110 protein-coding genes, 2 tRNA genes and 2 pseudogenes (1 of these 114 cut by a window edge) are annotated in these 112,246 nt (G+C 68.3%); 48 read left to right on the top strand and 66 right to left on the bottom strand.

Annotation, left to right across the window (positions count from 1 at the left end; all coding sequences use genetic code 11):
• Positions 1–117 (top strand): annotated as a pseudogene (locus tag KIH27_RS07795) (type VII secretion protein EsxI); the annotation flags it as partial.
• A gap of 89 nt (positions 118–206) precedes the next feature.
• Here KIH27_RS07795 and KIH27_RS07800 read toward each other — a convergent pair.
• From KIH27_RS07800 to KIH27_RS07810, 3 genes are all read right to left on the bottom strand, one after another.
• The gene (locus KIH27_RS07800) at positions 207–755 is read right to left on the bottom strand and encodes an LbetaH domain-containing protein (RefSeq protein WP_214092375.1); all 549 of its coding nucleotides are present in this window, start codon (positions 753–755) and stop codon (positions 207–209) included.
• Positions 756–815: 60 nt separating this feature from the next.
• Entirely contained in the window at positions 816–1,181 is a 366-nt protein-coding gene (locus tag KIH27_RS07805; protein ID WP_214092481.1) for a PAS domain-containing protein, read from the bottom strand.
• An 80-nt stretch (positions 1,182–1,261) separates the two neighbouring features.
• Positions 1,262–2,107 carry an FkbM family methyltransferase gene (locus KIH27_RS07810; protein WP_214092376.1) on the bottom strand — a complete coding sequence of 282 codons (846 nt, stop codon included), beginning with the start codon at positions 2,105–2,107 and terminating at the stop codon, positions 1,262–1,264.
• Between the two features lie 106 nt (positions 2,108–2,213).
• On the opposite strand from KIH27_RS07810, the gene KIH27_RS07815 reads away from it, so the two are divergent.
• The 13 genes from KIH27_RS07815 to KIH27_RS07875 all read left to right on the top strand — a co-directional run bounded on the left by KIH27_RS07815 (position 2,214) and on the right by KIH27_RS07875 (position 16,190).
• The gene (locus KIH27_RS07815) at positions 2,214–3,011 is read left to right on the top strand and encodes a glycosyltransferase family protein (RefSeq protein WP_214092377.1); all 798 of its coding nucleotides are present in this window, start codon (positions 2,214–2,216) and stop codon (positions 3,009–3,011) included.
• Positions 3,008–3,664, top strand: coding sequence for a PIG-L deacetylase family protein (locus tag KIH27_RS07820; protein WP_214092378.1), 657 nt, complete (start codon positions 3,008–3,010; stop codon positions 3,662–3,664). Before KIH27_RS07815 ends, KIH27_RS07820 begins: the two co-directional genes overlap by 4 nt.
• Positions 3,664–4,707 carry an NAD-dependent epimerase/dehydratase family protein gene (locus KIH27_RS07825; RefSeq protein ID WP_214092379.1) on the top strand — a complete coding sequence of 348 codons (1,044 nt, stop codon included), beginning with the start codon at positions 3,664–3,666 and terminating at the stop codon, positions 4,705–4,707. Before KIH27_RS07820 ends, KIH27_RS07825 begins: the two co-directional genes overlap by 1 nt.
• A complete protein-coding gene (gene rfbC / locus KIH27_RS07830) occupies positions 4,708–5,262 on the top strand; it encodes a dTDP-4-dehydrorhamnose 3,5-epimerase (protein WP_214092380.1) in 555 nt (184 codons plus the stop codon). It abuts the gene before it with no gap.
• Positions 5,259–6,089, top strand: coding sequence for a WecB/TagA/CpsF family glycosyltransferase (locus KIH27_RS07835; protein ID WP_250149768.1), 831 nt, complete (start codon positions 5,259–5,261; stop codon positions 6,087–6,089). Before rfbC ends, KIH27_RS07835 begins: the two co-directional genes overlap by 4 nt.
• Before the next feature lie 12 nt (positions 6,090–6,101).
• A complete protein-coding gene (locus KIH27_RS07840) occupies positions 6,102–7,598 on the top strand; it encodes a sugar transferase (protein ID WP_214092381.1) in 1,497 nt (498 codons plus the stop codon).
• Positions 7,598–9,055, top strand: a complete 1,458-nt coding sequence (locus KIH27_RS07845; RefSeq protein WP_214092382.1) for an oligosaccharide flippase family protein — start codon at positions 7,598–7,600, stop codon at positions 9,053–9,055. The genes KIH27_RS07840 and KIH27_RS07845 overlap by 1 nt, the downstream gene beginning before the upstream one ends.
• Complete coding sequence (locus KIH27_RS07850) at positions 9,052–11,073, top strand: glycosyltransferase (RefSeq protein ID WP_214092383.1); 2,022 nt, start codon at positions 9,052–9,054, stop codon at positions 11,071–11,073. Before KIH27_RS07845 ends, KIH27_RS07850 begins: the two co-directional genes overlap by 4 nt.
• A 2-nt stretch (positions 11,074–11,075) precedes the next feature.
• Entirely contained in the window at positions 11,076–12,503 is a 1,428-nt protein-coding gene (locus KIH27_RS07855; RefSeq protein ID WP_214092384.1) for an FAD-dependent oxidoreductase, read from the top strand.
• 49 nt (positions 12,504–12,552) lie between these two features.
• Complete coding sequence (locus KIH27_RS07860; RefSeq protein WP_214092385.1) at positions 12,553–13,788, top strand: class I SAM-dependent methyltransferase; 1,236 nt, start codon at positions 12,553–12,555, stop codon at positions 13,786–13,788.
• Entirely contained in the window at positions 13,788–14,576 is a 789-nt protein-coding gene (locus tag KIH27_RS07865) for a class I SAM-dependent methyltransferase (RefSeq protein WP_214092386.1), read from the top strand. The genes KIH27_RS07860 and KIH27_RS07865 overlap by 1 nt, the downstream gene beginning before the upstream one ends.
• A 49-nt stretch (positions 14,577–14,625) precedes the next feature.
• Positions 14,626–15,348 (top strand): class I SAM-dependent methyltransferase, encoded by a 723-nt coding sequence (locus KIH27_RS07870; protein WP_214092387.1) that lies wholly within the window; start codon positions 14,626–14,628, stop codon positions 15,346–15,348.
• 65 nt (positions 15,349–15,413) lie between these two features.
• Positions 15,414–16,190: an SDR family oxidoreductase gene (locus KIH27_RS07875; RefSeq protein WP_214092388.1), complete on the top strand. Its 777-nt coding sequence runs from the start codon at positions 15,414–15,416 to the stop codon at positions 16,188–16,190.
• A gap of 11 nt (positions 16,191–16,201) precedes the next feature.
• Here KIH27_RS07875 and KIH27_RS07880 read toward each other — a convergent pair whose 3' ends face one another.
• From KIH27_RS07880 to KIH27_RS07890, 3 genes are read right to left on the bottom strand one after another with little or no spacing between them, the layout of a single operon-like run.
• Positions 16,202–17,281: a class I SAM-dependent methyltransferase gene (locus KIH27_RS07880; protein WP_214092389.1), complete on the bottom strand. Its 1,080-nt coding sequence runs from the start codon at positions 17,279–17,281 to the stop codon at positions 16,202–16,204.
• Positions 17,278–18,006, bottom strand: coding sequence for a hypothetical protein (locus KIH27_RS07885; RefSeq protein WP_214092390.1), 729 nt, complete (start codon positions 18,004–18,006; stop codon positions 17,278–17,280). Before KIH27_RS07885 ends, KIH27_RS07880 begins: the two co-directional genes overlap by 4 nt.
• A gap of 15 nt (positions 18,007–18,021) precedes the next feature.
• Positions 18,022–19,479, bottom strand: a complete 1,458-nt coding sequence (locus tag KIH27_RS07890) for a glutamate-1-semialdehyde 2,1-aminomutase (RefSeq protein ID WP_214092391.1) — start codon at positions 19,477–19,479, stop codon at positions 18,022–18,024.
• 155 nt (positions 19,480–19,634) lie between these two features.
• On the opposite strand from KIH27_RS07890, the gene KIH27_RS07895 reads away from it, so the two are divergent.
• The 3 genes and pseudogenes from KIH27_RS07895 to KIH27_RS07905 all read left to right on the top strand — a co-directional run.
• On the top strand, positions 19,635–20,672 hold the full coding sequence (locus KIH27_RS07895) for a glycosyltransferase family 4 protein (protein ID WP_214092483.1): 1,038 nt from the start codon (positions 19,635–19,637) through the stop codon (positions 20,670–20,672).
• 85 nt (positions 20,673–20,757) lie between these two features.
• Positions 20,758–21,896 (top strand): IS3 family transposase gene (locus KIH27_RS07900; RefSeq protein ID WP_214092392.1). Its coding sequence is split into 2 segments (ribosomal slippage): positions 20,758–21,028 and positions 21,028–21,896, totalling 1,140 coding nucleotides; the frame shifts between segments, so codons are not numbered across the junction.
• Positions 21,897–21,948: 52 nt separating this feature from the next.
• Positions 21,949–22,140, top strand: a pseudogene (locus KIH27_RS07905) (acyltransferase family protein); the annotation flags it as partial.
• A 219-nt stretch (positions 22,141–22,359) separates the two neighbouring features.
• On the opposite strand, the gene KIH27_RS07910 reads toward KIH27_RS07905, so the two are convergent.
• From KIH27_RS07910 to eccE, 12 genes are all read right to left on the bottom strand, one after another.
• Positions 22,360–23,166, bottom strand: a complete 807-nt coding sequence (locus tag KIH27_RS07910; protein WP_214092393.1) for a class I SAM-dependent methyltransferase — start codon at positions 23,164–23,166, stop codon at positions 22,360–22,362.
• 40 nt (positions 23,167–23,206) lie between these two features.
• The gene (locus KIH27_RS07915; protein WP_214092394.1) at positions 23,207–23,863 is read right to left on the bottom strand and encodes a D-sedoheptulose-7-phosphate isomerase; all 657 of its coding nucleotides are present in this window, start codon (positions 23,861–23,863) and stop codon (positions 23,207–23,209) included.
• Between the two features lie 32 nt (positions 23,864–23,895).
• Positions 23,896–24,948 (bottom strand): GHMP family kinase ATP-binding protein, encoded by a 1,053-nt coding sequence (locus tag KIH27_RS07920; protein WP_214092395.1) that lies wholly within the window; start codon positions 24,946–24,948, stop codon positions 23,896–23,898.
• Between the two features lie 5 nt (positions 24,949–24,953).
• On the bottom strand, positions 24,954–25,595 hold the full coding sequence (locus tag KIH27_RS07925; RefSeq protein ID WP_250149778.1) for a D-glycero-alpha-D-manno-heptose-1,7-bisphosphate 7-phosphatase: 642 nt from the start codon (positions 25,593–25,595) through the stop codon (positions 24,954–24,956).
• Between the two features lie 223 nt (positions 25,596–25,818).
• The gene (locus tag KIH27_RS23185) at positions 25,819–26,832 is read right to left on the bottom strand and encodes a methyltransferase domain-containing protein (protein ID WP_214092397.1); all 1,014 of its coding nucleotides are present in this window, start codon (positions 26,830–26,832) and stop codon (positions 25,819–25,821) included.
• The gene (locus tag KIH27_RS07935) at positions 26,829–27,698 is read right to left on the bottom strand and encodes an FkbM family methyltransferase (RefSeq protein WP_214092398.1); all 870 of its coding nucleotides are present in this window, start codon (positions 27,696–27,698) and stop codon (positions 26,829–26,831) included. The genes KIH27_RS23185 and KIH27_RS07935 overlap by 4 nt, the downstream gene beginning before the upstream one ends.
• A complete protein-coding gene (locus tag KIH27_RS07940) occupies positions 27,689–28,831 on the bottom strand; it encodes a glycosyltransferase family 4 protein (protein WP_214092399.1) in 1,143 nt (380 codons plus the stop codon). Before KIH27_RS07940 ends, KIH27_RS07935 begins: the two co-directional genes overlap by 10 nt.
• Positions 28,828–30,294, bottom strand: coding sequence for an O-antigen ligase family protein (locus KIH27_RS07945; protein ID WP_214092400.1), 1,467 nt, complete (start codon positions 30,292–30,294; stop codon positions 28,828–28,830). The genes KIH27_RS07940 and KIH27_RS07945 overlap by 4 nt, the downstream gene beginning before the upstream one ends.
• Positions 30,291–31,820 (bottom strand): tyrosine-protein kinase domain-containing protein, encoded by a 1,530-nt coding sequence (locus KIH27_RS07950; protein WP_214092401.1) that lies wholly within the window; start codon positions 31,818–31,820, stop codon positions 30,291–30,293. The genes KIH27_RS07945 and KIH27_RS07950 overlap by 4 nt, the downstream gene beginning before the upstream one ends.
• Positions 31,821–31,848: 28 nt before the next feature.
• On the bottom strand, positions 31,849–33,528 hold the full coding sequence (locus KIH27_RS07955) for a hypothetical protein (RefSeq protein ID WP_214092402.1): 1,680 nt from the start codon (positions 33,526–33,528) through the stop codon (positions 31,849–31,851).
• Between the two features lie 26 nt (positions 33,529–33,554).
• Entirely contained in the window at positions 33,555–34,646 is a 1,092-nt protein-coding gene (locus KIH27_RS07960; protein ID WP_214092403.1) for a hypothetical protein, read from the bottom strand.
• Between the two features lie 216 nt (positions 34,647–34,862).
• Positions 34,863–35,990 carry a type VII secretion protein EccE gene (eccE, locus tag KIH27_RS07965; RefSeq protein ID WP_214092404.1) on the bottom strand — a complete coding sequence of 376 codons (1,128 nt, stop codon included), beginning with the start codon at positions 35,988–35,990 and terminating at the stop codon, positions 34,863–34,865.
• A gap of 350 nt (positions 35,991–36,340) precedes the next feature.
• On the opposite strand from eccE, the gene KIH27_RS07970 reads away from it, so the two are divergent.
• Together KIH27_RS07970 and KIH27_RS07975 are read left to right on the top strand one after the other, a co-directional pair.
• Positions 36,341–37,036, top strand: a complete 696-nt coding sequence (locus tag KIH27_RS07970) for a TetR family transcriptional regulator (protein WP_214092405.1) — start codon at positions 36,341–36,343, stop codon at positions 37,034–37,036.
• Positions 37,036–37,680 carry a TetR family transcriptional regulator gene (locus KIH27_RS07975; protein ID WP_214092406.1) on the top strand — a complete coding sequence of 215 codons (645 nt, stop codon included), beginning with the start codon at positions 37,036–37,038 and terminating at the stop codon, positions 37,678–37,680. The genes KIH27_RS07970 and KIH27_RS07975 overlap by 1 nt, the downstream gene beginning before the upstream one ends.
• Before the next feature lie 30 nt (positions 37,681–37,710).
• Here the strand turns inward: KIH27_RS07975 and KIH27_RS07980 are convergent, their stop codons facing one another.
• From KIH27_RS07980 to KIH27_RS07990, 3 genes are all read right to left on the bottom strand, one after another.
• Positions 37,711–38,112: a PAS domain S-box protein gene (locus tag KIH27_RS07980; RefSeq protein ID WP_214092407.1), complete on the bottom strand. Its 402-nt coding sequence runs from the start codon at positions 38,110–38,112 to the stop codon at positions 37,711–37,713.
• 355 nt (positions 38,113–38,467) lie between these two features.
• The gene (locus KIH27_RS07985) at positions 38,468–40,276 is read right to left on the bottom strand and encodes a putative bifunctional diguanylate cyclase/phosphodiesterase (RefSeq protein WP_250149781.1); all 1,809 of its coding nucleotides are present in this window, start codon (positions 40,274–40,276) and stop codon (positions 38,468–38,470) included.
• Between the two features lie 115 nt (positions 40,277–40,391).
• Positions 40,392–40,844 (bottom strand): MarR family winged helix-turn-helix transcriptional regulator, encoded by a 453-nt coding sequence (locus KIH27_RS07990; RefSeq protein WP_214092409.1) that lies wholly within the window; start codon positions 40,842–40,844, stop codon positions 40,392–40,394.
• A gap of 91 nt (positions 40,845–40,935) precedes the next feature.
• Here KIH27_RS07990 and KIH27_RS07995 point away from each other — a divergent pair, with 91 nt between their 5' ends.
• Together KIH27_RS07995 and KIH27_RS08000 are read left to right on the top strand one after the other, a co-directional pair.
• Positions 40,936–43,050 carry an ABC transporter ATP-binding protein gene (locus tag KIH27_RS07995; RefSeq protein WP_372451323.1) on the top strand — a complete coding sequence of 705 codons (2,115 nt, stop codon included), beginning with the start codon at positions 40,936–40,938 and terminating at the stop codon, positions 43,048–43,050.
• The gene (locus KIH27_RS08000; protein ID WP_214092410.1) at positions 43,047–43,880 is read left to right on the top strand and encodes a CbiQ family ECF transporter T component; all 834 of its coding nucleotides are present in this window, start codon (positions 43,047–43,049) and stop codon (positions 43,878–43,880) included. The genes KIH27_RS07995 and KIH27_RS08000 overlap by 4 nt, the downstream gene beginning before the upstream one ends.
• A 10-nt stretch (positions 43,881–43,890) precedes the next feature.
• On the opposite strand, the gene KIH27_RS08005 is transcribed toward KIH27_RS08000, so the two are convergent.
• From KIH27_RS08005 to KIH27_RS08015, 3 genes are read right to left on the bottom strand one after another with little or no spacing between them, the layout of a single operon-like run.
• The gene (locus KIH27_RS08005) at positions 43,891–45,216 is read right to left on the bottom strand and encodes an ABC transporter substrate-binding protein (RefSeq protein ID WP_214092411.1); all 1,326 of its coding nucleotides are present in this window, start codon (positions 45,214–45,216) and stop codon (positions 43,891–43,893) included.
• Positions 45,213–46,025, bottom strand: coding sequence for a carbohydrate ABC transporter permease (locus KIH27_RS08010; RefSeq protein ID WP_214092412.1), 813 nt, complete (start codon positions 46,023–46,025; stop codon positions 45,213–45,215). The genes KIH27_RS08005 and KIH27_RS08010 overlap by 4 nt, the downstream gene beginning before the upstream one ends.
• Positions 46,012–46,884: a carbohydrate ABC transporter permease gene (locus tag KIH27_RS08015; RefSeq protein ID WP_214092413.1), complete on the bottom strand. Its 873-nt coding sequence runs from the start codon at positions 46,882–46,884 to the stop codon at positions 46,012–46,014. The genes KIH27_RS08010 and KIH27_RS08015 overlap by 14 nt, the downstream gene beginning before the upstream one ends.
• 19 nt (positions 46,885–46,903) lie before the next feature.
• On the opposite strand from KIH27_RS08015, the gene KIH27_RS08020 reads away from it, so the two are divergent.
• Genes KIH27_RS08020 through htpG form a run of 3 tightly spaced genes read left to right on the top strand, consistent with a single transcriptional unit; the run spans position 46,904 to position 51,694 of the window.
• Entirely contained in the window at positions 46,904–48,415 is a 1,512-nt protein-coding gene (locus KIH27_RS08020; protein WP_214092414.1) for a TldD/PmbA family protein, read from the top strand.
• A complete protein-coding gene (locus KIH27_RS08025) occupies positions 48,412–49,779 on the top strand; it encodes a metallopeptidase TldD-related protein (RefSeq protein ID WP_214092415.1) in 1,368 nt (455 codons plus the stop codon). The genes KIH27_RS08020 and KIH27_RS08025 overlap by 4 nt, the downstream gene beginning before the upstream one ends.
• A 19-nt stretch (positions 49,780–49,798) precedes the next feature.
• The gene (htpG, locus tag KIH27_RS08030; protein ID WP_214092416.1) at positions 49,799–51,694 is read left to right on the top strand and encodes a molecular chaperone HtpG; all 1,896 of its coding nucleotides are present in this window, start codon (positions 49,799–49,801) and stop codon (positions 51,692–51,694) included.
• A 2-nt stretch (positions 51,695–51,696) separates the two neighbouring features.
• On the opposite strand, the gene KIH27_RS08035 is transcribed toward htpG, so the two are convergent.
• Entirely contained in the window at positions 51,697–52,560 is an 864-nt protein-coding gene (locus tag KIH27_RS08035) for an alpha/beta fold hydrolase (RefSeq protein ID WP_214092417.1), read from the bottom strand.
• 67 nt (positions 52,561–52,627) lie between these two features.
• A complete protein-coding gene (locus KIH27_RS23275; RefSeq protein WP_214092418.1) occupies positions 52,628–52,789 on the bottom strand; it encodes a hypothetical protein in 162 nt (53 codons plus the stop codon).
• Positions 52,790–53,042: 253 nt separating this feature from the next.
• Here KIH27_RS23275 and KIH27_RS08045 point away from each other — a divergent pair, with 253 nt between their 5' ends.
• Positions 53,043–53,330, top strand: coding sequence for a hypothetical protein (locus KIH27_RS08045; RefSeq protein ID WP_214092419.1), 288 nt, complete (start codon positions 53,043–53,045; stop codon positions 53,328–53,330).
• Complete coding sequence (locus tag KIH27_RS08050) at positions 53,327–54,307, top strand: tyrosine-type recombinase/integrase (RefSeq protein WP_307856812.1); 981 nt, start codon at positions 53,327–53,329, stop codon at positions 54,305–54,307. The genes KIH27_RS08045 and KIH27_RS08050 overlap by 4 nt, the downstream gene beginning before the upstream one ends.
• 162 nt (positions 54,308–54,469) lie before the next feature.
• Here the strand turns inward: KIH27_RS08050 and KIH27_RS08055 are convergent, their stop codons facing one another.
• The 12 genes from KIH27_RS08055 to KIH27_RS08105 form a co-directional block, all read right to left on the bottom strand.
• Positions 54,470–54,730: a hypothetical protein gene (locus tag KIH27_RS08055; protein ID WP_214092420.1), complete on the bottom strand. Its 261-nt coding sequence runs from the start codon at positions 54,728–54,730 to the stop codon at positions 54,470–54,472.
• Positions 54,727–55,572, bottom strand: coding sequence for a phage major capsid protein (locus KIH27_RS08060; protein ID WP_214092421.1), 846 nt, complete (start codon positions 55,570–55,572; stop codon positions 54,727–54,729). Before KIH27_RS08060 ends, KIH27_RS08055 begins: the two co-directional genes overlap by 4 nt.
• Before the next feature lie 130 nt (positions 55,573–55,702).
• Positions 55,703–56,203, bottom strand: a complete 501-nt coding sequence (locus KIH27_RS08065) for a hypothetical protein (RefSeq protein ID WP_214092422.1) — start codon at positions 56,201–56,203, stop codon at positions 55,703–55,705.
• Positions 56,196–56,333: a zinc finger domain-containing protein gene (locus KIH27_RS23345; protein WP_443677224.1), complete on the bottom strand. Its 138-nt coding sequence runs from the start codon at positions 56,331–56,333 to the stop codon at positions 56,196–56,198. Before KIH27_RS23345 ends, KIH27_RS08065 begins: the two co-directional genes overlap by 8 nt.
• A complete protein-coding gene (locus tag KIH27_RS08070) occupies positions 56,330–56,698 on the bottom strand; it encodes a hypothetical protein (RefSeq protein ID WP_214092423.1) in 369 nt (122 codons plus the stop codon). The genes KIH27_RS23345 and KIH27_RS08070 overlap by 4 nt, the downstream gene beginning before the upstream one ends.
• A complete protein-coding gene (locus KIH27_RS08075; RefSeq protein WP_214092424.1) occupies positions 56,695–57,087 on the bottom strand; it encodes a WhiB family transcriptional regulator in 393 nt (130 codons plus the stop codon). The genes KIH27_RS08070 and KIH27_RS08075 overlap by 4 nt, the downstream gene beginning before the upstream one ends.
• A gap of 342 nt (positions 57,088–57,429) precedes the next feature.
• Positions 57,430–58,791 (bottom strand): AAA family ATPase, encoded by a 1,362-nt coding sequence (locus KIH27_RS08080; protein ID WP_214092425.1) that lies wholly within the window; start codon positions 58,789–58,791, stop codon positions 57,430–57,432.
• Entirely contained in the window at positions 58,788–59,024 is a 237-nt protein-coding gene (locus KIH27_RS08085) for a hypothetical protein (RefSeq protein WP_214092426.1), read from the bottom strand. Before KIH27_RS08085 ends, KIH27_RS08080 begins: the two co-directional genes overlap by 4 nt.
• 92 nt (positions 59,025–59,116) lie before the next feature.
• On the bottom strand, positions 59,117–59,344 hold the full coding sequence (locus tag KIH27_RS08090) for a hypothetical protein (RefSeq protein WP_214092427.1): 228 nt from the start codon (positions 59,342–59,344) through the stop codon (positions 59,117–59,119).
• A 148-nt stretch (positions 59,345–59,492) separates the two neighbouring features.
• Positions 59,493–59,891, bottom strand: a complete 399-nt coding sequence (locus KIH27_RS08095) for a hypothetical protein (RefSeq protein ID WP_214092428.1) — start codon at positions 59,889–59,891, stop codon at positions 59,493–59,495.
• The gene (locus tag KIH27_RS08100; RefSeq protein WP_214092429.1) at positions 59,888–61,348 is read right to left on the bottom strand and encodes a recombinase family protein; all 1,461 of its coding nucleotides are present in this window, start codon (positions 61,346–61,348) and stop codon (positions 59,888–59,890) included. The genes KIH27_RS08095 and KIH27_RS08100 overlap by 4 nt, the downstream gene beginning before the upstream one ends.
• Entirely contained in the window at positions 61,275–62,612 is a 1,338-nt protein-coding gene (locus KIH27_RS08105) for an HNH endonuclease signature motif containing protein (RefSeq protein WP_214092430.1), read from the bottom strand. The genes KIH27_RS08100 and KIH27_RS08105 overlap by 74 nt, the downstream gene beginning before the upstream one ends.
• A 129-nt stretch (positions 62,613–62,741) precedes the next feature.
• Between KIH27_RS08105 and KIH27_RS08110 the strand changes: the two genes are divergently transcribed.
• From KIH27_RS08110 to KIH27_RS08120, 3 genes are all read left to right on the top strand, one after another.
• A complete protein-coding gene (locus KIH27_RS08110) occupies positions 62,742–62,990 on the top strand; it encodes a FitA-like ribbon-helix-helix domain-containing protein (protein WP_250149784.1) in 249 nt (82 codons plus the stop codon).
• On the top strand, positions 62,899–63,228 hold the full coding sequence (locus tag KIH27_RS08115) for a PIN domain-containing protein (protein WP_214092492.1): 330 nt from the start codon (positions 62,899–62,901) through the stop codon (positions 63,226–63,228). Before KIH27_RS08110 ends, KIH27_RS08115 begins: the two co-directional genes overlap by 92 nt.
• 33 nt (positions 63,229–63,261) lie before the next feature.
• Positions 63,262–63,338, top strand: a tRNA-Ile gene (locus KIH27_RS08120).
• Here the strand turns inward: KIH27_RS08120 and KIH27_RS08125 are convergent.
• The 4 genes from KIH27_RS08125 to KIH27_RS08140 all read right to left on the bottom strand — a co-directional run bounded on the left by KIH27_RS08125 (position 63,333) and on the right by KIH27_RS08140 (position 67,903).
• A complete protein-coding gene (locus KIH27_RS08125; RefSeq protein ID WP_214092431.1) occupies positions 63,333–63,638 on the bottom strand; it encodes a hypothetical protein in 306 nt (101 codons plus the stop codon). The two genes, KIH27_RS08120 and KIH27_RS08125, sit on opposite strands and share 6 nt — an antisense overlap.
• A gap of 99 nt (positions 63,639–63,737) precedes the next feature.
• Entirely contained in the window at positions 63,738–64,793 is a 1,056-nt protein-coding gene (locus KIH27_RS08130) for an MPT63 family protein (protein WP_214092432.1), read from the bottom strand.
• 142 nt (positions 64,794–64,935) lie between these two features.
• The gene (locus tag KIH27_RS08135; protein ID WP_214092433.1) at positions 64,936–66,654 is read right to left on the bottom strand and encodes a serine/threonine-protein kinase; all 1,719 of its coding nucleotides are present in this window, start codon (positions 66,652–66,654) and stop codon (positions 64,936–64,938) included.
• A gap of 136 nt (positions 66,655–66,790) precedes the next feature.
• Entirely contained in the window at positions 66,791–67,903 is a 1,113-nt protein-coding gene (locus KIH27_RS08140) for a cellulase family glycosylhydrolase (protein WP_214092434.1), read from the bottom strand.
• Positions 67,904–67,987: 84 nt separating this feature from the next.
• On the opposite strand from KIH27_RS08140, the gene KIH27_RS08145 reads away from it, so the two are divergent.
• From KIH27_RS08145 to KIH27_RS08155, 3 genes are read left to right on the top strand one after another with little or no spacing between them, the layout of a single operon-like run.
• Positions 67,988–68,815 carry an SDR family oxidoreductase gene (locus tag KIH27_RS08145; protein ID WP_214092435.1) on the top strand — a complete coding sequence of 276 codons (828 nt, stop codon included), beginning with the start codon at positions 67,988–67,990 and terminating at the stop codon, positions 68,813–68,815.
• A gap of 16 nt (positions 68,816–68,831) precedes the next feature.
• A complete protein-coding gene (locus KIH27_RS08150) occupies positions 68,832–70,358 on the top strand; it encodes an acyl-CoA synthetase (protein ID WP_214092436.1) in 1,527 nt (508 codons plus the stop codon).
• Positions 70,351–71,898 (top strand): class I adenylate-forming enzyme family protein, encoded by a 1,548-nt coding sequence (locus tag KIH27_RS08155; RefSeq protein ID WP_214092437.1) that lies wholly within the window; start codon positions 70,351–70,353, stop codon positions 71,896–71,898. The genes KIH27_RS08150 and KIH27_RS08155 overlap by 8 nt, the downstream gene beginning before the upstream one ends.
• Here the strand turns inward: KIH27_RS08155 and KIH27_RS08160 are convergent.
• Both KIH27_RS08160 and KIH27_RS22965 read right to left on the bottom strand, forming a co-directional pair.
• The gene (locus tag KIH27_RS08160; protein WP_214092438.1) at positions 71,889–72,614 is read right to left on the bottom strand and encodes an ankyrin repeat domain-containing protein; all 726 of its coding nucleotides are present in this window, start codon (positions 72,612–72,614) and stop codon (positions 71,889–71,891) included. The two genes, KIH27_RS08155 and KIH27_RS08160, sit on opposite strands and share 10 nt — an antisense overlap.
• A gap of 23 nt (positions 72,615–72,637) precedes the next feature.
• A complete protein-coding gene (locus KIH27_RS22965; protein WP_214092439.1) occupies positions 72,638–73,936 on the bottom strand; it encodes a serine/threonine-protein kinase in 1,299 nt (432 codons plus the stop codon).
• Positions 73,937–74,008: 72 nt separating this feature from the next.
• On the opposite strand from KIH27_RS22965, the gene KIH27_RS08170 reads away from it, so the two are divergent.
• From KIH27_RS08170 to KIH27_RS08180, 3 genes are read left to right on the top strand one after another with little or no spacing between them, the layout of a single operon-like run.
• Positions 74,009–76,348: a Tex family protein gene (locus tag KIH27_RS08170; RefSeq protein WP_307856813.1), complete on the top strand. Its 2,340-nt coding sequence runs from the start codon at positions 74,009–74,011 to the stop codon at positions 76,346–76,348.
• A gap of 9 nt (positions 76,349–76,357) precedes the next feature.
• Entirely contained in the window at positions 76,358–77,749 is a 1,392-nt protein-coding gene (locus KIH27_RS08175) for an FAD-binding oxidoreductase (protein WP_214092441.1), read from the top strand.
• Positions 77,746–79,305, top strand: coding sequence for an acetolactate synthase large subunit (locus KIH27_RS08180; protein WP_214092442.1), 1,560 nt, complete (start codon positions 77,746–77,748; stop codon positions 79,303–79,305). Before KIH27_RS08175 ends, KIH27_RS08180 begins: the two co-directional genes overlap by 4 nt.
• Here KIH27_RS08180 and KIH27_RS08185 read toward each other — a convergent pair.
• Genes KIH27_RS08185 through KIH27_RS08195 form a run of 3 tightly spaced genes read right to left on the bottom strand, consistent with a single transcriptional unit; the run spans position 79,302 to position 81,898 of the window.
• Positions 79,302–79,946, bottom strand: a complete 645-nt coding sequence (locus KIH27_RS08185) for a cutinase family protein (protein WP_214092443.1) — start codon at positions 79,944–79,946, stop codon at positions 79,302–79,304. The genes KIH27_RS08180 and KIH27_RS08185 overlap by 4 nt on opposite strands.
• 47 nt (positions 79,947–79,993) lie before the next feature.
• Positions 79,994–80,668 carry a cutinase family protein gene (locus tag KIH27_RS08190; protein ID WP_372451325.1) on the bottom strand — a complete coding sequence of 225 codons (675 nt, stop codon included), beginning with the start codon at positions 80,666–80,668 and terminating at the stop codon, positions 79,994–79,996.
• Positions 80,669–80,722: 54 nt separating this feature from the next.
• Positions 80,723–81,898, bottom strand: a complete 1,176-nt coding sequence (locus KIH27_RS08195) for an MFS transporter (RefSeq protein ID WP_214092444.1) — start codon at positions 81,896–81,898, stop codon at positions 80,723–80,725.
• A gap of 172 nt (positions 81,899–82,070) precedes the next feature.
• On the opposite strand from KIH27_RS08195, the gene KIH27_RS08200 reads away from it, so the two are divergent.
• Positions 82,071–83,639, top strand: coding sequence for an Hsp70 family protein (locus tag KIH27_RS08200; RefSeq protein WP_214092445.1), 1,569 nt, complete (start codon positions 82,071–82,073; stop codon positions 83,637–83,639).
• A 9-nt stretch (positions 83,640–83,648) separates the two neighbouring features.
• On the opposite strand, the gene KIH27_RS08205 is transcribed toward KIH27_RS08200, so the two are convergent.
• The 3 genes from KIH27_RS08205 to KIH27_RS08215 are packed head-to-tail and all read right to left on the bottom strand — an operon-like array spanning position 83,649 to position 86,471.
• A complete protein-coding gene (locus KIH27_RS08205; protein WP_214092446.1) occupies positions 83,649–84,740 on the bottom strand; it encodes a class I SAM-dependent methyltransferase in 1,092 nt (363 codons plus the stop codon).
• A 22-nt stretch (positions 84,741–84,762) separates the two neighbouring features.
• Positions 84,763–85,389: an MBL fold metallo-hydrolase gene (locus tag KIH27_RS08210; RefSeq protein WP_214092447.1), complete on the bottom strand. Its 627-nt coding sequence runs from the start codon at positions 85,387–85,389 to the stop codon at positions 84,763–84,765.
• Positions 85,386–86,471 carry an S-(hydroxymethyl)mycothiol dehydrogenase gene (locus KIH27_RS08215; RefSeq protein WP_214092448.1) on the bottom strand — a complete coding sequence of 362 codons (1,086 nt, stop codon included), beginning with the start codon at positions 86,469–86,471 and terminating at the stop codon, positions 85,386–85,388. The genes KIH27_RS08210 and KIH27_RS08215 overlap by 4 nt, the downstream gene beginning before the upstream one ends.
• 69 nt (positions 86,472–86,540) lie before the next feature.
• Here KIH27_RS08215 and KIH27_RS08220 point away from each other — a divergent pair, with 69 nt between their 5' ends.
• From KIH27_RS08220 to KIH27_RS08230, 3 genes are all read left to right on the top strand, one after another.
• On the top strand, positions 86,541–87,560 hold the full coding sequence (locus tag KIH27_RS08220; RefSeq protein ID WP_214092487.1) for a class I SAM-dependent methyltransferase: 1,020 nt from the start codon (positions 86,541–86,543) through the stop codon (positions 87,558–87,560).
• On the top strand, positions 87,557–88,381 hold the full coding sequence (locus KIH27_RS08225; protein ID WP_214092449.1) for a serine hydrolase domain-containing protein: 825 nt from the start codon (positions 87,557–87,559) through the stop codon (positions 88,379–88,381). The genes KIH27_RS08220 and KIH27_RS08225 overlap by 4 nt, the downstream gene beginning before the upstream one ends.
• Positions 88,382–88,507: 126 nt before the next feature.
• Positions 88,508–89,029: a DUF3145 domain-containing protein gene (locus tag KIH27_RS08230; RefSeq protein ID WP_214092450.1), complete on the top strand. Its 522-nt coding sequence runs from the start codon at positions 88,508–88,510 to the stop codon at positions 89,027–89,029.
• Here the strand turns inward: KIH27_RS08230 and KIH27_RS08235 are convergent.
• Positions 89,010–89,933, bottom strand: coding sequence for a diacylglycerol kinase (locus tag KIH27_RS08235; RefSeq protein WP_214092451.1), 924 nt, complete (start codon positions 89,931–89,933; stop codon positions 89,010–89,012). The genes KIH27_RS08230 and KIH27_RS08235 overlap by 20 nt on opposite strands.
• Positions 89,930–91,510: an FAD-binding oxidoreductase gene (locus KIH27_RS08240; RefSeq protein WP_372451326.1), complete on the bottom strand. Its 1,581-nt coding sequence runs from the start codon at positions 91,508–91,510 to the stop codon at positions 89,930–89,932. Before KIH27_RS08240 ends, KIH27_RS08235 begins: the two co-directional genes overlap by 4 nt.
• Before the next feature lie 56 nt (positions 91,511–91,566).
• Between KIH27_RS08240 and KIH27_RS08245 the strand changes: the two genes are divergently transcribed.
• Positions 91,567–92,133, top strand: coding sequence for a TetR/AcrR family transcriptional regulator (locus KIH27_RS08245; protein ID WP_250149772.1), 567 nt, complete (start codon positions 91,567–91,569; stop codon positions 92,131–92,133).
• Positions 92,130–93,653: a glycerol-3-phosphate dehydrogenase/oxidase gene (locus KIH27_RS08250; protein WP_214092453.1), complete on the top strand. Its 1,524-nt coding sequence runs from the start codon at positions 92,130–92,132 to the stop codon at positions 93,651–93,653. Before KIH27_RS08245 ends, KIH27_RS08250 begins: the two co-directional genes overlap by 4 nt.
• Positions 93,654–93,732: 79 nt before the next feature.
• On the opposite strand, the gene KIH27_RS08255 is transcribed toward KIH27_RS08250, so the two are convergent.
• The 7 genes from KIH27_RS08255 to aceE all read right to left on the bottom strand — a co-directional run bounded on the left by KIH27_RS08255 (position 93,733) and on the right by aceE (position 103,290).
• A complete protein-coding gene (locus tag KIH27_RS08255; RefSeq protein WP_214092454.1) occupies positions 93,733–95,151 on the bottom strand; it encodes an acyl-CoA carboxylase subunit beta in 1,419 nt (472 codons plus the stop codon).
• Between the two features lie 16 nt (positions 95,152–95,167).
• On the bottom strand, positions 95,168–96,436 hold the full coding sequence (locus KIH27_RS08260) for a KasA/KasB family beta-ketoacyl-ACP synthase (protein WP_214092455.1): 1,269 nt from the start codon (positions 96,434–96,436) through the stop codon (positions 95,168–95,170).
• 38 nt (positions 96,437–96,474) lie between these two features.
• On the bottom strand, positions 96,475–97,725 hold the full coding sequence (gene kasA, locus KIH27_RS08265) for a 3-oxoacyl-ACP synthase KasA (RefSeq protein WP_214092456.1): 1,251 nt from the start codon (positions 97,723–97,725) through the stop codon (positions 96,475–96,477).
• The gene (acpM, locus tag KIH27_RS08270; protein WP_046287036.1) at positions 97,726–98,025 is read right to left on the bottom strand and encodes a meromycolate extension acyl carrier protein AcpM; all 300 of its coding nucleotides are present in this window, start codon (positions 98,023–98,025) and stop codon (positions 97,726–97,728) included. It abuts the gene before it with no gap.
• An 80-nt stretch (positions 98,026–98,105) separates the two neighbouring features.
• On the bottom strand, positions 98,106–99,014 hold the full coding sequence (locus KIH27_RS08275) for an ACP S-malonyltransferase (RefSeq protein ID WP_214092457.1): 909 nt from the start codon (positions 99,012–99,014) through the stop codon (positions 98,106–98,108).
• Positions 99,015–99,161: 147 nt separating this feature from the next.
• Positions 99,162–100,457, bottom strand: a complete 1,296-nt coding sequence (locus tag KIH27_RS08280; protein WP_214092458.1) for a PucR family transcriptional regulator — start codon at positions 100,455–100,457, stop codon at positions 99,162–99,164.
• A 43-nt stretch (positions 100,458–100,500) separates the two neighbouring features.
• Positions 100,501–103,290 carry a pyruvate dehydrogenase (acetyl-transferring), homodimeric type gene (gene aceE, locus KIH27_RS08285; protein ID WP_214092459.1) on the bottom strand — a complete coding sequence of 930 codons (2,790 nt, stop codon included), beginning with the start codon at positions 103,288–103,290 and terminating at the stop codon, positions 100,501–100,503.
• Positions 103,291–103,508: 218 nt separating this feature from the next.
• Here aceE and KIH27_RS08290 point away from each other — a divergent pair, with 218 nt between their 5' ends.
• The 4 genes from KIH27_RS08290 (at position 103,509) to KIH27_RS08305 (ending at position 105,268) form a co-directional block, all read left to right on the top strand.
• Entirely contained in the window at positions 103,509–104,084 is a 576-nt protein-coding gene (locus KIH27_RS08290) for an Rv2240c family protein (protein WP_307856814.1), read from the top strand.
• Positions 104,085–104,200: 116 nt separating this feature from the next.
• The gene (locus KIH27_RS08295) at positions 104,201–104,623 is read left to right on the top strand and encodes a DUF3052 domain-containing protein (RefSeq protein ID WP_214092460.1); all 423 of its coding nucleotides are present in this window, start codon (positions 104,201–104,203) and stop codon (positions 104,621–104,623) included.
• A complete protein-coding gene (locus tag KIH27_RS08300; RefSeq protein WP_214092461.1) occupies positions 104,623–105,078 on the top strand; it encodes a peroxiredoxin in 456 nt (151 codons plus the stop codon). The genes KIH27_RS08295 and KIH27_RS08300 overlap by 1 nt, the downstream gene beginning before the upstream one ends.
• 115 nt (positions 105,079–105,193) lie before the next feature.
• Positions 105,194–105,268 (top strand) — tRNA-Val (locus KIH27_RS08305).
• A 3-nt stretch (positions 105,269–105,271) separates the two neighbouring features.
• On the opposite strand, the gene KIH27_RS08310 is transcribed toward KIH27_RS08305, so the two are convergent.
• Genes KIH27_RS08310 through KIH27_RS08330 form a run of 5 tightly spaced genes read right to left on the bottom strand, consistent with a single transcriptional unit; the run spans position 105,272 to position 107,914 of the window.
• Positions 105,272–105,490, bottom strand: coding sequence for a zinc transporter Slc39a7 (locus KIH27_RS08310; protein ID WP_214092462.1), 219 nt, complete (start codon positions 105,488–105,490; stop codon positions 105,272–105,274).
• A 6-nt stretch (positions 105,491–105,496) separates the two neighbouring features.
• A complete protein-coding gene (locus KIH27_RS08315; protein WP_214092463.1) occupies positions 105,497–105,904 on the bottom strand; it encodes an ArsR/SmtB family transcription factor in 408 nt (135 codons plus the stop codon).
• A gap of 45 nt (positions 105,905–105,949) precedes the next feature.
• Entirely contained in the window at positions 105,950–106,786 is an 837-nt protein-coding gene (locus KIH27_RS08320) for an SURF1 family cytochrome oxidase biogenesis protein (protein WP_214092464.1), read from the bottom strand.
• Complete coding sequence (locus KIH27_RS08325) at positions 106,786–107,265, bottom strand: low molecular weight protein-tyrosine-phosphatase (RefSeq protein WP_307856815.1); 480 nt, start codon at positions 107,263–107,265, stop codon at positions 106,786–106,788. Before KIH27_RS08325 ends, KIH27_RS08320 begins: the two co-directional genes overlap by 1 nt.
• Positions 107,258–107,914 carry an HAD-IA family hydrolase gene (locus tag KIH27_RS08330; RefSeq protein WP_214092466.1) on the bottom strand — a complete coding sequence of 219 codons (657 nt, stop codon included), beginning with the start codon at positions 107,912–107,914 and terminating at the stop codon, positions 107,258–107,260. The genes KIH27_RS08325 and KIH27_RS08330 overlap by 8 nt, the downstream gene beginning before the upstream one ends.
• Positions 107,915–108,030: 116 nt before the next feature.
• Here KIH27_RS08330 and KIH27_RS08335 point away from each other — a divergent pair, with 116 nt between their 5' ends.
• From KIH27_RS08335 to KIH27_RS08345, 3 genes are read left to right on the top strand one after another with little or no spacing between them, the layout of a single operon-like run.
• Positions 108,031–109,176 (top strand): Nif3-like dinuclear metal center hexameric protein, encoded by a 1,146-nt coding sequence (locus KIH27_RS08335; protein WP_214092467.1) that lies wholly within the window; start codon positions 108,031–108,033, stop codon positions 109,174–109,176.
• Positions 109,166–109,900 carry a zinc ribbon domain-containing protein gene (locus KIH27_RS08340; protein WP_214092468.1) on the top strand — a complete coding sequence of 245 codons (735 nt, stop codon included), beginning with the start codon at positions 109,166–109,168 and terminating at the stop codon, positions 109,898–109,900. The genes KIH27_RS08335 and KIH27_RS08340 overlap by 11 nt, the downstream gene beginning before the upstream one ends.
• Complete coding sequence (locus KIH27_RS08345; protein WP_214092469.1) at positions 109,897–110,997, top strand: bifunctional RNase H/acid phosphatase; 1,101 nt, start codon at positions 109,897–109,899, stop codon at positions 110,995–110,997. Before KIH27_RS08340 ends, KIH27_RS08345 begins: the two co-directional genes overlap by 4 nt.
• A gap of 70 nt (positions 110,998–111,067) precedes the next feature.
• Here KIH27_RS08345 and KIH27_RS08350 read toward each other — a convergent pair whose 3' ends face one another.
• Entirely contained in the window at positions 111,068–111,781 is a 714-nt protein-coding gene (locus KIH27_RS08350) for a 2OG-Fe(II) oxygenase (protein ID WP_214092470.1), read from the bottom strand.
• A 43-nt stretch (positions 111,782–111,824) separates the two neighbouring features.
• Positions 111,825–112,246, bottom strand: the 3' portion of a protein-coding gene (locus tag KIH27_RS08355; protein WP_307856816.1) for a TM2 domain-containing protein. Its footprint extends 79 nt past the window's final position; 422 of the gene's 501 nt are visible here — the last part of the coding sequence; its start codon lies off the right edge, out of view — the gene reads right to left on this strand; the stop codon is at positions 111,825–111,827.

Consider the following 112,246-nt stretch of genomic DNA (forward strand, 5'->3'; position numbering starts at 1 on the left):
TTGGGCCGCAACTTCCAGGTGATCTACGAGCAGGCCAACGCCCACGGCCAGAAGGTGCAGTCGGCCGGCAACAACATGGCCAACACCGACTCGGCCGTCGGGTCCAGCTGGGCCTGACCGGGCCGCTCCCTGCGCCGAGTGTGAACCGGCGGTGTGGAAACTCTGCTGGAATCCTCGCCCTACCTTCACACTCGGCGCGCCAGAGGCTACGACATCGCGGTCGGCGGGGATTCCAATCGGATGATCCGCGCCGGAACACCGCCAACCTCGGTGTCGTCGGGCACGGCTTTTGTCACGACTGCACCGGCCCGGACTCCGACCCGGTTGCCGATGTCCACTCCCAGTACCACGGCATTGGGATAGAGGTAAACGTCATCACCGAGAATCGGTGCCCGGCCGCGGGCCTCGCCTAGTGTCACGCCCTGGTGGATTCGGCAGTTCGCACCGATCCGAGACTGTGGGTGAACCCACATCGGACCCCAGTGCGCGATCGATAGGCCCGGACCGAACACATTCAGCGGGATGTAGAAGCAAAATCGCTCCCCGATCAGACGGTGCCGCGCCTTGTAGGCCAGCGCGACGGCACGTCCTAGCGGTGTGCGCGCGGTGTTCGTCCAGTATTCGGCTTTGCGCAGGACACGCTGAAAGTAGGCGGGCCGGTGCAGGAAACGATCGCGGAATCGCCACCGGTCGAGTCCGTGTGCCCTGAGGTCGGCGGCCAGATAGTGAGCCAGGTCGGCCCGAGATTCAATCATAATTGAAACATACTAAAAGTATCATCTACGCTTCAAAACAGGGTGCATGGTAGGTGGACGTCAGTCGTCACCGCTGGTCCAGAGTTGCTCGGTCAAGTCGTGGAAGGCTGCGAGGACTACACGGTCTTCCGATCGATGCAGGGCCGATTTGCTCATCAGCGCACGTACGGTCGATCCGTCCCGGTGTGCAACCGAAACCACCCCGTTCGCGTACGCCTGCATCGCGTCCAGTGGCGAGTCCGTATCCGAGGAACCGACGAAGAGTTGATGAAACTGCAGTGTGGCGACGTCGTCACGGCTGTAACCGGTCATATCTGCGAACGCCGCGTTGGCGAAGACGATCGTGCCGTCCTCGGCGATCGCCAGAACTGGCACCGGTATGCGTCCGAGGATGACCATTGCCGGCAGTTCCTGCAGTGTAGTCACTGCGGACCGGCTTGTCCGGCAAGACCTGCGCCGGTCAATGCGAGCGATGCCACTGTACAGTTCCATTGCACTGCCTTTCATTACTGCTCGGGGAGAAACACGAAGGTGTTGACGTACACTCCGCGGATCATCCAATTGTCTTCCCAGCCGCCGACGTTGGCCGGACTCTGGTGCGTTTCCGGATCGAATTCGTCGATGGGCCGCAAGGTTCCCTTGATGTCGAAATGGCCGGTGTAGTTCAGGCCTCCCAGCCACCGAGTGATCTCGGCGACGGCATTGGGGTGATGACGCTCCTCGGCCTCGATGAGCAGCGCTGGGCGGTTGCGCCGCAGTGTCTCCGCGGCTCCGTGCAGTACTGCCAACTCGTGGCCCTCGACGTCGATCTTCACGAATCCGACATCGCGAAGATGCAGATCGTCTAGTTGCAACACCGGGACGTCGATGGTGGCGACTGGGCTGTGCTGAGCGTCGGCCAAGGTGTTGCTCGCTTCGATGGTGCTGCGCCCGGGATCGGATTCCACCACCCGCATCGCGGTGGTGCCGGGATGGTCCGAGAGTGCCATCGCTTTGACGTCGGCTCTGACGCCTACCGCGTCGAACATGGCCTTGAGTGCGCGAGCCTGGGCCGGCCGGGGTTCGAACGCGATCACGGACCGCGAAGATCTCAGCATCGCAACGCAGAACTCGCCGACCGCGGCACCGACGTCCACCGAGATCCGGGATGGATCGCATAGTGAGGTGACCAGCTGCAGTTCCGGTTTGGTCGCGGCGATCTCCTGCAGAATCCGGTACTTCCGTTGCCAATACCAGCGTGGCGCGATGGCGCGGGCCAGTGGCGCAGTCCGCCGTTTGATGTCAGTCGGCACGTGTGACGACCCCCCTCCGGGTCTTGGCGCAGGTAGTCTTCGCGCCTCATCAGAGAACATACCAAAAAATGTCAAAAATGCTGGACGTCATACGGAAGGTATGTAATCATGACGATGTGAAGATGCGGAGTTTGTTGTTGGATCACCACGCGATGGGTGGCCGGGCATGAAGGTTGTGCTGTTCTGTGGGGGCTACGGCATGCGGATGCGGGCGACTGGGGACGACCTGGTGCCCAAGCCGCTGCAGATGGTCGGTCCGCGGCCGCTGCTGTGGCATGTGATGCGCTATTACGCGCACTACGGGCACAAGGAGTTCATCCTCTGCCTGGGCTACGGTGCGGCCCAGATCAAGGACTTCTTCCTGAGCTACCGCGAGATGGAGTCCAACGACTTCGTCATGCAGGGCGGGCGGGTGGACCTGCTCGACGCCGACATCTCCGACTGGACGGTGACGTTTATCGACACTGGGCTGGCATCTCCGATCGGCGAGCGGCTCCGGCGGGTGCGGAAGTACCTCGGCGACGACGAATACTTCCTGGCGAACTACGCTGACGTGCTCTCCGACGCCCCGCTCGATCTGATGATCGACGGCGTCATAGGCAGTGATGCCGTGGCGTCGATGCTGGTGGTGCCTCCGCAGTCGTCGTTCCACTGCGTGGATGTCAGCTCCGACGGCGATGTCAAGGAGATCGCTCCCGTCACCAAGTTCCCGATCTGGATCAACGGCGGCTACTTCGTGTTGCATCGGGACGTGTTCGACCTGATCCCCGAGAACGGTGACCTGGTCGGCGACGCCTGTATGCAGCTGGCCGGCACCGGAAAGCTGATCGGCTACCGCCACAACGGCTTCTGGAAGCCCGCCGATACCTTCAAGGAGCGTGCCGAACTTGACGCCGACTACAACAACGGACACCGGCCGTGGATGGTGTGGGATGCCGCCCGGGCCGCCAGTAGGCCAGCATGATCGCCCTGACGACCGGCGGCATCGACTCCGTCGCCGTCATCGGTGCGCACTGCGACGACATTCTCATCGGTGCCGGCGCGACGCTGATCGAGATCGGCCGGCACAACCCGAGTGTCGTCATCAACGCGCTGGTGATGGCCGGAGCCGGTACCGAACGCGAAGTGGAGGAAAAAGAGGCGCTGGCCCAGTTGTGCCCGTTGGCCGAGGTGCGGCTGACGGTCGTCGACCGGCCGGACGGTCGCCTTCCCGGCGACTGGGCGACGGTCAAGGCGCAGCTCGCTGCGTTTCGGAGCAGCTGCCAGCCTGACCTTGTGATAGGTCCGCACCGCGGCGACTTCCACCAGGACCATCGACTGCTCGCCGAACTGATCCCCACCGAGTTCCGCGACCACCTGGTCCTGGGCTACGAGATTCTCAAATGGGAATCAGATCTACCGAATCCCGCTCTATACCTGCCCATCTCGGCTGAGACTGCGCACCTCAAAGTTGAGCTGCTCGCGCGGTGCTACCCGTCGCAGACCAACCACCACTGGTTCGACGACGAGGCGTTCCTGGGGTTGATGCGGGTGCGCGGGGTGCAGTGCAGTGCGCGCTATGCCGAGGCATTCACCGTCGACAAGGCAGTGTTCGAACTGGGGGGGAGGAGCGCGTAATGCGAGTGCTGGTCACCGGAACCGACGGGTACCTGGGTTGTCTGCTCGGCCCGTTGTTGCTCGAGGACGGCCACGACGTGGTGGGCCTCGACACCGGCTACTACAAGGCCGGCTGGCTGTGCCCCGGTCACCTGACCGGGAGTCCAGACCGTGCCGAACCGCAAACCCTGGTGCGGGACATCCGGGAGGTGACCGCGACGGACCTGGTCGGCTTTGACGCGATCGTGCACATGGCTGAGCTCAGCAATGATCCGATCGGTGATCTGATCGGTGACGTCACGTTCGACGTGAACCACCGCGGCAGTGTGCATCTGGCGGAGTGCGCCAAGCGCGCCGGGGTCGGCCGATTCATCTACATGTCCTCCTGCAGTGTCTACGGCATCGCGGATGGAACCGTCGATGAGACCAGCCCGATCAATCCGCTCACCCCGTACGCGCAGTGCAAGGCGCTCGTGGAACGGGATCTGAGTGCGATGGCCGACGACGACTTCTCGCCGACCTTCCTGCGCAACGCCACTGCGTTCGGCGCTTCGCCCCGGATGCGGTTCGACATCGTGCTCAACAATCTGGCCGGCCTGGCGTGGACGGAGGGCCGCATCGCGATGACCAGTGACGGCACACCGTGGCGTCCGCTGGTGCATGCCCTGGATATCGCCCAGGCGATCCGGTGTGCGCTCGACGCCGACCGCGACACGGTACATGCACTGGCGGTCAACGTAGGCAGCGACGACAACAACCGCACCGTTCGCGAGATCGCCGAAACCGTCAGCACCGAATTCCCCGGCTGCGAACTGACGTTCGGCGCACCCAACCCCGACAACCGCAGCTACCGGGTGTCGTTCGCCAGGATCCGCGAAGTTCTCCCCGACTTCCGCGCGCGGTGGGACGTGGCGGCCGGCGCAGCCCAACTACACCGGGTGTTCGATGCGATAGCGATGGATTCGCAGACGTTCCGCGGTCGGGGGCACGTCCGGCTGAAGCAGATCGAATACCTGCTCAAGACTGGTCAGGTCAATGGTCAGTTGTTCTGGACGGAGCGCTGAGTGCGGTACACCGAAACCGACATCGCCGGCGTGATGATCGTCGACATCGAACCGCATCATGATGAGCGCGGCTTCTTCTCCAGGTCGTTTTGCTCTGACGAATTCGCTGCATACGGACTGGATCCCAGTGTCGCGCAGACCAATATCTCGTTCAACCACACCGCGGGCACGGTGCGCGGCCTGCACCGGCAGGCGCCTCCGTATGCCGAGGCGAAACTGGTGCGCTGTACCCGCGGTGCGCTTGTCGACGTCGCGGTCGACGTGCGGCCGGAGTCGCCCAGCTACGGACGACACGTGATGGTGCAGTTGACCGCCGAGAACCGGCGGGCGCTCTTCATTCCGCCGTACGTCGCGCACGGCTTTCAGAGCCTGGTCGACTTCACCGAGATCCTCTACCTGGTCAGCGGTCGTTACCTGCCGGATGGCCAGGAGGGATTCCGGTGGGACGACCCGAACTTCGGCATCCAGTGGCCACTGCCGGTGACAGCGATCTCGGAGCGTGATGCCAACTGTCCGTTGCTGGACCCGACGGAGGTCGAGAGGGAGGGGTCATGACACCCGTGCGTGCGGTACCGGTCCGGATGGTGGTCAGCGGCAACATCGTGGAACGCCACGACACCGCTGAGGTCCTGTCGATTATCGCGTCTCGACTGGATTCCGAAATGCCGGCCGGGTTGGCTGTCGGATCCGTGAACCTCGACCACTTGCACCACTTCCGCAAAATCGCGTCGGTGTCCAACGGCCATCTGGAGTGGTTGCTGCTGGCTGACGGGATGCCTATCGCACTGCGCGGGCGCCTGCTGACCTCGCGGCCGTGGCCGAGAGTCACCGGAGCGGACCTGCTGCCGGCCGTGCTGAGGTTGGCAGCGGCATCCGGTCAGCGCGTCGGCTTCTTCGGCGGCAGCTCTGAAACCCACCGGATCCTGGCGGAACGTCTTGCCGTCGAGTTCCCGGCGCTGTCGATCTCGGGGATGTGGTCACCCCTTGCGTGCGAGATCGATTCAGGCTCAACGAAGTTGGCGGCGGAAATTGCCGCTGCGGCGACCGATGTCCTCGTGGTCAGCCTCGGCAAGCCGTTACAGGAACGCTGGATCGACCGCTACGGGTACACCACCGGTGCGCGGATCTTCCTGCCGTGCGGCGGTGCCATCGACTTCATGGCCGGAGCCACCCTGCGGGCGCCGCACTGGATGCAGCGAATCGGACTGGAGTGGTTTCACCGGTTGACCCATGAGCCCCGACGACTGGCCCGGCGGTACCTGCTGCAGGGCCCGGTTGCGCTGCTCCTCGCGACGCGTGCCCAGTTGATCTGCTACCCGGGTGTCGCCTACGCGGGCAACCAGATTCGCGATGGCGACTCCACCGAATCGGCAACGGCGTAGCTGGTGACACCGATGACGACGATTCGAAGCAGAACCGGAACACCGCCGGGCGCCGCACAGCGGGTACCACCGCGACCGGCAGCCAGGAACTGGCAGCGCCGGTACGTGGCTGGCCTGCGGATCACGGACACCCTGATCGTCTGTGCGGCCGTCATGCTGGCGCAGTATGTCCGATTCGGCGAGTCGCCGGACCGGTCCGGTTATCCAGGGTCCCTGATGACCCTGTTCTCGGTGTTGTTCATCGTGCTGTGGTTGGCGTCCATTGCGGTGTTTCACAGCAGGTCGCGGCCTATCATCGGAGTCGGGATCGACGAGTACCGGCGGATCGTGAGTGCGTCCTTCTGGACGTTCGGTGTGATCGCGGTGGTGACATTGCTTGCCAAAATCGACTTGGCCCGTGGCTATCTCGCGGTGGCGTTGCCGGTCGGCACGGTCGGATTGCTGGCCGGGCGGAACCTGTGGCGACGGCACATCGCGCGCAGCAGGGTGCGTGGTAGGCACCAGACGATGGTACTGGCGGTGGGTGACCGCCCGGGGGTCCTGCACCTGGCTCAGGAACTCATGCGCAATTCAGCGGACGGCCATGTGGTGGTCGGGGTGTGCATCCCCGGATACGGCCCGTCCCGGGGCAAGAAACTCACGGTGCATGGCAGGGAGATCCCGATTCTCGGCGACGAGAACCATGCGGTGGCCGCGCTGACCCAGTGCGGTGCCGACACCGTGGCGGTGACCGGTACAGACCGGTTCGGGGTGCGCGGCCTGCGAAGGTTGACGTGGCAATTGGAGGCGATGGACATCGATCTGGTGGTCTCGCCTGGGGTGATGGACGTCGCGGAATCCCGCCTCGTCATGCGGCCGATCGCCGGCTTTCCGCTGCTGTACGTCGACAAGCCGCAATACCAGGGCGCCAAGTCTTTTCAGAAGCGGGCATTCGACTTCTGCTTCTCGGCTGCGGCGGTTATCGGGATCGCGCCGGTCCTGGGGGTGGCGGCGATGGCGATCAAGCTCACCAGCAAGGGGCCGGTCTTCTACCGTGCGGAACGTATCGGTCTTGATGGCGAACCCTTCATGATGCTGAAATTCCGCACAATGGTCGACGGCGCCGACACCCAGGTCGATCAACTGCTGCAGCGCAACGAAGGCGCCGGCGGGGTGCTGTTCAAGATTCACGATGACCCCCGGGTGACCGCCGTCGGAAAGATCCTGAGACGTTTCAGCGTCGACGAACTTCCGCAGTTCATCAACGTGCTCAAGCGAGAGATGAGCGTTGTCGGGCCGCGGCCGCCACTGCGGCGTGAGGTGCAGACCTACGACGGCGAGGTCAAACGCCGACTGCTTGTCAAACCCGGTGTCACCGGACTGTGGCAGGTCAGTGGCCGCTCGGACCTGTCCTGGGACGAATCGGTGCGGCTGGATCTGTCCTACGTCGACAACTGGTCGATGACCGGTGATTTGTTGATCATCTTCCGCACGTTGCGCGCCGTTCTGGCCCGGGACGGGGCGTACTAGTGGCCGAATCGACGACGGCGGTCAAAACCGCTGTCCCACAGTCGCAGATCGCACACGCGTTCGCTGTCCAATTGGGTGCTCGCCTCATCGGAATGGTTGCGTCGGTGATCTCGGTGACCATGACCGCCCGCTACCTGGGGCCTGGCAGATACGGGCAACTCCTGATCGCGGTCGCGTTCATCGGGATGTGGGCGAGTCTCGCTGATTTGGGGATCGGCACCGTCATCGTGCGTCGTGTCACCTCAGGCCATGGTGAACTCGAACGCCTCGTTCGGGTGAACAGCGGGCTGTCCCTGGCCTATTGCCTGCCGTTGGCTGGGCTGGCCGTGGGAAGCGGGGTGCTGACCTACCGCGACCATGACGTGCGGGTGATGCTGGCCGTGCTGTCCGGGCAGTTGTTGATGCTGACCATGACATCCCGCCTGCAGCCGGTGTTTCTGACCATGGTCCGGTTCAGTGCGGTAGCGGTCTCCGATGTGGTGAGCCGGGTGGGGATGTTGGCGACGATCAGCGTGCTGGTCACCAGGCACGCAGACGTGATCTGGTTCGCGGTCGCCCAACTGGTCCCGTGGAGCCTGCAACTGCTGGTGCAAGGTGTCGCTGCGTCGCGCCACATTTCACTGCGACCGATCTTCTCGCTGCGGGAGTCGGCCGACCTGGTCCGGGAATCGCTGCCACTGACCGGGGCTGCGGTGGTCGGCATCCTGTATTGGCGCACCGACGGTGTGATCCTGTCGTTGCTGAGCACCCACGGCGAGGTCGGCGTCTACGGATTGGCGTATATGGTCGCGTTCAACGTTGAGATGCTGTCAGCGTTCTTCCTCAAGTCCACGCTGTCGACGGCCACCGAACTGTTCGCCCGCGACATCGCCGCATTCGCGGCGTTCCTGCGGCGCAGTGTCGAGTTGATGTGTTTCGCCGCGGTCCCGATAGCGGTGGTCGGCGCGCTGGTGGCCGGACCGCTGATCGGGCTCTTCGGCGACCAGGCGTTCGTCGACCGTGGCGGGCCGACACTGGCGCTGCTGTTCGGCGCCGCCGCACTGCGATTCGTCACGGGCACCCTCGGCCAGGGGTTGATCGCCAGCCATCAGCAGCAGTTCTTCTTCCGGATGTTCATCGTCAGTTTCGGACTCAACGTCGTGCTGAACGTCGTTCTGGACGGCCGGTTCGGCGCCGTCGGCGCAGCGGCTGCACTGGCGGGAACCGAACTGTTCGGGTTGGCCATCGCGAACTGGTGGATGCGCCGGCAGTGCGCCTACCGGACTCCGGTGGCATTCCTGGCGCGGACGCTGGTCCCCACAGCGTTCGCAGTGGCGATAACGCTGCTGCTGTCGGGGCAGCACGTGGTGCTGACGCTGATCGCCGCCGGAGTCGGCTATGCAGCGGTGAGCCTGGCGATGGGGCCGGTCAGTTGGGCGACGGTCAAGTCGATGTTTGGAAGGAAGGCGGTGGCATGATCACGGCACACGATCGGGTATATCTGAAGCGGCCCGCCAACCCACCTCCGCCGCTGCCGGATGCCCGGCCACTGGCGGTGCTGATCGTCACGTACAAGAGCCACGACCTGCTGGAGCAGTGCTTGGCAAGCGTTGCGAAGCACCTGCCAGGCCTAGCGGTGTACGTCTACGAGAACAGTGGCGCCGACTATCCCGGGCGCGAAGAACTCGCCGCCCGCCACCCCGACGTGCACTGGGTGCTGGGGCGAGTGAACCTGGGCTTCGCCGCGGCGTTCAACGCGCTTGTCGAACACGCGCCCCCAGAGGTCGACCTCCTGATGCTCAATCCCGATGCTCGGCTGCTGGGACCGCTGATCCGCACCCGCCGATTGCTTCGCGGGCCCGGGGTCGCGGTGGTGGCGCCGCTGGCACACGACGACGCGGGGCCGGGACCGGCGCCGTGGGACATCGCAACCCGCCGCTGGACGCTGCTGCGCGCACTGATCGCCGCGTCCGGTTACACCTCGGCAGCCAAATACGCGAATGCGCTACGCGGCACGCCGATCTCGCTGCTGTATGCCCGCCAGCCCGCCGAATCGCAAGCGATCGAAGGGTTCATCGGCAGTGGCTGCATGGCGATTAGCCGGGCCGCTTGGAATGCCATCGGCGGCTACGACGAGGAATACTTCCTCTACGGCGACGACGCCGACTGGCAGGCTCGGGCTCGCGCGGCCGGCTGGCGGATTCTGCTGGCCGACGAGATCGCCGTCGAGCACGGCAATCCGACCATCGACGCCGGTGCCGGAGGTCCGGCTGGCACCCACGGACCGAAGGTCTCCACCGCCGAACGCGGTCGAAACCATGATCTGCAGCGCGCCAACACCGCACTGGTGCTGGAGCACGAACACACTGTGCACCATGCTGACGCCTATCTGGCTGGTACCACGCTGCTGGACCGGGTGCAGCGGTCCAAGCGCGCCCAGCGCAGGGCCGCCACTCGTCGCGCGGCTCTGCCCACGATCGTGATCGTCACCAACCGCTTGGTCTACGGCGGTGCGGAACGCCAAAAGGTCCTGCTGGCAACCGAACTGGATCGCCGTGGCTATCCGGTCACGATCGCCTGCGTGCAGCGGTTCGGTCCGCTGATCAAAGAGGTTCCGCACAGTGTGCGGGTGGTGCGCCAGCCCTGGTGGGCTCCGGTCGTCGACATCCCCAAGGGGCCCGCCGTGCTGATCTCCAGCGACACCAACACCGAAACCGGCTTCGCCACACTGTGGCGGGCCGGTGGTTCCGGCCGGCGCTGGTTGGTGGCCCCCCACTCCGCTCGGGAGCAGCGGGTCTACTCGAGGCCGCTGGCGGCGGCGATGAGCCGCGCCGACGGCTTCGTCGTCCTCGCGCAACGCCAGTGGGAGATCCTGTCAGCACACCATCGACTATCCGGTCAACAGTTCGTGGCGCCCAACGGGATCAACGCGCCGGCGCAGTTCGTTCCGCCAACCCGGGCCGACGGTGAACCGCCACACCTGGTGATGCTCTCGCGGATCGTCGAGGACAAGAATCCGCACCTGCTGGTCGAGGCGCTGGGCGGCCTCACCGAGATGCCCTGGCGGTTGTCGATCTTCGGTGACGGACCAGACCGGGACAGGCTGCAGGCACTCACGCCTGCGCATCTGGCCGACCGCGTGCAGTGGCGTGGCTGGTCGGATGGGCCCGGACCTGCCCTTGCCGATGCCGACCTGCTCTGTCTACCGAGTCGCACCGAAGCGTTCCCCCTGGTGATCCTGGAGGCGATGGCACGCTCCATACCGGTTGCGGCATCGGCGGTGTGCGCTGTTCCGGAAATGCTGGGCCACGGCAAGGCCGGCCTGGTCGTGGAACCGAACTCCGTGGCGGGGTGGCGCTACCATCTGGCCGAAATCCTGGCCCAGCCCGAAGCGATGCGTGCGATGGGGCAGCGCGGCGCTGAGCGCATGCGCGCCCACTACACCGTCGAGGCGATGACCGACGCCTACGTCGAGGCGATCGAGGCGGTCCTGTGACGATGTATGACACGGTGATCGCCGGCGGCGGCCCGGCCGGGACTGGGGCGCTGATCTGGGCGGCACGGCACGGTCTGCTCGGCGACTGGTTGGACCGGGGCGTGGTGATCGTGGAGCGGTCCGACGCTCTCGGCGGAACGCTCTCCAACTACGCGTTGAACGCCGACTCCCGGGGCAGTTCGTTTCTGGAATGCCTCGACGGTCCGAACTGTGAACCATTCCTTACCGAGGTCCGAGCCGATCCGGTGACTCGGGAATTGGGGCGTTGGCGTGACCGGCGGCCACCGCTGGAACTGGTCGACCGCTTTCAGCGTCGGCTCGGCGCGGCGCTGCGGGCCGAGTTCGACCGGCACCCTCGCAGTCGTGTTCTGACCGGGGTGACCGTGCGGGCGGTACACCTGAAACATGATGGGGCATTGGTGGCCAAGGTCGTCGAACGGGATAGCCGGCCGGCGGCCATAAACAGTTCCAGCATCGTGTTGGCGCTAGGCGGGCGGGAAAACACCGCGGTGGAGAGCGTCGATCTGGCACCGGGGCTGAACCTTGCCCACTGGCAGAGCAAAATCATGTCCAGCCACCGGGTGATCTCCCGTGGTGGGCAGCAGGAAGTTGTCGGCCGACTGGCGGATACCGGTGGTGAGCCGAGGGTGGTGATCATCGGCGGCTCACACAGTGCGTTCTCGGCGGCCTGGGTGCTGTTGGAGGACATTCCGGGGTTGACGTTCGGTGCCGGAGGTGTACAGATCATCCACCGCAGCGCTCCGCGCGTCATGTACCGCACATGCGACGAAGCCCGCGACGACGGTTATGAGTTCGGTGAAGCCGACGTCTGCCAGGTGACCGGGCGGGTGCACCGGCACGGTGGTCTGCGCGGCGAGGGACGCCGGGCCTGGCGACGCATGGACGGCAAAGCCGGCGAGCAGCCCGATGGACGTGTGGCCTTCACCTTGACTGCCGGGCTGAGTCGAGCGGAACTGATCCATCGGCTCGACGCTGCCGACCTCATTGTGTCCGCACTCGGGTACCGCATGGTGACTGTCCCGGTGTTCGATGCCGACGGTCTCCCGGTGCCACTGCCGAACGCCGGGCCTTGCGTCGACCCTTGCTCGCGACTGTGCGCCGCCGATGGCCGACCGGTACCTGGTGTTTTGGCGGTCGGGCTCGGCAGCGGGTTCCTGCCTCCGAAGGAACTGGGTGGCGAAGCATCCTTCGCCGGCAGCCACGCGAGCGTCTGGGAGAACCAGCACGGCCTCGGGGAGATGATCTACCGGGCCGTCAAAGACCGTGCTGTGCAACCGATCCTCGACCCCGGCGCCCAATGGCCTTCGGGTGGGCGGCTTTCGGCGTCGCTCGCAGTTCTGACCGCCGTGTACGAGCAGAGATTCGGCAGGCCACCGCTTGAGTACGACACGACTACGCCGCCGCTGTAGGGGCGCGGGTATGACCAAGACATCAACGATACGTGGAATTGAGGGATAGATGCAGTGCAGGTTGTGTAACTCGACTCGACTGGTCAGTGTGCTGGACCTGGGTGCGACACCGCCGTGTGAGAAGTTCCTCACCGCCGGAGAACTGGACCTTCCGGAGCAGACGTTCCCGCTGCACCTGCGATTGTGTGAGGACTGCCTGCTGCTGCAGATCCCGGCGCTGATCACCCCGGAGGACACCTTCACCGAATACGCCTATTTCTCGTCGTTCTCCGATAGTTGGGTGCAGCACGCGAAGGTGTTCGTGGACACGGCGATTCAACGTCTGAGGTTGGGCGCCGATTCACTGGTGGTGGAGGTCGCCAGCAACGACGGCTACTTGCTGCAACACATGGTGGCTGCCGGGGTGCATTGTCTGGGGATCGAACCGTCGGTTAACGTCGGAGCTGCGGCGCAGCAGCGCGGGGTGCAGACGGTGACCGCGTTCCTGGATGAGCATGTGGCCCGAACCGTGCACGACATCAGCGGTCCGGCCAACCTGGTGGTGGCCAACAACGTCTATGCACACATTCCGGACCTGCTCGGCTTCACCCGGGCACTGCGGATGCTGGTGGCAGACGATGGCTGGCTGAGTATCGAGGTGCACCATGCGCTGAACCTGGTCAGCCTGGGGCAGTTCGACACCGTCTACCACGAACATTTCCAGTACTACACGTTGCTGTCGGCGACCCGAGCGCTAGCGACCGCAGGACTGGCGGTGGTCGACGTGGAACTGATTCCGACCCATGGCGGCTCGATGCGAATCTGGGCCCGGCCGAAGGAGTCTGCCGGAACGCCGAGCGAGCGGGTGACCAAAGTGCTGCGCACCGAAGAGGCCGCCGGGCTGCACGGCGTCGACGGATATCGGCAGTTGCAGGCACAAGCCGATGCCGTGCGCCAGGAATTGCTGCGATTCCTGCTGCAGTGCCGTGACGCCGACAAGCGGGTGGTCGGCTACGGGGCACCCGGTAAGGGCAACACCTTGCTCAATTACTGCGGCATCCGCACTGATCTGATGGAGTACACCGTGGATCGCAACCCCTACAAGCACGGCCGTTTCACGCCGGGAACCCGCGTCCCGATCCACGATCCGGCGCGGCTAGCCGCGGACCGCCCGGACGTGGTCCTGGTGCTGCCGTGGAACCTGGAAGCCGAACTGACCGGTCAACTCAGCTACGTCGCCGAGTGGGGTGGGGAACTGGTGTTCCCGCTACCGACGCCGCATCGCGCAGCGAGTGCGGTGGCCTGATGAACGTGGCGGTCAGTCTGCCGAGTCGGGTGTTGTGGCACGCGCTGCGCATCGGTGCCCGCTACCTGCCCGACACGGCGTCCGAAGCGTGGACACGTCGCGAGGCGGCCCGGTACTGGACCGCTGAATATGGGGTGGACTGGCGCGCGAACGCGCACTGGCGGTCGGGGCTCGGGGAGAAGACTTGGCACGAGGTCGGCGAGAGTCACCTCCGTATCTATCAGCTGTTCGCCAAGGCGTTCCGGCTTCCACCGTGGCCTCGGGTGATGCTCGAGTGGGGGTGTGGCGGTGGGGCCAATGCAGTGACGTTCGCTCCGATTGCGACCCGATACATCGCTGCAGACGTCTCGGCGCAGAGCACTGCTGAATGCGCGGCCCAGGTTCGCGCGGTGTGCCCGACGCCGGTTGAGGAACGTCGTATCGACCTGGATCAGCCACGGGCGGCGGCCGCCGGCCTGGAAAGTCAGTGCGACACGTTCTTGTGCGTCTACGTTATTGAGGCGACCCCAGGTCAGGCGGATGCACTGGAGATCGTCCGCATTGCCGAGTCGGTCCTCAAACCGGGTGGGCTCGCGGTCATTCAGGTCAAATACCACACCACCGATCCGCTGACCCGGGGCCGGCGTCGCCGGTCCTACCGGCGCCGCTCGGCGCTCACCACGACGTTCGGGATCGACGAGTTCTGGTTGCGGGTTCAAGAAATCGGCTTGGAGCCGCGGTTGATCCATCTCGTTCCGCGTAACGACCTCGACGGCCGGTATGCCTACTTCGCACTCACCAAACCCTGAACGCTGTCCATCAACAGGCTTGAAATCAGTTACTGCCCAGGAGGATTCGATGACAATCCAGTCAGCGTTGCAGCACGTCGAAACGTGGCAGGAGGAGATGTCCCTGCTCGCGTCGATCATCGAGGACCTCGACGGCCCGCTGGAGATACTCGAAGCCGGGTGTGGGCGTGAGTGGCTGCTCGACCTCAAAGGTGTCGACTACCGGGTGACCGGGATCGACCTCGATGCGCACGCGCTGCGAAGTCGCATCGAGATCCGGGGAGACCTCGATGAGGCGATCGTCGGGGATCTGACCGTCGCGGGCGCGATCCCCGTCGGGTGGTACGACGTCGTCTACTGCTCTTTTGTGCTCGAGCATATTCGTGACGCCGAGGGCGCGCTGGTGAACATGTTCGACGGACTCAAGCCGGGCGGCCTGCTGGTGCTGCGTATCCCGGACCGGGACGCGGTGTACGGCTGGACCGCAAGCCGTACACCGTTCCGCGCGCACGTCGCCTACTACAAATATTTCCTGGGCATTTCCGACGCCGGAAAACCCGGCCACGCACCGTATCCCACCTACCATGAACCGGTGGTGTCGCGTGACGGCGTCCGGGATTTCTGCAGCCGGCACGGGCACGAAATCCTGAACGAGTGGGGCCACACCTACTACGTGCGCGGCCCCGGTGCACGGATTCGGTTGACGCGGGCGTACGCGAAAGCACTATCGGCAGCGTCACTCGGCGCTCTCGCATGGCGGCACAACAACCTCACCTATGTGATCCGCAAATAGGTCCCGAGTCGGTGTCCGACGAGTGGTGTGCCCACGCTCGATAATCGTGAGAAAGGTTGACCGGTATGGAGATGCAGAGCATCGCGACCCGTCGCGCGGATGGGACGGCCGGCCGCCTGGTAGGTCGGACCGCGGTGGTGACCGGAGCCTCCAGCGGGATCGGACGCAGCATCGCACTGCGGCTTGCCGCCGAGGGCGCAGCCGTCACCGCCGTCGGCCGCAGCGGGAAACGGCTGGACACGGTGGTGGGCACTGCCGCGGGCCGCAACGGGGCCGGTGAGATCACCGCCGCGCAGGTCGACCTGACCGACGACGGTGCGCGCCGTGCGTTCGTGTCGTGGCTGGCCCGCGGCCCCCGGGTTGATCTACTGGTGCATTCGGTCGGGCTGTATCGCAGGGCACAACACGCCGACGCGGCGCTGGCCGACCTCGACGATATGTATGCCACGAATGTGCGCGGACCCTACGCACTGACCCAGGAGCTGCTGCCGATGCTACGAGCCGCCGAAGCCGCTGACATCGTCATGATGAACTCCACGGCTGGGCTGCGTGCAGCCGGTCATGTCGGCCAGTACGCGGCCACCCAGCACGCGCTCAAGGCGATCGCCGACAGCCTGCGCCAGGAGGTGAACGCTGACGGGATCCGAGTGTGCAGCATGCACCTGGGTAGGACCGCGACCCCGTTGCAGGAGGACGTTTTCCGGGCGGAGGGGCGACCCTACAACGGTCAGTTGCTGGTGCAACCCGATGATGTCGCCGAGGTCGTCGTCAACGTGGTGAGTCTGCCGGAGCGAGTGGAAGTCCCGGAGGTTCACCTGCGCCCGAGCCGGGCCAGCTACTGAAAACGCAGCCGTCACGGAGCTAGGGGCTCGATGGTCCAGCGCCCGTCTAGCTGCGGATAGCGCGCGCTGACTTCGGGGTACAGGTCCGGCAATGTGAGCAGCACCCGCCCCGGATTCGCTGCAATGAGTTCGTCTGGGGAGATGATCGCGACGTCGGTTCCGGGTATCCGCCGGCCCCGTTTCGCCGGTGAAGCGTCGGCGACGGCCCGTACCAGGTGCCGGTTGACCCCGGCCAGGCTGAACAGCGCAGGTACTCGTGAGGCAGCGCCGTAGCCGTAGACGGAGTGCCCGGCGGCGGCCGCACTCTCCAGCCAGTTCCGTAGTCGCGCTGCGCGCTCACGGGCCGTGTACTGCAGCCGTCCGACGACATTCGGATCGGTGACCCCGAAATCCCGTTCCCGTGCCAGGATGTCCCGTACTCGCCGACCCGGCTCGACGTTTCCGGGCACGGCAGCCACCAGCACGGTTCCGCCGTACAGGTCGAACTCCCATGCGGAGGCCACACCCATCCCAGCGGTGGCCAGCAGGGTAGTCAACGCGGTCAGCGAATAATAGGCGAAATGTCCGTGGCGCAACGCATTCCACTGCCCGTCGCGCACAATCGCCAGCAGGGAGTGGAATTGCAGCAGCAGCACCCCACCGGGTGCGGTCGCGCGCGCCCTCAATTCGAACGCCGAGCGCTGGTCCGGGTCGTGCATGATCCCGAAGCAATCCAGCACCAGGTCGGCACGCTCTGACTGTGTGTAGCCGCGCTCGGTGAGCAGCGGAATCCAGCTTCCGCCGTGCGGACTGCCGAACTCCCGCACCGTCGCGCCTCGCAGCCAGCCGTCGGTTGCGACACGCCGGACCGCGTCGGCCGCTTGGTCTCGCAACGCCTGCGGTTCGACCGCACGGGGTTCCGCGGTCACAGTGTCGTCGTCCGCGAGTTGCGCCAGGTTGCAGTCGGCGCACAGGCACATCGCCAGCGGATGCGACGTCTCGCGCGGGTCCACCGGTTGGTTCGCCAGCGGGAAGTCGTCAGCGGCCGGCACTGCGCCCAGGTCCAGGACCGGACTCAGCGCAGTGCCACCGCAGCTGCGGCAGCGGTTCACACCGGCCTCCGATCCGGTGCACGGCCCTGCAGGAAGCAGATCTTTCGGTACCAGGAATACGTGGCGACCGCGGCATAGGCGATGACCTCGATGCGCGTGAGACGCCAGATCGAGACGGCCATGCCGTCGATGCCCACCGACAGCAGCAGGCACGACAGGCGGCAGACCGAGACGGCCACCGCAGTGAGATACCAGGTGGCGACCGTGCGTGACCGCGGGTCGCGCTGCAGGATCAGCAGGGCCCGCACCGTGTTGGTGAGCAGATATCCGGCGCCGCCTACCAGGAGCAGCCAGTAGGACCCCAACGCGAACGTCACCGGCGAGAAGACCAGATCGGAGACGTAGCTGCCACCGCATCCCGAAGCGACGAAGCATCCGATGAGCAGTGGAAGGTAGACCGTCGCCGGCAACTCCAGTCGCTGCCTCAGGTAGCGGAGTCTGGCGTGCTCGGTCATCTTCAGTCGACTGAGCGCCATGTAGAACAGCGCACTCAGGCCTGTCAAGTAGGCGATGTGCCCGATCAGGTCTTCGACGTTCCACAGCCGGGTGGCGGTGTGCAGGAACGGGCTGACGTGGCGGGAGACGTGCGGGTGCAGCAGCAGGATGTGCAGGCCCAGACCGGCGACGGTCAGCGTTGCAGCGGATTCCCAGCGGCTGCCCCAGGTGTCGCGGCGCGCCCACAGCGTTCCGGCGGCCACGGCTACGGCGACGGAGGCTGCGATCATCGGGCGGGCCTCCTTCTACAGCGGCGGAGCATCGGGGTCATAGCGGGTGGGCTTGCTGTGGCGGGCCGGCTTGCGAGTTGGCGGCGCAGCACTGGGGGAGGCAACGCGGCGTGGCGCAGCGTAGGTCCGGATCGCCGGTGCGACCGGGCGCCCGGACAGGAACCGGGACGCGTCACCGGCGTCGATTGCTCGTCGATAGACGAGCAGCGCCTCGCGGGTGGCGTCGATGGTCTCATCGATGTCGGTCCGAGTGTGCGCCGCCGAGACGACGAACGACTGGCCCAGCACGCCGCGCTGCAGCATCTCCTGCAAGAACAGTGTCCGAAACCCCTGTGAGTGCTGTTGTTTCGCGTCTTTGGTTTCGAACACCAGACACGACGGTCGGCCGATCACCCGCATATGGGCAGCCAGTCCCAACTCGGTGCTGATCGCATTGATGGCCGATGCCAGGTGTCGCCCGGTCTGTTCCATGCGCGTGATCGGATCCTCGACGAGATAGGCGCGCCGCACCGCACGGAATGCGGCCAGCGCCGCGGTCTCCGCGCCGTGGGTGGTCGACAGCAGAAATACCCGTGCGGCGTCGGTGCGTAGCCCGCCCAATTCCATGAGTTCGCGGCGGCCCGCCAGCGCCGACAATGGAAACCCGTTGGCCATCGCCTTGCCCCAGCACGACAGATCCGGGTGCACACCGTAGTAATGCTGGGCGCCGCCTAGCGACCAGCGGAACCCGGTGATCATCTCATCGAAGATCAGCAGCGCCCCGTGCCGGTCGCACAAAGATCGGACACCGTGTAGGAAGCCCGGGGCCGGTTCATGCGTCGCGGTGGCCGCCTCGAGGAGCACACACGCGATCCGGTCGGGGTATGCGCTGAACAGGGTCGCCAGGGAATCCAGGTCGTTGTAGGCAAATCGCGCGGTGGCCCGGATCGTGTCGGCCGGTACGCCCCGTGCCATGGGCGTCGTGCCGATGAACCAGTCGTCGGTGGAGTAGAACGGTTGATCACACACCGCGACCATGTCACGGCCGGTGACCGCCCGAGCCAGGCGCACCGCCGCGGTGGTCACATCGGAGCCGTTCTTGGCGAACTTCACCATGTCGGCGGCTGGAACCAGTTCGAGGAACTCCTCCGCGGCGTGCACCACCATCGTGGTGGGCCGGCTGAAGTTGGTGCCGTCGGCGACCGCGGCGCAGACCGCGTCGACCACTGGGCGGTAGCCGTGGCCGAGAGTGACTGACCGTAAGCCCATGCCGTACTCGATGAACCGGTTGCCGTCGACGTCCCAGACCTGAGCCCCGGCCCCGCGGACCAGGACCGGCGCCATGCCCTCCGGGTACTGATCAGGACCGCGAGCGTACGTGTGTGCCCCGCCGGGTACCAAGTCATGCAGGCGAGTCTGCAACTGGTTCGATCGGGCGAAACTGCGGCGCTGTGTGTTGCCCCCGTCGAGGGCTGTGCCCGGTGCTGCTGTCACTTCGCCCCCGGTTCCTGCTAGTCGAGCTCACGATTGAAATACCATAATACATGATGATAATCATATAACAGTCGAAACGCATGTATTATCATCTATATGATGGTTGTCAGTTTTGCGAATGTGATGATCGGCGCGGCACGGTGAGCGGGCCGCGGGTGCTGTGGCTGTCCCCGTGGGTGCGCGGGGCGGCGCGGGTGATGGCAGAGGAGCTGATCCGCCGCGGTGCGGACGTGCTGCTGGTGACCACCGATGCGCATCCCGGCGCCGACGCGGCCCGCGACTACGAGCTGGTGCTCGACACCAGGTTGCGCACCGCGTCGAGCTGGCCGCCGCTGCCCGCGGCCTGGCGGCGCATCCGCCGGTTCAACCCCGACGTGGTGATCGCCGAGATGGTGCGCGACCCGCGCTGGATCGCACTGGCCGGGCGGACCCCACGCATCCAGCTCATCCACGACGACGCACCGCACGATCCCATCGAGCATCGGCCCGGCTACGAGCGGGCGGTGTTCGACCGCTGGGGGGCGCACTCGGCGGCCACCGTCACCTTCAGCGACTATGTCGCCCAGCGCATCACCGAGCGCCGTGACGTGGCCGGCACCCCCGTGCGAGTGGCGCCGCTGTGCAGCGACCTCGATGCGGAGCTGGTGCCGCCGTTCGTCGACGCCGACGGCCGCCGGGACTTCGTGATGATCGGCCGGCTCAACCCCTACAAGAACGTCGACGTGGTGCTGGCGGCCTGGGAACGCCATGTCGCCGGCGAGGCGTGGCGCGGCGACGAGTTGGTGTTCATCGGAGGCGGCTCCGCCGTCGAACGGAGCATGCCCAAGCACACCCGGGTGCGGCCCGGCGGCTACCGCTATGTCGACATCGTCGGCACGGTCGCCGCCGCCAAGGGTTCGATCGTGCACCACCGGCGCGCCTCACAGAGCGGGGTGCAGGTCGTCTCGATGCAGCTGGGCGTGATGCCGATCGCGTCGACGGCCGGGGGACTGTCCGAATACCAGCCTGTGGAGTGCCCGCCGGTCGGTGTCGACGACGTCGCCGGCCTGGCCGCGCTCTTCGACGAGCTGGGCGACCCCGAGACCGCCGCGGCGCGCGGTGCGGCGGCCGCACGGGACTACGCGCAGAAGTTCTGCGTCGACCGGTTCGCCGACCGGTTCCTGGATATCATCGCGGGTGTGGTCCTTGATTAGGCCAGCTGAGGTGAGCCCCTCGTAGTGGTCCAGTCGTTGTGCGACTCTGATGCCCGGTGTTCGGGCAGGAAGAATCGATGACGACATGGCAGGAAACAAGCGCCGGCGGCATACGCCGGATCAGATCATCCGCAAGCTCGCCGAGGGCAACAAGCTCCTGGGGACCGGCCAGGAACTGGCCGAGGTGTGCCGGCACCTGGAGGTCACCGAGTCGACCTGGCATCGCTGGGTCGCCCAGTACGGCGGGATGAAGGCCAGCGACGCCAAACGCCTCAAGGAGCTCGAGGCCGAAAACACCCGGCTGAAGAAGCTGGTCGCCAACCAGGCCCTCGACATCGACATGCTCAAGGAGATCTCGTCGGGAAACTTCTAACCCCGAACCGCAAGCGCAGCGCCGTGACGGTGCTGCGCGAGCGGTTCGGGGTCTCTGAGCGCCGGGCCTGCACGGTGGTCGGCATCCACCGCTCCACGATGCGACTGCAACCGAAACCGATCAGCGATGAGGAATCCGCGCTGCGGGACTGGCTTCGGAAGTTCTCCACTGACCGGCCCCGCTGGGGCTGGCGGCGGGCAGCGAACGCAGCACGGCGGGCCGGTTGGGCCGTCAACAACAAGCGCATCCACCGTCTGTGGCGCGACGAGGGCCTGCGAGTTCCGCAGCGCCGCAAGAAGAAACGCCTCACCGGCATCGGCGTGCAGGTCGGGGCGATGTGCCCGATCCGCCCGAACGTCATCTGGGCGATGGACTTTCAGTTCGACACCACCGCCGACGGCCGCACCATCAAGATGCTCAACGTGATCGACGAGTTCACCCGCGAGGCCCTGACGATCCACGTCGACCGGGCCATCAACGCCGACGGCGTCGTCGACGTCCTCGACCACCTGGCCCTGCAACACGGGGCACCGAACTACGTGCGCTTCGACAACGGCCCGGAGTTCGTCGCCCATGCGGTCAACGACTGGTGCCGATTCAACGGCACCGACTCGCTGTTCATCGACCCCGGATCACCCTGGCAGAACGCCTGGATCGAGTCGTTCAACGGGCGCCTGCGCGATGAGTTGCTCAACTCCTGGCGCTTTGACTCGCTACGGGAAGCCCGCGTGATCATCGAGGACTGGAGGGTCGACTACAACGCAAACCGACCGCATTCCGCCCACCGCGGACTCACCCCTACCGAGTTCGCCCTACAGTGGACCACGACCCACCAACCCCAAGCCGCATAGCGACTGGACCAGTAATCGGGTCCCCCTCACAGCCACGTTGCGGCAGAACGAGATTGCGCATGCCTCGCACCGACGTGAAGCACCTACTGCGCGAATCGGATTTCGCGCCGACATCGAGGGTTTGCGTGCGATCGCGGTGGTGGCCGTCGTGCTTTTTCACGCCGAAGTACCCGGTGTGAGGGGCGGGTACACCGGCGTGGACGAGTTCTTCGTGATCTCGGGCTTCCTCGTCACCGGGCTGCTCCGGATTCTGATTGGTCGTGGTCGGGCCACTGCTCGCAGCTGACCACAGTTCGCATGGCGGTCTCGAACCAAATCGATTTCTCGAGCGCGCTGCGACGGCAGAGTCACTTCGGCCAGGTCATCTCAGCGGCTTGCGGCCCCCCGGAGAGGTCTTCACCAAACTAGTGACCGACTCCGTTGCTTCCACCGCTTGACACCGCCATCTTTCGACGCGTGAAAACTACTTCCGGAGTGCGCCCGGCCGGGCCAGGGCACGATAGATCGTTCGGGCGGTCGCGTTTTTCCGCAACAGTTGGCGCGGGGTCCGCGGGGTCGGGAACACCAGTGCGACCGGGTGGCCGGCATAGGTCGAGGTCTGCGTGCTGATCCGGATGGCGTTGCGGCAACGGTCTTCGATAGCGTGCCGGTAAGTGTCGGCGTAGGCGGGCTGGGCGAAGAACACCTTGTTGAAGCCGATCGCGAACGGCGCCAGTTTGCCGCCGCTTTGCAGGTAGCGCAGGGTCCCCACGGCGACACCGGGCCAACGCTCATGGAACACATCGTCGGCGATGACGATCCCCCCGTCGGCCAGCGTCGCCTCGGCGAGGTTCATGTCGGAGAACACCACTTCTTCGGTGTGGCCGCCGTCGACGCTGAAGAAGCGGCATCGGGATTCCGCGAGTTCGATGGCGGTGGCGCTGTCGAGAAGGGTGGAATCGCCCTGGTGGATGACGACACCGTCGATGGAGGTCCACCGGTGCATGTTCGCCAGGAACGTGTCCAGGTCGCCCTGCCCGGAACCATCGCGGTTCAGGTGCTGGTCGGCGAAGACGTCGATCGCCAGCGCATGTTCCGACTCGCGGCGCAGCAGGTGCAGTGCGATCAGGAACTTGCCGTGGTGCACGCCGATTTCAGCGACCGAACCAGAAATACCGTTGGCGCGTTGGGCGCTGTCCAATGCTTGGACGATGTCCAGGATCTCCGGGGCCAGCCAACCCTGCACGAACCGGTGGCCGGCCAGCCGATATTTGGCGAATTCCTGTGGCATTGTTCTCCGTCCAGTCCTGTCGGTGTCTTGCGCGCCTGGCCTACGCCAGATGCATTTCTGCCTGGTCACTCTCGAACAACGTGGCTTCGACCAGTTCGATGAGGGTGTGGATGACGATGATGTGCAGTTCCTGCACCCGGTCGGCCCACTTGGTCTGGGTTCCGGTCACTATCGGGACGTCGACGGCCGCCGCGAGCGGCGAGTCGGCGCGGCCGACCAGTCCGATGGTGGAAATGCGCTTTTCTTTGGCGCGCTGCACCGCCGCCAGCACATTGGGACTGTTCCCGCTGGTCGACAATGTGACCAGCACGTCGCCGCAGCGACCGTGTGCCTCGACACCGCGGGCGAACACCTGGTCGTAGCTGAAATCGTTGCCGACGGCGGTCAGATGCGCGGCGTCGGCCAGCGCGATTGCGCTCAGCGCCGGTCGCGGCAGGCGGAAGTTGCCGCTGAGCTCTTCGGCGAAATGCATCGCGTCGCACAGGGATCCGCCGTTGCCGCAGACCAGCACCTTCTGCTCGGCGCGCAGCGCCTCGGCCAGCAGCGTGGCGGCATCCACCACCGAGTCGGCGAACGTCTCATCGGCGCGCAACGCGTCGATGTTGTTGCGTGTCGCGGTCATCGTGTCGATGACCACCCGCGCCATCGCCGAACGCGGCAGCGCGCCGTCTTGCAGGTGAAGTCCGTGCACGGTCATGGGTTTTCAGCCTTTCTGCATCGCGAGGTCGGTTATCCGAAGCCGTATTCGAAGGTGCGGGTGGGGCCGTGGTCGGCCGACCAGGCCCGCACGCCGGCGTTGTCCAACTTGACCGGTTCGGGTCGCAGCCCGGCGCGGCTCATCGCGGTGGCGATATCCGAGCGGCGTTCCATCGGGCAGTACAGCAGCAGGAATCCGCCGCCGCCTGCCCCGGTGAGCTTGCCGCCCAGCGCCCCGTGTTTGCGGGCGATCTCGTAGGCCTCGTCGACGGCGGGGGTGGAGATCATCGAGGTGAACTTCTTCTTGCACTCCCACGCTTCGTGCAGCAGCTCACCGGCCTCAGCGAGTTTGCCGGCCTCGAAGAGGCGCTTCATCTCGTCGGCGTAGCCGCGCTGCTGGGTCATCGCCTCGAAGACGGTGCGGTTGCCGACAGTCAGACTGTCTCGCTGCGCTTCGATGATCCGGCCGGAGTCCCTTGTCAAGTTGACAAAGCACAGCAGCAGCCGGTCTTCGAGTTCGTCGAGGAGCTGGCCGCTGACCGCCAGCGGCTGCACTTCCACTCCGGAGTCGGTGAACGTCAGGTAGTTCAGCCCGCCGTAGACCGCGGAGTAGTAGTCCTGCAACCCGCCGGCCAGTGCGAGGTCTTTGCGCTCGATCTGGTAGGCGAGCTGCGCGAGTTCCGGCGGTGTTAGGCCCCGGCGGCTGTACTCGTTGAGCAGTCCGACCAGGGCCACCATGACGGTCGAGGACCGGCCGAGCCCGGAGCCCACCGGAGCATCACAGCCGGAGAGCACATCGAAATCGGTGGAGAACTCATCGCGCGGGGCGAAGCGGTTCACCACCGCGTCCAGGAACGGGTCGGCGTTGGGTCGGCCGGTGCCATCGGCCCGATCGAACAGACCGACCTGTATGGAACGTGGCGCGGCGGAGGGTTGTTCGGTGGCGCGGCGGATCAAGCCGGCATAGGCGTAGCGGGCGATCGCGCAGGACACCACTGCACCGCCGGCTGCGCAGGGAAACGGTGGTACGTCGGTGCCGCCGCCGGCGAAGCTGATCCGCAGTGGGGCTTTTGAGCGCACGTACATCGGCGTCACCTTTCCTCGGTGGTCACGGCGGGGGAGGGCCGGTGAGTGTCGCCGACCACGGCCGCGTGCAGGTCCGGTGCGATTTCGTCAGCGGCAGTGGCTTCCACCTCGGCATGACCGGCGCTGACGAGGACCGCGTACAGGCCGCATTCAGTGGCGAGTTCGATGTCGGTCTCCGAGTCACCGACCAATGCGCACGACGCCAGGGCGAGTGCAGGATGGTCTTCGAGCACCTGATCGACGAGTCCACGCGCGGGTTTACGGCAATCGCACCGGTCGATCTCATGGGTGCAGGCGTAGATGCCGTCGACATGGGCGCCGGTTGAACCGAGTAGCCGGTGTAGCCGGTGGTGTACCCGGTGCAGTTGCGTGACCCCGTTGGCGTGGTGGGTGACCCAGCGCTGATTGGTGACGACGTACACCGGAACGTCCAGCTGGTTGACGTGTCGTATTGCGGCGGCCGCCCCGGGCATTAGGACCAGGTCGTCGGGTGAGGTCACGTAGCGGCCTTCGGGCGCTTTGACGTTGATCACCCCGTCGCGGTCGAGGAACAGCCCACTGATCTGCGTGGCGCGTAGCAACTGTGCGAGGGGGATGCGGGTTGTGGGCGTGGCGGTGTCGCCACACGACGACAAACTGAAACGCATCACGACAGTCAGAATACATACAAAACGACTTGAAAACTAGAGTTAAGCGGATGGACAGTATTGTCGGTTGTCGGCCCGTGCTGTGTGGCCTTGCGGCCAGGGGTGGATCGGCAGGTCGCCGAATGCCTCGCGCGTCGGCGCGCAGAAGCCGTGAACGTAGCTGGCGGTCATCGCCAGGGGGCGGCCGGGACGTGCCGGAGTGCACGATCCTGAGTGACGAATGTCACATTCCGCCCTGGTAGTAGTCGATTATCTCGGCCGCCGTGATCGGCTTTGCTGCCTTGCGGCCGAGGAAGAACACGCTGCTCGCACCGTCAAGCGAGTGCTTCGGATCGAGGATGCGGTCGGCGTAGCTGAGCCAGAAGAAGCACAGCGCCATGATCTGGCCGAACCGGGCCGAGCGGGTGAGGGCGCGTGCGAAGTAGGCGATCGACCAGCGCAGCGCGGTACCGGCACCGGCGACCGCACCGGAGTCGATCCGCTCGAAGTGCCGAAACAGATAGCGGTGGCCGCTATCGGTGAAACGCGTGAAGTCGTAAGGGCCCTCGTGTACCTGCTGGAGGAATGGCGTGTCGGCGTAGACGATGCCCGCGTTACGCAGGACGCGCTGTATCTCGTGCGCAATCCTGGTGGGCTCCAGGACGTGCTCGAGTACGGCCTGTATGACGACGCCGTCGACGGATTCGTCGGCCAGTGGGATCGCGTGGCCGTCAGCGATGAATTGCACGGCGGGGCTTGCGTAGATGTCGAAGCAGATCAGATCGACTGTGGAGTCGGCGTACAAAGCGTCCAGGCCGGATCCCACGCTGCCGCCTCCGATGACCAGGATTCGGGGCCGTCGGCCGATCGCGGTGGCGTCGGCGCGGAGCAACCCGAGCATGCGGGCCACATTGACTGGGGCGCAGGTGTTGGCCGGATGCAGCAGCCGAGTCAGCGCGCGGTGGTACCTTGACCGGTCGATCTCCGATGCGCCCTCGACTGCGCGCAGTCGGTCGGCATCGAGGACGCTGTGTTCGAAGTCCACGAGCGCGGGTATGCCGGCGACGATCGGAAACGGACTGTCAGCGTAGCGACAGGACTCACGGGTGCAGCGCCATTGGCCGAACTCGGGATGCACCGGGTAGCCGCAACGCGGACAGATGAAAAGGTTTTGCGCGCTCATCGCGGTGAGAGTGAGCGCACGTTCAGGAGAGTGTGCGGTCATGTCGGCCGTATTGTCGCGCTTTGCGATGCTCACGAGCACACCGGCAGGGCGCCGAGCGCGTCACGGGTCGGCACCGCGCAGAAGTCGTGGACATAGCCATCCGGCATGGCAAAGGGGTGGAACTCGCCGGAGGCCACCATCGACATCTGGTGGCGGTGCACATCGAAATGCGCGATGGGGTGCAAGGCGGATTCGGTGATGAAGAAGAGTTGGTACCCGAGGGCTTCGAGCTGGCTGAAAACCTCGGCGATCGGCACCGACAGGTGTCGTTGCTCGATTTCGATGAGAATCGCGGGACGGCAGCGTTGCAACATCGCCGAACCGCCGCGCAACACGGCCTGCTCATGGCCTTCGACGTCGATCTTGACGAAGTCGACGTCGATCCCTGCCGGAATGGCGTCGTCCAGCCGAACGGTTTGGATACCGGTGCTCTGAACATTGACACCCTGGCCGTCGAATCCATGAGCGAGGCTGGCCTGGGCGGTGACCAGCCGGCCCTGCTGCTCGGGCACGCAGAGTTGTGCGATGCCGGCGACATCGGAGGCCGCCACTGGGTGGAACTGCACGTTGGATCGGGCGGCCGCCAGTCGGGACAGCATCGGAGCGTTGTCGGGGTGCGGCTCGAAGCTGCACACCTGCCCGGACGCTCCGACCCGGCGGGCCAGGTGATAGGTGAATAGACCCCAGCTTGCACCGACGTCGAGGACGGTCGCGCCGCCGACGGCGAAATGATCCGCGACAGCCATGGCCAGATCCCCGGCACGCCGGCGGCGCCAGAGAACCTCGGTCGCGGCACCCATCGCGGTGCAGCCGAAGAGCCGTCCGAGATTGCGCATGGTCGCATATTTGGCGGCCCAGTTGGTCAAATCACCACCCACCACAGAGTCCTTCACTGACACTGTTCCCGGCCTTTCTGCTCGGCGGCCGCTGAGCCGTCGCTGTTGGCGGCGCCGGTCAGACCGGTCCACAGTTGCTCCAGTCGCTGATACCAGGCCTCGACCCCGAAATCGGTTGCGCGGCTGCGGGCCTTCTCAGCGAGGCGGGCCCGCAAGTCCTGGTCGGCCACCAGCACACCCAGCGCCTCGCCGATCTGCTCGGGGTGTCCGGGTGCCACGGTCAAGCCATTCACCCGATCGGTGACCGCCTCGCCGATGCTGCCGACCAGCGTCACCACCGGTGCCAGCCCGGCGGCCATAGCTTCCAGTAGTGCCATCGGGAGGCCTTCATCGAAGCTGGGCAGGGCGAAAACGTGTGCCGACGACAACAATTCGTCGCGGGCTTCCGGGCCGAGCCAGCCGGCCACGTGGATGGTTTCGCCGAGGCTCGCGGCGGCAACGGCTGCCCGAACTTCGTCGACCTCGCCGTCACCGGCCAGCGTGACCCGCAGCCGGTTGCGGACGTTTTCGGGGAGGCCTGCGACAGCGTCGACTAAGTCGTAGCTGCCCTTGCGTCCCCCGAGTCGGCCCAGAGCGACCACATGCACCCGTTCGACATCGGCCTGATATAGCGGGACATCCGGTATTCGGACGGCGTTGTGCAGCACGCTGATTCGTTCGGATGGCACACGCAGTCGGCTCGCGTACTCCTCGATGTGCCGCTGTCCAAGCACCACCAGGTGATCAGCAGGCAACATGAGACGGACGATGCGTTGTGCTGTCGCCGGAAGACTGTCGAACCAGCCGCCGAAGTCATAGCTGTGTCCGTGCACCACTGCAGGTACGCCCGCCAGCCTTGCGGCGCACAGTGGCAGCGATTTGCGAATCACGCTGCCGCCGTGCGCGAGATGCACATGGAGCAGGTCGATGTGTCCGCTGAGCACCAACCCGGCGGCTCGCAGCATCCCGGGGATGCTGAGCCTCAGCCGCTGCCAGATCGAGCCCTCGGTATAGGTCGGCACCACCGTGATGTGCAACCGCGGGCTGGGATGTGCCGCCATGAGGGTGATCACCGTGGCCATGCCACCCCGGCTGGCGGCTCCCGCCGGAGCAGGGCCGACGACCAAGACGCGCAGCCGGTTCCGTTGTGGGGTCATACGGCGGCTGCCACGGGGATCCGGACGGTGTTCTCCGGGATTTCGATCCGAATGCGACGGATTTGCGTGGCGAACGCGAATGCGGCGCCGAATGTGAGGCCGAGCACCAGCGAATCGCCGACCTCTTCGGGCATCGGGCCGACAGTGCAGGTCGCCAGTAGTCCCGCGCTGGTCGCGGCGGCGATCTTCGCCAACGGTGACGCACTGCGCAGCGCCCGCACGATCGGCGTGATTGCGAGCATGGCAAACCCGGCCATGCCGACCGCGCCGGATTTGACCAGCCACCACAGGTAGAAGTTGTGTGCGTAGGTCGTGCCCAATGTCATCGTGAACGAATCCGGGTCGTAGCCGAACGGCAGCTGGTAGGCGTACCCCATGCCGTGTCCGAAGAACGGGGCTCCGGCGATCGCTGGTTTGAGGTGGCTGTTCTCCTTGAACCGCTCCAGCAGGGAATCATCGACGGCCAGGGCGCCGGTCGAGACACCGCCGAGCACTCGGCGGTTGTACGCCATGAACTGATAATCCAGCCAAGTGCCCGCCGCGGAATGCTGAAGCAGAAACAATGCGCCGGGTACCGCCATCGCAAAGACGGCGGCAGTGATGGCGACAAAACTCGCCGTGCGGTGCAAGGCCGACCAGTCGAACGTCGAGACGATCGCCACGGCGGCGGCCACACCCATCGCCATCAGCGTGGCGCGAGAGAATCCGAGCAGAGAGATGATCAGGGCCGGCGGTGCGAACGAAAGATACACCAGGGCGGGTACCCTGCCGATGATCTGGCCGGCGACCAGCGCGGTCAGAACGGCCATCGATACGGTTGCGGACGTGGTGAGCAGCCGGGTGGCCTCGGCGGTACTGGCCGTGTCCTGCAGGGTTTCGGTCCGCCCCGAGAGTTTGATGATGTGCAGCGAGCTGGCGACGATCAGCCCCGACGAGAACCATAGGGTCGCCGCAAGGGCATGCATCGCGCCTTTGGCGTAGTCGGCCCCAATGATCGTCAGTGCCAGCACGAATCCGAGGACCAGTTCGAACAGGAACGTGGCCTCGTGCACGATCGAAGCGACTGCGTTGTCGGCCGCGAATCCGGCTACCGAGAAGAAGACGATGGTCAGTGCGAACATCCCCGGCAGCAGGAGGTCAGCGAATCGTGGCTGCGCGATCGGGATCAGGTAGCCGATTGCCAGCAGCACCGCGACATGCGAGGCGTAGATGGCGACCGGACCGATGATCATGCCGACGTGCAGGCCATCCGGCAGTGTCGCGAACGCGAGGAACAGCGCAGCACCTGCCATCAGCTGAGGCTTGATCCAATACACCACCAGGCAGCCCATCAGCAGAACCAATGCCACCCCGCGCGAAGTGCGGACCGAGAACACCCCGATCAGGAAACATCCGAACAGAAAGGCGCCCAGCTGGGCAGCGGCGAAAGCCCAGCGCCGGCGACCGCGTAGATACGGGATCATTTCGGGCTCTTGAGTTTTGCGTGGTATGTCCGAGCCGCTACCTTGGTGTGCCGGGCCACGCTGGCATTCGTCAGCACGGTGCCGACGACATCGGCGCCCGACGGGCGCAGTGCGAACAGGGCGTCGCGGACTTCGTCGTCGGTGGTGCGGCCGGCCCGCACCACCAGGACCGTGCCGTCAACGGCATGGGCCAGCAATTGGGTGTCTGCGGTGGCCAGTATCGGGGGGCCGTCGATGACGATCCGGTCGAAGCGCGCCGATAGGGTTGCCAACACCCTATCGAGTGTCTCGGCAGGAAACGCGCCGCACGGCGCAGTTCCGCGCCGCGCAGAACGCTGCCCGAGGATGAACAGGTTGGCCGACGAGGTGCCATACACGCATTCGGCGGTGGTATCCGGGTTGGCCAGCGCGTAATCCAGTGCCCGCGCGGAATCGACTTTCAGCAGGCCGGCGATCGTGGCACGACGCGGATCTCCCTCGATGATCAGGACGCGGTCGCCGAGTTCGGCGAACGCCAGCGCGAGGTTCAGCGCCGTCGTCGTCGTGCCCTCACCGCCGAACGGCGCCGTCATCAGGATTCGGCGCGCGTCTGTACCCAACACCCTCAGTAACCGGTCCCGCATGCCGCGCACTCGGTCGTCCGAGGAGAAATCAGCGCCGAAACGTGGCGCACTGCTGTGAGAGCCGGACAGTTCAGCCAGTGTTGGCACATCCGAGATTTGCTCAAGCACGACGTGCTCGCGGACGGCGTGGTCGGTGGCATTGCGGGTCAGTGCCACCCCGATGCCCAGGGTCAGCCCGGCGATGAGGCCCACGGCCATGTTTCGGGCGGGAATGGGCTTGACTGGGGCATCCGGTACTTCGGGCCGTTCGATGATGGTTGCGAGAATCGTCGGAATCGGATCGTGCGGCGGCTCCGAGGCCGCCTGCTGCGGTGGCGGGGCGACGGCGCTGTCTGCGAGAGGCTGGTTGGGCAGGTCGGGGACCGGTTGAGCGGCATCGGTCAGCTGGGAATCCTGTAGCGCGTCTACGCCGGCCGGCGCCGGTGGCCGAGGGGGAGGTGATGTGTCCGGCCCCTTCGGGTGCGGGCCGGTGCCCAGGGTCGGAGCCAGTCTGACGAATTGCTCGGCCATGGCCCCGGTGAGCTTGGCGGCTCGTTGCGGGTCGGTGTCGGTGACGGTCAGCGTGATCAGCTGTGACTTCGGGACGAACGTCGCCGCGGTCTGGGTTTGCAGGGCATCGGCGGTGATAGGCAGATGCAGAGTGTCCACGACCTGCTGCGCTACCAGTTGTCCGCCCGCGATCGCCGCATACGACGACAGTCTTTCCTGTACCGCCTGGGTTCCGGCGAACGCGTCGCCGAGGTTGGTCTCCCCAGTGAACGTGATCAGGATCGTCGCCGACGCCTGGTAACTCTTGTTCTGAAACGCGGTCAGCACCCCGACACCGATCAAACATGCCAGCAGTGCCGCGACGGCCACCTTCCAGCGCAGCAGCAGAATCTGGGTGAACGTGCGGAAGTCCATCGACTATACCTCTTCGAACGGATGTCGGTCAGTCATGTTGGATGCTTGACTCGTCGCGCTGCATCTCAAGTGCCGCGATTGCGTAGTACCCGGCCTCGTCGCGGCCGTCTCGTGCCAACTTGAGTGGGGGATAGTTCATTTCATGTGTGGCGTTCGGCTTATGCTGTCGCCAGGTGGCGGCTGCGCGCACCGTGTAATGCCCTGGCGGCAGGTCTTTGAGGTCGACGTGCAGGTGTTCGGTGGCTGACGACGGGATGGGCTGGCTTCCCGCTGCGTCCTGCACCAGTGTTTTCAGATTCACACCCGACGGCAGTGTTCGCACGACCTTGCCGGTGAAGTTGACCAGTCGGTACTCAGGTACCCAATTCTCGGAGGCGGCGGCTGCGCCGGTATTGACCCAGGTGACGGTGATCGCCGCGACCCCGTCCCGCACTGACTGTGAGCCCTCCCGAGCCTCCACCGAATAGCGGTAGCCGGCAACCGTATTCGCCTGCGCCCACAACAGATACAGCTGCGGGTCCATTGGGCTGTTCCGGTCGGCGTCGGGGAAATTGACGCTGGAGGTCATCGAGACGTGGTACCTCACGACGTCGCGCAGACCTTTCCGATAGTAGTCGTGCAGGCTGACGCCGTCGGTCAGATTGCACCACTCGGTGATCACCGGGGCGATCGCGAACTGGTGTTTCAACGCGTCGATCAGCGGATCACCGTGCTGCACATACCAGGACCGGGGATCCTCGGCCCACAGCGGCAGCGGCGAGTAATAGCCGAGGCAGTCCGAGCGAAAACCGACCGGGCCGGCCAGCTTGGCGGTGACGTCGTCGGCCAACATTTGTCGCACGATCTCCGGGTTGCTGAGAGCGGTCGCCAGTTGGGTGTGGCCGAAGGCGTTGACGTGAGCCGCAATGAGTCGCCGGGCCGCATCCTTGGTTATGTTCTGGTCGCGAAACAGGCTGTGATACCCCAGCGCGCCGATGCTCTTCTCGGGTGGCGGACCCGGTGTGTGCAGCGCATCACGGAGATAGGCGTTGTGGTTCTCGCTGAAGTCGCCGTAGCCGGAGAACTCGAAGACGCTGAGCCGCTCGTCGGAGTCGTAACGCCGGCCGAGTGCGGCCAGCAACTGCTCGAACGCGCCCAGGTAGCCCGAGTCGTTCCAGTTCGGCACCACCTGCGTCACCCCGTGGGGGTAGGAACCCTCCGGCGGTCCGGGGTAGCTGGTGGCGGCACCGGGAATGGCGCGCACCCAATCGGGGATCGCGATGTTGGTGTCGTTCGGATAGGTCTCGTCACAGCAGGAGTTGTACGCGTGTACCCGCAGGGTCAGGCGCACGCCGCGTTCAGCCTGTTCGGCCAGCGCGTCGTCGATGACGTGGAAGTCGAATCGCTTGTCGTCGGGTGTCCCCGCTGGCAGGCTGTGCGGGTCGACGGGCTGGAGTTCCCGCCACGACACCCGAATGCTCCCGTCGTAGGAGTCCGGCCAGTCCGGGTAGCGTTTTTGCGCCGGATTGCTCTGCGGGAACAGGGGTATCAGCATGTCCGTGTACTGGCCGCGCAGCGGGTTGGGGATCTCCTGCGCTGCAGGGGAAACGATCGGACTGCTGATCGCGTTCAGCGGCCCTCCGGGGCGTTCTCCGCCGCACCCGGGCAGGGCGCCAAGCAGCAGGCAGACGGCGAGGCTGCCGATGATTCGTGTGCGTCGTCGAAGCATGGTGTTTCCCGGCTCGGGCCGGCTGACTATCCGGAGGCTCCGGACAGGGCATCGAAGATGTTGGTGAAGTCGGTGAAGATCGGCGTCAGGCCGGTGCCGAAGACGTCACCGAACGGCCCGCCGCTCACCGTTGTGAGGAAGTCGTTGAAGGCGGTGGTGAACGCCGGGGAGTCGAAGTTCGCGGACAGGCCGGCCCAGTCGGACGGCTGCAGCCCGGCGAGGTCGGCGAACATCGCAAGATTCTGGTCGAATGAGCCGGTCAGGCCACCGATGCTGCCGTCATTGAAGACATGGTCGCCAGGGCTGCCGGTGAGCAGCGTCTGGGTGAGATCCTGCGGGGTGTAGGTGCCGGCGCCGATGAAGTTGTTGAGACTCTGCTGCTGGGCGTCGAACATCATGTTGTAGGCGTTGAATGCACGGTTGACCGCACCGTTGAAGGCGCTGTCGCTGCCGAATGCGGCCTGTTCCATAGCTATCTCATTGCTGACCAGGCTGGCGTTGAATGCCTCCTCGGCGCTGATCAGACTGGTGTTGAAGCTGTACATGTCATCGACCAGGGTTCCGAAGAGTGCGCCGAGCGTCGCGGAGTCACCGGAGCCGCCGGGCAGCAGCGAGTTCTGGCTGAAGTATGCGGCGTACTGACCGAAGGCCTGCTCGATGCCGCCGAAGTAATTGAAGCCGCTGTCGGTGGGGGAGAGCAGTGATGCGTTGAGGGTCTGCGGATCGAAGTCTGCCCGGGCGCCGAGCAGACCGAGCAGCGCGCCCTGGTTGGCGCCGAGCAGGGCGTTGCTGCCGTCGAAGAAGTGGTCTAGCAGTTGGGTGCCGAAGGTCTGGTCTTCCCCGGGTGCGACGCCGGTGGCGTCGAGATAGTCCTGGATGAGTTGGGCCTGGCTGGTCACCAGGGCCGCGTTGGAGTCGAGCATGCCGTTGTCGCCGTTGACCAACGTGTTGAAAGCGCTGAGTTGACTGTCAAGGATCTGCTGCAGGAGCGAGCTGCTCTCCGCGGTGAGTTCGATGGCGACGTTCGACGGGAAGGACGCGACCGCCGGCACGGCGGCGATCAGGCTTCCTGCAGTGAGCGCGGCGGCGGCGAGGTGTGAGTGGGGCACTGATTGCATGGCGACTCCCTTGAAACGATGCCTACTAGCCGCATAACGGCGTGGTCCTTCAGAGAGTACCTGACACAAACCTTGTAAACCAGGGCCTAATCAGTCAAAACGTTTGATTCACGACGTAGACAGTACTTGCGGTCGGTGATTGGATGCATGCGGCGAGGCCGGGCGACCTCGGCCCGCCGGGCGTTGTGGCCGGTCGCGCGGGGTAGATTCCGTGAGCTACGACGACGCCGCGGTCGTCTCGATGGCCGGGTGCGTTATCGGGCCCAGGGGAACCGACAGTTCGTCATCGCCGGCCAGGCGCCGGGCCGGGACCGCGAACGGGCGCGTCTCGGGTGCCGGCAGGCCAGCCCGGACCGCGGGCAACTGGCGACCGGTGAACCTGTTGAGGCCAGACCAGACGGACTTCGGTAGCGGCTCGTCGCTGTGGTAGCGCACCCAGGCCGACACCTTCGGGCCGCCGTGCCCGGTGCTGATCCGGACCGTTACCACGGTCGCGTCGGCCTCGCGCAACCACAGTTCTTCCAGCGTCTTGGAGGTGAGGTACCGGGGTGACACCCAGAAGCTGGTGGCGTATCCGTTGTAGTGCTTGAGCCGCAGCCAGCCGGGACGGCCCCAGGTCGGCTGCAGGCCAGCCAGTATCACGCTATCCACCTCCGCGATCTCGTCGCCGCCCATCGGCCAGGCAGTGCACTGCCTTCCGGCGAGGTCATGCGCCAATCTCTCGGTGGCTGCGGCCATGGTGGAAGCCACCGAATCTCGGCTGGCAACGGCGTCGGAGTTGCGATGTGGGTCCATCCGCAACACCAGCCAGGTGCTGCGCGCTACGTCCGTTTCCGGGGCGGCGCCGCGGACGCTGACCGAGATGATGTCGATGCCGTCGAGTCGCGTGTCGAATTGACGCAGGCCGGCCGCGACGGTGCTCACCGGCAGGCTGGCCGACGCTGTGTCCTGGCGCTGGTGGCGACTCGCCGGCGTGCTGTCGGGTTGATCGACCGCGATCACAGACACCAGCTGTCTACCGAACTCGCGGATGCCGACTACTTCATGACCGTAGCGGCGTCGATGGTCGATTGCGGGTGTGCACGCCGCCGTCAACGTCTCCTCCGGGTCGCCCGACCAGTCCCATACCCACCCGGCTAACGCGGCCGGTACGGTGACGCCTCGGTAGGTGACCAGTCCGGCCAACGACACGAACCCCGCGACGCCGACACCGGCCCACCAGGCGATCGGCTGCCGAGGGTCCGGAAGTTGGCCCGCACCGTACAGCACGGCTACGGCGATGAGGAAGACGACCGTCACGCGGGGCCACGACATCGCCAGGCCAAGCCGGTGCTGCGGTTTCATCGCCTCGCCTCAAAGCCGAGGTTCTGGATGTGGTGTCTCATTGGATCACGATAGCCAGTTTGCTATCGATCCGCTCGCCGACGATCAGTATGATTCGACCGGAACGGTCTGGTGGAAAATCTTGCGTAATCATGGACATCGACGAGGTGCTGCACGGAAAATGAGATCCGCCAGTCCGACGCGAACCGCTCGTCGGGGTGCTGCAACTCGGATATCCCCAATAGAACGAGTTCAAGTTTGATATGAACTGAAGGTATTGCGGAGGCTAGGATGCAGACGCTCGACTGCTAGCGTTAGGGCAATGCGGAACGAACACCGGACCGTTACCGAACTGATGCGGGGATCACACGTTGGCTGACTCGACCGATCGGCGTGCGGACACGACGCGAAAGCAGATCGTCTGTGCGGCAGCACATCAGTTCGCCGAGCGCCCGTACCACGATGTCGGACTTGACGACATCCTCGCGGATGCTGAGTTGACCAAAGGCGCAATGTATTTTCATTTTCGATCTAAGCACGCGCTGGCGATGGCGGTGATCGAACAGCAGTTGGCGACTGCGGGCGCGGCAGTACAGGAGCTGCTGGATCGGAACCTCTCCGGACTGGAAACCCTGATCGACATCGGCTATCTGATGGCAGTCGAAGACATCAGCCAGCCGCAGGCTCGGGCAGTGCTTCATCTGCTGCCGGTGGTAGGTCGCGCAGAGGGACTGCAGTCCGGCGTGCTGGCCAAAGCGACTCAGGATCTCAGCGTAGTAGCCGAACGCGCGGTCGCGGAGGGCGACATCATCGACGGGCGTGATCCGCAGGACGTGGCACGTACGCTGTTGTCGATGTATCTCGGTCTGCGTCAAGCCGGTAACCTCGATGACGCCGCGGAATTCCTGCGGCAGTTCGAGCGCGGCTGGGCGGTGCTGCTTCCGGGTATCGTGCCGGCCGACCGGGTCGACTACTTCACCCAGTTCATCCGTCGGCGAACAGCGCTGGCCATCAGGACTGCTTCGGCACGGGGGGATTCCGTGGAGCAGGGCGACCGGGTGAGCTGATGGCGCGCCAGGTTCGGTCCGAGGCGACCCGACGGAAACTGCTCGACGCGGCGATCGAGGTGTTCTGCGAAGTCGGCTACGTCGATGCCGGCCGGACTGCGATCATCGAGCGGGCCGGCGTGACCAAAGGTGCCCTCTACCACCACTTCGACTCGATGGAGTCGCTGGTGGTGGCGATCATCGAGGGCGGATTCGCCACGGTGCGCACGACTTTCAGCAGCATGTGCCAGCCGTCTTCCCCGGCACTCGAGGGCATGATCCATGGCATGTTCGCCGTCACCGAGGTGCTGACCACGGACAAGGAGGCGCGTGCCGCGGGGCATCTCGTATTCACGCTCGCAGAGTCCAACGGTCTGGCCGGTGAGGTCTGCAACAAGTGGGTGGGCGAGGTGGCGGAGCAGGCGGGCCGAGCCATCGACGAGGGCGATCTGCGCGACGACCTCGACAAGAACCATGTCGGCGAGTCGATCGTGGGCGCGATGTTCGGGACCTGGCTGCTGTCGCAGTCGATCGGTGGCGACAGTATCGGCCGCCTGACGAGCATGTGGGGGGCGCTGCTGCCCGCGTTCGTGACGGATGATTCGCTGCCATACTTCCGGCAGTTCCTCACTCGTGAGGCGCTCCGCTACCAGCCGGAGCCGTAAACCGGCCGGTCAGCGAGTAGCGCCGCGGAGTTACCGCTCATCCAGCCACAACTGCTCGGTGAGATCCTGGAAGGTGGCGAGCGCCACCGGGTCGTCGACTCGTTCGAGGGCCGACTTGCTCATCAGTGCGCGAACGGTTGATCCATCCCGATGGGCAAGGGAGACAACCAAATTCGCCAGAGTATTCATGATCGATAGGGCGGATTCGTCTGACGGCGCCTCGCTGAAGATCTCTCGGAACTCCAAAGTCCGGACTTCATCGGTCGTGTAGCCGAGCATGTCCGCGAACCAACTGTTCGCGAAGATGATGGACCCGTCGTTGGCGATGGCAAGAACAGGGACTGGGAACCGCTCCAGTACGACCTGAGCGGGCAGTTGCCGCAGCGTCTCCGTCGGGGTCTGGGGGGTGCGGGAGTTCCGCCGTCGCTCCATGCGTCGATTATGACTGCCGACCCTGACGATGCGGTGATGTTCCCCCGGGTTGCTTCTCGCCGTCGGCGCCGGGTGGACACGCCAACCAAACGCAAAGTCTTTGATTGGTAAATCAACGTCCCAAACGTATGTATTATTGGACGCTATGCGGAGTTTCGGTTTGCGGCGGCGAGCGCGGTGGCGTCTCGTCAGCGCCCAGCTTCCGCTCGTTTCGGCACCGTTCGGTGCCGACCATCGCTTCGCCCGGGGCACCGCGAGGGGTCCGCATCGCCGACTGCAGTCGGGGGTGCGGTTGTGTGCCGTCAGTTACCGGGCGTCGTTCTTTTTGAGTGAGCTCTTTGCAGGTGAGTTCTACTCAGATCACCAGGGCCTGGCTGTCGGCGAGGAAGGGCATCGCCATCCAGCGTGACTCCAGCATCGACTGCGCGGTGGCGGCCGGCACCGGGCGGGAGAACAGGAAGCCCTGAGCGCGGTGGCACCCGTGCCGCATCAGGGTCAGTGCGGCGGCTGACGTCTCGACGCCCTCGGCGACGACCTGCAGGCCGAACGCCTCGGCGAGCGCGATGATCGCCCGGACGATCGCCAGGTCCCCGGCGTTGGTGCCCAGTTCGCGGACGAAGACGGTGTCGATCTTCAAGATGTCGACCGGCAGATCCTTCAGGTGGGACAGCACCGCGTAGCCGGTGCCGAAGTCGTCGATGGCGATCTGCATCCCGGCGTCGCGCAGTTCGGCCAGCGTGCGCCGCGTGGAGTCGATGTTCTGCACCACGGCGCGCTCGGTGATCTCCAGGCACAGCGTGCCGGGATTCAGGCTGAACTCCTCGACCGTGTCGACGACGTTCTTGACGAAACCGCGGGACGCCAACTGCACGGGGGAGACGTTGACGCGCAGCGTGGAGTTCGGCCGCACCCCGCCGGCCTGCCACCGGCTGAATTCCGCGCACGCGGTCCGCAACACCCACCGGCCCAGGTCGTCGGCGAGGTTGGCGGACTCGGCGATGCCGATGAACGAACCCGGCAGCAGCAGGCCCCGGGTCGGATGGCGCCAGCGGACCAGCGCCTCGACGGCCACGATCGCGCCGCTCCACAGGTCCACTTCCGGCTGGTAGTACAGCAGCAGCGACTCGTCGTCGATCTCGCCCTGCATGTGCAACTCGATGTCCTTGCGGAACAGGCTCTTCAGCGACATGTCGTCGGTGGAGCTGACGGTCTGGTTGCCGCCCCCGCGCTTCGCCGCCAGCACCGCTTCGTCGGCGCGGTGCAGCAGATCTGCACCACTGTCCTCGCCGGGCTGCCCAACCGTCACACCGACGCTGACCGTGCGGTTGACGGTGTGGCCCTGGATCTCCACCCGTTCCCGCAGCGTGTTCTGCAGTCGGCTGGCGAAGTCCTCCGCGACGGCCATCGGCATCGCCCAGTCCGGGATGACGACGAACTCGTCGCCGCCGATCCGGGCGACCATGCTGCGGTCGCCGGCGTAGGCCTGCAGCCGCCGGGCGAAGTCCCGGATGAACCAGTCGCCGGCGCCGTGGCCGAGGAAGTCGTTGATCGGCTTGAGCCGGTCGAGGTCGATGTAGAAGACGCCGACCGGTCCCGGCTGGCCGGGCGCGAGCCGCTCGGAGAGATGTGCGACCAGCGACCGGCGATTGTGCAGACCGGTCAGGTCGTCGTGGTCGGCCAGGTAGCGCAGTCGCTCCTCGGCCACCACCCGGGCCTGGAACTGCGCGAACAGCGACGCGATGGCCTCGATGGTGTTGAGTTCCTCGGCGCGCCACTTGGACCGGCGGTACTTCACGAGCCCGAGCATCCCGGTGGTCGTGGTGCCGGAGATGAACGGGGCGGTGGCGACCGACATGCCGTCGACGTGATGTTCGGCGGCCATCGCCCGCACGTAGCCCGACGCCTGCGCCTCCGGCCGGATCACGGCCAGCTTCTTGGCATGTGCGCAGGTGGTGAAGACCGGGTCGGCGGTGGTGAACGCGACGACGGCCAGTGGATCCGGGTCGGGGACGTCGGCCCGCGGCGGCCACTCCGCCACCAGCTTCGAGGCCCGCACCCCGTGGTCGTTGTAGCGCAGGAATCCGCCGTCGACTCCTACTTGTTCGGTGAGTTGTTTGAGCACCTGCTCGCTGACCGCCGCCGCGGTCGCCGGGGTGGCGGCCATCAACTGCGCGGCGATGGAGGTGACCAACGCCAGTCTGTCCGCCACGCCGTCGAGCATATTCGGAAACCGGCAGGTCTGCGACCGCTGCGGACCCGTCGGACCCGGTCGGTGGGTGTTACCGCTCCTGCGAGCGGACCGGGTCGGGGCCGGCGAGGAACTGGCGCAGCACCGCGACGGCGTCGGCGAGTGCCTGCCGGCCCTCCGGCGCCAGCCGGTCCAGCTCCGGGTCGATGGCCGAGGCCCGGTCCTGGCGGACCCTGGCGAGGGTGGCCACCCCTTTGTCGGTGATCCGGACCAGCACCGCCCGGGCGTCATCGGGATCGACGGTGCGGGTCGTCAGGCCGGCGTCCTCGAGGCGGCGGACCTGGGTGGTCATGGTCGGTTGCGAGCAGTGGTCGACGGCGGCCAGCTCGGAGATCCGCGCTTCGCCGAGGTCCTCGATGGTGGACAGCAGGCGGGCCTGCGCGCCCGGGATCGGCAGTTGCACCCGCTGGGTCGCCAGCCTGTTGAGCCGGGCGACCACGCTGAGCAGATCGGCGCCCAGGCTGGTTTCGACGGATGCGGCCATCGGCCCATCATTTCATAGCTTGCCTAAGTAGCAAAGTCGGGCGGCGTGGCGCGCGGCGGCCGGTGTCGTGGCGACCTGGCAGAATCGACGGGTGATCGAGACCGGCGAGGGCAGTGCGGGCAGTCGGGCACGGTCGTTGCAGCCGGTCGAGATCGCGCAGGCGTCGGTGATGGCCGCGCTCTGCGCCGCGACCGCGATCATCGCCGTCATCGTCCCGTTCGCCGGCGGCCTGGCGCTGCTCGGGACCGTCCCGATGGGGCTGCTGGCCTACCGGTACCGGATCCGGGTGCTGTTCGCGGCCACGGTGGCCGCGGGCACGATCGCCTTCCTGATCGCCGGACTCGGCGGGCTGATGACCGTCATCAACACCGCGTACATCGGCGGGCTGACCGGTGCGATCAAACGCCGCCGCCGCGGCCTGCCGACCGTGCTGGCCGTCGGGTTCGTCGCCGGGACGGTGTTCGGGGCCGGGAACGTCGCCGCCCTGGCGGTGCTCTCGCGACTGCGGCTGCTGATCTTCGACACGATCACCGCCAACGTCGACGGCGCGGCGAAGATCATCGAGGGATGCGCGAAACTGCTCGACTGGCTGGCGGCGCAGGCCGATCGAGTCACCTGGCTGCCGCACCTGGCGGCACCCGGCGGTGTGCTGCGGATCTTCGCGCACGACCTGCGCGGGTTCTTCGCCGCCGCCCTGCACTACTGGCCGTGGCTGATCCTGGTCAACACCATCTTCTCGATCATGGTCCTGTCGGTGATCGGGTTCTGGGGGCTGTCCCGGGTGCTGCGCCGGCTGCGCGGCATCCCCGATGTGCACAAACTCGACGGCAACGCCGGCGAGGGGCCGGCCGCGCCGGTGCCGGTACACCTGCGCGACGTGCGGTTCCGCTACCCGAACACCGATCACGACGCGCTCGGGCCGGTCAGCCTGACCGTGGCGGCCGGTGAGCACGTCGCGATCACGGGCGCGAACGGATCCGGCAAGACCACGCTGATGCTGATCCTGGCCGGTCGGGCGCCGACTGCCGGCACCATTGAGCGGCCCGGTGCGGTCGGGCTGGGCCGGCCGGGCGGTACCGCGGTGGTGATGCAGCACCCGGAGAGTCAGGTGCTGGGCACCCGGGTCGCCGACGACGTGGTGTGGGGGCTGCCGCCGGGCACCACCACCGACATCGACCGCCTGCTCGGCGAGGTCGGCCTGGACGGTTTCGCCGAACGTGACACCGGCGGGCTGTCCGGCGGCGAGTTGCAGCGGCTGGCGGTCGCCGCGGCGCTGGCCCGGGAACCAGCGCTGCTGATCGCCGACGAGGTGACCAGCATGGTCGACCCGCGCGGCCGTGAAGTCCTGCTGCGGGTGCTGACCGAATCCTCACAGCGTCACCACGCCTCGCTGGTGCACATCACCCACTACAACGACGAGGCCGGTTTCGCCGACCGCACCATCGACCTGAGCGGTTCGCGGGACAACACCGCGATGGTCGAGACCGTTGCCGCCCCCGCCGCATCGGCGCTGCGCCACCCCGGCGACACCGAGCGGCCGGTGCTGGAGCTGTGCGACGTCGGGCACGAATACGCCAGCGGCACACCGTGGGCCAAGACCGCGCTGCGCGACATCAGCTTCGCGGTGGGCGAGGGCGAGGGCCTGCTGATCCACGGCGGCAACGGCTCCGGGAAGTCGACGCTGGCCTGGATCATGGCCGGCCTGACCACGCCGACGACCGGCAGCTGCCTGCTCGCCGGCCGACCGGTCGATCAGCAGGTGGGTGTCGTGGCGCTCTCGTTCCAGGCGGCCCGGCTGCAGCTGATGCGCAGCCACGTCGGACTGGAGGTGGCGTCGGCGGCGGGCTTCTCCCCGGCCGACCACGAGCGGGTGAGCGCCGCCCTGGCCGTCGTCGGCCTGGACGCGGAGTTGGCGAAGCGGCGCATCGACCAGCTCAGCGGCGGCCAGATGCGCCGGCTGGTGCTGGCCGGCCTGCTGGCCCGGTCACCCCGGGCGCTGATCCTCGATGAGCCGCTCGCCGGCCTGGACGCGGCCAGTCGCAGCAGCCTGCTGCGACTGCTGGAGGATCTGCGCCGGGAGACCGGGCTGACCGTGGTGGTCATCTCCCACGACTTCGACGGCCTGGACGGATTGTGCCCGCGGACCCTGCATCTGCGCGGCGGGGTGCTGGTCTCCGAACCCGCGGTCACCGGCGGTGTGGCATGACCGGGGCCGCGAAGCCGGCGGGCCGCCCGATGGTGCTGCTGCGGCCGGTGCCGGGCACATCGGCGGTGCACCGGCTGTGGGCCGGGACGAAACTGATCGTCGTCTTCGCGATCTCGGTGCTGATGACCTTCTACCCGGGCTGGGCGACGATCGGCGCGGTGGCGGTGCTGGTGTTCGCCGGCGCCCGCATCGCCCGGGTGCCCCGCGGCGCGCTGCCCTCGGTGCCGCACTGGCTGTGGGTGCTGCTGCTGATCGGCGGGGTCACCGCGGCGATGGCGGGCGGCGCCCCGGTGGTGCAACTGGGTTCGGCGCACCTCCAACTGGGCGGACTGCTGAACTTCCTGCGGATCACGGCGCTCTCGATCGTGCTGCTCGGGCTGGGCGCGATGGTGTCGTGGACCACCAACGTCGCCGAGATCGCGCCGGCGGTGGCGACGCTGGGCCGCCCGCTGCGCTGGCTGCGGATCCCGGTCGACGACTGGGCGGTCACGCTGGCCCTGGCGCTGCGGGCCTTCCCGATGCTGATCGACGAGTTCCGGGTGCTCTACGCCGCCCGCAGTCTGCGGCCCCGGCCGTATGCGCGCACCCGCCGGGAACGCCGCCGGCGCTGGGCCCGGGAGATCATCGACCTGATCACCGCGGCGATCACCGTCACGCTGCGCCGGGCCGACGAGATGGGTGATGCGATCACCGCGCGCGGCGGGGTCGGCCAGATCGTGGCGTCACCGGCGCGGCCCAAGTTCGCCGATGCGGTGGCCCTGGCGATCGTCGCGGTGACCTGCGGTGCGGCCCTGGCGGTCGAGTTGACGGTGCTGACGACCACCCGCTGACGGGAGGGCGCTACCGCCGGGCGGCCGCGTTGGCCGCCGCCTGGGCCTGCCGCAGCGTCGTCGCGACATCGGTGCGGCCCAGGAACATCTCGTCGAAATAGGGTTTGATCGCGGCGTTGCCGGCCGGGAAGCCGGACCCGCCGGGAGCCGGGATGCGGCCGCCGTTCAGCACCGCGAAGAACGGTTCGACGTCCACCCCGCGGGCCGCCCAGTAGTCGAAGTACACCCGCTGCGCGGCGAGCACGGCCGGGATCGCCGCCCCGGCCCGGCCGAGGAACTCGTTGCCGTCCCGGCCGCCCAGCCAGTCCAGCACCTGGCGCACCGCGTCCGGGTGCGCCGACGCGGCGTTGCCGGCGGCGGCGATGCCGTTGGTGACGCTGACCCGCCCCGCCGGGCCGGCCGGCAGCATCGCCACCCCCCAGCGGAATCCGGCCTGCTCGGCGACGGCCGCCAGGTTGTAGGTGCCGGACTGGAACAGCGCCATCTTCCCGGCCAGGAACTGGTTGCGGGAGAAGTCGCCGTTGGTGTTGGTCTCCGAGGCCGGGGGAGCGACGTGGTCGCGGTCGATCAGGTCGACGAGATACGTGAATGCCGCGGTGGCGCCGGGATTGTCGAACGCGAACTCGTCACCGCGCTGGAACACCCCGCCGGCGGAGCCGATGTAGTTCAGGTAGATGCCCTGCGGGTCGTTGGCGGCGTTGTACCCCCACTGCCGAACCCGGCGCGGGTCGAAACCCGGTGTGCCCGCGGTGCGTCCGGCGGCGTCGACGGTGAGTCGCGCCAGCAGTGGGCGCAGCGTCTCGGTGCCCCCCGGACCCCAGCGCAACCCGTCCAGTTGCGCCGGATCGACGCCGGCCGCGTGCAGCAGGTCGGCGTTGTAGTAGACGGCGATGCCGGCGTCGGTCAGTTGCGGTACCGCCCACAGGGTTCCGTCGCGAGTGAACTGGGCGACCACCGACGGCTCCCAATCATCGTCGGCGGCGGTGATTTTCAGCAGCCGGCCGGTGTCGGCGTAGCCGGCGAGATAGGCGTTGGAGAGCCAGAAGACGTCGTCGGCGCCGCCGCCGGCCACGTCGGTGCGCAGCGTGTCGAAATACGTCGAGTACGCAACCAGGTTGATGCGCACCTCGATGTCAGGGTGGCTGCGGTGGAACGCGGCGAACGACTGCCGGTAGGCGGCGGCTACCTGCTCGTCCCAGAGTCGCACCGTCACCACGGTCTTCCCGTTCGCCGGGCGCGACGCGACACCGTCGAGCAGCACCGCCGCGACGCACAGCAGCGCCGCCAGCGCGACCACACCGGCGGCGAACAGCGTGGAGAACCGCGGCCGGCTCATTTGATCCCCGTGACCACGATGGAGGCGGTGATCCGGCGCTGGAACATCACGAACAGCACGATCAGCGGCAGCATCGCCAGCGTCGTCGCCGCCATCACCAGCGTCCACTGCGCGTTGTAGCGGGACTGCAGGGCGGCCGTCGCCACCGTCAGCACCCGCCAGCGGTCCCCGCTGGTGATCACCAGCGGCCACATGAAGTTGTTCCACTGCGAGACCACGGTGATCAGCCCCAGCGTCACCAGGATCGACCGGCTGGCCGGCACCATCACATGCACGATGACGTCCAGGGTGTTGGCGCCGTCGAGGCGCGCGGCGTTGACCAGATCCGCCGGCACCGCCCGGAAATACTGGCGCAGCAGGAAGATCGCGTACGGCGAACCGAAGACGAACGGCAACACCAACGCCCAGAACGTATTCCGCAGGCCCAGCTGCGCCATCATCAGGTACAGCGGCACCACCGTCACCGTCGCCGGCACCATCAGCGTCGCGACGTACACCCAGAACAGCGCGTCCCGTCCCGGGAAGTCCAATCGGGCGAACGCGTACGCGGCCAGCACCGAGAACGTCAACTGCCCCACCAGGATCACCGCGGTCATCAGCGTGGTGACTGCAGCGGCGCGTCCGAAACCGGCGGCACCCAGGTCGACGTAGTTGTCCGGCGTCGGCGGATGCGGCCACGACAGCGGGGTGCCGGTCGCGAACTGCCGTGCCGGGGTGAACGACGTCAACAATCCAAGGCCGAACGGTGCCAACGTGATCAGCGCCCCGACGGTGAGCAGGGCGTAGATCGCCACGTTACGTGAGGTCATAGCTGACCCGCCGCCCGAAGTAACGCTGCTGCACCACGGTGACGCCCACCAGGACGGCGAACAGCACCAGTGCCATCACCGCCGCCCGGCCGATCGCCGCCGCGCCGAACGCCTCGTCGTAAATCCGGTGCGCGATCAGGTCCGTCCGCCCGCCTGGTCCGCCGCCGGTCAGTGCGTACACGGTGTCGAACACCTGCGCCGCGCTGACCACCCCGGTGACCAGGACGAAGAACGTGGTGGGCCGCAGCATCGGCAGCGTGACCCGCCAGAACCGCTGCCAGCCGTTGGCCCCGTCGACCCGCGCCGCCGACAGCACCTGGGCGGGGATCGCCAGGATGCCGGCCAGGAAGAACAGCGCGACGTAGCCGACGTTGGTCCACACCACCACCGCCGAGGTGACCGGCAGCGCCAACCCGGGATCGGTCAGCCATTCGATGCGATGCCCCAGCACCGTGCTGACCGCACCGCCGGTGGGCGCCAGAATCCACCGCCACAGCACCGCGATCGCCAGCGGCGCGCAGATCCACGGCAGCACGTACAGGGTGCGGAACAGACCGCTGCCGGGCAGTTGCCGGGCCAGCAGCACCGCCACCCCCAGCCCCAGCAGTGTCTGCGCCGGAACGACCAGCGCCACGAACGCCACCGTCACCGCCAGCGAATTGCCGAACACCGGGTCGGTGAACACCGAGCGCCAGTTGTCGCCGCCGACATAGTTGATCGGGCCGAGCAGATCCCACCGGTGCAGGCTCAGCCACACCACCACCAGCATCGGCAGCAGCAGGAACGCGACCACCCCGAACAGGCTGGGGGCGAGCAGCGCGTACCCCAGCGCGGTGGAGCGGGTACGCGCCTGGGTCATGGCAGCTACCGTAGTTTCCGTGACAGCCAACCGGGGGATCGACGCCGAATTCCTGGCACTGCCCCGACATGACCTCGCCGACGCCGCGCTGGCGGCAGCCCGGACCGCCGGCGCCTCCTACGCCGACCTGCGGATTCACCGGATCACCACCGAAGTCATCCGGATGCGTGACGGCGAACTGGAGACCGCCGCCGTCGACCGGGAACTCGGCCTGGCGGTGCGGGTGATCGTCGACGGCACCTGGGGATTCGCCTCGCACGCCGAACTGGCGCCTGGCGTTGCGGCCGACACCGCGCGGCGGGCCGTGCAGGTCGCCAGGACGCTGGCAGCGCTCAACGCCGAACGCATCGAACTGGCCGAGGAGCCGGTGTACCCCGACGCCACCTGGGTGTCGGACTACGCCGTGGACCCGTTCGGGGTGCCGGTCGGCGACAAGATCGATGTGCTGGAGGACTATTCCGGCCGCCTGCTGGCAGCCGACGGCGTGAACCACGTGACGGCCGGGCTGACCGCCGTCAAGGAGCAGACGCACTACGCCGACACCTTCGGGTCGTCGATCACCCAGCAGCGGGTGCGGGTGCAGCCGGTCTACGAGGCGATCGCGGTCGGGGCCGACGGATTCGAGACGATGCGCACGCTGGCGCCGCCCACCGCCCGCGGCTGGGAGGCCGTCGCCGGTGACTCCGTGTGGAACTGGACCCAGGAGTTGGCTGAGCTGCCGGTGCTCTTGGCCGAAAAGGTGAAGGCGCCCAGCGTCGTCGCCGGGCCGACCGACCTGGTGATCGACCCGACCAACCTGTGGCTGACCATCCACGAATCGATCGGACACGCAACCGAATACGACCGGGCCATCGGCTACGAAGCCGCCTACGCCGGCACGTCGTTCGCCACCCCGGACAAGCTCGGCAGCCTGCGCTACGGCTCCCCGGTGATGAACGTGACCGCCGACCGCACGGTGACGCACGGGCTGGCCAGCGTCGGCTACGACGACGAGGGGGTGGCCGCGCAGAGCTGGGATCTGGTGCGCGACGGGATGTTCGTCGGCTACCAGCTGGACCGAGTGTTCGCGCTGCGCCTGGGGAAGTCGCGGTCCAACGGCTGCTCGTACGCCGATTCGCCGCACCACGTCCCGATCCAGCGGATGGCCAACGTCTCCCTGCAACCGAGCCCGGATGACGTCAGCACCGCCGACCTGATCGCCCAGGTGCGCAACGGCATCTACATCGTCGGCGACAAGAGCTGGTCGATCGACATGCAGCGCTACAACTTTCAGTTCACCGGCCAGCGGTTCTTCGCGATCCGCGACGGGCAGCTCGCCGGTCAACTGCGCGACGTCGCCTACCAGGCGACCACCACCGACTTCTGGAACGCGATGGAGGCTGTCGGCGGGGCGTCGACCTGGCGCCTCGGCGGGGCGTTCAACTGCGGCAAAGCCCAACCCGGTCAGGTGGCCGCGGTCAGCCACGGCTGCCCGTCGGCGCTGTTCCGGGGCGTCAACGTGCTCAACACCCGCAATGAGGGGGGCCGATGATTCCGGCGCAGCAGGCCGTCGACACCGCGCTGGCGGCAGCCAGCCGCAACGGCGCCCAGACCATCGTGCTGGTCACCGACCGGGCCGAGGCATCACTGCGCTGGGCGGGAAATTCGATGACCACCAACGGAGTTTCGACCAGCCGGACCACCACGGTCATCTCGATCGTGACCGACGACGAGGGCCCGCGCGTCGGCACGCTGAGCTCGGCCGAGGTCGACCCCGAGCTGATCACCGACCTGGTCGCCGCGTCGGCGGAAGTGGCCGCCGCAGCACCTGCCGCCCGGGACGCCGCACCGCTGGTGACCGGATCCGATGCCCCCGACGACTGGGACGCCGCGGTACCCGGCACCGGCGCCGAGGTTTTCGGCGACCTGGCCCGGTCACTGGCCCGCGGGTTTGCCGGCGCCGATCAGCTGTACGGCTTCGCCCGGCACGAGGTGGCGACCACGTTCCTGGCATCGTCGACCGGGTTGCGCCGCCGCTTCACCCAGCCGACCGGCACCGTGGAGATCAACGCCAAACGCGGCGACGCCAGCGCGTGGGCCGGGGAGAGCACCCCCGATTTCGTCGACGTGCCAACCGATTCCCTGCTGGAGCAGCTGTCGACGCGGCTGGGCTGGGCGGCGCGCACCGTCGAGTTGCCGGCCGGCCGCTACGAGACGCTGATGCCGCCGTCGACGGTCGCCGACATGATGATCTACCTGGGCTGGACGATGAGCGGCCGCGGCGCGCAGGAGGGCCGCACCGCGCTGTCGGCGCCCGGCGGCGGCACCCGGGTGGGGGAGCGGCTCACCGATCTGCCGCTGACCCTCTACTCCGACCCGCACGCCTTCGAACTGGAGTGCACCCCGTTTGTCGCGACCGGCACGTCCTCGGAGACGGCGTCGGTGTTCGACAACGGGATGGACATCGGCTGCGTGGACTGGATCCGCGGCGGGGTGATCAACGCGCTGGCCTACCCGCGGGCCGCCGCCGCCGAGTTCGGCGCCCCGGTGGCGGTGGCCGCCGACAACCTGCTGATGACCGGCGGCACGGCCAGCATGGCGGAGATGATCGCCTCCACCGAGCGCGGCCTGCTGCTGACCACGCTCTGGTACATCCGGGAGGTCGACCCCACCACGCTGCTGTTGACCGGCCTGACCCGCGACGGCGTCTACCTGGTCGAGGACGGGGCGGTGACCGCGGCCGTCAACAATTTCCGGTTCAACGAGAGCCCGTTGGACCTGCTGCGCCGCGCCACCCAGGCCGGTGCCGCGGAGACGACGCTGCCGCGGGAGTGGGGCGATTGGGCCACCCGCGCGGTGATGCCGAGCCTGCGGATTCCGGACTTTCACATGTCGTCGGTGAGCCAGGCGCAGTGACTCGGTAAATTCGAGCGTTATGCCCAACGTTGAACATCTGGAATTCCAGGCGGAGGCCCGTCAGCTGCTGAACCTGATGGTGCACTCGATCTACACCAATAAGGACGCGTTCGCCCGCGAGCTGATCTCGAACGCCTCCGACGCCCTGGACAAGCTGCGGCTGGAAGCGTTCCGCAACAAGGATCTGGACGTCGACGTCTCCGACCTGCACATCGAGCTGGTGGCCGACACCGAGGCGCGCACCCTGACGATCCGCGACAACGGCATCGGGATGAACCGCGCCGAGGTGGTCGACCTGATCGGCACGCTGGCCAAATCCGGCACCGCCGAACTGCGTCAGCAACTGCGCGAGGCGAAGGACGCCGGCAACGACGCGGCCTCGGCGGAGCTGATCGGCCAGTTCGGCGTCGGCTTCTACTCGGTGTTCATGGTCGCCGACCGGGTCGAACTGCTCACCCGCAAAGCCGGTGAGAGCGAGGCGATCCGGTGGGAGTCCTCCGGCGACGGCACCTACACGATCGAGGCGGTCGAGGACGCCCCGCAGGGCACCGCGATCACCTTGCACCTCAAGCCGGTCGACACCGAGAACGAACTGCACGACTACACCGCCGAGCCGGTGCTGCGCGGGCTGGTCAAGAAGTACTCCGACTTCATCGCCTGGCCGATCCGGATGACCGACGCCGACGGCGAGGTGGTCACGCTGAACTCGATGAAGGCGCTGTGGGCGCGGCCCAAGGACGAGGTCTCCGACGAGGAGTACCACGAGTTCTACAAGCACATCGCGCACGCCTGGGATGAGCCGCTCGAGGTCATCGCGATGAAAGCCGAGGGCACCTTCGAATACCAGGCGCTGCTGTTCATCCCGTCGCACGCCCCGTTCGACCTGTTCAACCGGGACGCCGCGGTCGGGGTGCAGCTGTACGTCAAACGGGTGTTCATCATGAGCGACTGCGACCAGCTGATGCCGGAGTACCTGCGGTTCGTCAAGGGCGTCGTCGACGCGGCGGACATGTCGCTCAACGTGTCCCGCGAGATCCTGCAGCAGGACCGGCAGATCAACGCGATCCGCCGCCGGCTCACCAAGAAGGTGCTGTCCACCATCAAGGAGATCCAGGCCGGCCGCCCGGAGGAGTACGCGACGTTCTGGACCCAGTTCGGCCGGGTTCTCAAGGAGGGCCTGCTCTCCGACGCCGATAACCAGGACACCCTGCTGTCGATCTGCTCGTTCGCGTCCACCCACAGCGACGACGAGCCCACCACGCTGGCCGACTACGTCGGGCGGATGAAGGACGGGCAGACCCAGATCTTCTACGCCACCGGCGAATCCCGTGAGCAGCTGCTGCGCTCCCCGCACCTGGAGGCGTTCCGCGCCAAGGGTTTCGAGGTGCTGCTGCTCACCGACCCGGTCGACGAGATCTGGGTGGGCATCGTGCCCGGTTTCGATGGCAAGCCGCTGCAGTCGGTCGCCAAGGGTGAGGTGGACCTGGACTCCGAGGAGGAGAAGACCGCGCACGAGGCGGAGCGCAAGGAGCAGGAGGCGGAGTTCGCCGACCTGCTGGCGTGGCTGGACGAGACCCTCGACGAACACGTCAAGGAGGTGCGGTTGTCCTCGCGGCTCACCGAGTCGCCGGCGTGCCTGATCACCGATGCGTTCGAGATGACCCCGGCGCTGGTGCAGCTCTACCGGGCGTCCGGGCAGGAGGTGCCGGCCGGCAAGCGCATCCTCGAACTCAACCCGACTCATCCGCTGGTGGTGGGCCTGCGTTCCGCGCACGCCGAGCGGGGAGACGATCCGACTGTCGGCGAGACCGCCGAATTGCTGTACGACGCAGCGCTACTGGCCGAGGGCGGGGTGCCCGAGGACCCGGTGCGGTTCGCCGAACTGCTGGTGCACCGGCTGACCCGCACCGTCTGAGGTCAGGTGGCCTGGGCGGTGAGGAAGTTCAGCACCGCATCGGCGAAGACGTCGTTGCGGTCCCCGGCCACCATGTGCCCGGCGCCGGCGACGTCGACGAACGCCACCTGCGGGAACCGGGCCAGGAACTCGTCGGCCCGCTCCGCGCTGACCAGGTCGGAGAGCTGACCGCGCACCAGCAGCATCGGGACGCCGCCGTCGAGGATGGTCTGCACGGCGGTGAAGAGACGGTCGACGTCGTGGATCTCGTTGGGCGCCTGCTCTTCCGCGCCGGTGATGAACTGCGGGTCCCAGTGCCAGTACCAGCGGTCGCCGCGGCGGCGCAGGTTGGTGGTGAGTCCGGCCAGGTCTTTCGGGCGGGGCCGGTGCGGGTTGTAGGCGGCGATCGCGTCGGCGACCTCGTCGAGGGAGTCGAAGCCGGTCTCCACCTTGTCGGCCATGAACGCCTGCACCCGCTCGGCGCCGGAGGGGTCCATGTTCGGAACGATGTCGACCAGCACCAGGGCACCGACCGAGCCGGGGTTGAGTTCGCCGGCCAGCAGCATCGCGATGAACCCGCCCAGTGAGGCGCCCACCAGCACCGGCGCCGGCGGCAGCGTGCGCAGTACCTCGGCGACGTCCGCGGCGAAACTCTCCAACCGGTAGTCACCCTGGGCCGCCCAGTCCGATTCGCCGTGACCGCGCAGGTCCACGGTGACCGCCTGCCAGCCCCGGTCCGCCACCGTGGCCGCCGCCCGACTCCACGATCGGCGGGTCTGCCCGCCGCCGTGTAGGAACACCACCGCCCGTGCCTGCGGGTCGCCCTGACGGTCGGCGATGATCCGCATGCCGTCGGGCGCGTGGGTGACGAAGGTTTCAACGGTCATCTAGACAGGCTAGGTGTTTTGCCGGGCCGGGTGGTGCCCGGTGTCCCGATTGATGGGATGCGGGTCGCTAAAACGGTGGGGGCTCATCATCGTGCGGGGGTGCCGGCGGGCTGATCGGGGTGGGTTGCGGGACCGGTGGGGTGGCCAACCGTGCCTCCCGGTTGCGGCGCCGTTCGGCGGTGATGCGGTGGGAGCGGTCCTGCTCGCGGGTGCGTCTGCGGGTGGGCATCATCACCCCGCGACCGGTGCAGGCGGTGGCGGGCCGGGGTGGCTCCGGAAGATCGCCGGTGGGCAGGCTCAATGCGGGAAGCAGCAGCCGACTCCCGGGCTGAGTGCGGTACGTGTGTCCGGTCGGTGCGGTCAGCTCGAGGGTGCCGTCGGGGAATTGTTTCTCGCGCCATCCCGCGGGTCCGGCCCAAAAAGTTTTCAAGAGATGGTGTTACCGGGCCTAAAAACAACACTCATGTTTTTAGGAGCGCACCATGACCGATGCAATCACCTGGTCAACCATCCCAGGCCCCGCCGGCGCGCAGCGCATCTACCCGGCCGCTGACGGGGTGCGTGAGTTCGCGGGCACTTCGCGGAAGGTTCGCGAGGTGTCGGCCGATATCGTCGGATCCCAGTACCTCGACGGCACGGTTACCCGGTCGATCACCGTGGGCCTGCCGCATGACATGGCCAGTCTGACGGCCATCGAAGCGCGGGAGTTGGCGGCGGCACTGGTCGCCGCCGCCGATGAGGTCGCCCGGTTGCACTGGGTCGGCCAGTGACCGGGCCGACCGGCGCCGCGATGCTGCGGCTGGTGACCGACGGGGATCGCCGTCAGTGGTCGGACCGGCCGGTCGCCGCGATTCCCGGACGCCAGTACGGGCGCGACGTGTCTCACCTCGACGAGCACTGCCGGTGGATGATGCGTGCGGGCCGCACCGCACGGACGGTGAAGTTGCGGCGGATGTACATGCAGTACCTGGCCGATTTCCTCGGCTTCGACCCGGCCCGGGCAACACAGGCCGACCTGGAGGCGTGGCAGGACAGCATCGCAGTCACACAGCTGCGGTATTCGACGGCGATGGTGCGGCCGTACTTCGCCTACATCCAGGCTGCCGGCGTCCGACCCGACAACCCGACAACGCTGCTGGTCACACCGCGAGCAAAGAAACGGCTGCCGCGACCCATCGAGTTCGAGGATCTGCGGCGGGCGGTTCGTGATGCGCCTACGCCGCGTCTGCGAGCGTGGCTGATCTTGGCGGTGTACGCGGGGCTGCGAGCCACCGAGATTGCGCGTCTGACCGTCGACTGCTTCCAGGAAGCCGAGGACGGGACGGTGTACATCAGGTTGACGCAGACGAAGGGGGACTATCCGCGCGTGTCGGCATTGCCGGCCTGGGCGTGGAAGCTGGTCAAGCCGACACTGGCCGACGATGGCCTGTGCTTTCGTCGGCTGCGCGGGTCTGGTCCGGTCACCGCCCAGCAAGTCTCTCAGGCCGCGAACGACTGGCTGCACCAGTCCGGGACCAGCTCGACGTTTCATTCACTGCGGCACTGGGCCGGGTCGTCGGGTATCGAGCACTGCGACGTGCGGGTCGTGCAGGAGTTTCTGGGACACATGGATCTGGCGATGACCTCGCTGTACACCGCGGTACGACCGCGCAGAATCGCGGAGATGGTGAACTCATTTCCCCGCATCGATGTCAGTGGGGAACTGGTGGCGGCGCCGGTCGCCAGGTTGCACGAGGCCGACCGGTGACCGGACTTTTCGGTGATGACCGCTGAAAAGGGCACTGCCACCGAACAAATACGCTGGTTGGGGGCCTAAACCTGAAAGTCCCAGACTCAGGCTGACCCATAGCCGCAGTACCTGGGGATGTCCGGGCCGGTGGGGGGTGGGGGTGGCCCCCCACCGGCTGTGTCACTGATCGGTGGACAGTTCGGCGGCGACCCGGCGCAGGTCGTCGTCGGTGGTGCTGATGGCCTTGGTGAGTCCGTCACGCAGCTGCCGGCATTGCCCCGGTGTGAGGGCTACCCGATGGTTGCTGCCGTGCTGGTCGGTGAAGTGCAGCATCAGTGCCAGCGTGTCGTCGTCGGTGAGCAGGAATCCGATCCCGGCGTCGATCGCAACCGATGCGATCACGTTGTCGGCGGGCAGTCCGCGGATGTTCGGCGCGCTCATGTGAGGGTGAACAGGCCGATGCGGTCCGGGTGCACGACGGCGTGGCCGGTACGCATGGTGGCCCGCACGCCGATGGAGTCGCTGCTGAAGTACCGGTCGAGGCTGGTTGCGATCTCCAGTGGTGACACCGCCGAGACGATGGCGGTCGGGTCGATCAGCAGTCCGGTCTTGGACGGCACTTCGGGGTTGACGGTCACGGGGATGGACAGCAGTCGGGGTGCCGCGTCGTCGGTGCCGCTGCCGAGAATGGACACGTTGGCACCGGCGCCGCTGGTGCCCTGCTTCATCTTCCGCAGATCCGCCCAGCAGTCCGGGGACAGCACCCACAGTGCCGGGTTGGCACGGTTGGCGCGAACGGCCGCTTCCAGGTCGATCAGCTTGTCGAGGTTGGTCGCCACGCCGGTCTGGGACTCCAGGCCGGTGACGTTGACCAGGCCGGCGACTGGTGCTGTTCCCGCGGTCGGTGCGGCCTGCGCCAGCAGTGCCTTGTCGGCCTTGATGGTCATCGCACGTTGCACGGACAGGGCCAGGTGGCCGGAGGTGCCGTCCTGGGCGTACTGCTCGCGGGAGATGCGCAGCAGTTGCGCGAACTTGGCCGTGTAGACGGTCACTTCGGCGAGGTCGGGTTGCGCTTCGTCGATCTCGGCGCCTTCGGCGACGAAGTCGGCGTCAGCGTCGACGGCGTAGGCGACCTTCATGGCCGGCTGGTCGCCCTTGATGGATCCGGCGACGGTGGTGGCGGTGAAGATCAGCGCCTCGGGCAGAACGGTCTCGGGTGCGTAGGTGAACAGATCCGGGCGCCATGCGGCGGCGCTGGTTTCGGTGGTGTGGGTGAATGCCATGATGGGTAGCTCCAAATGGTGTGTGTGGCAATGGTTTTCGCTGGCCGCTCGGCGGCTCTCACGGTGCACACCTGGTGCTGAGGGTCGGGAGTTTCGGCGCCTGGCCTTGACTCCCGACCTTCAGCGTAGCTCAGCGGCCCGGTGGTTTGAAGGCATCAGCGAGTGACGGCGTTCCCTTGCCTATGTCGCTGCCACGGTTGCCGGCACCGAAGTCCGGCCCGCCCGGGAAGCATTCGCGGTGGATCTGCGCGGCCCTGGTCCTCACCAGGTCGATATCGAGTGTGCCGGCGTCGGTGCGCAGCTCGGCGAGGTCTACGTCGCTGAGCTGCCACAGGCGCGGGTCGATTCCGGCGCGAGTGATGGCCCAGTCGATCACGGCTTGTTCGGCGGCGGTTACCTGTTCGGCGAGGGTGTCGCGGTCGGCTTCGGTGGTGCGCAGCTTCTCCCGGTATGCCGCGGCTTGGCGGCGTGCCTTCGCTAGTGCCGGGTCGTCGGTGGCGACCGGTGCCAGGTCGTCGTCTGGGGTGCTGGTGTCGTCGCTGACAGCCGCGGGAGGGTCGTCGGCGTGTTCGGTCTCGGCAGGGTCGGCGGGTGCGGGGGCGGGCTGTTCAGCGGGTGTCGTGTCACTCATGGACGGGTGTCCTTTCGATGGATCGGGCGCGGTTGATCCGGGCGCGGTGGGACCGTTCGATGCCGCGGCGGCACGGTTCGCCGAACGGGACGCGACAGGTCGGGCAGCGGGTGGACAACGGATCGGTCACCGGTCGGAATCCCCGACGACCATGCCCACCACCTCAGACGGCCGATTGGCCGGGTGGTCGGGTCGCGGGTGCCAGCGGTAGGTGAACGTGCTGCCGGCCAACTCCAGGATGGTCTCGACTCGCCGGCCATCGGTGTAGGTGTTCAGGTCGGCACCGACGCCGAGTAACCCTCTGGTGAGCACGCCGACGATGTTCTGCACTTCAGTCAGGATGGAGTTCATCCGCTCGGTTTCGTTGTTGGTCAGCGGGTGTTCGGCGTCGGCCTGCGCGAGTCGGCCCATGACGTCGTCGAGCTGGGCCTTGGTTTCGGCGGCGCAGAACTTCAGGTAGTCGGTGACGTTCGGTGTGGCGGTGTTGGCGGTCATGCGGTGTTGTCCTTTCGGGGTCGGTTCGTTGGGGTGTAGTGGCCGGCGATCACGCCGCCGGGTCTTCGGTGTGGGTAAGCGGATGCTGCCCACTGGGCGCATTGCTCACGTACCGGGCAGGACTGGCAGACCTTGATGGCCTCCTGTGCGGCCTGGCGGTCACCATCGGCGGCGGCGTCGAACACAGCGACGTGATCCCGGCAAGCAGCACCGGGTAGGTGCGGGACGCCGGCCAGGATGACGGCGAGCAGTTTGACCGGGTCGCCGGCCAGTGTGGTGTCGGCTCGCGGTCTAGTCACCGCCCACATCCCATCTCCGCGCTGGAACAGGCTGCCGCGCTGATGCCGCCGTGGTGGGGTCACCGCGGGTGTGCTCTGACCTGGGCTCATCGGGGGTTGCCTGTTCTGTGGGTCTAACTTCCAAACACTCCCAGTCGCTGCCGGTGCGGGGGCGGTTTGCGCTGGTGGCACCGGGCGAACCGGGTTTGACGGCATCGGGGCGGTGTACTCGGGCACTGAACCCAAGTTTGGGTATGCGTCCGGGGGTATTTTCTGGGCGGTTCATCGGTCGGCGCTTCGTGCGGTTTGGGTGGTGTCGTAGTTCGAACCAGGGCGCGCTGGCCCGGGCGGCAGGGGAAGCGAGTGCGCGGAGTTCCCGGTGGTAGCAGCGGGAACACAGGCCGCGTCGGAGGATCGGCCGGTCGCAGTCGGTGACCTGGCACTGGTGGGCGGTCATGCGCTGCACCCGCCGTCAGTGCGGCATTCCAGGCAGCGGCCGGCCGTAACGGATTCAGGGGAGGTCAGCGCGGTGCCGCAGCCGCATCGAACGGGAAGGGCGCGAGCGCTGCCCGTGTCATTCTCCCTTGTCCTCTTGCACGCTTGCTCGGTTGCCGCCCCTTCGGCACCCTCTCTGACCTGCAAAGAGTGTAAGGAAGTAAGAGAGTGAGTAGATAGAGACGGGTCCGGGTGCGCGCTTTTGTCGGGCAGCGACCACAGCCACGGACCGCTCCCGCTCTTGGTTGCGTCGACACCGATACGCTTCTTGGCTCGCTTCGCTTTGTCTCTGCTGTAGCCGGCTGCGTCAGCGGCACGGAAGACTTCATTTGCCGTCATCGGGCCGTCGGCGAGCAGCCGTGCAAGCCATTCGTCTATGTCGCCGCTGTCGGCTTCCCCGGCCGCGATGGCGGTGGCGGCCAGGTGCTGGCGAGCGGTCATCTCCGATTGCCCCGCGTAGTCCAGGCGCGGCACGGTGCCGTCGCTGTCGATGGTGGGGGCGAATGCCTGTACCGGTGTGATCGTGAAAGATGTTGCCGGCACCGGTGCTGACCCGTTGGACTTCTCCGGGCCGACGGTGAGTCGATCATCCCGGTCGAGCTGGGCGAACAAGGTCAGCCGCGCTTTCTGCCGGAGCACACCCGTTGCCCCGTACTTGTCGCGGGCGTTGGGGCTGCTGACCCGGTTGGTGTGGCAGACCAGCAGCACGGCCGCCCCACTGCCGGTCGCGAGGTCTTTCCAGGGGTGCAGTGCCTGGCGGGCCTGCTGCGGGTCGCGTACTTGCAGTCCCGCCGGCAGGGTGTCGAGCCAGGCATCGACGACGATCAGTGCTGCGGGGTCGGCCTGACTCAGGATCGGCAGGTGTAGCGGGAACGTCGGTGAGCCCGATCCGTCCGGTTCAATGCACATGACCTTGACCCGGGTCAGGTCCGCGCCGGCCACTTCGAGGCGCGGTCGCACCGTGGTGGCCCAGTCGTCCTCGGTGATCACGACGATCACGTCAGCCGGGTCGCGCACTGGGATGCCGAACCCGGGCAGGGCCGTGCCGGTGGTGATAGCCGAGGTCAGCCACACCCACATGAGCGACTTTCCAATGCCCTCGTCACCGATGAGCAGACTTATCGCGGCCCGGGGGAGCCGGCCGCTGGCGAGCCATTGAGGTGGCTGCGCCGGGTGCAGGTCGGTTGCCGGCCACAACCGGGGCACCTCGGCTGGTGGTGGTGCGTCCGGGGCGGGGTCCGGTGGTCGTTGGTCAGCGTTGCGGGGTGCGTAGCGGCCACTGTGGGCGAGACTTCGGCCTTGGTCGAGGATCTCGGTCATGCGGTCACCTCCCACCCGGTTGCAATTGCCGCAGCCAGGTCGCGGGTGGCATCGTCGCGCCACAGTTCCCGCAGTTCGGCAACGGTGGCCGGCGGCGCAGGGAGCAGCCCGCACGCGGCCAGATGCTGGGCGGCCTGGACATAGCCACTGGGGGCGGGGCGGTGTGTCCACGGGTCCGCGCAGCCGCAAGCCAGGACGGCCAGGCGCCGAGATGCGGCGCGGCGGCGCTTCATCGCGGTAAGGTGGTCGGCATCCCCGCCGTTGCCCCTGGTGTCCGCACCGGGGGCGCGGTCATTTCTGGGTGATGCCCCAGTCGGCGGGGCGCTCATGCCGCACCGACCCGACGCACGGGCCGCAGGAGTTCGGCGAGCCGAGTGCGTTGCTCGTCGGTGAGCGGTGGGCGTTCGGCCAGAACCTTGGTGATGTACGCCTCGACGTTTGCGGCGCGCAGGTCTCGGCGATCAGTAGCTAGCTCGGGATCGTCCGGTGCGAGTACGCGAGATTTCGCGGCGATCTTCGCGCGGTGGTGGGCGACGGCTGGCGATATGGGCATCGTGGGCAGCTTTCGACTGACCAGACGATGAATGTCCGGCCGGTGAGAGCCTGCCTCATGCGGCGATTGCCGCGTGAGTAACTAGCACGATGGTTCGCACTGGCATGGCGTTCGTAACCGCCACTCCGTTGCCGAGACCCTACCCCTCTTAGCTCCTAATGCGCTCTAGCGCGGCCCGGAGTGTCGCAACCTCAATCGAATCCTCGCCGGCCGTCTCGAACGCATCGAGAATCCTGGCGAGCTTGTCGTATCCGACCGTGAACAGGATCGTGCGGTCTGGCACGTCCCAGAACTCAAAACGGGTATCGGTTTTCAGGACAACCATTGCCGCCTTCTTCGCTTGCGCACCGTCCATCGGGTCGGAAAACGACTCGCGCATACCGTCGGCTTCCGACTTCGCCGTCCGAACGCGAACTAGCTCATGAGCGATCTGCCAATCGCCGTAACTGATCTCACCGTTCTCGTCGCGCCTCGGCGGCCGGCGAAACTGGCAGACCGTCACCGTCCTCCGGTCCACCCGCAACTTCAGCGAAATGCGGTGACTCATCGCCACTCCACCTGCACTCGTTCTGGCTTGAATTCCTTGCCGCCCTTGCCAACTGGCGCAATCGAAACGGTCATAAGCACGTCCATCACGGCTCGCAGCCGATCCGGTGACAGTTTCTCGACGGCGGCGGCGACCTCGGCGCTGCCCAGGGGAATGCCGTCGAATACGCGGACCCGCTCGGCGTCGTGCTGGCGCTGAGCGATCGCCGCCAGCTTGGTCTCGATGATGTCGGTTGCGGTGCGAACCTGTTTCGCAGTCAGCAGGCCTTCGGCATAGTCGGCGGCGAGTTGGTTGGAGCGTGCGTGCAACGTCGCTGCTTCCACGCGCAGAGCTTCGGCCTCGGCGGCGTCGTGCTGCTCTGCCTTGAGCAGATCGACGGCATCGGGCGCTGACAGTGCGCCGATGATGAACTCGTAGATCATCGGTTCGACGTGTTCGGCGCGGATGCTGGCGGCGAAGCATCCGGCGGTTCGACAGGCGTAGGCGATTGACCACGCCACTTCGGTTTTCGGCGGTTTCGTCTCACCGGCCCTGGGCCGTCCCGATTTGCCGCCGGTCGCTCGGCGCACCCACTGGCCGCTCATCGGGCCACCACACTTGCCGCACCGCAGTACGCCGGTCAGCAGATGCTTGGACACCGACTTACGGCCGGGGCGGCGTTCTGGTGCATCCACGACGTTCTGCACTGCCCAGAACAGGTCGGTGTCGACCAGTGGTTGCCAGGTTCCCGGGCCGATCACTTCGTCGCGGTTGGCCCGGTGGGTATCGGCCTGGTAGGTCCGTAACCCGGCGTTCCGGGGCTTGCGGAGAAAGTTCGACACCTGCGCCGGCACCCACCGCTTGCCGGTGATCGTCAACGCACCCGCGGCATTCCAGGTCCGTGCAACGTCGCTGATCGATGCACCGGCCAGCACGGCGGCATAGGCTTCGGCGACCAGCGGTGCAGTCCTCGGATCGGGCACCGGGCCAGTCGGGGTGTCCAGGTATCCGAACGCCTTGCGCCACTGCGGCTTACCCGCCTCGGCTTTCTGCTTGGCCGCACGACGCTGGCGGGCTGATTTGCGCTCGGTCTCGGACTTGCCGACCGCGCCCTTGATCCGGGCGAACAGTCGGCCGTTGTCGGTGGAAAGGTCACAGTCGCCGGTGACGGTCGCCAACTCCAGGCGGTGAGCGTCGGCGAGGTCGATGAAGTCTTCAAGTTCTCGCGGCTGACGGTGCAGTCGGTCCAGATCCCACACGACGACCGCGCCGAGTTGGCCGTCTGCGATGTCGGCCAGCATCCGCCGGTAGGCCGGTCTGGCCTTGCCACTGGTGGCCGAAATCGAGTTGTCCAGGTATTCGACCGGGGTCCAGCCTTTGGCCTGGCAGAGCTTCATGCAGTCCTCACGCTGCCGGGACACCGCCAGTTGCCGGCCGTCGCGGTCCAGTGAGATTCGGAGATACATGCCCGCTTTCATGGCCGTAAGTGTAGTGTGTAAAACAGGTTCGGTGATGTCGACGGCAATACAATTTCAGGTTCGATGAATGCGTAAGTCCGCCAACATCATACGGGATCGTATGGTCGATATCGCAGAACTGGGCCGGGCAATCACAGCCGGGCCACCGGCAGGTCATATCGCGGCAGCGGATGAAGTCTGCGAGTGATCTCGACGGCCGGTAGCGGGGTTCGGGTGGGCCGTCGCCGGGGTGTTTGACCGGGCGGATTTCGGCGATGCCCCGGCGGACCAGATCGGCCAGTATTGCGGCGGGGATGATCGGGCCGCCCAGCGTCAGACCCGGCTTGGGGTTGGGTGGCATGGGCTCGGGCGCAGGTTCGGGCGCGGGTTTCGGGGTCCTGCTCTCCCGGATGATCTCCACCGCTCGCGCCGGGTCGGTGACGAACTCCGGACCGTCGCTCGGTTGTTTGCCGTGCAGGTCGCCTACCGGTGCGTCGATGGTGGCCTGTTCGGCCAGCACGTGGATCAGCACCGCCGGTGCCGGCGCGCTGTCGGCTGCTGGGCAGTCTTCGCTGCCGCACGCGCAGGTAAGGGTGTCGTGCCCTGCGGCCAGGGCGCCCAGTGCATCCGCTCGACGCTGGTTGATGGTGCGCGGATCGTCAGGGCAGACCGTCTTCGCAAGTGCGGTCAGCCGGTGATCCAACAGTGCGGCATCGGTGGGCAGAACATCGCCGGTGATCGTGGCGGTGTCGCCCCGTTGTTCGATGTCGAGGAAGCGAGAGCGGACCGTGGTCTCGGTGCGGCGCCGGGCGTCCGGGTCGTGGGCTTCGATGAGGGCGTCGATGTGCTGCTCGGTCTTCCGACGCGACAGCACTCCCCACCGGGGCAGCGCCTCGGCTAGCTCGGCATCGATATCGGCGAGCACGTCGGGTGCCAGGGCGAGCAGGGTGCGGTTAACGATCAGGGCGACGTCCCGGTACGTGAGGGCGCCGGTGGCGAACAACGCGGCCACCTTGGGCAGCCGCTGGTGCAGACAGACGGCCACATGCAGCAGCGCACTCGCCGCCGCGGGGGTGCTGGCCTGGGCGGCAGCGATCTCGGCGGCGACCACGTCCCAGACGTCGAAGGACCACCGCCGCCGGTCCTGTGGGCCCTGGACCCAGACCTGCCGGCGGTCGTAGAGTTCGGCGACCGCGGCGACCCGGCGGGCGCAGGCGATGTTCTCGCTGCGTGCGGAATCGCCGATGGCACTCACCACATCGGAGTCGCACATACTTTCGAACATGCCTTGGACGTTACCGGTTCGGTGTGACAAGTTGGCGAGCCGATCGGTGGCCTGTGGAGTGATTCGCCGACTGTGAGTAACTCCGCCGATATCGTGGCCACGATATCGGCGGTGGCCATGGAGCAGATCTTGATCCGCAACCTTCCCGAGGGGACCAAAGCGGCGTTGCGGGTGCGTGCTGCGCGGCACCAGCACTCCGTTGAGGCGGAAGCCCGCGCGATCCTGACTGCGGGATTGTCGGGCGAGGACGTCCCCATGTCGGTGCTGATCGCTGCTGATACCGGCCATGACGTCGACTTCGAGCCTGACGGCGACAACGCTGGTCGAGATCGAGCGCGGTGTGATCGCCAAGGAGCGGGCGGACCCGCTCCAGGGTGAGCACCTGCGGCGCTGGTTGGAGGACAAGGTGTTGCGCGTGTTCGCCCGTCGGGTGCTGCCGTTCGATCTGCCGGCGGCTCGAATCCTCGCCGCTTATCGGGTGCCGGAACACTCGCGCTACGGCGAAGCGCTGATCGCGGCCATTGCTCAAGCCGCCGGCAAGATCGTCGTGACCCGCAACATTCGACACTTCGAGCCGCTGGGCGTGCCGTGCCTGGACCCCTGGGGTGGGGGCTGACTGTGGCCGCTAATGTCGTGGGCGACAAACCAGGGGGCGGTAGCTCAGTCGGTTAGAGCCGCGGACTCATAATCCGTTGGTCGTGGGTTCGAGCCCCACCCGCCCTACCAGTGCCGGAACCGGCCGACGTTCGCCGTCGGCTCGGGCGGATCTGTTGGGCTGTCGGCGGTAGTGCCGGGGCCGCACATCTGCCGCAGCATTTCCCGGTAGATCAGCCCGCCGAGCGGATTCTGCATATCGACCCGCGGATCCGCGGGCACCAGTCGGTCGCCGCACTGGGCCCAGCCGGAACCGAAGCCGGGTGCCGGCGGCGATGCAGGTGTCGGTCCGGGATCAGCGGCAGCGGGACCGGCAACCGTGACGACGAACGAAACGGCTGCTGTGGCGATGACATTGAGCAGGCGGGCCATACGGCCACCATGACACTCGGTACCGACAGGCATCAGAGGCGCATAAAAAATCCGGCCTGACCCCAAGCGGGGCCAGGCCGGATTGATGATCGCAGCAGGTTACCGAGGGCCGGTCACGTTGCTGGCACCGCTGGCGGCCGGAGCCGAACCGGCGGGCGCGGCAGGAAGCGGCGTGCCCTGGTTGCCGGCCGGGACCGGCGGCTTGACGATGCTGCCGGGCTCCTGCGGGGTGGCGGGCACCTGCGGGGCGCCGGGCGTCTCCGCCGGAACACCCTCGGTGCCCGGGGTGGCCGGGGTGGCCGGGGTCTCGGCCGGCAGCGGGGTGCCGGAGCTACCCGCCGGAATCGGCTCGTTGGGGCTGGCCGGGCTGGCCGGGTTGGCCGGCGAGGCCGGAACGGTGGCCGGAGCCTCCGGGGCGGACGCCTCCGGGGTGCCCGCCGAGGTGGCCGGGGCCGACTCCTCGGCCGGCAGCGGGGTGCCCTGGCTGCCCGACGCGAGCGGGGTGCCGTGGCTGCCCTCAGTGGCCGGGGTGGTGGTTCCGGTGGCGGGCTGGCCGGTCGCCGGGGTGCCCGGCTTCGGGGTCGCGGCGGCCGGGGCGGCCGCGGTCTGCGGCGCGCTGGCGGCCGGGGCCGACGAGTGCGAGGAGCCGCCGCCCGAGCCGGCTGCGGCCGGAGCCGGGGCCGGGGTCCAGACGGCGACGTCCTTGCCGCTGTCCTGGTACACCGCGCTGTTCGGGGCGTCACCGGTGACGTCGAAGTACACCTTGCCGCTGGTCTTCTGACCCTGCGCGATGTTCGACGGGTTCACGCCCTGCGCGGTGGCAACCGTGAACAGCGCCGGGTAGGTCTGGCCGCTGGCGGAGCGTGCGCCGAGGTTCGCCACGATCGGGGTGGCGGTGCCCTGCAGCGCCTCGTCGGTGGCGGTGGCCTCCCACAGGGTGCCGCGCGCCTGGTAGGGGATGACGTCGGAACTCGGCTTGAGGTTGCTGACGGTCCAGCCCTGAACCACCCCGCCGTTCACCACCTTGGCCTGCGTACCGAGCGGGTGGGTGGCGGGAGCGGCGTCACCGGCGTCTGCCGCTGCGACCCCTGCGCCGACGACACCGGCGGCAGCCAGGGCTGCCGCTGCGGCCATGGCGGTTGTCACGAACTTCATCGTTGTCTGACTCCTCAGTTGGACTGGATTGGGGGGGTGACGCTTGACTCCAGATGGTGAATCTTAACGGATCCGTCACGGATCTTTGGATTTGTATCAACGTCGGGCTATTTCCGGCCGGCGTCAGAGCGCTTTCCGGTGGTCAGGAATGTGTACTCCACCAGGTGTAAAGCTGTTCCAGGGTCAGCTTGCTGCGGTCTGACCGCAGATTTCCGACCAGGAGGTCGGCATCGTTGGTCCACGCCAGGGCGGGGGTGCCCTGCCGGGTGCCGCACAGCAGCATCCCGGCGTCCTTGTCCGGGGCGGCGGTCCGGTGCCACGCGCCGGGCGACTGAATGCGGCCCGGGCAGGTGCTGACGCCGGTGCTCTGCACCGTGCTGTCGAAGCTCGTGCGCAGCGTCTTGACATCCGGGAACACCGCGTAGGTCGCCGCCGGTGGACCGTCGGGGTCGGTGTTCTTCCCGCAGCTGACCTCGGCGAGCGCCCCGGCCATCGGCGTCGTCGCCGTGCAGGTGCCCGTCGGGTATCCCGACGGCAGCAGTTTGAACAGCCGATCCTGCGCCGCGGCCGTCGTCTCCGAGGTCGGGGCGGTGGCGTCCGAAGCCTCTGAGTCGTCGGAATGCGATCGGGTGACCAGCCAGGTGACCAGCGCGAGGAGCACGGCAACCCCCGCCCCGATCCGCAGCAACTGCTTGCGCTTCTCGGGATCCTGATACTTCGGCCGGGCCTGCACGGGGTTCAGCCAGGCATCGCTGCCGGGCCGGGTCTCCGCGGGGCGCGGCCGGACCGGGACCCGACCGGGGATCGTTATCTCCTGGGTCAGATCGGGGTCGTGCGCGGGCTCCGGCGGGGTGGGTACCGGCGGCGGCGTCGGGACGGGCCGCACCGTGGGTACGGTCTGCTCCTCAGCCGGGCTCGAGGTCGGGGTCGGTGTCGGGGTCGGTGTTGATGCGGGCGGTGACTCGATCAGCGGCGGGGTGGCCTGCTGGCTGGCCTCATAGATCTGGACCACCCGGTGCTGGTCCGGCGCGCTGAGCGCCTGGTAGGCGGCGGTGGCGAGTTCGGCCGTGCTGCCGTAGCGCTCGGCGGGATCCTTCGCCATGCCCTTGGCCACCACCGCGTCGAACTCGGGCGGGATCGTCGAGCCGGCCTGGCTGGGCCGCGGGATCGGCTTCGACTGGTGCGCGTTGGACAGCATCTTGCGGCTGTCCGCCCGGTACGGCGGTGCGCCGGTCAGACTCTGGTACAGCACGCAGGCCAGCGAGTACACGTCGGCGGCGGGACCGAATTCCTCGCCGGCGAACAACTCCGGCGCACAGTATTTCCAGCGGGCACCCTCGTGCTCAGCGTCGGCGGCGTCCGTGCCCGGCGCGCCGGCGAGGCCGAAGTCCACCAGGTACACGAAATCGTCGCCGGTCAGCAGGATGTTGCGCGGTTTGATGCCCCGATGGATGACCCCGACGTTGTGTGCGGCGTCCAGCGCCGACGCGGCCTGCCACAGCAGGTTCACCGCCTCCGGTGGCGACAGCACCCCGGTGCGCTTGAGCACGGCGGCCAGATCCGTGCCGTCGACCAGTGGCATGTCGATGAAGACCTGCCCGTCCAGTTCGCCGTAGTCGCGGATCGGTACGACGTGCGGTTCCTGGATGCGCCCGACCGTGACGGCCTCACGCTGCAACCACTCCCGGAACGCCGGGTTGTCACCCTGGGTCGACGAGACCAGTTTGAGCGCCGCCGGGCGATCCTTGTGGGTGTCGACGGCCTCGTACACCTCGCCGGTGGTGCCGCGGCCCAGCAGTCGCTTGAGGTGGTAGCGCCCAACCCGTGACCCAGCCCGCGAACCTGACGCGGTCCCGCTCATTGCCGACTCCTCAAAATGAACTTCTGATCAGCGGTCACCGAACCGGTCGTGCGGTGAGATCGCCGGTAATGATTTCACCATCGAACGCCGCGGCTGGCAGCCGGTCAGGCGAACATGTCCGGACGGCGGTATTCGATCAACGACCGGTAAGGCTGCTGATCGTCATGATCTCCATGTTTCGGTAGGCCCGGCCGGTGGGCTGCACCAGATCGTGGAACCACACCTGGGGCGCCGCCGTGTACGGGTGATCCCAGGAATCCCACGGCAGGTACGTCTGCGTCTTCCCGGCGACGAAACCCCAGTTGTACGCGCCGATGTTGTGTCGCTTCATGATCGGCAGGATCGTGTCGATGGTGTTGCCGCGGGTGCGGGCCAGGTACTCGGTGCACATCATCGGCCGGCCGTGCGGCGCCAGTTCGGCGATCCGCTGGTTGAACGTCGCCGGCGGGTCGTAGGAGTGGAACGTGATGATGTCGGAGTTGGACAACTGGGTGTTGACGATCGAACTGCCCTGCCGGGAGCCCTCCCAGACCCCGCTGGTCAGCGGCTGCCGGGGATCGACCGAGCGCGCCCATTCGAAGACCTGGGGGAGCAGCTCGCCAACCCGGTCCAGCTTGTCCGGCCGCTCGACGCTCTGGTACTCGCGTGCCATGTTGTCCGGCTCGTTCCACAGGTCCCAGCCCAGCACCCGGTCGTCGTACCGGAACTGCGACAGCACGCCGGTGACGTAGTCGCGCAGGACCGGGTAGTAGGACCGGTCGCCGAGCCGGTCGGCGCCGGGACTCTGCACCCACTGGGAGTTGTGGATGCCGGGCCGAGGTGCGGGCTGCGGACCGGCCTTGGGGTGCGGGTTCCAGCAGGAGTCGAAGAGGACGAACAGCGGCTTGATCCGATGCCGCGCAGCAACCGCCACGAACTGCGCCAGCCGGTACTGGAAACCCTGCCGGCCCTGCGCCCACAGCTGATCGTGCAGGAACACCCGCATCGTGTTGAACCCCGCCGACTGAGCCCAACCCAACTCGGCGTCGATGCGCCGCAGGTCGAACGTGCCCGGCTGGAACATCTCCAGCTGATTGACCGCCGTCGACGTGATGTAGTTGGCGCCCACCGGCCAGCCCTGCGCCTGGTACCACTGGTTGGCCCGGTCCGCCGACCACCGCCCGGTATCCGAGCCGGCTCGCGGTGTCCGGATGAGCGTGGGACCGGCGGCCAGCAGCAGCGGCAACCCCAGTGCGGTTCGACGTCTCACAAGGCGACGATAACGTCCGCGAGCCTGATTGGCCGGTGTTGGCGCGCCCGTGCCTACACTGCAGCCACCGTCGAAAGGGCGATCATGTCGCAGCACCTGCAGGACAGAGTCGTCGTCATCACGGGTGCCGCCGCCGGATTCGGCCGGCTCATCGCCGAGAAGTGCGCCGCCGGGGGTGCCCGGGTGGTGGGCGTCGACGTCGACGAGACCCAACTCGCCGAGGTGTTCGCTCGTATCGGTGCGGCGGGAACGTATCAGGTCGCCGACGTCACCGATCTGGAGCAGTTGCGGGCCGCCGTGCGGCATGCGGTGCGGACGTTCGGCGCGGTCGACGTCCTGGTCAACAACGCGGGCGTGATGCCGCTGGCCTACTTCGCCGACCACGAACGTGCATGGCAGCACTGGCATCGGGCCATCGACGTCAACGTCAAGGGCGTGGTGAACGGGATCTCGGCGGTCTACGACCAGATGATCGAGCAGGGCCGCGGCCACGTCGTCAACATCTCGTCGATCTACGGCAACGCCGGGGTCGCCGGCTCCGGTGTCTACAGCGCCACCAAGGCCGCGGTCACCGTGCTCTCGGACTCGCTGCGCGCCGAGGCCAAGGGGAAGATCAAGGTGACCACCGTCAAACCGACCGGCGTCCTCGGCACCAACCTGGCCGGCGGTGTCGTCAATCCCGCGGCGATCATGGACATCGTCGGCCGGCGCGCCGCCGGCTACGCCGAATCGTTGAGTGCCTACGCCGACGGCACGCTGCCCGCAGAGCAGACCGACGTCGACTCGATCAGGTACTGGCTCATCACCCCCGACGATCTCGCCGACGCCGTGGTGCACGTCATCGACCAGCCGTGGGGAATCAGCATCAGCGACATCACGGTTCGCGCCAGCGGCGAAGACTACCTCTACTGAGCGAAAGGGCGCGACGATGTATCCCGGCACCCATGCACGCCTGACCCCCGACAAGCCGGCGATCATCGTCGCCGACACCGGCGAAACCCTCAGCTACGCCCAACTCGACAGTCGCTCACAGCGTTTCGCTCGTCACCTGTACGACGACGGGGTCCGGCGCGGTGACCACCTCGCGGTGCTCACCGACAACCAGGCCCGTGCGCTGGAGGTGTATTGGGCCGCGATGCGCTCCGGGCTGTACGTCACGTTCATCAACTCGCAGCTCAACGCCGACGAAGCCGCCTACATCGTCAACGACTGCGGCGCCGAGACTTTCGTGATCGCCGAGAAGTACGCAGGGATCGCGGCCGCGGTGGTGGGACAGACGCCGGGGGTGCGGCGGCGGATCGCGCTGGGGGCGGTCGACGCGTTCGCCGACTACGAGGATCTGGTGGCGTCCGCATCGCCGCAACCGCTGCCCGCGGAACCGTGCGGGGCCGACATGCTGTATTCATCGGGGACCACCGGGTTTCCGAAGGGCATTGAGGTTCCGCTGCCCGACCGGGATGTCGCCGAACCCGGGGATCCGGTGACCGCGCTGTTCGGACCGGCGATGGGGTTGACGGCAGACTCGGTGTACCTGTCGCCGGCGCCGGTGTATCACGCTGCGCCGCTGCGGTTCATGGCGATGGCGCAACGGTTGGGTGCGACGGTGGTGATGATGCGCAAGTTCGACGCACACGACGCGCTGCGGCTGATCGAGCAGTACCGGGTCACGCACAGCCAGTGGGTGCCGACGATGTTCATCCGGATGCTGAAACTGCCGCAGTCGGTGCGTGATTCCCACGATGTGTCGTCGCTGCGGTGCGCGGTGCACGCCGCGGCCCCGTGCCCGCAGGACGTCAAACGGGCGATGATCGACTGGTGGGGTCCGATCCTGCTGGAGTACTACTCGGCCACCGAGGGCAACGGCGTCACGCTGATCGACAGCGGTGACTGGCTGGCCCATCCCGGGTCGGTGGGCCGGTGTGTGCTCGGTGTGCTGCGGGTCTGCGACGACGACGGCGTGGAGATTCCGACCGGTGAGATCGGGACCGTCTACTTCGAGCGCGAGATCATCCCGTTCGAGTACCACAACGACCCGCAGCGCACCGCGCAGACCCGGCACCGCGACCACCCGACCTGGACCACCAACGGCGACGTCGGCTACGTCGACGCCGACGGCTATCTGTATCTGACCGACCGCAAGTCGTTCATGATCATCTCCGGCGGGGTCAACATCTATCCGCAGGAGATCGAGAACGCCCTGGCGCTGCACCCGGCGGTGCTGGACGTGGCGGTGATTGGCGTGCCGGATGAGGAGATGGGGGAGGCGGTGGTGGCCGTGGTGCATCCGGCTGACAGCGCGGGGTCGACCGACGAACTCGCGACAACCCTGGACGGTTTCCTGCGGGAGCGCATCGCGCACTACAAGGTGCCGCGCCGCTACGAGTTCACCACCGACCTGCCGCGTACGCCGACCGGGAAACTGATCAAGGGCCGGTTGCGGGAGCGCTATGCCTGACTGGCGCTCGCCGGCGTTCAGCGCTGCCGACATCGAGCGCTACCACGAGGCCGGCTGGTGGTCGGAGAACTCACTGTCGGATGCGGTGCGGCGCAACGCCGAACGTACACCGGGCCGCGTCGCCTACCGCGACGAGCCGGGCGCGGCACTGACCTGGCGGCAGTTCGACCGCGACGCCGACGAACTCGCCGCCCGCCTGGCCGGCGCCGGCGTTGCGGTGGGGGACCGGATTGCGGTGTGGCACGGCGATTCGGCCGCCATCCATCTGCTGTACGTGGCGATCGAACGCTGTGGGGCGGTGTTCGTCGGCATCGGGGCGCGGGCCGGCACCCGGGAGGTCGGCGCGATCCTGGCAGGTGCCCGGCCGACCCTGCTGATCGTCGACGGGCAACGCCGCGACGTTGCCCGGACGCTGGGCGTTCCGGCGCTGACGGTGGCGGAGTTGGGTGCTCCGGCGGCGGCGGGGCCACAACTCGGGCCCGACGACGTCTTCCTGATCAACTCTACCTCCGGCACCACCGGGCTGCCGAAATGCGTTGTGCACACCCAGAACCGGTGGCACTACTTCCACCGGAAGGCCGTTGCGAACGGCGCGCTGACCGCCGACGACGTCTTCCTGCCGGTGATCCCCACCCCGTTCGGCTTCGGGCTGTGGACCAGCCACACCACCCCGATCCACCTCGGCGCCACCGCGGTGCTGCTGGAGCGGTTCACCACCGCGGCCACCTGGGCGGCGATCGCCGAACACCGGGTCAGCGTGCTGTGCTGCGTCAGCACCCAGTTGACGATGCTGATGGCCGACCCGGGCCGCCACGACCACGACCTGAGTTCGCTACGGGTGGTGTTCACCGGGGGCGAGGCGGTGCCGTACCGGCCGGCGGTCGACTTCGAAGCGCTCACCGGGGCAACGATTCTGCAGTTCTACGGCTCCAATGAGACCGGGTTGCTCAGCGCGACCACCCTGGCCGATCCGCCGGAGAGGCGACTGCGCACCGGCGGGCGGATCGTTGCCGAGATGGCCGTGCGGCTTTACGACGGCGACACCGAGGTCACCGCCACCGGCCACGGTCAGCCCGCCTGCCGCGGCCCGGCCACCAGCCTGGGCTACCTCGACGGCACCGACTCCGACAAGCTGTTCACCGCCGACGGCTGGATGCGGATGGGTGACATCTGCGACATCGACGCCGGCGGCTATCTCACCGTCAGCGGGCGCACGTCGGATTTCATCCTGCGCGGCGGCAAGAACATCAGCGCCGCCCAGGTCGAGGATGCCGTCGTCACCCACCCGACGGTCGCACTGGCCGCGGCCGTCGCGATGCCCGACGAGGTGTTCGGCGAGAAGGTCTGCTGTTACGTGGAACTCGTCGACGGCGCAGATGGCCTGGAGCTGTCCGGCCTCATCGACCACCTACTGGCGCAGGGGGTGTCCAAGGAGTTGCTGCCGGAGCGGCTGGTCGTGCTCGACGAGCTGCCCCGGTCCTCGGGTGGGAAGGTCGCCAAGGGGGTGCTGCGGGAAGGCATTCGGGTCCGTCAGGAGTAGCTGGTGTGCACCTGTGTCACCGAGCTGACGTCGATGACGAATGCGGCCGTCGCCACGTGCATCGCCCCCTTGGCGTCCAGTTCGCGGTAACCGCCCAGCAGCCCGACGTGGTCGTCTTCCAGCGTCACCCGGAACCCGCCCCACAGGTAGGGCACCGGAAACCACAGCTCGGCGCCCGTCGGCTCGTGCAGCAACTCCACCGGCGGATAGCGCAGCAGGTCCCGCAGCCCCTTGCCGCCGAACCTGGGGTCGTCGAACTTCGGCTGGATCAGGTCGTCGATGATCGCCGCTAGATTGGCGTTCAGCGGTCCGACCTCGTCGGCGCCGATCGGTGACGGCGGCGGTGCCAGCAGCTCCAGCAGCTCAGCCGAGCGGCCGTGCTCGACAGCGATGTCGTGGGCGGTGCGCCCGTGGGCGTCGGTCTGCGAGCGCAGCGCACCGCGCTTGAGCAGTTCGCCCACCACGTCCGGCGGTGCGTCATTCCAGGCGGCCTGATGCAGCACGGTCAGCCAGCTGGTGCCGCCGGGCCGCCACTGTTTGACGTCCACCAGGCGGTCGCTGTGGTCGAGTTCGCGCAGCACTTTGCGCCACTTGCCGCGCCGCGCCATGTCGGCCAGGTACATGCTGGCCTGGACCTGCCGCTTGCCCAGCAGCGCGGGGTCGAGCGAACCCGGCCACACGGCCGCCGTGCCACGAAGCTCGGAGTACGTCGTCACGTCGCCATCATGCCGGGTCGCCGTTACCCGTCGATCCCCGAGTTGCGGATCAGCATCGTGCCGTTCTGCACGGTCATGCTCAACCAGCGCGCCTCGGTCAGCGTCTGGCCGTGTTCGACGTATTCGAGTTCGACCTGGACGCTGGTCTCGTCGCGGGGAGTCACCGACGTCACCGTCACGGTGGTGACCGTCGACCAGAAGTCCAGGTAGCTGTCGAGCCCGTTCTGCTCCTGGTAGTCGGCGGCGAGGTGCGTCCAGGCCTGGCGGGCCTGGTCGGGGAGGAGTGCGTAGTAGGCGGTGACGAAGGTGCGCATCGCGGCGAACGGCATGTCGGCGGGGGCGGCTTCGAGCCGTGACGGGGCGCCGACGACTGCCACCACCGTTGCCGTGCGGGTGTGCGCGATGGGCCGCGCCCCGATCGTCACCCCGACCGCGATGAACACCAGCGCAGCGACCGCCGCCGCGGCGAGCAACCGCCAGTTCGGGATGCGCCGGACGGTCGTGGCACGGGGGTGATGCTGCCGTTGGCTCGCGGTGGCCTTGGCCAGCGCGTCGGCGAAGTCCGCACAGCAGTCGAACCGCTCGGCAGGGTCCTCGGCCAGCGCGCGGGCCAGCACCGGGTCCAGCGCGGCGAGATCGGGGTGGGTCGCGGCCAGCAGTGGCGGCGCCGCGCTCAGGCGCGTCCGCCCGGCCAGCAGGTGGAAGGCGGTGGCGGCCAGCGCGTACTGGTCCGCCCGGCCGTCCAACGGCGCCCCAGCCAGCTGTTCGGGCGCGGCGTACGCGATCGTGCCGGGCGTCATGTTGGTGGCGGTCAGCCCGCTGATCGCGTCGAGCCGGCGGGCGATCCCGAAGTCCGCCAACAGGATCCGCCGGGCCGACTCGTCGGTGAGAAGGATGTTGGCCGGTTTGACGTCACGGTGCAGCAGCCGGTGCCGGTGGGCGTAGTCCAGGGCCTGCGCCACCGCGGTCACCATCTCGACCACATCGGCGACGGGCAGGCCGCCGCGGAAGCGGTCGCCGAGCAGCCGGGCGGCGTCGGATCCGGCGACGTAGTCCATCGCGATCCACAGCCGCCCACGGTCCTCGCCGCGGTCGTGCACGCCGACGATGTTCGGGTGGAACAGCGTCGCGGCCAGGTTCGCCTCCCGGATGAACCGGGCCCGGTACTCGGGGTCGGCGGAGACGTCGGCGGCGAGCACCTTCAGCGCGTCCCGCCGCGGCAGCCGGGGGTGCTGGGCCAGGTAGACCTCGCCCATGCCGCCGGCGCCGAGGGCGTCGACGATCGTGTACCCGGCGAACGTCGCCCCGGTGGGAAGCGGCATGCGCGGAATCCTATGTCGGCTCGGCGCGTTGCCGCGCACCGCTGTCAGCCGGGTTCGGTAGGGTCCCTCCGCGTGACTCCGAACGCAGCGCTCAAGCCGGTGAACACCCGGCTCGCCGAGGAACTGGCAGTGGCAGAACGGCAGGTGGCGGCCGCAGTCGCCCTGCTCGACGAGGGCAGCACCGTGCCGTTCATCGCGCGCTACCGCAAGGAGGTCACCGGCAGCCTCGACGACGGCCAGCTGCGCACGCTGGAGGAGCGGCTGCGCTACCTGCGGGAGCTCGACGACCGGCGAGCCAGCGTGCTGGCCTCGATCGAGGAGCAGGGCAAGCTCACCGACGATCTGCGGGCGGCGCTGCTGACGGCCGACACCAAGGCGCGGGTCGAGGACATCTACCTGCCCTACAAGCCCAAGCGGCGCACCAAGGCGCAGATCGCCCGGGAGGCGGGCCTGGAGCCGCTGGCCGACCGGCTGCTGACCGACCGGTCACTGGACCCCCGGCAGGTCGCCGCCGAGTTCATCGGCGAGGAGGTCGCCGACGCCGAGGCGGCGCTCGACGGCGCGCGCGCGATCCTGGTGGAGCGGGCCGCAGAGGACGCCGAACTGGTCGGCGCGGTCCGGGAGAAGTTCTGGTCGAGCGGCTCGGTGCGCACCGTGCCGCGGTCGGCCGAGGCAGCCAAAAGCGCTGCGGCGCAGAAGTTCCGGGACTACTTCGAGTTCAGCGAGGCGCTCGACGACATGCCGTCGCACCGGGTGCTGGCGGTGTTGCGCGGCGAGAAGGAGGAGGCGCTGTCGCTGGCCTTCGATGGCGGTGAGGACACGGCGTACCACGCGATGGTCGCCCGCTCCCTCGACATCGACATGACCGCACCCGGCGCGGCGACGCCGTGGCTGGCCGAGACCGTGCGGTGGGCGTGGGACACCCGGCTGATGTTCTCCGCGGCGGTCGACGCCCGGATGCGGCTGAAGCTGCGCGCCGAGGCCGACGCGGTGACGGTGTTCGCCAAGAACCTCAAGGACCTGCTGCTGGCCGCGCCGGCCGGCAACCGCACCACGCTCGGCCTGGACCCGGGCTTCCGGACCGGGGTGAAGGTCGCCGTCGTCGACGCCACCGGCAAGGTCGTCGACACCTGCGCGATCTATCCGCACCAGCCGCAGAAGCAGTGGGACCAGGCCAAGGCGACGCTGGCGGCGCTGGTGGCCCGGCACAACGTGGACCTGATCGCGATCGGCAACGGCACCGCATCCCGGGAGACCGACGCGCTGGCCACCGAGCTCATCACCGACATCCGCACCGCCGGCGCGGCCGTCCCGGCCAAGGCGATGGTCAGCGAAGCCGGCGCCTCGGTGTACTCGGCGTCGGCCTACGCCGCCCATGAGCTGCCCGACCTGGACGTCACCCTGCGCGGCGCGGTGTCGATCGCCCGGCGGCTGCAGGACCCGCTGGCCGAGCTGGTCAAGATCGAACCGAAGTCGATCGGCGTCGGGCAGTACCAGCACGACGTCACCCCCGGGACGCTGGCGCGCAGCCTCGACGCGGTGGTCGAGGACGCGGTGAACGCGGTCGGCGTCGACCTGAACACCGCGTCGGTGCCGCTGCTGGCGCGGGTGTCGGGGGTGTCGCAGTCGCTGGCCGAGGCGATCGTCGCCCACCGCGACGCGACCGGGCCGTTCCGCAGCCGGTCCGCGCTGCTGGACGTACCCCGGTTGGGGCCCAAGGCATTCGAGCAGTGCGCCGGGTTCCTGCGGATCTCCGGCGGCGACGACCCGCTGGACACCTCGGGCGTGCATCCGGAGGCCTACCCGGTGGTGCGGCGCATCCTGGACCGTTCCGGTGTCACGCTGGCCGAACTGATCGGCGACGAGCGGGCGCTGCGCTCGCTGGCCCCGGCCGACTTCGCCGACGAGCGGTTCGGCATCCCGACCGTCACCGACATCCTGGCCGAACTGGAGAAGCCGGGCCGCGACCCGCGACCGGCGTTCTCCACCGCCACCTTCGCCGCCGGGGTGGAGAAGGTGGCCGACCTGAAGGTCGGAATGATCCTGGAGGGGGTCGTCACCAACGTCGCGGCGTTCGGCGCGTTCGTTGATGTCGGCGTGCACCAGGACGGCCTGGTGCACGTCTCGGCGATGTCGGAGAAGTTCGTCTCCGACCCGCACGAGGTGGTCAAATCCGGCCAGGTGGTGCGGGTGAAGGTCGTCGATGTCGACGTCGAACGTCAGCGGATCGGGCTGAGCCTGCGGCTCAGGGATGCGCCCAAAGACGGGCCCAAAGCCGGCCAGGCGGGCAAACCCGCCCCGCGCCGCGACGGCGGCAAGCAGAATCGGGGGGAGCGCCGGCCGGCCGCCGGCGGTGGACGGCCGAGCGGGTCGATGGCGGACGCGTTGCGCAACGCCGGTTTCGGGAGGTGACGGCGGGACATGACCACGCAGCCGCGGGATGACTTCGTCGCGATCGTCGGCGCCGGCGATCTGCTGACCGCCGAGGCGATCGGCCCCGACTACGGCCACGACGAGGCGCTGGTCGGCGCACCGGTCACCCCGGCGTATGTGGCCCGCCCGCAGACCGCCGAGCAGGTCGCGGCGCTGCTGGCCGCCGCCACCGAACATCGGATCCCGGTCACCGCGCGCGGTTCCGGGACCGGGCTGTCCGGGGGCGCCCGGCCGTGCCCGGACGGCCTGCTGATCTCCTTCGAGCGGATGAACGCCGTGCTCGAAGTCGATGCGGACAATCAAGTGGCGGTGGTGCAGCCCGGGGTCACGCTGGCCGACCTGGACACCGCGACCGCCGCCGCCGGTCTGGTCTACACCGTCTTCCCCGGTGAGCTCTCCGCCAGTGTCGGCGGCAACGTCGGCACCAACGCCGGCGGCATGCGCGCCGTCAAATACGGGGTGACCCGGCACAACGTGCTCGGCCTGCAGGCGGCGCTGCCGACCGGCGAGCTGATCCGCACCGGCGGCAAGGTCACCAAACTGTCCACCGGCTACGACCTGACCCAGCTGATCATCGGCTCGGAGGGCACGCTGGCGCTGGCCACCGAGGTGACCGTCCGGCTGTATCCGCGGCTGGCGCACTCGGCCACCCTGCTGGTGCCGTTCGCCGACCTGCCCGCAGTGCTGCAGGCGGTGCCCGCGGTGGTGCGCAGCGGGGCGGACCCCGACATCCTGGAGTACGTCGACAACCTGACGCTGGCCGCGATCAGCTACACCCAGAACCTGAGCCTGGGCATCCCCGACGGCATCCGGGACACCGCGCAGGCGTACCTGGTGATCGGGGTGGAGAACCGCGACCGGGACCGGCTCGACGGTGACGTGGCGATGCTCGGTGAACTGCTGGACTCGCTGGGCGCACTGGATCTGTATGTACTGGAAGGAAATTCCGCGCACGCGCTGATCGAGGCCCGGGAGCGGGCGTTCTGGACGGCGAAGGCGGCCGGCGCCCACGACGTTATCGACGTCGTGGTGCCGCGCACCCGGATGCACGAGTTCTTCACCCGGGCACAGGAACTCGCGCAGGCTGCCGGTGCCGGGGTGGTCGGCTGCGGGCATGCCGGCGACGGCAACGTGCACCTGGCGGTGTTCTGCGCCGACGACGACGTGCGGCACCGGCTGCTGCACGACATCTTCGCCGGCGCGATGACCCTGGGCGGCGCGATCTCCGGTGAGCACGGCCTCGGCCGGGTCAAGACGCAGCACTTCACCGAACTGGAGGACCCGGTGAAGCTGGCCGTGCTGCGCCGGATCAAAGACGCATTCGACCCGGCCAGAATCCTCAATCCCGGTGTGGTGCTCAACGAAAGAGACAATCGATGACTAACGGCGCACAGGCCCTGATCGCCACCCTGGTCGGTTCCAACGTGCGGGTGTGCTTCGCCAACCCCGGCACCTCCGAGATGCATTTCGTCGCCGCACTCGACTCGGTGCCGCAGATGCGCGGGGTGCTCTGCCTGTTCGAGGGCGTGGTGACCGGCGCCGCCGACGGCTACGCCCGGATCGCCGGCCGGCCCGCCGCCACCCTGCTGCACCTGGGACCGGGGCTGAGCAACGGGCTGGCCAACCTGCACAACGCCCGGCGCGCGCACGTGCCGGTCGTCAACGTCATCGGTGACCACGCCACCTACCACAAGAAATACGACGCGCCGCTGGAATCCGACATCGAACCGCTGACGGACTGGACGCACGGCTGGACCCGCCGCACCGATTGCGGCGCCGACGTGGGGCGGGATGCCGCCGAGGCCGTCGCCGCATCGATGGCCAGCCCGGCGCGGGTCGCGAACGTGATCCTGCCCGCCGACATCTCCTGGGACGACGGCGCCGAGCCGGCCGGACAGGTGGACCCGGTGCCCGCGGCGGCCCCCGACCCGGGCGCCGTCGCCGAGATCGCCGCCGTGCTGCGCAGCGGCGAACCCGTCGCCCTGCTGATCGGCGGTCCCGCCGCCGCCGCCGTGCGCGCACTGGAGGCCACCGACCGGATCGCCGCCGCCACCGGTGCCCGTGTGCTGGTGGAGACGTTCCCGGCCCGGCTGGTCCGGGGTGCGGGGGTGCCGGCGGTGGACCGCCTCGGCTACCTGGCCGAGCAGGCCGCCTTCCAACTCGACGGGATCAAGCACCTCATCGTCGCCGGTACCCGCTCCCCGGTGTCGTTCTTCGCCTACCCCGGCAAACCCAGCGACCTGGTGCCCGAGGGGGCCGTCGTGCACAACCTGGCCGGGTTGGAGACCGATGTGGTGGCCGCCCTGGAAGACGTGGCACAGTTGGTCGCCCCGGGCGTCGCACCCCGGCCGGCTCCGGCCGCCACACCGGAGTTGCCGTCCGGGGATCTGACCCCGCAGAACTGGGTGCAGGTGATCGGCGCCCTGCTGCCACACGACGCGATCATCTCCGACGAATCCAACACGTCGGGGCTGCTGCTGCCGGCGGCCACCGCGGGATCACCGCGCCACGACGTGCTCACGCTCACCGGCGGGGCGATCGGGCAGGGGCTGCCGGTCGCGCTGGGCGCCGCGATCGCCGCCCCGGACCGGCCGGTGATCGCGCTGCAGGCCGACGGCAGCGCCGCCTACACGATCTCCGCGCTCTGGACGATGGCACGGGAGCAGGCCAACGTCACCACGGTGCTGATCAACAACAGCTCGTACGCCATCCTGCGGCTGGAACTGTCCCGGGTCGGCGCCGACGGCGGGGGACCCAAAGCGAACGACCTGCTGGACCTGTCCCGGCCGAACATGGACTTCGCCAAGATCGCCGAGGGCTTCGGGGTGCCGGCGACGGTCGCGAAAACCTGCGAGGAGCTCGCCGAGCAGTTCCGCGCCGCACTGGCCGAACCCGGGCCGCACCTGATCGACGCGCGGATCCCGACGCTGTTTTAGCCCTTCAGCCGGCCGGCGGCGAACGCGGCGCCCTCGTCGGCCTTGCCGTCCTGCACGTACATCAGGTGCGGGATCACGCTGCCGCCGTCGGTGCAGTAGATGTCGTTGGGCAGGCAGAAGTCGATGCTCTTCGACTGGTAGCTGCTGGCCAGCACCGGCAGCGGACCGCCCCACAGGCCGCTGGAGTAGGGGCTGCTCGGCGGCCCGAACAGCACCACCGCCGCCACGTGGGCGGCCACCGCCGGCGGCATCGAATTGCTGGACATCGCCGTCACCGCCGCGCCCTGCGAGTAGCCGCCGAGCACCAGTTTGGTGTTCGGGCAGTTCGCCACCGTCGCCTCGATGTGCGCGGTGGCGTCACGCTCGCCGAGCAGGGCGCTGTTGTGGTAGTCGGTGCTGGCCGGGTATTCGACCGGGTAGATCTCCAGCGACTTGTCCGTCACCTGCTCACGCAGCGCGGCGACGAACGCGTCGCCGACGTCACCGAGGCCGACCGGCTGGCCGGAGCCGCGGGCGAAGACCACCTCGGCGTCCGGGCAGGGTGCCGCCGCGGTGATCGGCACGCCGGCCGGGGCGCTCAGCAGCGCTCCGGTGAGCACGATCGCAGGGGCTACGCAGCGGGTGACGGCACGGGAAAGCATCCGTAAATGCTGACATGGCGGGGTCATTCTTCTTCCCCGGGGTTGGGCTACAGCCGGTTCGCGGCGTACGCCGCGCCTTCGTCGACGATCCCGTCGTACGCCGACGGGTCGTGCGCGGCGAAGTTGAGGCCCTCGGAGCAGACCGGGTCCTCGGGGGTGCACAGCTGGATGGTTTTGCCCGCGTACGCCGGCCCGATCACGACGGGAGGCTGGCCGAGGAAGTTCATCGCCCGGGCGTTCGGGGTGCCGAACAGGACGACGGCGGCGACGTGCTCGGCGACCTCGACGGGCATCGGTCGCGGCACGTCCGCGCCGTCCACCCCGTCGGGGATGGCGTCGGCGGTGGAGAAGGCCATCACGGCCGCGCCCTGCGAGAAGCCGCCCAGCACCATGCGGGTCTTGGGGCAGGTTGCCGCCGTCGACTCGATGTGCGCGGTGGCGTCGCGGATGCCCTCGATGCCGGTCGGCCAGTCGTTGGTCGCCGGATAGGCGATCGGGTAGACCTCCAGCGTCCGGTTGCCGATCCGGGACCGCAGTGCGTCGATGAACGCCTGACCGGTGGCCCCGACGCCGGGGTCCTCGTCAGTACCCCGGGCGAACAGGGCCCGGACGTCGGGACATGACTCGGCGGCTCGCGCCACGGGTGTCGGGACGGCGGTCGGCAGCAGCCAGGCCGCAGCCAGTGCAGCACCGAGGAGAGGGATGGTTCGACGTGTGCCCACGCCCCCATGCTGTCATAAGCCGGCCGCGGCTCGCGCGGGACACTCTTAGGACCGCTAAACATGATCGGGTCGCAGCACTGTGCCGCCAATGACCATGGCGAGCAACTGAATCGCGCAGACCGTCGCCACCAGCACCGGTACGCCGACGTCGTAGAGCCAACCGGTGAGTGCACCGCCGGCCGCTGCGGCTGCCCCGAGCCCGGCGGCGAAGACCCCGTAGGCGGTGGCCCGCCGCGCCGGTCCGACCAGATCGGCCACCACCGCGCGCAGGGTGGACTCCTGCACGCCGGTCGCCGCACCCCACAGCAGCGCGCCGACGACGACGGTGGCCAGCCGGCCGGTGAACGCCGACACCGCGACCAGCGCGGCCAGCACCGGCAGCGCGACCAGGATCACCCCGCCGAACCGGTCGTAGCACCAGCCCGACGCCAGCGCCGCGAGGGCGTCGGCGCCCATCGCCGCCGCGTACAGCACCGCCACCGCGGACGCCGGCAGCACGCCGCGGGCGACCATGTGGAACGACAGCAGCCCGAACGTCGCGAATCCGGTCATGGTGAGTGCGATGAATCCGCAGTAGCGCCAGAACGTTTGGGGCAACCGGCCGCCGTCGCCGGCGACGGCGGCGGGTCGCTCCGGTGTCGTGTCGAGTTCGTATCGTGCGGGGTCGGGCACCCGCATCCGCAGCCACACCAGCAGCGCCAGTGCCGCCACCCCGGGCAGCGCCAGCACGCCCAGCGCCGGGGTGTAGTCGCCGCCGGTGGCGTTCAGCACGGCGGCCACCGTCAGCGGGCCGATCACCGCGCCGATCTGGTCCAGCGCCTCGTGCACGGCGAACCCCCGGCCCTGCCCGACAGCGCTGGCGGCATGCGACAGCAGCGTGTCCTTGGCGGGGCTGCGGACCGCCTTGCCGACCCGCTCGGCGAGCACCAGTGCGGCCGCGACCCACAGCGTCCCGGCCACCCCGAGCAGCGGCACCGTGACGACGGTCAGCGCGTACCCGGAGATCGTCCAGGCCCAGAACCGTCGGGTGCGGTCCGCCAATGTGCCCGACACCAGGCGAAGTCCGAGCGCCGCGGCCTCCCCGGCACCGGTCACCGCACCCACGACCAGGCCGGATGCGCCCAGCGCGCCCAGCAGCGGCCCGGTGATCGAGCGGGCGCCTTCGTAGACCACGTCGGCGAGCAGGCTGACGGTTCCGAAGACCGTGACGAACCGCCACGCGCTCAACATACGACCACATGCTAGGTCCGTTCAGGCGCATGCGAGGGCGTTCCGATGTGGTGCAGATGCGTTGCCCGGCACACCATCAGCGCCGCAATGTCGGGTATATGGAGCATCCGCCGATAAAATTTGGAAATCCGGTGCGTGAGCGGGGGCCGGTGGGGACAGCGGATTGGACAGCATGGCACAGGACACGGGCCCGGCGATGGGCATGTCGGTCGGTGCGACCGCCTTGTGCGCGGTGACCGCCGACCGTGCTATCACCCGCCGGCCGGTGCTGACCCTCTACCGCGACCGGCCGTCACGGATCGGCACGCCGTCGGAGAACCCGGATGCGCTCTCCGACCTCGACGAGCACGGGTTGGTGGTGACCGATTTCGTGGACCGGGTCGGCGAAGCGGAACCGGTCGCGGCGGCCGACGGCTCCACCCACCGGGCCGAACAGCTGCTCGCCGATGCCCTGCACGCGCTGGCCTACACCGTGACCGAGGGTGACCCGCTGCCGCCCGCGGTGGCGGTGACGCACCCTGCGCACTGGTCGCGGCGGGCCGTCGACGCACTGCGCACCGCGCTGGGCCGGGTGTCGGAGTGGTCGCAGCAGCCGGTGTCACTGACCTCGGACGTCGTCGCGGTGCTGACCGCGCTGCGGGCCAACCCGGGTCTGCCGGACCAGGGCGTGATCGCGGTCTGCGACTTCGGCGGCAGCGGCACCAGCATCACGCTCGTCGACGCGGCCCGCGACTACGAGCCGATCGGCGTGACCCGGCGGCACACCGCGTTCTCCGGCGACGTGATCGACCAGGCCCTGCTGGATCACGTGGTGGCCGATCTGAGCTCCAACGGATCGGACGACGGGCCGCCCACGGTGGGTTCGCTGACCAGGTTGCGCAGCCAGTGCCGGGATGCCAAGGAGCGACTGTCCACCGAGACCGTGGCGGAACTGGCCGGCTTTCATGGCGGTGCCTGGCTGACCCGGGCCGAACTCGATGAGGCGATCCGGCAACCGCTCGCCGGGTGTCTCACCGTGGTCGAGAACACGTTGGCGGACAACGACATTGCGCGGGATCGGTTGGCGGCGATCGTGTCGGCCGGGGGCGGGGCGAACCTGCCGGCGGTCACCACCGCACTTGCCGGGCATTTCGGCGTCCCCGTCATCACGTCGCCGCGGCCACAGCTGACGGCGGCCATCGGAGCGGCACTGGGCGTCGCCGGCACGGTGACGCCGGCGCCCAAGGTCGCGGTGCCGACAGCCGAGACACCGTCCGACGCGCCGGTGCCGACACCGACACCGCCGTCGCCGCCGGTTGAGACCGTCCAACCGCTCCTGGCGACCGACGAACCGGCCGCCACCGCCGCCGCCGTCGAACCGTCGCGTCCCCGACCCACGCCACCGCGTCCCCGGCCGTCGGTCGAACCGGAGGCCGCGGCCGGTGCCGGCGGGATCTCCTGGTATCGGCGTCCGGTGCCGGTGATCATCGTCGCCGCGGTGCTGGCACTGCTGATGGGCACGATCGCCGTGTTCGTGCTGCGGCGCGCCGCCGACGGCGGATCGGAGTCCGACATCCCGGGCCCGGTGGCAACCACGACCGTCATCGCCCCGCGCACCGAACTGCCGCCCGCGCCGGTACCGGTGCTGCCGCCGGTACTGCCGAACCTGGAGGGCCCGGAGTTGCCCGAGAACCCCGGTGTGCCGGGCACGCCGGCTGTGCCGCCGACCCCGGGGCTCACCGAGGAGCCGACCAGCCCCTGACCTCCCGGGCTACCGCGCCCGCTTGGCCAGCACGACCAGTGCCAGGGGGATCTGCATCTGCTGCGGCGAAGCGGCCAGCCGGGCCGCGACGCCGACCTCCAGGTGGCGCATGAAATCAGCCGTCCGCGGATCACCCAGCCCGCCGGCCAGTGCGGTGGCCAGGGTCGGGAAGATCGCGGCGCTGGTGAACTCGGCCCACTGCGAACCGAGCGCCCCGGCGTCGTGGTCGAGCAGGTAGCGGTCCCAGAACCGGTCCTCGCCGTCGAAGACTTCCAGCCGTTCGATCGACAGCTGCTCGAAGCGGCCGGCCGGGGCGAACGGTGCCCGCAACTCGCCCTCGCTGCGCCCGATGATCGGGATCGTCATGCGCCGGGCCTCGTCCCGGCTGAGCAGCCCCTCGGCGACCTGGTCGTCGAGCACCTGGGCGATCGCGTCGAGCAGCGGCTGATAGCCGAACCGCCCGTGCCGGTCGACGGCGGCGGTCAGCACCAGCAGCTTGCCGCCGGGGGCCAGTTCCCGGCCGCGGAACGCCACGAAGTTCTGCCAGTCCTCGGCGGACTGTCGCCGGTAGGCCTGCTGGGCGGCGGCGTCCCCGGTGTGTGCGACGTGGACGTGGTCGGCGACCTCGGGCAGGTCCGCGGCCGGCCGGCTGAGCCACATCGTCGCCCAGGACGACCAGCCGAGCGTGACGCTGAGGGCCGGCAGGATCTGGGCGTAGAACGACCGCCCTATCGCCGAGGAGTAGGTGGCCGCATCCTTCAGCGCATAGCTGTCCGGGTCCTCGGCCAGCGTCGTGAACAGCGCGGTGAAGTCGTTGCCCGGCAGGTCGGTGTGGGTGACCAGCACGGCATGGTCGGCTCGGGTGCGCCGGCGGAACACGGTGATGGCCGCGCCGATCGGCAGCAGCGAGTTGTGACCGGTGGCGGCGCCGTAGTCGGCGATGACGATCGGCCGGGGCGCCGCGGGCAGCGGAACCTCCGCGGCGAGTTCCCGGAAGACGGCGGTCGCACGACGCAGACCGGCTGCCTGCAGCCGGTTCGACGGGGTGCACGTCGCGCTGCCCATCGGCTCGGGACGCACGACGATGCTCGATTCCCGCATCCGCACCTCCCCAAGATAACCCTCAGTGGCCGCGTGTCACCCAGTCGTCATAGTGCACCAGTTCGTCGCCGATCCGGGTGCTGTCGCCGTGCCCGGTGTAGACGACGGTGTCGTCGGGCAGCGCACCGAGCCGACCCGAGATCGAGGACAGAATCGTCGGGAAGTCGGAGAAGGAGCGTCCGGTTGCGCCGGGTCCGCCGTGGAACAGGGTGTCGCCGCTGATCACGGCGCCCAACTCCGGCGCGTACCAGCACACCGAGCCGGGGGAGTGCCCGGGCGTGTGCAGCGCGCGCAGTTCGATGCCGCCCGCGGTCAGGGCCTGACCGTCGGAGACCGGCTGGAACTCCTTGTCCGGGTGGGTCATCCGCCACAGCATGTCGTCGGCGGGGTGCAGCAGCACCGGGGCGTCGAACGTCTCGCCCAGCTCCGGCGCGACCGTGACGTGGTCATTGTGGCCGTGCGTGCAGACCACCGCCACCACCATGCGGCCCCGCACCGCGTCGACGATCGGCTGCGCGGTGTGGGCGGCGTCGAAGACCACCACCTGCGAGTCGTCGCCGACGATCCAGATGTTGTTGTCGACTTCCCAACTGCCGCCGTCGAGTTCGAAGGTGCCGTGCGTGACGACCCGCTCGATCCCCGGCGTCACAGCAGCACGACCGAGCGCAGCACCTGCCCGCCGTGCATCCTGGCGAAGGCGGCTTCGACGTCGCCCAGCCCGATGCGCTCCGACACGAACTTCTCCAGCGGCAGCCGGCCCTGCAGGTACAGGCTGATCAGGGTGGGGAAGTCGCGTTCGGGTAGGCAGTCGCCGTACCAGGACGACTTGAGCGAGCCGCCGTGCGAGAACAGGTCGATCAGCGGCATCTCCAGTGTCATGTCCGGCGACGGAACCCCCACCAGCACAACGGTTCCGGCCAGGTCCCGAGCGTAGAACGCCTGCTTCCAGGTCTCCGGGCGGCCGACGGCGTCGATCACCACGTCGGCGCCGAACCCGTCGGTCAGGTCCTGAATCGCGGCCACCGGGTCGGTGTCGGCGGCGTTGATGGTGTGGGTCGCGCCGAACTCCCGCGCCCAGGCCAGCTTGGTGTCATCCCGGTCGACCGCGATGATCTTCTTCGCCCCGACCAGCGCCGCCCCGGCGACCGCCGCATCACCCACCCCGCCGCAGCCGATCACCGCGACGGTGTCATCGCGCGTCACCGCGCCGGTGTTGATCGCCGCACCCAGGCCGGCCATCACCCCGCAGCCCAGCAACCCGGCCACCGCCGGGTCCGCGGCCGGATCCACCTTGGTGCACTGCCCGGCATGCACCAGGGTCTTGTCGGCGAACGCGCCGATGCCCAGCGCCGGGGTGAGTTCGGTGCCGTCGGTGAGCGTCATCGGCTTCGAGGCGTTGAACGTGGAGAAGCAGTACTGCGGCCGGCCGCGCTTGCAGGCCCGGCACTGCCCGCAGACCGCCCGCCAGTTCAGGACCACGAAGTCGCCGGGCGCCACCGAGGTGACGTTCGACCCGACGGACTCCACCGTGCCCGCAGCCTCGTGGCCGAGCAGGAACGGGTAGCTGTCGTTGATGCCGCCGTCGCGGTACATCAGGTCGGTGTGGCAGACCCCGCAGGCGATCACCTTGACCACGACGTCGTCGGGCCCGGGATCGGGTATGACGACGTCGACCAACTCGACCGGTTCACCCTTTTTCCGCGAGATCACGCCGCGCACTGTCTGACTCATGCCGGTTAACCTACCTGGGTGATCGATCCCACCGAAGACACCGAGGACACCAAGCAGTTCACCGATCGGATGCTGGACATGGTGGACGCCGCCAGCGCCGCGATTCTGGTCAGCATCGGCCACCGGACCGGGCTGTTCGACACGCTGGCCGGACGGCCGCCGGCGACCAGTGCCGCGATCGCCGAGGCGGCCGGACTCAACGAACGCTACGTGCGGGAATGGCTGGGCGGCATGGTCACCGGCCGGGTCGTCGACTACGACCCCGCGACGTCGACGTACACCCTGCCGGCGCAGCGCGCCGCGGTGCTGACCCGGGCGGCCGGCGTCGACAACCTGGCGTCGCTGGCGATGTCGGTGCCGATGATGGGCGAGGTCGAGGAACAGATCGTCGACTGCTTCCGGGACGGCGGCGGCCTGCCGTACAGCGCCTACCCCCGGTTCCACGCCATTCAGGCCGAGCAGAGCGCCCAGATCCTCGACGCCGCCCTGATCGATGAGATTCTGCCGCTGGTCGACGGCCTGCAGGAGCGGCTGTACGCCGGGATCGACGTCGCCGACATCGGCTGCGGCTCCGGGCACGCGGTGAACCTGATGGCCCGTGAATACCCGCTGAGCCGGTTCACCGGGATCGACTTCTCCGACGAGAGCCTGGCGGTCGCGGTGGCCGAGGCCGGTTCGCTCGGGGTGCGCAATGCGGTCTTCGAGGCCCGGGACGTGGCCCGGCTGCAGCTGACCGAGGCCTACGACGTCGTCACCGCGTTCGATTCCATCCACGACCAGGCGCAGCCGGCGCAGGTGCTGGCCGGGATCCACGCCGCGCTGCGGTCCGGCGGGGTGTTCCTGATGGCCGACATCAAGGCGTCCAGCCTGCTGGAGGAGAACGTCGGCGTGCCGCTGGCCTCCTACCTGTATGCGATCTCGACGATGCACTGCATGTCGGTGTCGCTGGCGTTCGACGGGGCGGGGCTGGGCACGGTCTGGGGTCACCAGTTGGCGACCCGGATGCTGCGGGACGCCGGCTTCACCGACGTCACGGTGGCCGAGGTGGCCGCCGACCCGGGGAACTACTACTACCTGGCGCGCAAATGACCGCGCTGGACGCGCTGGCCGACTGGCCGGTCGAGCACGCGGCCGCCGCGGTCGTCGGCCCGGCCGGCGTGCTGGCGGCCCACGGCGACCCGGCACGCCCGTTCTACCTGGCGTCGGTGACCAAACCGCTGGTCGCCCGGGCGGTGCAGGTCGCGGTCGAGGAGGGGGCGGTCGAACTCGACACGCCGGCCGGGCCGCCCGGGGCCACCGTGCGCCACCTGCTGGCGCACGCCTCGGGACTGTCGATGGACTCCGACCGGATCCTGGCCGCGCCCGGCGCCCGCCGGATCTACTCCAACCACGGCTTCACGGTGCTGGCCGAGACGGTGCAGGACGCGTCCGGCATCGCGTTCGACCGCTACCTGGCCGAAGCCGTGTTCGAGCCACTGGGTATGACGGCGTCCCGGCTGGACGGCGGGACGGCCGCCGCCGGGTTCGGCGGCACCTCGACCGTCGCCGACCTGACCGCGTTCGCCGCGGACCTGCTGGCGCCGGTCACGGTCTCGGCCGCGCTGCACACCGAGGCGACCAGTGTGCAGTTCCCCGGCCTGGGCGGCGTGCTGCCCGGTTACGGGTCGCAGCGCCCGAACGACTGGGGGCTGGGATTCGAGATCCGCGACGGCAAATCGCCGCACTGGACCGGGGCGGCGAACTCGGCCCGCAGCTACGGCCATTTCGGGCAGTCGGGCACGCTGATCTGGGTAGATCCGGCGATCAGCCTGGCTCTGGTGGTGCTCACCGACCGTGATTTCGGGGAGTGGGCGCTGCCGCGGTGGCCGGTCCTGGCCGATGCGGTGATCGCCGAATACGGTCGACACTAGCCAACACGCGCCTCACAAGGCACAATAGACCCATACAGCACTGAATAATCAGCAGCATCACTGCTCAAGGCAGGCCCATCAGGTCGTTGGGGAAGACGTCCCTCGTGGAGCTGTAAGGAGCAACTGATGCGTGCGTCGAACCAATTCGCCGACGTGACCAGCGGTGTGGTGTACATCCACGCGTCGCCTGCCGCGGTGTGCCCGCATGTCGAGTGGGCGCTGACCTCGGCCCTGGGTACCCCCGCGACCCCGGCCAAGCTCCATTGGACGCCCCAGGCCGCGATGCCGGGTCAATTGCGGGCGGAGGTCAACTGGGTCGGGCCGGTCGGTACCGGCGCGCGGCTGGCGAACGCGCTGCGATCCTGGTCGGTGCTGCGGTTCGAGGTCACCGAGGATCCCAGCGCCGGCGTCGACGGTCACCGGTTCAGCCACACCCCGCAGCTGGGGCTGTGGAGCGGGGCGATGAGCGCCAACGGCGACGTGATGGTCGGCGAGATGCGGCTGCGCGCGCTGATGGCGGAGGGCGCCGACACGCTGGCCGCGGAGTTGGAGTCGGTGCTCGGTACCGCGTGGGACGACGCCCTGGAGGCCTACCGCGGCGGCGGCGACGGCGCCGAGGTGTCCTGGCTCAGTCGCGGCGTGGGTTAGGCGCCCGCAGAATCCGCAGCGCGCCCGGCACCGCGGAGATCTCGGCGGGCAGCGCACCGGCGCAGTCGCCGTCGGCGTAGGCGTTGATGCCCGGGCAGTCCACGTGCACCGACTTCGCCCGCCGCGTGGTCACCTCGTCGAGGTCGACGTGGGTGCCCTTGAAGACGGTGGGGAACAACCGGATCAGCTTGGCCGGTGACGCCGAATGCACCATCGTCACGTCGAGCAGGCCGTCGGTGTGATCGGCGCCCGGGCAGATCAGCATGCCGCCGCCGTAGCTGCGGGTGTTGCCGAACGCCGCCATCGTCAGATCGATGCAGATCTCGTCGCCGCCGTCGAACGCCAGCCGGAACGGCAGCAGGCGCAGCTTCGACAGTTCGGCCAGCATCGCCAGGTTGTAGCGCATCCGGCCGCGCGGCCAGCGCATCCGGTTCGCGCGATCGCTGACCAGGGAGTCGAAACCCGTTGCCGCCACGGTGCCGAACCACTTGGTGGTGCCGTCGTCGCGCCGAATATGGCCCAGATCGACGGTTTCGGTGAAGCCGTCCGCGACGATGTCGGCCGCGGCCCGCGGATCGCCGGTGGGGATCCGGTATTCGCGGGCGTGGTCGTTGCCGGTGCCGGCCGGCACGATGCCCAGCGGAATGTCGTTGCCCGCCAGGGTTTGCAGCGTCTCGGCGATGACGCCGTCGCCGCCGCAGACCACCACCGCGTCGGCGCCGTGCTCCAGTGCGCCCTCCAGCAGCCGACGGGCGTGGGCGGCGTCGGAGCCGACGACGTGCACCACATCGACGCCGCGCTGCTGGAATCGGGCAGTCGCCGCCTCGGTGGCCCGCGGCGCATTGCCGTGCCCGGACGCCGGGTTGGTGACAAGAATGACCCGGCCGATCTGGCGCTGGGTCACGGGATGAGCTTGCCGGGGTTGAGGATTCCGGCCGGGTCCAGGGTCGCCTTCACCGCCCGCAGCAGCGCTATTCCCAGATCGCCGACCTCGGTATGCATCCAGGGGCGGTGGTCGGCGCCGACGGCATGATGGTGGGTGATCGTGCCGCCGGTCGCGGTGATCGCGTCGCAGGCGGCTGCTTTGGCCTTGCGCCACTGCTCGATCGGGTTCCCGCGCTGCCCGGCGACCACGGTGAAGTACAGCGAAGCGCCGGTGCGGTAGACGTGCGAGATGTGGCACAGCACCAGCGCGGGCGTACCGGACTCACCCAGTGCGGTGCTGAGCGCCTCGGTGACCGCTGCCTTCAGCGCGTTGACGCCTGCCCAGTCGGTCGCCGTCTCCAGCGTCTCGCAGAGCGCACCGGCGGCCAGCAGCGAGTCGCGCAGGTACGGGGCGCCGAACCGGCCGTGCTCCCAGGCCCGGGCGGCCGGTTCGCCCAGTGACGTGCCGCCGTGCGCCATCAGCACCGCGGCGGTCTCGTCGTGCCGCGACTTGGTGTGCGCCGCACTGCCTTCGAACACCGTGATCGCCAGGCAGCCGCCGGTGATCTGCTGCTCGCCGATCGCCTCGGTGGTGGCCAGGTTGACCCCGGTCTCGGCCTCGTCGGACAGTCGGATGACGGTCGGGCCGGTGCCGGTCTGGGTGACCGCGCGCAGCGCCGCTGCACCGGTGGCGAAGTCCGGGAACGACCACGCCTCGTAGCGGGTGGTCTCCGACACCGGGTGCACCCGGATCCGGACCCGGGTGATCACTCCGAACGTCCCCTCCGAGCCGATCAGCAGCTGGCGCAGGTCCGGGCCGGCCGCCGACGCCGGCGCCCGACCCAGGTCGAGCACGCCCATCGGGGTGACGGCGTGCACGCCGAGCACCATGTCGTCGAACCGGCCGTAGCCGGCGGAGTCCTGGCCCGAGGAGCGGGTGGCCGCGAAGCCGCCGAGGGTGGCGTACTGGAAACTCTGCGGGAAGTGGCCGAGGGAGAAGCCCCGCTCACCCAGCAGGCGTTCGGCGTCCGGGCCGGTGACCCCGGCGTCGAACTCGGCGATCCCGGACTCCTCGTCCAGGGAGCGCAGCCGGTCGAAGCGGCGCAGGTCCAGCGCGACGACGGCGGTGAAGCCGGCGCGGATCGGGTCGACGCCGCCGACGACGCTGGTGCCGCCGCCGAACGGGACGACCGCGATGCGGTGCCGGCTGCAGTGATCCAGGATCGCCGCGATCTCGGTTTCGGTGCCCGGTAACAGCACCGCGTCCGGGGCGTCCTGAACGCCGGGTGCGTTGCGGCGCAACAGATCCAGCGTCGACTTGCCGCCGGCGTGCAGCAGCCGGTCGTCGTGGCCGGTGCGGCAGTGTTCCGTCCCGACGATGGCCGCAAGGGCTTCGCGGTCGGTGTCGCCCAGTGCGCTCGGGCGCAGTTGCACCTGCGCCGGGTCGGATTCGGGTGCGCTCGAACCGTCGACGCCGAGCGCTTGCTTCAGCAGCGCGCGGATCCCGTCGGAGAGCGGTTTGGCCGCGGCCGGGTCGCCCCAGGCGTTCCATTTCATCGGCGGTAGCAGTGCATCCGATCCCGTCATGCGATACAGTATTACATATCGTGTCAATGTGTAACGAAGATGTGAGCGTCGAGGATCGGATCCTCGGCGCCGCGGCCGACTGCGTACTCGCGATGGGATTCGACCGGGTGACGCTCGCGGAGATCGCCCGCCGCGCCGGCATCAGCCGGCCGACCGTCTACCGGCGCTGGCCGGACACCCGCTCGATCCTCGCCGCGCTGCTCACCGCCCGGGTCACCGGTGCACTGGCGCAGGTGCAGTCGACGGGAGTCGGCCGCGCGGCGCTGGTGGGGCGGATCGTCGCGGTCGCGGAGTCGCTCCGGTGCGACCCGGTGATCATGGCGGTGCTGCACCACGACCCGGAGCTGGCGATGGTCTACATCGTGGAGCGGATGGGCACCAGCCAGCACGTCGTCTTCGACGTCCTGGTGGCGGAGATCGAGGCGGCTCAGCGCGAGGGCAGTGTGCGTGTAGGGGATCCGCGGCGGCTCGCCGCGATGGTGCAGCTGATCACCCAGTCCACGATCCAGTCCGCCCGGCTCGTCGCACCGGTCCTGGACGCCGACGCGCTCGCCGCCGAGCTCGGTTACGCACTGAACGGATACCTGTCATGACGGCTCGGCTCGATGCCCAACGTCGGACCGCCGACCTGGCCGCACTCGCCGACGGCGCCGCGCTGGATGTGCTGGTGATCGGCGGCGGCATCACCGGCGCCGGCATCGCCCTGGACGCGGCGTCTCGCGGGCTTTCGGTGGCGCTGGTGGAGAAGCACGACCTGGCGTTCGGCACCAGCCGGTTCAGTTCCAAGCTGGTGCACGGCGGACTGCGTTACCTGGCCAGCGGCAACGTCGGCATCGCCCGGCGCAGCGCGGTCGAACGCGGCATCCTGATGACCCGCACCGCCCCGCACCTGGTGCACGCGATGCCGCAGCTGGTGCCGCTGCTGGGCTCGATGCGCCGCGCCGAACGGGCGCTGGTGCGCACCGGCTTTCTCGCCGGCGATGGGCTGCGCCGGCTGGCCGGCACTTCGGCGGCCGTGCTGCCGAGGTCGCGCCGCATCTCGGCGCAGCGGGCCGCGGAACTGGCCCCCACCGTGCGCCGGGACGGCCTGGACGGCGGACTGCTGGCCTACGACGGCCAATTGATCGACGACGCCCGGCTGGTGTGCGCAGTGGCGCGGACCGCCGCCCAGCACGGGGCGAAAATCCTGACCTATACCTCAGCATCCGATGCGACCGGAACCTCGGCGCGGCTGACCGATCAGCGCACCGGCGAGTCGTTCGACGTGGCCGCCCGCGCGGTGATCAACGCGACCGGGGTGTGGGCCGCCGACATCGATCCGGCGCTGCGACTGCGGCCCAGTCGCGGCACGCACCTGGTGTTCGACGCCGCCGCGTTCGGCAATCCGACTGCCGCGCTGACGGTTCCGATCCCGGGAGAACTGAACCGGTTCGTGTTCGCAATGCCAGAACAGCTGGGCCGGGTCTACCTGGGGCTGACCGACGAGGAAGCGCCTGGCCCGGTTCCCGAGGTGGCACAACCGACTTCAGCGGAGATCGACTTCCTGCTGGCCACCGTCAACACGGCGCTCGGTGTCACCCTGACCGCGACTGACGTCATCGGCGCCTACGCCGGGCTGCGGCCGCTGGTGGACGCGGGGGAGGGACGCACCGCCGACGTGTCCCGGGAACATGCCGTCGTCGCATCGGACTCCGGAGTGCTCAGCATCATCGGGGGCAAGCTCACCGAGTACCGGTACATGGCGCAAGACGTGCTGGACCGGGCGATCGCGCTGCGTGGCTTGCGCGCGGCGCCGTGCCGCACCCGCGACCTGCCGCTGATCGGGGCGCCGGGCAATCCGGGCTCGGACACGACGGCTGCGGGGTTGCCGGCATCTTTGGTGGCGCGCTACGGCGCCGAGGCGCCGGCCGTGCTCGCCGAAGCCACCTGCCCGCGGCCCGGTGACCCGGTCGCTGACGGGATCGACGTCATCCGTGCCGAATTCGAGTACGCGGTCAGCCATGAGGGCGCACTGACCGTCGACGATGTCGTGGACCGGCGCACCCGGATCGGACTGGTGGACGCCGACCGGCAGCGCGTGGTCGAGGTGGCGGGGGAGTTCGTGGCCAGCTGACGCCGAACGTGCACAGTTGACCTTCCCCACCAGGGGATTTGCCGGTGAACTCTGCACGTTCGCGGAAGGGAGAGACTCCTTACAGCGGGATGTTCTTGTGGCGACCGCGCCGCGCCGGCGCCTCGGCCAGCGCCTGGGTGATCTTGCTGCGAGTGTGCGACGGGTCGATCTTCTCGTCGACGACGCCGATCTCGATCGCGCTGTCCACCCCGCCGGCGATCCGCTCGTGCTCGAGCGCCAGCTCCTCGTGCAACGCGTCGCGCTCGTGGTCGGGCGCGGCGGCCAGCTTCTTCTTGTGCAGGATGCCGACCGCGGCCTTGGCGCCCATCACCGCGACCTCGGCGTCCGGCCAGGCGAACACCTTGGTGGCGTTGAGCGAGCGCGAGTTCATCGCGATGTAGGCACCGCCGTAGGTCTTCCGGGTCACCAGCGTGACGCGGGGGACGGTGGCCTCGCCGAACGCATGCAGCAACTTCGCGCCGCGGCGCACCACGCCACCCCACTCCTGGCCGACGCCGGGCAGGTAACCCGGCACGTCGACGACCACGATCAGCGGAATGCCGAACGCGTCGCAGAGCCGCACGAAACGCGCTGACTTCTCGGCGCTTTCGGAGTTCAGGCAGCCGCCCAGCCGCAGCGGGTTGTTGGCGATCACGCCGACGGTACGCCCGGCCAGCCGGCCCAGGCCCACCACGATCGACGGCGCCCACTTGGCCTGGAACTCGTCGAACGGCCCGTCGTCCAGCAGCGCCGAGATCAGCGGGTGCACATCGTAGGCGCGCCGAGCCGACTCGGGCAGCAGTGCGTGCAGGTCGACCTCGCCGGCCTCGGCCTTGCCGCGGTCGAAATGACCCTGCTGGCAGAACAATCCGACCAGCCGGCGGCCGCGCTCGTAGGCGTCGAGTTCGTCGTCGGCCACGATGTGGCAGACCCCGGACTTGCGGTGGTGGGTGTCCGGGCCGCCCAGCGACGCCATGTCGACGTCCTCGCCGGTGACGCTGCGCACCACGTCGGGACCGGTGACGAACACCCGGCCCTCCGGTGCCATCACGATCACGTCGGTCAGCGCCGGCCCGTAGGCGGCGCCGCCGGCGGCGAAGCCGACGACCACCGAGATCTGCGGGATGTAGCCGGACGCCCGGATCATCGCCTCGAAGACCAGCCCGACGGCGTGCAGCGCCTTGACTCCCTCGGCCAGCCTTGCGCCGCCGGAGTGCCACAGCCCGATGATCGGGGACTGCTCGGCGATCGCGGTGTCGTAGGCGTTGACGATGTGCCGGCAGCCGTCGATGCCCATGGCGCCGCCCATCACGGTGCCGTCGGTGCAGAACGCCACCGTGCGGACCCCGTTGACGGTGCCGGCGGCGGCGAGCACGCCGGAGCGGTCCCGCTCGTGCAGCAGTTCCACGGTGCCGTCGTCGAAGAACGTCGACAGCCTCAGCAGCGGGTCACGCGGGTCGAGCGATTCGCCGATCGTCTCCGGTGCCATGGTCGTCATCGCGGTTCTCCTTAACTCAGTACCGGCCGAAGACGAGGGCGACGTTGTGCCCGCCGAATCCGAACGAATTGTTGATCGCGTAGTCGTACTTGCCGGGGCGGGGCTCGCCGGCCACCACGTCCAGGTCGACCTCCGGGTCGAGGTGCTTCAGGTTGAGCGTCGGCGGGATCACCTGGTCGCGCAGGGCCATCACGGTCAGGATGGACTCCACCGCGCCGGCTGCGCCGACCGAGTGGCCCAGCGCGGACTTCGGCGCGTACACCGCGGCGTGGCCGCCGCCTTTGCCCAGGGCGGTGTCGATGGCGTGCGCCTCGGCGATGTCACCGACCGTGGTGGCGGTGGCGTGCGCGTTGACGTGGTCGATGTCGGCCGGGGTCAGCCCGGCCAGCTGGATCGCGCGCTGCATCGCGTAACCGGCCTGCGCGCCGTCGGGGTCCGGCGCCACGATGTGGTAGCCGTCCGAGGTGAGGCCGGCGCCCATGATCCGGGCGATGATGTTCGCGCCGCGAGCCTTGGCGTGCTCCTCGGTCTCGATGACCAGCAGCGCCCCGGCCTCGCCGAACACGAATCCGTTGCGGTCGCGGTCGAACGGCCGGCAGGCGCCTGCCGGGTCGTCGTTCGAGTTGGACAGCACGATCCGCATCTGGGCGAAGCCGGCGATCGGCACCGCCTCGATGCGCTGCTCGATCCCGCCGCAGATCGCGATGTCGGCCTCGCCGAGCACGATCTGCTGCCAGGCGCGGGCGATGCCCTCTGACCCGGACGCGCACGCCGAGATCGACGTCAGCACACCGGCGCGGGCCTTGCGGTCCAGCCCGATGGCCGCACCCGCGGCGTTGGGCATGTATTTCTGCACGGTCAGCGGGGAGACCGCGGAGATGCCGCGCTCCCGCATGCCGTCGTAGGCGAAGACCAGCTCTTCGGTGGAGCCGAGCCCGGTCCCGACCGACACCAGCAGTCGTCGGGTGTCGACCTCCGGCGAGCCGGCGTTCGCCCAGGCCCGCCGGCCCATCACCAGCGCCACCTTCTGCAGGTAGGCCAGCCGGCGCGACTCGATGCGGGTCAGGCCCTCGTCGAAGGATTCCGGGGTCTCGACCATGTGGCCGCCGATCCGGACCGGCAGGTCGTACTTCGTGACGAAATCATCAGTGAGCGTACGAATTCCGCTCTGGCCGTCGAGCAGTTTCTTCCAGGTTTCTTCTGCGTCGGCGGCCAGAGCGGTCGTCATGGCAAAACCGGTGACGACGACGTTGGGAAAACCGTTGCCTGTAGCCAGCGTTGACATGGGTATTGCACGTTCCTTCTCTTGAGATGGGTTCGGTATCAGTACTTCCCGAACGCGAGCGCCACGTTGTGCCCGCCGAAACCGAACGAGTTGTTGATCGCGTACTGGTAGTCGCCGTAACGGGGTTCGCCCGCCACCACGTCCAGGTCGATCTCCGAATCCGGCGTCTCGTAGTTCAGCGTGGGCGGGATGACCCCGTCACGCAGCGTGAGCACCGTCAGCACCGACTCCAGCGCACCGACCGCTCCGATGGAGTGGCCCAGTGCCGACTTCGGCGCGTACACCGCGGCGTTCTGGCATCCGGCTTCCCGGATGGCGTTCGCCTCGGCGGTGTCGCCGATCGGGGTGGCCGTGCCGTGCGCGTTGATGTGGTCGATGTCGGAGGCCGAGATACCGGCCAACTCCAGCGACCGCTTCATGGCCTGACCGGCCCGCTTGCCGTCGGGTCCGGGAGCCACCATGTGGAACGCATCGGAGGTGATCCCCGCGCCCAGCAGTCGGGCCAGCGGCTTGGCGCCGCGAGCCTTGGCGTGCTCCTCGGTCTCGATGATCATCATCGCGCCGGCCTCACCGAACACGAAGCCGTCCCGGTCCTTGTCGAACGGCCGCGACGCCTTCTCCGGCTCGTCGTTGCGGGTGGACATGGCGCGCATCATCGAGAACGCCGCGATCGGCAGCGCCTCGATCATGCCCTCCACACCACCGCAGACGACCATGTCGGCGTCGCCCATCACGATGTGCCGCCAGGCGTGGGCGATGGCCTCCGAGCCCGACGAACACGCCGAGACCGGCGTGATGACCCCGGCGCGGGCGCCGAGTGCCAGCCCGGCGACCGCAGCCGCACCGTTGGGCATGACCATCTGCACCGCGAGCGGGGACACCTTGCGGGGGCCGCCCTCGTTCATCAGGTCGTAGGTCTCGACGATCTTCTCGCCGCCGCCCAGGCCGGTGCCGATGACGACCGCGAGCCGGTCCTTGTCGACGTCCGGCGTGCCGGCGTTCGACCAGAGTCGCTCACTGAGCAGTTTGGACATCCGCTGCACGTACGACATGCGGCGCAGGTCCAGCCGGCCCATGTGGTCGTCGACCGGGTCCTTGAGCTGACCGCCGATCTTGACCGGCAGATCCCATTTCTCGGTGAATTCACCGGTGAGGGTACGGATGCCGCTCTCGCCGGCCAGCAGACCCTTCCACGTACCGTCGATGTCCGCGGCGATCGATGTGGTTGCCTCAACGGCGGTTACCACCACAGAGGGGTAACCGCCGTTGGCCGTAGAAGGCTTGCTCACTTAGCTCTCCGAACCGAACTTCTCGCGCAGCGCGGCAGCGGCCTCGGGGTTCTCGGCCTCGAGCTTCTGGATGTAGCCGACGACGTCGCCGACGGTGCGCAGGCCGGCGAGGTCCTCGTCGGGGATCTTCACGCCGTACTTGTCCTCGGTCTGCACCGCGATCTCGACCATCGACAGCGAGTCGATGTCCAGGTCGTCGACGAACGACTTCTCGACGGTGACCTCGCTCGGCTCGATACCGGTCACCTCTTCGATGATCTCGGCGAGACCGGCGATGATTTCTTCCTGGCTGGCAGCCACAGTGCTATTCCCTTCGATATGGTCCCCGCGCGGTTGCGCGGCTCTTACTGCGTTTCTGGTGGTGCAGGTTGGAGCGGGCGCTACAGCTCGGTGAGCCCGTCCAGGTCTGCGGGGGATTTGACGGCGTGCGTCGGCACCCCCCGAAGTTCACGTTTGGCGATCCCGGTGAGGGTCCCCGCGGGCGGGAACTCCACGAGCGCCGTGACACCCCGCTGGCGGAGCGTCTCGGTGCACAGGTCCCAGCGCACCGGCCGGGTCAGCTGTGCGACCAGCTGGTCCATCGCCGCGGCCGCCGACGGCAACGGCTGCCCGTCCAGGTTGGACAGCAGCATGGCAGTGGGTTCAGAGGTGGTCACCTTGGCGGCGGCGGCTGCGTAACCGTCCAGCGCCGGCGCCATGAACTGGGTGTGGAACGCACCGGCGGTGGCCAGCTTGCGGACCCGGGCCTTGGCCGGCGGGTCCTCGGCGAGCTTGTCCAGCGCGTCGATGCGGCCGGCGGCCACGATCTGGCCGGCGGCGTTGCGGTTGGCGGGGATCAGGTCGAGCTGCTCCAGGCGGGCCAGCACCTCGGCCTCGTCGCCGCCGAGCACTGCGGCCATCCCGGTCGGCTCGACCGCGCAGGCCTTGGCCATCTCGGCGCCGCGGGTGGCGGCCAGCATCACCGCGTCGTCGGCGCTGATGACACCGGCGATGGCGTAGGCGGCGATCTCACCGACCGAGTGGCCGGCGACCACGGTGTCGGCGCCGGCGAGCAGGCCGCGCTTGGTGAGCTCGCCGTGCGCGAGCAGGGTGGCCGCTACGACGAGCGGCTGGGTGACCGCCGTGTCGGTGATCTCCTCGGCCGTCGCGGTGGTGCCCAGTTGGACCAGGTCCAGGCCGCTGATCTGCGACCAGGCGGCCAGCTGGTCGCCGGCGCCGGGCAGTTCGAGCCACGGCGACAGCATGCCGGGGGTCTGCGATCCCTGTCCGGGAGCGAGCAACGCAATCACGTCTTTAAGAAAACATTGTGAGACGCGATTTGCAGGATGTCCTAGATTATGAACATTGTCTTAAGTTTTTGTGGAGTCCCTACAAAACTGCCATCCGATGCGACGTCTTCGATACCGGGCCGCGACAACCGGGGGACGGACGACTCCTTAAGTGACCCGAGTGGCGACGGTCCCCGACATGGTGTGCGTCACGTCCGTCTCGCTGAAGCTGGTGTGTTCCGCCTGATTCGCCAGCCGGCCCACGGTGGTGGCCACCCGCAGGACGTAGGCGTCCCGCGGTTGGGTGGCGTCGCGTCCGGTGAAGTCGGCGACCCGCTTGAGCCGGTAGCGGACGGTGTTTGGATGAACGAACAACTTGCGGGCGCACGCCTCGATCGCCCCGCCGCAGTCCAGGTAGGCGTCCAGGGTCTCGGTCAGGGCCGGTCCGGCGTCGGCCAGTGGCCGCATCACGTCGGAGTGCAGCGCCGCGATCGCCGACGCGTCGCCGGTCAGGGCCCGCTCGGGGAGTAGTTCGCGGGCCAGTACCGGTCGGGGCGCCCCGGGCCAGCCGACCACGGCGTTCATCCCGGAGATCGCCTCGCTGGCGCTGTGGTAGGCCGCCGTCAGCGTCGGCGCGGTCGGACCGATCACCACCGGGCCGTCGGAGAACGCCCCGAGCAGGTCGGCGAAGAACTTCTGGGTCGGCGACAGCGGCCCGGACACGATCGCGACCAGCCAGGTGCCGTGGATGTCGGTCAGCGCGGCGCGGCCGTGACCGGTGGCGATGTCGCGGACGTCCTGCGCGGCCTTCTCGCTGGCATAGGCGTCCTGGCCGGCCGGTGGGGTGCCGACGACGACGGTGGCCGGCGCGGTGGTGTCCCAGTTCAGCGCCGCGGCCCGGGACAGCAGTTCGGGCCCGGTGTCGCCGCGCACCACCGCGTCGACGACGCTGGCCTCCATCCGGGAGTCCCAGGTGCCGCGGGCCTCGGCGGCGTCGGCGTAGGCGGTGGCGGCGGTGAACGCCAGGTCCCGGCTGTATTTGAGGATGCCGACCGTCAGCGCCGTCGTCTGCTCCTCCGAACGGGCCAGCAGCGGCACCACCTCCTCGAAGAACTCCATCGTGACCCGCACCATGTCGACGGTGTGACGCAGCGCGATCCGCCGGGTCAGATCCTGCGGCACCAACTCGAACGCCTGCGCCGTGTGGCTGACGTTGCCGTGCGGGTTGTTCATCCACTCGGCGAAGTTGACGACGGCGGTCTGCACCACCAGGGCCACGCTGGCGCGCTGGGACGCCTCCAGGTCGGCGAAGAACGGCAGGCGTTCGCCGAGCACGTTCACCGCCTCGGTGGCCAACCGTCCCGAGTAGTGCTTCAGCCGCCGCAGCAGCGTCTCCGGCACCGCGCCCAGCAGATCCAGGGTGGATCGCGGCAGGGCGGGGCCAGCGGCGCTGTTGTCGACCATCCCTAAAACGTACGCCGAATGTCTGGATGCTCCCAACAAATCGTTAGGCGACACCCGGGTCGGAGGTTTGCTCCGGCGCCGCCATGACGTCGTCGATGCGGTACTTCGCCGCTGCCGCCACCGGTACCGACGGGTCGACGGCACCGTTCTGGGCCAGCGCCACCAGCACCGCCACCACCACCGATTCGGCGTCGGTGTTGAAGTACCGCCGGGCTGCCGGGCGGGTGTCGGAGAAGCCGAACCCGTCGGTGCCCAGCGTGACGTAGCGGCCCGGAATCCAGGGCCGGATCTGCTCGGGCACCGCGCGCATCCAGTCCGACACCGCGACCACCGGCCCGGTCGCCCCGGTCAGCGCCTGGGTCACGTACGGCACCGGGGCCGGCCGCTCCGGGTGGCGCAGCCGCTCGCGCTCGACGCTCACCCCGTCCCGGTTCAGCTCACCCCAGCTGGTCACCGACCAGACGTCGGCGGCGACGTCCCACTCGGCGGCCAGCAGGTCGGCGGCGCGCAGCGCCTCGGGCATCGCCACCCCGGACGCCAGGATCTGGGCGGTGTGCGTCCGCGCCTCGGCCGCCGCCTGGTAGCGGTAGATGCCGCGCAGCAGGCCGGTCGGGTCGAAGCCCTCCGGTTCGGCCGGCTGGGCGTAGGGCTCGTTGTAGATCGTGATGTAGAAGTAGACGTTCTCCGGGTTCTGGGCGAACATCCGGTGCAGGCCGCTGTCGATGATGTGGGCGACCTCGTAGGCGAATGCCGGGTCGTAGGCGACCACCGCCGGGTTGGTCGACGCCAGCAGCAGCGAATGGCCGTCGGCGTGCTGCAGGCCCTCACCGGTCAGCGTGGTGCGCCCGGCGGTGGCGCCGAGCACGAAGCCGCGGGCCATCTGGTCGGCCGCCGCCCACAGCCCGTCGCCGGTGCGTTGGAAGCCGAACATCGAGTAGAAGATGTACAGCGGGATCATCGGCACGTCGTGGGTGGCATACGACGTCCCGACCGCGGTGAAGCACGCCGTCGAGCCGGCCTCGTTGATCCCCTCGTGCAGGATGTGGCCGACTTCGCTCTCCTTGTAGGCCAGCATCAGGTCGGCGTCGACCGAGGTGTAGAGCTGCCCGTTGCGGTTGTAGATCTTCAGGCTGGGGAACCAGGAGTCCATCCCGAAGGTGCGCGCTTCGTCGGGGATGATCGGCACGATCCGTGGTCCGATGTTCTTGTCCCGCAACAGTTCTTTGAACACCCGCACGGTCGCCATGGTGGTGGCGACCTCCTGGGTGCCGGAGCCCTGCCGGACCGCCTTGTAGGCGTCGATGCCGGGCAGCGTCAGCGGCTGCGCCTGGGTGCGGCGCTGCGGCACGAACCCGCCGAGGGCCTGGCGCCGCTCGCGCAGGTAGCGGATCTCGGGGGCGTCGTCGCCGGGGTGGAAGTACGGCGGCAGGTAGGGGTTCTCCTCCAACTGGGCGTCGGTGATCGGGATCCGCATCTCGTCGCGGAAGTCCTTGAGGTCCTGCAGCCGGAACTTCTTCATCTGGTGGGTGGCGTTGCGGCCGGCGAAGTACGAGCCCAGGCTGTAGCCCTTGATGGTCTTGGCCAGGATCACCGTCGGCTGGCCCTTGTGCGCCAGCGCGGAGGCGTAGGCCGCGTGGATCTTGCGGTAGTCGTGCCCGCCGCGCTTGAGGTGCCAGATGTCGGCGTCGGACATGTCCTCGACGAGCGCCTTGGTCCGCGGGTCGCGGCCGAAGAAGTGCTGCCGCACGTAGCCGCCGTCGTTGGCCTTGTAGGTCTGGTAGTCGCCGTCGGGGGTGGCGTTCATCAGGTTGACCAGCGCGCCGTCCTTGTCGGCGTGCAGCAGGGCGTCCCACTCCCGGCCCCACACCACCTTGATGACGTTCCAGCCGGCGCCGCGGAAGAACGACTCCAGCTCCTGGATGATCTTGCCGTTGCCGCGCACCGGGCCGTCCAGGCGCTGCAGGTTGCAGTTGATGACGAACGTCAGGTTGTCCAGGCCCTCCAGTGCGGCGACGTGCAGCAGGCCCCGACTCTCCGGCTCGTCCATCTCGCCGTCGCCCAGGTAGGCCCACACGTGCTGGTCGGAGGTGTCCTTGATGCCGCGGTCATGCAGGTAGTGGTTGAACCGGGCCTGGTAGATGGCGTTCATCGGACCCAGCCCCATCGACACCGTCGGGAACTCCCAGAAGTCCGGCATCAGGTGCGGGTGCGGGTAGGACGGCAGTCCGCCGCCCGGGTGCGAGTGCTCCTGGCGGAAGCCGTCGAGCCGGTCCGCCGACAGGCGCCCCTCCAGGAAGGCCCGGGCGTAGATGCCGGGGGAAGCGTGCCCCTGGATGAACACCTGGTCGCCGCCGCCGGGGTGGTTCTTGCCCCGGAAGAAGTGGTTGAAGCCGACCTCGTAGAGCGACGCCGACGATGCGTAGGTCGAAATGTGGCCGCCCACACCGACTCCCGGTCGCTGGGCGCGGTGCACCATCACCGCTGCGTTCCAGCGGATCCAGGCCCGGTAGCGCCGCTCGGTCTCCTCGTCGCCGGGGAACCACGGCTCCAGTTCGGTGGGGATGGTGTTGACGTAGTCGGTCGAGGTCAGCGCCGGGATCGACACCCGCTGCTCACCGGCGCGCTCCAGCAGCCGCAGCATCAGGTAGCGGGCCCGCGCCGGGCCGGAGCGCGACACCAGTTCGTCGAACGACTCCAGCCATTCGCCGGTCTCGTCGGGGTCGATGTCGGGCAGGTAGGAGGCGACACCCTCACGGATCACCCGGACGCGGTCGGCTTCGCCTGTGCCGCTTGAGTTTTTGGTCAGATCCTGACCCGCGAACTCGATGGTCAACGCATTACTCCCTGGTTGGAGGAATCAGCGGTGTCGCCCGGCTTGTGGCTGAGCTGACACCGGACCGATCGATTCGCCGTCGGTCACCGTCTTTTCTACCGTGTGGCGTCGCCGGCGATGGTGGCGGAGGCTGCCGCCCAACCGCTTGGTGGGCTGGTCGGAAGGGGATTTCGGCCCACCGGGGTGACGGTGCCGGGTAAGCGGTAACGTCTGACATCGTGCTGACGGGATCGCCGACTGCGCCGCGTGAGCGGCTGCGTCGGCGCGTACGGATCACAGCCCAGGCGGCCGGGGTGGTCGCTGCGCTGGCGATCGGGGTCGTCGGCTGCACCAACATCGTCGGCGGCAACCCGGAGGCGGACTCGTCGGCGGCGCCGCTGTACCGCGCCTCGGTGTCGGCCTCGGAGGTGACGTCGAGCATCCGGGAGACCGAGCGTCAGCAGGCGATGACCACCCAGGCGGTGCGGGGTTCCTGTGGCAAGTTCGCTTCGGCCAGTGACGACGCCATCCAGACGGTGAACAAGTATGTGGCGGCCTTCAACAACGGCGGGGACATCGCCGGCACCGCCGGCCCGGCCGCCGACGCGCTCAACCACAGTGCCGACGTGACCGCGGAGGCCGTCAACGACAAGCTGTCATCGGAGCTTCGGGATGCGCTCAACGCCTACGTGGAGGCCGCGCGCACGCTGGCCACCGCGATTTCGGGCAAGGCGCCCATCTCGGTCTACAACGCCCGCAAGGACGAACTCAACAACGCCCGGGTGAAGGGGATGCAGCTGTGCAAGACGTTCTGAGCGTTCCGGGCGGCGGGAATCCCTTGCACCCGGTGGTTTTTCCATCTGCGACGTGCGGTGCTGTGCAACGATGATGCCCAGTACACGGCGCGCTGACGATCGAAGGAGGTTGCACGGTGGTCGCGGCGGATAGCGTCTCGAACTACGCCCGAAAGCTGGGTATCGAGAGCAAACAGGTTGTCCAGGAGTGGGGCTGGGACGACGACGCTGACGACGACATCCGCGGGGATGTCGAAGAGGCCTGCGGCAGTGAGCTGCTCGACGAGGACACCGACGAGGTCGTCGATGTGGTGCTGCTGTGGTGGCGCGACGGCGACGGTGACCTGGTGGACACGTTGATGGACGCGATCGCCTCGCTGGCCGACGACGGGGTGATCTGGGTGCTGACGCCCAAGACCGGCCGGGCCGGGCACGTCCAGCCCGCGGAGATCGCTGAGGCCGCGCCGACCGCCGGGCTGATGCCGACCTCGTCGGTGAATCTCGGTGACTGGAGCGCCAGCCGGCTGGTGCAGCCTAAATCCCGTGCGGGCAAGCGCTGATGCTGGCTGTCGGCACACCGGCACCCGATTTCACCCTGCGCGACCAGAACCAGCAGCCGGTCACCCTGAGCGGGTTTCGCGGCGACAAGGACGTCCTGCTGGTGTTCTTCCCGCTGGCATTCACCGGCATTTGTCAGGGCGAACTGGATCAGCTGCGTGACTCGCTGCCCAGCTACGACGAACACGCGGTGCTAGCGATCTCGGTCGGGCCGCCGCCGACCCACAAGATCTGGGCCGCCGAGAGCGGGTTCCTGTTCCCGGTGCTGTCGGATTTCTGGCCGCACGGCGCGATCAGCCAGGCCTACGGGGTGTTCAACGACGACACCGGCTTCTCCAACCGCGGCACGTTCGTCGTGGATAAGTCCGGGATCATCCGGTTCGCCGAGATGAAACAACCCGGCGAGGCCCGCGACCAGCAGCTGTGGCTGGACGCGCTGGCGGCGTTGACGGGGTAGTTCTTTCTGCGCGACCGTGCACAGTTCACCGGCGTTTCGCCAGGTGGTGCCGGAGAACTGTGCACGCTCGCGGTTTGGGAGCCGGGCATCCCGGCGGGTAACCTGCCCGAGGCAGGGGCGCGTAGCTCAGTGGTAGAGCTCTGGTTTTACACACCAGCGGTCGGCGGTTCGATACCGTCCGCGCCCACCAGGATCAGTGGGTGTGCGCGTGCCCAGCCTCTTCCAGGCCCACCTGGTGCACATGCGGGTGGCTGTGCACGGTCCCGTCGTCGTGGGTGTGTTCGTGGGCGTGCTCGACGTGGTCGTGCTCATGTGTGTCGTGCAGGTGCGTGTGCGTCAGGTCGCCGTGCGTGTGCTCGTGCGCATGTGGGGCGGTGTGGTCGTGTTCCTGCTCGTGGTTGTGGTGCGACATCGTCTCTCATCTCCTCGGTTCGATGCTTCGCTGCCCGTGGTCGGGTAGCGCTTGCGGGTGCAAGTTGTGGGCGGCGCGGTGGTGCGGCGGCACCCCGGGGCCGGCGTGTTCGGCGTTGAAAACGGCGTCGGTGACCAGCTGGCAGACGTGCTCGTTCTCCATGCTGTAGAAGATCGTGGTGCCCTCCCGGCGGGTGCGGACCAGTCGCGCCATCCGCAGTTTCGCCAGGTGCTGGGAGACCGACGCGGCCGGTTTGCCGATGTGATCGGCGAGCTCGTTGACCGACAGTTCGCTGCTGGTCAGCGCCCAGAGCACCTGCACCCGGGTGGCGTCGGCCAGCATCCGGAACACCTCGACGACCAGGGCGACCTGATCGTCGGGCAGCCGCTCGGCTTTACCGTTATCTGCATGCATACGCAGATAATAGATCGCTGGGGGTGCGCGCTGTCAACGCTGGATTCAGCGACGGCGCCCGTAGCGGTCGGCGAGCTTCTGCTCGACGGTCATCGGCGGGGGAGCGTCGTCGGCGCCGTCGGCGTCGCCTTGAGCCGCAGCGTGTTCCGCGCGGCGGACGCGGATCTCGGAGTACAGGAAATAGCCCAGGCAGATCGGCGCGATGATCCCGAACGCGATCCACTGGATGCCGTAGGACAGGAACGGCCCGGCGTCCAGGTGCGGCAGCGTGAGCACGCCCAGGCCGCCCGGCTGGTCAGCGATCAACTGCAGATAGGACCCGGTCAGCGGCACCCCGGTCAGCGCCGTGACCTGTCCGGTGTTGATCGAGTACACCTGCCGTATCCCGTTCTCGGTGAACGGATCCTTGCCCGGAATCTGCTGCTGGGGATCGCGCAGCCGGCCGGTCACCGTGACCGTGCCGGCCGGCGGCGCCGGGATCGGCGGCACCTTCGACGCCTCCAGTGGTCGCACGTAGCCACGATTGACCAGCACGGTCGGCCCGTGCTCGACGGCGAACGGCACCAGCACCTCGAACGCCGGGACGCCGTCGACCACCCGCAGCCGGACCAGCACCTGCGCGTCGGGCAGATAGTGGCCGGTCGCGGTCACCGGCCGCCACTGCGCGTCGGGTGCTGCCGAATCCTGGTGCGGCAGCAGCGAAGTCAGCGGCACCGGTTCGGCGTCCACCGCATTGGCGATCTGGGTGTTCTCCCGCGAGGTGCTGGTGTTCTTCCCCAGCTGCCACGGGGCCAGCACGGTGAAGCACAGGTAGGCGAAGGCCAGCACCGTCGCCGCCAGGGCCAGCCAGCCCGGGCGGAACAGGAAGGCCCACCGCCGCATCAGCCGAGCCGCTCGTCGACCCAGGCGTGCAGGCCTGGCAGCGCGGCGGAGATCACCGTGAACGACTCCTCGAAATCATCGAGTTCGCCGTAGTAGGGGTCGTCGACATCGGGCGGCACCGCACCCGAGCGCGGGTCGAAGGACCGCAGCATCCGGATCCGCTCGGCGGGCGCACCCAGCCCCGTCAGCAACCGGACGTGGTTGCGGGCCAGTGCAACCACCAGGTCGGCGTCGGCGTGCTCGTCGCCGAACTGCGCGGCGCGGTGCTCGGTGGGGTAACCATGTGCGGCCAGCACCCGGTTGGTGCGCTCATCGGCGCCCTTGCCGATGTGCCAGCCGGCGGTGCCGGCGCTGGTCACCCGCACGACGTCGCTCAGGCCGCGCTGCGCGATCTGGTGGGCGAACATCTTCTCGGCCATCGGGGAGCGGCAGATGTTGCCGGTGCAGACGAACGTGACGTGCAGGGCGGACTCAGACACCGAGCACCGCCCGCAGTTCGGCGACATCGGCGACCCGCGCCGCCGCGTCGCCGAGGTGATCGTCGCGGCCGTAGCCCCAGCCGACCACCACCGTGTCGATGCCGTGCACCGCGGCGCCGTCGACGTCGTCGACGCGGTCGCCGACCATCAGGACCCGTTCCGGCAGCGGCGCCAACTGGGTCAACGCGTGGGAGAGCACGTCGGCTTTCGCCGAGCGCGTCCCATCGACAGTGGCGCCGGCGATCACTTCGAACCGGTCGTCGAGGTCGAAGTGAGCCAGGATGCGCCGCGCGGTCGGTTCGGCCTTGGACGTCGCCACCGCCAGCCGGACCCCGGCTGCGCGCAGATCATCGAGCAGCGGTGCGATCCCGTCGAACAGGCCGTTCATCGCCCAGCCGCGACTGGTGTAGTCGGCCCGGTAGGCGGCCATCGCCGCGTCGGCCTGCGCACCCAGGCCCAGCCCGGTCAGCGTGCGGAGCATGGGCGGCCCGACGATCCGGGACACCAGATCCCCATCCGGTACCGCGGCGCCGACCTGTGCTAGCGCATGGCGGAAACTGGCGACGATGCCCGGTGCGGAGTCGGTCAGTGTGCCGTCCAGGTCGAAGATCACCAACTGCGGCCGGGTGCCGGAGAGTGTGCGGGTCACCGGTCCATTGTCCCTGGGTCGGCAGACGTGGCAATGGGCGGGATTGCGGTGCGAGCCTGCGATACATTCGTCGGGCCAGACGGCGTCGGACGAAGCGAGCGAGAGGTGGGGCACGGGTGAGCGCACGGCTCGCGGATGTCATCGACGTGCTGGACGCGGCCTACCCGCCGGGGCTGGCGCAATCGTGGGACTCGGTCGGGCTGGTCTGCGGCGACCCCGACGACGTGCTGGAGTCGGTGACGGTCGCCGTCGACGCCACCGCCGCGGTGGTCGATCACGTGCCCGATAACGGTCTGCTGCTGGCGCACCACCCGCTGCTGCTGCGCGGGGTGGACACGGTGGCCGCGAACACCGCCAAGGGCGCACTGATCCACCGGCTGATCCGCACCGGCCGGTCGCTGTTCACCGCGCACACCAACGCCGACTCCGCCGATCCGGGTGTCTCCGATGCGCTGGCTGAGGCGATCGGGCTGACCGTCGAGGCGGTCCTGGACCCGGCGAGCGGCGCACCGGACACGGACAAGTGGGTGATCTATGTGCCCGGTGGTAGTGCCGAGGCGGTGCGGGCCGCGGTGTTCGCCGCCGGCGCCGGGGTGATCGGCGACTACACGCAGTGCAGTTGGAGCGCAACCGGTGTCGGGCAGTTCCTGCCCGGTGACGGGGCGTCCCCGACGATCGGCCGGGTCGGTGCCGTCGAGCAGGTCGACGAGGACCGGGTCGAGGTGGTGGCCCCGGCCCGATTACGCGGACCGGTGCTGGCGGCGCTGCGATCTGCGCACCCCTACGAGGAACCGGCGTTCGACGTCTTCGCCCTGCAGCCGCTGCCGGCCGGCGTCGGACTCGGCCGGATCGGCATGCTGGGCAAGCCGGAACCGTTGCGCGACTTCGTCACCCGGGTCGGCGCCGGCCTGCCGGCCACCAGTTGGGGGATCCGTGCCACCGGGGACCCGGACCTGACGGTATCCCGGGTGGCGGTGTGCGGCGGTGCCGGAGATTCGCTGCTGGCCACCGCGGCGGCCGCCGGGGTGCAGGCCTACGTCACCGCCGACCTGCGCCACCATCCGGCCGACGAACACGCCCGCCGCTCACCGATGGCACTGGTGGACGTCGCGCACTGGGCCAGTGAATACCCGTGGTGCGCCCAGGCCGCGGATGTGCTGCGGTCGGCATTCGGTGCTGCGCTGCCGGTCAACGTCAGCGCGGTTCGCACCGATCCGTGGAATCTTGCTGCAGGAGCGAAGGGGAACGACGATGAAAGCTGATGTGTGGCAGCAGCATTCGCTGCTCAAATTGGTGGACCTGGATGCCGAGCTGACCCGGCTCGCGCACCGGTCGACGCACCTTCCCGAGCAGCAGGACTACGAACGCATCGAGGTCGACCAGGTCGCCGCCGGAGATCGGCTGGCCGCGTTGCAGATCGCCCTGGAGGACCTGGATGCGCAGGTGGCCCGGCTGGAAGCGGAGATCGACGCGGTCCGCCAGCGTGAGGAGCGCGACCGCGGCCTGCTCGATTCCGGCATCACCAACTCCAAGCAGGTCGCCGACCTGCAGCACGAGCTGGAGACGCTGGAGCGCCGGCAGGCCAGCCTGGAGGACTCACAGCTGGAGCTGATGGAACAGCGCGAACGGCTGCAGGCCGATTGCGACGCGGAGTCGGCGGTCGTCGATGGGCTGCAGAACGACCTGAGCGCGGCGCGGCAGGCCCGTGACGGTGCGCTGGCCGACATCGAGAACACCCGCGGGGAGCGGTCGACGCGCCGCGACGAACTCGCGGCGAGCATCGACGCCGAGTTGCTGGCGCTTTACGAGCGGCAGCGGGCGCAGGGCGGCGTCGGGGCGGGGCAGCTTCGCGGGACCCAGTGCGGGGCCTGCCGGATCGAGATCGACCGGGGGCAGATGGCCCGGATCTCGGCGGCACCCGCCGACGACGTGCTGCGCTGCCCGGAGTGCAACGCGATCCTGCTGCGGGTCAAGGACTCCGCGTGAAAGTTCTGATCGAAGCCGACGGCGGCTCGCGGGGCAACCCCGGTCCGGCGGGCTACGGATCGGTGGTGTGGTCCGCGGATCGTTCGACGGTGCTGGCCGAGAGCAAGTCGGCGATCGGACACACCACCAACAACGTCGCCGAATACCGCGGGTTGATCGCCGGCCTGCAGGAGGCGGCGGGGCTGGGCGCCACCGACGTCGCGGTGTTCATGGACTCCAAACTGGTGGTCGAGCAGATGGCCGGGCGGTGGAAGGTCAAGCATCCGGTGCTGGCCGAACTGCACGCCGAGGCCCGCGCGCTGGCCGCCGGATTCGGCCACATCCGGTACAGCTGGATTCCCCGGGAGAAGAACTCGCACGCCGACCGGCTCGCCAACGAGGCGATGGACGCGGCCGCGGGGGTGGACGTGCCGGAACCGAAGCCGCCCGCGCCGAAACGCGACGACACCGCCGCGACCGCACCGGGCTGGACCGGCGCGCTGGGCAAACCGACCCGGCTGCTGCTGCTCCGGCACGGTCAGACCGAGCTGTCGGTGCAGCGCCGATACTCCGGACGCGGCAACCCCGAACTCACCGAACTCGGTGCGCGCCAAGCCGATTCGGCGGCACGGTATCTGGGGCAACGCGGCGGCATCACGGCGGTGGTTTCCTCGCCACTGCAGCGCTGCCGTGCCACTGCGAGTGCGGCCGCCGACGCGCTGGGGCTGACCGTCACGATCGATGACGACCTGATCGAGACCGACTTCGGGGCGTGGGAGGGCCTGACATTCACCGAGGCCGCCGAGCGGGACCCGGAACTGCACACCCGCTGGTTGCGCGATACCGCCACCGAGCCCCCGGGCGGCGAGAGCTTCGATGCGGTGGCGCACCGGGTCCGCCGGGCCCGCAACCGGATCATCGCCGAGCACGGCGGGGCCACCGTCCTGATCGTGTCGCACGTGACCCCGATCAAAACCCTGCTGCGACTGGCACTGGATGCCGGGCCGGGCCTGCTCTACCGGCTGCACCTGGACCTGGCGTCGTTGAGCATCGCCGAGTTCTATCCCGACGGCGCGGCGTCGGTGCGCCTGGTCAACCAGACCAGCTACCTATCCTGACGCCGAGTGAGTCGGAAATGGACGTCATTGCGCGCATTTGTCGACCACAACCTGCACAGTCGGTGGATAGTCACGCGGCGTCGTGGAAGATCAGCCCGAGCGTGTAGCGCTCACCGGACCGCACGACCGAAACCCCGTGCCGCACCGGCGCCGTCGACCAGCCGCGGGCCGAGCGCACCGGCCGGTCCCGGGTGGTGAACACGTAACCGTGGCCCTGCGGCAACTGGGTGACGGTGCCGCGGGACTGCGCCCGGGGCCGTTGCTCGACGAGCAGGAACTCACCGCCGGTGTAGTCCGTCTGCGGATCGCTGAGGTTGATCACCACCTGCAGCGGAAACACCAAGTCGCCGTAGAGATCTCGATGCAGGGCGTTCCAGTCGCCGGGGCCGTAGCGCAGCATCAGCGCAGTGGACTTCGTCTGGCCGGCGCGATGGCAGGCGTCCAGCCACTCGTCGAAATCGTCCGGCCAGGGGGCATCGCGGCCCAGCTTTTCCGCCCAGTCCCGGGCGATCGGGAGCAGTCGCGGGTACAGCGCCTGCTTGAGCGCGTCGATCGGTTCCGGGTTGGGCGCGGCGAAATACCGGTACTGCCCGGAGCCGTACCGGTGCCGGCTCATATCGACGGTGCTGCGGAACTTCGCGTCGTCGGGATAGCACCGGCGCAGCCGGGTCATCTCGGTGTCGGTAAGCAACCGCGGCAGCACCGCCCCGCCGTCGGCGTCGAGGTGCGCGGTGATGGCGGTCCAGTCACCGGCATCCACCCGCTTGGCCCAGCGTGTCGTCATCGCGGGCACGCTTTCCTGGTCGGCATCGGCGACAGTGTCAGACTCAGGACCGCAGCGGTCGTCCGTGCTGGTCACGCACCGAGCCGGTGAAGATCATGATGGCGTCGACCAGCGCCCAGATACCGAGGGCCATCCAGACCAGGAACCCGATGTAGATGACCGCGAGAAGTAAACCGACGAACCAGGTCACCAACTGGGCGATGGCGATCGGATACGACCCCAGATAGAACCGTCCGGCGCCGAAGCCGCCCAGGAACAACTGCAGCAGGCCGGCGACGACCTTGGATTTGTCGGACAGTGGCTGGCCCGTCATCGGGTCCCGACCGTAGGGGGCTGTCGGGTCGGCGGCCGCGGGTGTGCCATAGAACGGTTGACTCGGGTAGCCGTAGGTGGGCGGATGGTTCGCAGCGGGGGGATAGGGCCCCGCTGCCGGGTAACCCGCACCCGGCGGGAAGCCGGGCTGAT

This window comes from Mycolicibacter acidiphilus (assembly GCF_018455725.1).
In the GTDB taxonomy this organism is placed as follows: domain Bacteria; phylum Actinomycetota; class Actinomycetes; order Mycobacteriales; family Mycobacteriaceae; genus Mycobacterium; species Mycobacterium acidiphilum.

Excerpts from the sequence above, each read along its gene's own strand:
- KIH27_RS07800 (WP_214092375.1), bottom strand. The coding sequence starts at position 755 with ATGATTGAATCTCGGGCCGACCTGGCTCACTATCTGGCCGCCGACCTC.
- KIH27_RS07810 (WP_214092376.1), bottom strand. The coding sequence starts at position 2,107 with ATGTTCTCTGATGAGGCGCGAAGACTACCTGCGCCAAGACCCGGAGGG.
- KIH27_RS07815 (WP_214092377.1), top strand. The coding sequence starts at position 2,214 with ATGAAGGTTGTGCTGTTCTGTGGGGGCTACGGCATGCGGATGCGGGCG.
- KIH27_RS07820 (WP_214092378.1), top strand. The coding sequence starts at position 3,008 with ATGATCGCCCTGACGACCGGCGGCATCGACTCCGTCGCCGTCATCGGT.
- KIH27_RS07825 (WP_214092379.1), top strand. The coding sequence starts at position 3,664 with ATGCGAGTGCTGGTCACCGGAACCGACGGGTACCTGGGTTGTCTGCTC.
- KIH27_RS07835 (WP_250149768.1), top strand. The coding sequence starts at position 5,259 with ATGACACCCGTGCGTGCGGTACCGGTCCGGATGGTGGTCAGCGGCAAC.
- KIH27_RS07840 (WP_214092381.1), top strand. The coding sequence starts at position 6,102 with ATGACGACGATTCGAAGCAGAACCGGAACACCGCCGGGCGCCGCACAG.
- KIH27_RS07850 (WP_214092383.1), top strand. The coding sequence starts at position 9,052 with ATGATCACGGCACACGATCGGGTATATCTGAAGCGGCCCGCCAACCCA.
- KIH27_RS07855 (WP_214092384.1), top strand. The coding sequence starts at position 11,076 with ATGTATGACACGGTGATCGCCGGCGGCGGCCCGGCCGGGACTGGGGCG.
- KIH27_RS07860 (WP_214092385.1), top strand. The coding sequence starts at position 12,553 with ATGCAGTGCAGGTTGTGTAACTCGACTCGACTGGTCAGTGTGCTGGAC.
- KIH27_RS07865 (WP_214092386.1), top strand. The coding sequence starts at position 13,788 with ATGAACGTGGCGGTCAGTCTGCCGAGTCGGGTGTTGTGGCACGCGCTG.
- KIH27_RS07870 (WP_214092387.1), top strand. The coding sequence starts at position 14,626 with ATGACAATCCAGTCAGCGTTGCAGCACGTCGAAACGTGGCAGGAGGAG.
- KIH27_RS07875 (WP_214092388.1), top strand. The coding sequence starts at position 15,414 with ATGGAGATGCAGAGCATCGCGACCCGTCGCGCGGATGGGACGGCCGGC.
- KIH27_RS07885 (WP_214092390.1), bottom strand. The coding sequence starts at position 18,006 with ATGATCGCAGCCTCCGTCGCCGTAGCCGTGGCCGCCGGAACGCTGTGG.
- KIH27_RS07910 (WP_214092393.1), bottom strand. The coding sequence starts at position 23,166 with ATGCCACAGGAATTCGCCAAATATCGGCTGGCCGGCCACCGGTTCGTG.
- KIH27_RS07915 (WP_214092394.1), bottom strand. The coding sequence starts at position 23,863 with ATGACCGTGCACGGACTTCACCTGCAAGACGGCGCGCTGCCGCGTTCG.
- KIH27_RS07920 (WP_214092395.1), bottom strand. The coding sequence starts at position 24,948 with ATGTACGTGCGCTCAAAAGCCCCACTGCGGATCAGCTTCGCCGGCGGC.
- KIH27_RS07925 (WP_250149778.1), bottom strand. The coding sequence starts at position 25,595 with ATGCGTTTCAGTTTGTCGTCGTGTGGCGACACCGCCACGCCCACAACC.
- KIH27_RS07940 (WP_214092399.1), bottom strand. The coding sequence starts at position 28,831 with ATGACCCCACAACGGAACCGGCTGCGCGTCTTGGTCGTCGGCCCTGCT.
- KIH27_RS07945 (WP_214092400.1), bottom strand. The coding sequence starts at position 30,294 with ATGATCCCGTATCTACGCGGTCGCCGGCGCTGGGCTTTCGCCGCTGCC.
- KIH27_RS07950 (WP_214092401.1), bottom strand. The coding sequence starts at position 31,820 with ATGGACTTCCGCACGTTCACCCAGATTCTGCTGCTGCGCTGGAAGGTG.
- KIH27_RS07955 (WP_214092402.1), bottom strand. The coding sequence starts at position 33,528 with ATGCTTCGACGACGCACACGAATCATCGGCAGCCTCGCCGTCTGCCTG.
- KIH27_RS07960 (WP_214092403.1), bottom strand. The coding sequence starts at position 34,646 with ATGCAATCAGTGCCCCACTCACACCTCGCCGCCGCCGCGCTCACTGCA.
- eccE (WP_214092404.1), bottom strand. The coding sequence starts at position 35,990 with ATGAAACCGCAGCACCGGCTTGGCCTGGCGATGTCGTGGCCCCGCGTG.
- KIH27_RS07975 (WP_214092406.1), top strand. The coding sequence starts at position 37,036 with ATGGCGCGCCAGGTTCGGTCCGAGGCGACCCGACGGAAACTGCTCGAC.
- KIH27_RS07980 (WP_214092407.1), bottom strand. The coding sequence starts at position 38,112 with ATGGAGCGACGGCGGAACTCCCGCACCCCCCAGACCCCGACGGAGACG.
- KIH27_RS07985 (WP_250149781.1), bottom strand. The coding sequence starts at position 40,276 with ATGGCCGCCACCCCGGCGACCGCGGCGGCGGTCAGCGAGCAGGTGCTC.
- KIH27_RS07990 (WP_214092409.1), bottom strand. The coding sequence starts at position 40,844 with ATGGCCGCATCCGTCGAAACCAGCCTGGGCGCCGATCTGCTCAGCGTG.
- KIH27_RS08000 (WP_214092410.1), top strand. The coding sequence starts at position 43,047 with ATGACCGGGGCCGCGAAGCCGGCGGGCCGCCCGATGGTGCTGCTGCGG.
- KIH27_RS08005 (WP_214092411.1), bottom strand. The coding sequence starts at position 45,216 with ATGAGCCGGCCGCGGTTCTCCACGCTGTTCGCCGCCGGTGTGGTCGCG.
- KIH27_RS08010 (WP_214092412.1), bottom strand. The coding sequence starts at position 46,025 with ATGACCTCACGTAACGTGGCGATCTACGCCCTGCTCACCGTCGGGGCG.
- KIH27_RS08015 (WP_214092413.1), bottom strand. The coding sequence starts at position 46,884 with ATGACCCAGGCGCGTACCCGCTCCACCGCGCTGGGGTACGCGCTGCTC.
- KIH27_RS08025 (WP_214092415.1), top strand. The coding sequence starts at position 48,412 with ATGATTCCGGCGCAGCAGGCCGTCGACACCGCGCTGGCGGCAGCCAGC.
- htpG (WP_214092416.1), top strand. The coding sequence starts at position 49,799 with ATGCCCAACGTTGAACATCTGGAATTCCAGGCGGAGGCCCGTCAGCTG.
- KIH27_RS08035 (WP_214092417.1), bottom strand. The coding sequence starts at position 52,560 with ATGACCGTTGAAACCTTCGTCACCCACGCGCCCGACGGCATGCGGATC.
- KIH27_RS23275 (WP_214092418.1), bottom strand. The coding sequence starts at position 52,789 with ATGCCCACCCGCAGACGCACCCGCGAGCAGGACCGCTCCCACCGCATC.
- KIH27_RS08045 (WP_214092419.1), top strand. The coding sequence starts at position 53,043 with ATGACCGATGCAATCACCTGGTCAACCATCCCAGGCCCCGCCGGCGCG.
- KIH27_RS08055 (WP_214092420.1), bottom strand. The coding sequence starts at position 54,730 with ATGAGCGCGCCGAACATCCGCGGACTGCCCGCCGACAACGTGATCGCA.
- KIH27_RS08060 (WP_214092421.1), bottom strand. The coding sequence starts at position 55,572 with ATGGCATTCACCCACACCACCGAAACCAGCGCCGCCGCATGGCGCCCG.
- KIH27_RS08065 (WP_214092422.1), bottom strand. The coding sequence starts at position 56,203 with ATGAGTGACACGACACCCGCTGAACAGCCCGCCCCCGCACCCGCCGAC.
- KIH27_RS08070 (WP_214092423.1), bottom strand. The coding sequence starts at position 56,698 with ATGACCGCCAACACCGCCACACCGAACGTCACCGACTACCTGAAGTTC.
- KIH27_RS08075 (WP_214092424.1), bottom strand. The coding sequence starts at position 57,087 with ATGAGCCCAGGTCAGAGCACACCCGCGGTGACCCCACCACGGCGGCAT.
- KIH27_RS08080 (WP_214092425.1), bottom strand. The coding sequence starts at position 58,791 with ATGACCGAGATCCTCGACCAAGGCCGAAGTCTCGCCCACAGTGGCCGC.
- KIH27_RS08085 (WP_214092426.1), bottom strand. The coding sequence starts at position 59,024 with ATGAAGCGCCGCCGCGCCGCATCTCGGCGCCTGGCCGTCCTGGCTTGC.
- KIH27_RS08090 (WP_214092427.1), bottom strand. The coding sequence starts at position 59,344 with ATGCCCATATCGCCAGCCGTCGCCCACCACCGCGCGAAGATCGCCGCG.
- KIH27_RS08095 (WP_214092428.1), bottom strand. The coding sequence starts at position 59,891 with ATGAGTCACCGCATTTCGCTGAAGTTGCGGGTGGACCGGAGGACGGTG.
- KIH27_RS08100 (WP_214092429.1), bottom strand. The coding sequence starts at position 61,348 with ATGAAAGCGGGCATGTATCTCCGAATCTCACTGGACCGCGACGGCCGG.
- KIH27_RS08105 (WP_214092430.1), bottom strand. The coding sequence starts at position 62,612 with ATGTTCGAAAGTATGTGCGACTCCGATGTGGTGAGTGCCATCGGCGAT.
- KIH27_RS08115 (WP_214092492.1), top strand. The coding sequence starts at position 62,899 with ATGACGTCGACTTCGAGCCTGACGGCGACAACGCTGGTCGAGATCGAG.
- KIH27_RS08125 (WP_214092431.1), bottom strand. The coding sequence starts at position 63,638 with ATGGCCCGCCTGCTCAATGTCATCGCCACAGCAGCCGTTTCGTTCGTC.
- KIH27_RS08130 (WP_214092432.1), bottom strand. The coding sequence starts at position 64,793 with ATGAAGTTCGTGACAACCGCCATGGCCGCAGCGGCAGCCCTGGCTGCC.
- KIH27_RS08135 (WP_214092433.1), bottom strand. The coding sequence starts at position 66,654 with ATGAGCGGGACCGCGTCAGGTTCGCGGGCTGGGTCACGGGTTGGGCGC.
- KIH27_RS08145 (WP_214092435.1), top strand. The coding sequence starts at position 67,988 with ATGTCGCAGCACCTGCAGGACAGAGTCGTCGTCATCACGGGTGCCGCC.
- KIH27_RS08150 (WP_214092436.1), top strand. The coding sequence starts at position 68,832 with ATGTATCCCGGCACCCATGCACGCCTGACCCCCGACAAGCCGGCGATC.
- KIH27_RS08155 (WP_214092437.1), top strand. The coding sequence starts at position 70,351 with ATGCCTGACTGGCGCTCGCCGGCGTTCAGCGCTGCCGACATCGAGCGC.
- KIH27_RS22965 (WP_214092439.1), bottom strand. The coding sequence starts at position 73,936 with ATGCCGCTTCCCACCGGGGCGACGTTCGCCGGGTACACGATCGTCGAC.
- KIH27_RS08175 (WP_214092441.1), top strand. The coding sequence starts at position 76,358 with ATGACCACGCAGCCGCGGGATGACTTCGTCGCGATCGTCGGCGCCGGC.
- KIH27_RS08180 (WP_214092442.1), top strand. The coding sequence starts at position 77,746 with ATGACTAACGGCGCACAGGCCCTGATCGCCACCCTGGTCGGTTCCAAC.
- KIH27_RS08185 (WP_214092443.1), bottom strand. The coding sequence starts at position 79,946 with ATGCTTTCCCGTGCCGTCACCCGCTGCGTAGCCCCTGCGATCGTGCTC.
- KIH27_RS08195 (WP_214092444.1), bottom strand. The coding sequence starts at position 81,898 with ATGTTGAGCGCGTGGCGGTTCGTCACGGTCTTCGGAACCGTCAGCCTG.
- KIH27_RS08200 (WP_214092445.1), top strand. The coding sequence starts at position 82,071 with ATGGCACAGGACACGGGCCCGGCGATGGGCATGTCGGTCGGTGCGACC.
- KIH27_RS08205 (WP_214092446.1), bottom strand. The coding sequence starts at position 84,740 with ATGCGGGAATCGAGCATCGTCGTGCGTCCCGAGCCGATGGGCAGCGCG.
- KIH27_RS08215 (WP_214092448.1), bottom strand. The coding sequence starts at position 86,471 with ATGAGTCAGACAGTGCGCGGCGTGATCTCGCGGAAAAAGGGTGAACCG.
- KIH27_RS08220 (WP_214092487.1), top strand. The coding sequence starts at position 86,541 with ATGCTGGACATGGTGGACGCCGCCAGCGCCGCGATTCTGGTCAGCATC.
- KIH27_RS08225 (WP_214092449.1), top strand. The coding sequence starts at position 87,557 with ATGACCGCGCTGGACGCGCTGGCCGACTGGCCGGTCGAGCACGCGGCC.
- KIH27_RS08230 (WP_214092450.1), top strand. The coding sequence starts at position 88,508 with ATGCGTGCGTCGAACCAATTCGCCGACGTGACCAGCGGTGTGGTGTAC.
- KIH27_RS08240 (WP_372451326.1), bottom strand. The coding sequence starts at position 91,510 with ATGAAATGGAACGCCTGGGGCGACCCGGCCGCGGCCAAACCGCTCTCC.
- KIH27_RS08245 (WP_250149772.1), top strand. The coding sequence starts at position 91,567 with ATGTGTAACGAAGATGTGAGCGTCGAGGATCGGATCCTCGGCGCCGCG.
- KIH27_RS08250 (WP_214092453.1), top strand. The coding sequence starts at position 92,130 with ATGACGGCTCGGCTCGATGCCCAACGTCGGACCGCCGACCTGGCCGCA.
- KIH27_RS08255 (WP_214092454.1), bottom strand. The coding sequence starts at position 95,151 with ATGACGACCATGGCACCGGAGACGATCGGCGAATCGCTCGACCCGCGT.
- KIH27_RS08260 (WP_214092455.1), bottom strand. The coding sequence starts at position 96,436 with ATGTCAACGCTGGCTACAGGCAACGGTTTTCCCAACGTCGTCGTCACC.
- KIH27_RS08280 (WP_214092458.1), bottom strand. The coding sequence starts at position 100,457 with ATGGTCGACAACAGCGCCGCTGGCCCCGCCCTGCCGCGATCCACCCTG.
- KIH27_RS08300 (WP_214092461.1), top strand. The coding sequence starts at position 104,623 with ATGCTGGCTGTCGGCACACCGGCACCCGATTTCACCCTGCGCGACCAG.
- KIH27_RS08310 (WP_214092462.1), bottom strand. The coding sequence starts at position 105,490 with ATGTCGCACCACAACCACGAGCAGGAACACGACCACACCGCCCCACAT.
- KIH27_RS08315 (WP_214092463.1), bottom strand. The coding sequence starts at position 105,904 with ATGCATGCAGATAACGGTAAAGCCGAGCGGCTGCCCGACGATCAGGTC.
- KIH27_RS08320 (WP_214092464.1), bottom strand. The coding sequence starts at position 106,786 with ATGCGGCGGTGGGCCTTCCTGTTCCGCCCGGGCTGGCTGGCCCTGGCG.
- KIH27_RS08340 (WP_214092468.1), top strand. The coding sequence starts at position 109,166 with ATGAAAGCTGATGTGTGGCAGCAGCATTCGCTGCTCAAATTGGTGGAC.
- KIH27_RS08350 (WP_214092470.1), bottom strand. The coding sequence starts at position 111,781 with ATGACGACACGCTGGGCCAAGCGGGTGGATGCCGGTGACTGGACCGCC.